The organism is Labrys monachus (assembly GCF_030814655.1).
GTDB classification, from domain to species: domain Bacteria; phylum Pseudomonadota; class Alphaproteobacteria; order Rhizobiales; family Labraceae; genus Labrys; species Labrys monacha.
This window is the reverse complement of the sequence record NZ_JAUSVK010000001.1, coordinates 4,283,766-4,397,771: the sequence shown is the minus strand read 5'-3', so window position 1 is coordinate 4,397,771 and position 114,006 is coordinate 4,283,766. Positions and strand designations below refer to the sequence as shown.

The following is a 114,006-nucleotide window of genomic DNA, read 5'->3' as shown; positions in this document are numbered from 1 at the left end:
AATGCGGCCGCGCCGGAACCCGGCAGTCGGCCGACCGGCCCTTGGCGGTGCCGGCGGGCGGGGACAAGTTCATTCGAGGCTTGACTCCTGTGTCATCGTATTGTCTCAACGCGCCGTCGCGAACGGCTGGGCAGGAACGGGCGCAAACGACGCAGCCGCGCCCCGCGACTGAGATCAACAAGGTCAGGCCCGCCCCTCGATGGCAGGGCGCGGCCATCGGGAGCGAATCACTGAGGTGCCCGCATGAACGTAGCCTTCACGTTTCCCGGTCAGGGAAGCCAGACCGTCGGTATGGGGAAAGGCCTCGCCGAGGCCTTCCCGGCCGCGCGGGCCGTTTTCGATGAGGTCGATGCGGCGCTTGGACAGAAGCTGACGGCGGTGATCTGGGAAGGCCCCGAGAGCGACCTGACGTTGACCGAGAATGCCCAGCCCGCGCTGATGGCCGTATCGCTCGCCGCCTTCCGCGTCCTGCAGGCGGAAGCGGGCCTCGATCTGACCAGGCATGCCAGCTTCGTCGCCGGCCACTCGCTGGGCGAATATTCCGCGCTCGCCGCGGCCGGCGCCCTGTCGATCGCCGACACGGCGCGGCTCCTGCGCATTCGCGGCCGGGCCATGCAGTCGGCGACGCCGGTCGGTACCGGCGCCATGGCGGCCCTGCTCGGGCTCGATTTCAAACAGGCTGCCGACATCGCGGCGGAAGCGGCGCAGGGCGAGGTCTGCCAGGCGGCCAACGACAACGCACCAGGCCAGGTGGTGGTGTCCGGCACGAAGGCGGCCGTGGAACGCGCCATCCTCCTCGCCAAGAGCCGGGGTGCCAAACGCGCGGTGCTGCTGCCGGTGTCCGCGCCCTTCCATTGCGCGCTGATGCAGCCGGCCGCCGAGGTCATGGCGCAGGCGCTGGCCGAGGTCGCGATCGCCGCGCCGGCGGTTCCGCTCGTCGCCAATGTGCTGGCGCGGCCGATTTCCGAGCCTTCGGAAATCCGCCGCTGCCTGGTCGAGCAGGTGACCGGCACGGTCCGCTGGCGCGAGAGCGTGGAATATCTCGCCGGTTGCGGCGTCGCCAGGCTGGTCGAGGTGGGCGCCGGCAAGGTCCTGAGCGGCCTCGTCAAGCGAATCGCGCCCGGCATCGATGCCGTCAGCATCGGCACGCCCGACGACGTCGCGGCTTTTGCGTCGACGCTGGCGTGACACCCGACAGGCCTGTCGGGACAGGGAACTGCAACGTCGGGCCGATCTCGGCACCGGTCGTGCAGGGATTGACGTAACACGCAGGGGTGCGCCCGCTTCGATCGGCATCGTGCCGGTCACGGGGCGCGGCACCCGATTGGGGAAGATGATGTTCGATCTTACCGGCAAGACTGCGCTGGTCACCGGCGCCACCGGCGGCATCGGGGCTGCGATCGCCTCCGCCTTCTACAGGCAAGGGGCCACCGTGGCTCTCTCGGGCACGAGGAAGGCCGTGCTGGAGGACCTCGCCGCCCGTCTCGGCGAGCGCGCCCATGTCTTTCCGTGCGATCTCAGCAGCCGCGAGCAGATCGATGCCCTGGTCCCCGGCGTCGAGGCGGCCCTGGGCCGGCTCGACATCCTCGTCAACAATGCCGGCTTCACCCGCGACAATCTCATTCTGCGCATGAAGGACGAGGATTGGGACGATGTCATCGCCGTCAATCTGACGGCGAGCTTCCGCCTCGCCCGCGCCGCCGTGAAGGGCATGGTGAAGCGCCGCTTCGGCCGCATCATCAATATCGCGTCGCTCTCCGGCGTCACCGGCAATCCGGGGCAGTCCAACTATGCCGCCTCGAAGGCCGGGCTCGTCGGCATGTCGAAGTCCATCGCCTATGAGGTCGCCAGCCGCGGCATCACGGTCAACTGCATCGCGCCCGGCTTCGTCGAGACGGCGATGACGGATGCGCTGAGCGACAAGCAAAAAGAATCGATCAACGGTTCGATCCCCGTGGGGCGGCTCGGCAGCGCCGACGAGATTGCGGCCGCCGCCGTTTACCTTGCTTCGATGGAGGCCAGCTACACCACCGGGCAAACGTTGAATATTAACGGCGGAATGGCAATGATTTGAGGGACTTATCGGAGAATTTCTTGCCGGTTTCCGCGCGAGGCTGGCCGCTGGCAAAGGCATTTGAAGTGTGTTAATCACGCCCAGGGTCATTGAAACTGCCCCTGTAAATGTGATTGTCCGGTAACGTCGGATGGCACGTCGAAAGATGTGTTCCGGCCCATGGAAGTAGTAAACACCGACCGTCACACCGACGGCAGGATAAAAGCCGTCAGGCAGTCTTGGTTTATCAAAGGAACGAAAAATGAGCGATATCGCAGACCGCGTGAAGAAGATCGTGGTTGAGCATCTGGGGGTCGATCCGGACAAGGTCACCGAGAATGCAAGCTTCATCGACGACCTCGGCGCGGACTCTCTCGACACGGTCGAGCTGGTCATGGCGTTCGAGGAAGAGTTCAATTGTGAAATTCCCGACGACGCCGCCGAGACGATCCTGACCGTCGGCGACGCCGTCAAGTTCCTGACCAAGGCCACGGCCTGACGCGCGAATACCGGAAGGGCGCGGGCCTTCGGGTTCGCGCGGGCAGGAACTGGCGTGGAACGCCGCCCGTGACATGTCGCTTCCGGTTTCCCTCGCAGTCGGTTGGAGTTTGATCGAGCCGGGGAAGGTGATTTCCCCGGCTGTTGGAGGTTCAATGAGGCGTGTCGTCGTCACCGGTCTCGGTATGGTCAGCCCCCTGGGCGGCAATGTCGAGACGTCATGGTCCAATCTTATTGCCGGCAAGAGCGGCGCCGTGAAAATCGACCGCTTCGAGACCGCCGACCTGCCCGCCAGGATCGCCGGCATGCTGCCCTATGGCGACGGCAGCAATGGCACCTACAATGCCGATCAGTGGATGGAGCCGAAGGAGCAGCGCAAGGTCGATGATTTCATCGTCTATGCGATGGCCGCTGCGACCCAGGCGCTCGACGATGCCGACTGGCATCCGTCCACGCCCGACGATCAGAACGCCACCGGCGTACTGATCGGCTCCGGCATCGGCGGCCTGCAGGGCATCGAGGATGCAGCCATGACGCTGCATCAGCGCGGACCCCGGCGGGTCTCTCCCTTCTTCATTCCCGGCCGCCTCATCAATCTGGCAGGGGGCCAGGTGTCGATCCGCCACGGCCTCAAGGGTCCGAACCACGCGGTTGTCACCGCCTGTTCGACCGGCGCCCACGCGATCGGCGACGCCTCGCGCCTGATCGGCTTCGGCGACGCCGACGTGATGGTGGCCGGCGGCACCGAATCGCCGGTCTGCCGCCTCGCTCTGGCCGGTTTCGCCGCATGCCGGGCCTTGTCGACTTCCTTCAACGACGAGCCGGCCCGGGCCTCGCGCCCCTACGACCGCGACCGCGACGGCTTCGTCATGGGAGAGGGCGCGGGCTGCGTCGTGCTCGAGGAATATGAGCACGCCAAGGCGCGTGGCGCCAAGATCTATGCCGAGGTCATCGGTTACGGGCTGTCGGGCGATGCCTATCACATCACCGCGCCGTCCGAAGATGGCGACGGGGCCTATCGCAGCATGCAGATGGCGGTGAAGCGGGCGGGCATCTCGGTCGGCGAGATCGACTACATCAACGCCCACGGCACCTCGACCATGGCCGATACGATCGAACTGGGTGCCGTGGAACGCCTTCTCGGCAATGCCGCCGCCACCGTCTCGATGTCGTCGACCAAGTCGGCGACGGGGCATCTTCTCGGCGCCGCCGGCGCCGTCGAGGCGATTTTCTCGATCCTGGCCTTGCGCGACCAGATCGTTCCGCCCACTATCAACTTGGACAATCCCGAGATCGAAACGCCGATCGACCTGGTGCCGCATGTGGCGCGCAAGCGTGCCGTCAACGTGATTCTCTCCAATTCCTTCGGGTTCGGCGGCACCAACGCTTCGATCATCCTGCGTAAAGTCGACTGACCGCGCCCAGCCTCGTCCGCGACGCCATGCGGGCTTCGGCGGTGTCGCGGGTGAGCGTTCTCCCCGCACGGCCGTGGCATGGTCGGTATTCTTCATGGCCTGCGGCCGTGCGTTTGCGCGGGTCCGGGGCCGGGCAACTGGCATTTCGCCATATTCGGCGGACATGACGATGCCTGATGGCAGACGAGGTTTCCATGGTCGATGACAGGAATGATTCCGGACAGCCGATCGAACGCTCGCGCTCCTTCGGCCGGAAGAATTCGGGACAGCGCGGCTCGCGCAACATGATCCAGCCGGATGCGGTGCCCACGCCCCGGGCGCGCTCGCTTGCCGCGCGCAATCCCCTGGTCGTGTTCGGCAATGCCATCGTCGTCATTCTGGTGCTGGCGGCCGTCGTCGCCTATGTCGGCCTGCGCCGCTTCGACGGCCCCGGTCCGCTGACCGAGGAGAAGACGGTGTATATCCCTCGGGGCACCGGCACGGACGGCATCGCCGACACCCTCGAACGCCAGGGCGTCATCGCCGATGCGTCCGCGTTCAAGACGGGCATCTGGGTCCTGCACCACAGCAATGATCTCAAGGCCGGCGAATACGCGTTCAAGCCGCGTGCCTCGATGGTCGACGTGATGGATATCCTGGTGGAGGGCAAGTCGATCCAGCATTCCCTCACCATCCCGGAGGGCCTGACCAGCCAGGCGGTGGTCGATCGCCTCGCCCAGGACGATATCCTGACGGGGGATGCGCCGCCGGTGCCGCCGGAGGGCTCGATCCTGCCCGATACCTACAAGTTCGAACGCGGAACGACCCGCGCCCAGATGGTGTCGCGGATGGAGGCGGAGCAGAAGGCGCTGGTCGAGCAGGTCTGGAAGAAGCGTGCCTCCAACCTGCCCCTCAAGAGCCCGGCGGATCTGGTGACCCTGGCCTCGATCGTCGAGAAGGAGACCGGCAAGGCGGACGAGCGTCCTCATGTTGCCAGCGTCTTCATCAACCGCCTGCAGAAGAACATGCGCCTGCAGTCGGATCCGACGGTGATCTATGGCATCGCCGGGGGGAAGGGCAGGCTCGACCGCCCGCTGCAGTCGGCGGATCTGGGACGGCCGACGCCCTTCAACACCTATCTGATCGCAGGCCTGCCGCCGTCGCCGATCGCCAATCCCGGCCGCGCGGCCATGGAGGCGGTGGCCAATCCGATGGCGACCAAGGATCTCTATTTCGTTGCGGACGGCTCGGGCGGCCATGCCTTCGCCGAGACGCTGGATCAGCACAACAAGAACGTCTCCCGGTGGCGGCAGCTGCAGCAGGGCTCGGAGCCGGCCGCCGCACCGGCGCCGGCACCCGCGGCCGAAACCTTCGGCCCGCCGATCCCCGCCAAGCTGCTGGGCCGGCAGACCAAGGCAAAATCGGGCAAGCAGACCCCGGCTGAGGCGGCGCCGGCCGTGTCCGTCCCTTCGACCGTGAATTCCGCCAATCCCCCGGCTCCGTCCTCCGGCCAGCCGGTGCAGGGCGGCACCGGCCGGAAGGGCGGCTTCGAAGATCCGGTCGAGAACACCAAGCATGATCCGTTGCTCGACAACACCTTCGATCTGAACTCGCCGCAGACGGTACAATAGGTCCTGCCGGCCCGAACGTGCCGCCCCTGCGTCTCCAGCCTCTGCGCGCGGGCGGATTGCTTCGAAGCCGGCCTTCTCGAGAAGCCGACAGGGTGTGCGTCTCATGTCCGTAACCAGCATGACCGGCTTTGCCCGGGTCGAGGGCCAGACCGGTGCGAGCCGCTGGGCCTGGGAAATCAAGACCGTCAACGGAAAGAACCTGGACGTCCGGTTCCGGCTGCCGCCGGGCTATGACGGGCTCGAGGCGGCCGCGCGCGGTGCTCTCGGTGCGGCGTTCGCCCGCGGCTCCTGCCAGATCGGCCTGACGCTGAAGCGCGAGGCAGCGGCCCTGACGGTGCGCATCAACCAGCCGGTCCTCGACGCGGTCATGAAGGCCATGGCCGAGGCTTCGCACCGGATCGACGCGGCGGCGCCCCGGCTGGATGGGCTCTTCGCCATCAGGGGCGTGCTCGACATCGAGGAACAGGAGGAGGACGAGGCCGGGCGGGCGGCGCTCCAGGCCGATCTCCTGGCGGGTTTCGAGCGGGCGGTCGGCGATTGCGCTCGCATGCGCCGCCAGGAGGGCGAGGCGCTCGCCCGCATCCTGCTGGCGAGGATCGGAGAGATCGAAGCGCTCACCCATGAAGCGGACGGCAATCCGGCGCGCCAGCCTGCCGCCATCCGCGAAAGGCTAGCCGCGCAGGTCCGGTCCCTCCTGGAGGCTTCCTCCAGCTTCGATCCGGACAGGCTGCATCAGGAGGCCATCCTCCTGGCGGCCAGGAGCGATATCCGCGAGGAACTGGACCGCCTCCATGCGCATATCGCGGCGGCGAGGGACCTGCTCGCCAAGGGAGGGCCCGTCGGGCGCCGGCTGGACTTCCTGGCGCAGGAGTTCAATCGTGAAGTCAACACGCTGTGCTCCAAGGCCAACGACGTAAGCTTGACCGCGACCGGGCTTTCTCTCAAAGCAGTGGTCGAGCAATTCCGCGAACAGGTCCAGAATATCGAATGAATGATGTGGCATCCGTCCCCGCTCGCCGGGGGCTTCTCCTGATCGTTTCCTCGCCCTCCGGCGCCGGCAAGACGACGCTGACGCGTCTGCTGCTCGCCGAGGACAAGGCGATGCATCTGTCGCTTTCCGTGACCACGCGGCCGCGCCGCGGCAGCGAAATCGACGGCGTGCATTACCGCTTCGTCGACGCGGGCACGTTCGAGACGATGCGCGAACACGGCGAACTGCTGGAATCGGCGAAAGTCCACGGCAATTACTACGGCACGCCGCGTGCCCCCGTGGAGGAAGCCCTGGCGGCCGGCCGCGATGTCCTGTTCGACATCGACTGGCAGGGCACGATGCAGATCTACGACAAGATGCGCCCCGACATCGTCTCGGTGTTCATCCTGCCGCCCTCGGTGAGCGAACTGAAGGCGCGCCTCGAACGTCGGGCCGAGGACAGCCCGGAAGTGATCATGCGCCGGCTGCAGAATTCGCGGGTCGAGATCAGCCACTGGACCAAATACGACTATGTGCTGGTCAACCAGGATCTGCAGACGACCTATGGCCGCCTCAAGGAGATCCTGGACGTCGAACGCATGAAGCGGCAGGACAAGTCGGTGGTCGCCTGCCTCGTCGAGAAGCTCAAGGCGGATCTCGACGCGCTCATGCGCAAGCCCTGATCACCCCAGCCGATTGGCGAGCGCCACGAAGGCGGCCACAGGCACTTCCTCGGCCCGCATGTCGGGCCGCAGGCCGGCTGCCTCCAGGGCCGCCGCGACATCGCCGCCGAGGCTCTTCAGGCTCTGCCGCAGCATCTTGCGGCGTTGGCCGAAAGCGGCCTGGGTCACCCGTTCGAGCGCGGCCGGCGTGCAGGGCAGGGGCGAGGGGCGCGGCCGGAAATGCACGACCGACGAGGTGACCTTGGGAGCCGGCACGAAGGCGCTCGGCGGCACGTCGAAGACGATCTCGGCCTCGGTGCGCCAGCCTGCGAGGACGCCGAGGCGGCCATAGGCGTCGTCGTCCTCGGTCGCGACGATACGTTCGGCGACCTCCCTCTGGAACATCAGGATCATCGACTGGAACCAGGGCGGCCAGGGATCCGTCTTCAGCCAGCCGATGAGCAGAGGCGTGGCGATGTTGTAGGGAAGGTTGGCGGCGATGCGGACAGGTCCCTCGATGCCGGCCGTCAGGGCGTGCCAGTCGGCCTTCAGCGCGTCGCCCGCATGCACGACGAGGCGCCCGGGATAATGGGCGGCGATCTCCGCCAGCGCGTCCAGGCAACGCTCGTCCCGCTCGATCGCGATGACCCGGCGCGCGCCGCAGGCGAGCAGGGCGCGCGTCAGGCCGCCGGGCCCCGGCCCCACCTCGACCACGCTCACGCCTTCGAGCGAGCCGCCGGCGCGGGCGATCTTGGCGGTGAGGTTGAGATCGAGCAGGAAGTTCTGGCCCAGGGACTTGCGGGCCATCAGGTCGTGCTGCCGGATCACGTCGCGCAGGGGAGGAAGCGTGTCGAGCTGGGCCATGCGGCGAATAGTGCCTTTCGAGGTATGCGCCGGCGCGCGCGATCCGGAACGGAGCGCGACGCCGGCGGGCATGAGTCCCGCTCCGGCCCTTACTCGCTGGTGAGGTTGCCGTCGGCGGTGGTGAAGCTCGACGGCGTATTCACATTGGTGTTGCTGAAGCCGTTGTTCCAGACCTTGTCGGTGAACTGCTTGGGGTCGCCCGACGTGCCGAGGCCGCGCAGGGAGATCTGAAGCTCGACCGTGGTGTCGTTCTTAAACGACGTCGTGTCATAGGACTGTTCGACGTTCAGCCCGAAGGCGACACAGGAATTGACATAGGTCAGGCCCGCAAAGCGTGTCGTAAAGCGCTTTTCCTTCAGGTCATACAGGGCCCCGGCCGAAGCGATCCAGTCATCCGTCAGCTTGACGGCGGCGCGGCCGTTGATGCCCTCGCGGACGTCGAGGCCGAGCAAGGGCTGGGCATCGTAGCGGGCATAGGTGATGTCCGCCTTCACGCGGCCGATGGTGCCGAGCGCCCCCACCTCGAACTGGCGCATCGCCCAGGTGTTCTCGTCGAAGCGGGCATCGGACAGCACGGCGAAATTGTTGACCGGCTGCAGGTAGATGCGGCCGACATAATCCGACTTCATGGTGTCGAGACCGGATTCGAGACCGGTGTTGGCCATGTCCCCGGTCTTGTAGGGATCGTAGTTGAACAGCGAAATCGATTGGCCGAACAATGCGTTGTAATAGCCGCCATCGTTCGTCGTCAGCGAGTATTGGAAGCCCGCGTTCACGCGCGAGCCGTCCTCGGCGCGATCATAGCCGGAGAACTTGTCCCACTGGAACAGGTTGGTGTCGTCGAACACCAGGCTCTGGGCGTCCTCGTTGGGGAACTGGCCGGTCTGCGCCGCCTTCGGCCGCAGGATGACCTGCGCGATCGGCTCGATCACCTGCGTGCCCCAGCTCGACTGGTAGATGAAGGGGTAGCGGTAGTCGAGGCCGATGGCCGGCACGGCGCGAGCGGCAAAGTCGTTGTTGCGGACGAACTGGGTCGAGTTGCTGTCGTTGAGCGAGGTATAGCCGATATCGCCCCGCACATAGGCGAACGGGGTCCACTGCTCGCCGAGCTTGTCGGTGATCGTCTTTTTCCAGTAGGCGCTCGCCGAGGCACGGGTATAGGAGCCGCTGATGCCGCGCTGCAGGCAATTGGCGCGGGTTATCGCGGTCGTGCCGACGACGCAACTCTTGCCGAGAATATTGTCGAAGGCCGCCTGATCCCGCGTCAGGCTGGTGAAATTGGCGTTCCAGCCGACTTCGCCGCCCATGACGGGATGGTCGACGATATAGTCGTAATCCACCACCGGCAGGACCACCGGCAGCTGCTTCTGGACGTCGGCTGTCGTCAATCCGGTGAAGTAATAGCCGCGGATGTCGAAATAGGACTTGTTGTCGAGGCCGGTCAGATAGGCGGTTGAGACCGATTCGGTCAGCCCCTTGAGATTGTCGAACTTGTAGTCCCGCCAATAATATTTGTCGCTGAGGAGGGAGACGTCCCAGCCCCATTTCCATTTGTCGCTGAGCCAGAACTCGCCCTTGCTGGACAGCGAGCCGCGGAAACTCGGCGAGCCGATATCCTCATCGGCGAATTTCTTGGGATCGCTCAGGAAAGCACCGGAAGCGATGATGGAATAGCTGCCGTTGAGCAGGCGCTGCCGCCACTCGGCCGCGCCGGTCGGCCCCTGGGAGGTGGTGAAGCCGGGCGTCAGCGTCAGATCGTAGTTCGGCGCGAGGTCGATGAAATAGGGGGCCGTGACGCCGTAGCCGAGCCTGGAGGTATGGAAATAGGTCGGCGAAACGAAACCCGTCTTGCGCGTCACCGAAGGGTCCGGCGTCGACATATAGGGCAGGTAGGCGATCGGCATGCCGAAGAACTCGAAACGAGCGTCTTCGAAATAGATCATCTTCTCCTGCTCGTTGTGGATGACCTTGACGGCCTTGATCTGCCACAGCGGGGGCTTCTCGGGGTGCTCCTTGCACGGCTCGCAGGCGGTGTAGACGCCGTTCTCGAAAACGGTGACGTTCCCGCCCGTCCGTTCCGCACGGTTGGCCGCGAGGCGCGTCTCGTCCGTGGTCAGGATCTTGAGCGAATTGATGAAGCCGTCCTTGAAGTCGTCGGTCAGGTCGAAGCTGTCGCCATGCGTCACCGTGCCGTCGGCTTCGGTGATGACGACGTTGCCCGTGGCGTGCACCCGATGCGACTTGCGATCATAGACGACGCGGTCGGCCTGCAGGACGCGCCCGTTGTAATAGATCTGCACGCCGCCGAGGGCCGTGACGATGTCCTTGTCCTGGTCGTAGACCATCTGCGTGGCCTTGACGACCATGTTGGGATTGGTCTCGGCGCTGCTGCTGCCGTTGCGCTGGTTGAGCACGCCCAGCATGCCGTTCTGCGCCTGCGCGACGGAGGGAATCGCGGCGAGCGACAGGATGGCCAGGGCCAGGCCCGGCAGCGCAATCGTCGTGAGGAAATGGCGAGCCGATACGCGCATCAGCCATCCTCCTGGTTAAGCAACACGGAAAATCCGATCAGAACGCCGACAACGGCAGGACTCCACGCAGCCACGGCTGGGTTCACCAGCCCGGCCGTGCCGAGGTCCTTGGCCATTTTTGTCACCACATACAACACGAAGCCGGCCCCGATACCACTCAAGATCATTACGCCAATACCGCCGAGGCGTGCGAATCGCAAAGACACCGTCGCCGCGATGAGCACCATCGCCACCAGCAGCACGGGGCGTGCCAGAAGCGTCTGATATTGCAGCCGGTAGTCGTTCGCTTCAAGCCCCGCGGCGCCCTGCTGCGCGATTGCTGCGGAGAGTCTCCAGAAAGACACGCTGTCAGCCGACACCGCGAAATTCTGCCTTACCTGTGTGGCCGTCAAAGAGGTTGGAAAATCAAGGGTTTCCTGGGTGATTGGCTGTTGATTAGGCACGAACTCGCGCACCTTTTCAAGGTGCCAGACACCATTGTCAAGTTTTGCCGTTTCGGCCTCGATACGCCGGGTGAATCGGTTGTCCACGTCGAAGGCATAGATGGTCACGCCGTTCAGCGTCGCATCCTCGTCGCCTTGCGACAAAGCATGGATCACGGCCTGTCCCTGGGACGATCGCTGCCGGATCCACAGCGCCTTGTCGCTGTCGCGGCTCTGCTCGGCGCCGAACACCTTGGCATCGAGCGCGTCGCTGCGCATCTTCAGCGTCGCCGAAACCGGGTTGAAGACGATCGCCGCGATGATGCCGAGCCCCAGCGCGCAGGTGAGCGGCGGCCCCAGGAACTGCCACACCGACAGGCCGGCGGCGCGCATCACCACCAGCTCCAGCCGCCAGCTCAGGCTGACGAAGCAGATGATGGCGCCGAACAGGAAGACGAAGGGCAGCGTCTGCTCGATGATCGAGGGCGTGCGAAACAGCGATATCGTCGCGATCGAGCTGATGGAGACATGCGGCATGTCGCTCGCCCGCCGCATCGTATCGGCGAAGTCGAGCAGGAATATCTGCGCGAACAGAAAGGCCAGGACGCCGCAGATGGCGATCAGGAAGCGCCGGCTGAGATAGCGGCCGAGGGTCGAGGCCATGATCATGCGCGCACCGCCGGGGTGGTCAGGCGCGTGGCGAGGTCGCTCATCCAGGTGGTGAGTCCGCGGGGGGGCCGCAGCCTGATCCAGCCGACGATCACGCCGAAGCAGAAGAGGGACGCGACGAGCGGGATGGCGAAGGCGATGTAGACGCCCGCGATCGAATGAACGCTGAGGCTCTGCGTCGCGACGAAGCCGCCGATTCGGATGACGAGCACGCCGAAGATCGCCATCGCAATGGCGCTCGCACGGCCCTGGCGCGTGGTGCGCGCCTGGCCGAGGGCGGCGAGGGCCACGAACATGAAGGCGATGGGATAGAGCGGGGCGGTGAACCGGTCGACCAGTTCGCCGCGGATGCGGCCGAGCTCGGCGAGGTTACGGGGCCCCGTCAGCTTCATGGCGAGCAATTCGCCGGTATAGCGGTCGCGCGGCTTGAAATAGGTGGGATCGCCGTCGTCGCCGCCGAGCTGCGACAGGTCGAACGCATAGCGCTCGAACACGACGATGGAAGCGTCCGCCGCGGTGCCGCCTTCCTGGCGCTGCAGGGAGCCGTTCTCCAGCACGAGGAAGATGCCGGAACCCGAATCGACGATCTGGCCCCGTTCGGCGATATAGGTCAGCGTCTGCGTCTTGGAGCGCGTATCCTGCACGAAGATGCCGAGCAGCGTGCCGTTCGGCTGCCTTTCGCGAATGTGGAAGGTGATGCCGTGCATCGTGGTGAACTGGCCTTCCTGCAGGAAGTGCGAGACGATGTCGGCGCCCACCGCGGCCCGCCACGCCGTGAGCTCATGCTGGCTGGCCGGCTGGCCGTAGAGGGTTATCGCGGCGATGCCGACGACCGCCAAGGCGGTGATGCCGGCGAAGGGCGTGATCAGCCGCGCCGGCGATAGCCCGGCGGCGTTGAGCACCACCAGTTCCGATCCGCCGTTGAGCCGCGTCAACAGCCAGATCATCGCCACGAACAGGGCGAGCGGCGCCACCACGACCGCAAGCGCCGGCAGGGCGAGCGAGCTGATCACCAGGAAGACGATGATCGACTGCCCCTGGGCGGTCATCACGTTGAACTCGCGCAGAGCCCCCACCATCCAGGCCAGGAGCGTCAGCACGACGAGGCAGACCAGGAAGGCGAAGCCGAACTGTCTGGCAATATATCGGCTGATCAGGTTCATCGAGCCCTCTGCACTCCTAGCCGGGTTTTGTAGCGTCGGGATGGAGCGACGGCGAGGCCTTTGTAGGGCACGGCGAAAATTACCAACGGATTGTTGTAGACATGGTTACGCATTGGCATGCAAGAATCCCCGCAAGCCGTCAATTGCACGGCATCTTCCTGGCATGGACATGAAATATGGTTTCCGAATTGAAACTGTCGTTTTCGAAGATTGAAAAGATTGCGGGCGGTATCGTCGTTGTATTTGTCGATGGCGACGTCACGGTCACGGCCGGAGCCGAGGCAGCTCTACCGGGTGTGGGCGGTACGGTCAAACGGGCGGCTGCAGCCGACAATTTCAAGGGCAAGGCCCTGTCTTTCCTCGATATTCTCGCCCCTGCCGATCTCCCGGTCGATCGCCTCCTCGTGGTTTCCCTCGGCAAGGCGGACGAGGCCGCGCGGACGGACTGGGTGAAGGCCGGCGGCTCGGTGCTCGGCAGGCTGCCGCCGGCGGCCAAGGCGGCGTGCATCATCCTCGACGCGCCGGGAATCACCGTCGGAGCGGACCAGGCCGCCGATTTCTCGCTCGGCGCCCGGCTGCGCGCCTATGCCTTCGACCGCTACAAGACCCGCCGGAAGGAGGAGGACGAGGCGCGCGGTGTCCTCGCCCTCACCATCGCCACCGCCCAGGACGGCGGCGTCAAGAAGGCGCTGAAGTCGCGCGATGCGCTGGCGGACGGCGTCAACCTGGCGCGCGACCTCGTCAACGAGCCGCCGAATGTGCTCTTCCCCGAGGAATTCGCGCGGCGGGCGGCGGAACTCGCCGAGCTCGGCGTCGAAATCGAGGTTCTCGATCCCAAGGCGATGAAGAAGCTCGGCATGGGCGCCCTTCTCGGCGTCGGGCAGGGATCGAAACATGAGAGCCGCCTCGTCGTGATGCGCTGGCAGGGCGCCAAGGACGCCGACGCCAAGCCGGTCGCTTTCATCGGCAAGGGCGTGACCTTCGACACCGGCGGCATCTCGATCAAGCCGGCCGGCAGCATGGAGGACATGAAGGGCGACATGGGCGGCGCGGCCTGCGTGGTCGGCCTGATGCATGCGCTCGCGGCCCGCAAGGCCAAGGTCAACGCCATCGGGGCGATCGGCATCGTCGAGAACATGCCGGACGGCAACGCCCAGCGTCCCGGCGACATCGTCACCTCGATGTCGGGCCAGACGATCGAGATCATCAACACCGACGCCGAGGGCCGCCTCGTCCTCGCCGACGTGCTCTGGTACATCCAGGACAAATACAGCCCGCGATTCATGGTGAACCTGGCGACGCTCACCGGCGCCATCCTGGTGGCGCTCGGGCAGGAATATGCCGGATTGTTCTCCAATGACGACGAATTGTCGAACCGGCTCTTCGCCGCCGGCAAGGCGACGGGGGAACGGGTCTGGCGCATGCCGCTCGGGCCAGAATACGACAAGATGATCGATTCCAAATTCGCCGACATGAAGAACACCGGCGGGCGCAACGGCGGCTCGATCACCGCGGCCCAGTTCCTGCAGCGCTTCGTCAACGACACGCCGTGGGCCCATCTCGACATCGCCGGCACCGCCATGGGCTCGCCGGCTACCGACATCAACCGCAGCTGGGCTTCGGGATGGGGCGTCCGCCTGCTCGACAGGCTCGTCGCCGACCATTACGAGGGCTAGGGAGAATGGCGGTTCCAACGAATAGCAATCTTTCATAACCCATTGTTACAACTCGTTTTTTCGGTTGAGAGGCCTGTCGGCCTTTCTGGAGAATGCGCCGGCGGTTGGTGTTCGGCGATATCGCGATCGCATGCCGGCATGCCGCTTGCGCGCGTCGCCGGACCGACGGGAAAGGGGCGGATGACGGCGCAATGACCGAACTCCTCTTCTATCATCTGCAGCGCGCTCCGCTGGAGCGGGTGCTGCCGGGGCTGCTCGAGAAGTCGCTGCAGCGGGGTTGGCGCTGCGCCGTGCAGGGACTGCCGGAGCGGCTGCTGACGCTCGACGACGCTTTGTGGACCTACAAGGACGAAAGCTTCCTGCCGCACGGGCTCGAGAGCGACGAGGGGGAAAGGCAGCCGATCGTGCTCGTGGCCCATGAGGGCAATCCGAACGGCGCAACCGTGCGTTTCCTGGTCGACGGCGTGCCGCTGCCCTCCGATGCCGCGCTCTACGAGCGGATCGTCCTGTTGTTCGACGGCAACGACGCGGAAGCGGTGGAGGGCGCGCGGGAGCACTGGCGGCAGGCGAAGTCGCTCGGTTTTGCCGCCACCTATTGGCAGCAGAGCGAGGATGGCCGGTGGGAGAAGAAAGCCTGAGGAGGACGCCGGGACCGCTCTAACCGGCTTCTCCTTTTCCTGTTAACAAGGGGTTCGTGGCGGCAACTCGGCTGATTCGAAGAGATCGCCCATGGCTTATCGGTTGATTTCCCTCCTTGTCGTGACGGCGAGCGTGGCGGCGCTGGCTTCCTGCGCTCCCCGAAGCGTGGCCGTCGGGCAGGCCGCAGCCGAACGTCCGGTCGAGGCCTATTCCCTCAACCAGAAATTCGCCGAAGCGGGCGACGGCACGGTCATTCCGAATTTCCATCCGGATGCCGACGCGGTGGCGTTCGCGCAGCGTTGCAGCGGACGCGGGCAGGGCGGCGGCATCGCGCTCGGCATGAGCGAGTGCACCTTGGTCGGTCTCAAGGGAACGCCGAGCCGCTTCGTCGGCGGCGAGGACCAGGCGGGCCACAGCCATGATGCGGTCTGGTATATCGAGCGCGGCGTGCGCACCGTCTACAAGTTCGACGACGACAGGCTGGTCAAGATCATCGAATAGGCCGACGCCCGGCCCCGCAGGGCCGAGGGTCGTCCACCGGATGGGGTTGATGCCGATCCGGGCTTCACCGCGCATAGGTCGCGATGATGCTGGCCGAGCCGAGGGCGTTCGCCCGGGTCATGAAGCCGATCATCGCGCCGCTGGCTTCGGCGCCCAGGCCCAGTCTGGCAACCTTCAGGGCCGTGATGGTCAGCACATAGCGGTGGGCGGGACCGGGAGGCGGGCAGGCTCCCTGGAATTGCGGCAGGCCGGCATCGTTGTGGCCCTGCACGGATCCGGCCGGCAGGCCCTTGCCCCCGGGTGCGCCGGCGCCGGCGGGGATCGACCTCGCCGATGCGGGAATGTCGAAGACGGTCCAGTGCCACCAGCCCGAACCGGTCGGCGCGTCCGGATCGTAGAGCGTCACGACGAAGCTCCTGGTGCCGGCAGGCGCGTGGCTCCAGCGCAGCTCGGGCGAGATATTGCCGCCCGAGCAGCCGAAGACGTCGGCGACCTGCACGGATTTCAGCGTCCCGCCGTCGCGGATGTCCGGACTGGTCAGTTCGAAGGAAAAGGCGTGCGTCGAAGTGAGCATGCCCAGGGCCGCGATGGAGCCCGCGAAATATTTCATGTCTGCCTCCTGTCGTGCGGGGCCACGATGGCCTCGCCGGGACAGCGACTCTTTCATCCGGCGGGGGAGCCTGCAGCGCCGGGCCGCTTAAACTTTGTGCCGTTTCGATCGATGTCGCGACGATGGCCCCGGATTTCACTGGGCGCGAAATCGAATCGGGCTTTAAAGCGCGCCGCGAACCGGGAAGCCGAGTCATAGCCGACGTCGAGCGCGATGGCGGTGACGGGCCTGTCGGTCGACTGGAGCAGATACAGCGCCGCCGTCATGCGGATATCCGCGAGGATCTCGGTGAAGCTGGTGCCCGCGGCGGCAAGGCGCCGCCGCAAGGTGGGCTCGCTCGCGCCGACGCGGCTCGCCAGGTCACCCGCGCGCCAGTCGCGGGCGGGATCGGCCATGATGATCTTGCGCAGCCGGTCGATCAGGTCGGATGGGGCCGGCGCCTCGAACCGGTGGCCGAGCGATGCCAGCCAGAGCAGCACCTCATGGACCCGTCCGGCCGCGACCCGGTCGGGAAGGCTGTCGCCGGCCGCGATGGCCTCGGCGGCCCGGTCGCAGGCATCGGCAAGGCCGGGCGGCAGATCGCGCAGAGGCCGGATCTGTGTGAGCGCTGCGGTTTCGCCGGCCACGGCCGCGCCGATCAGCTCGGGGGCGAAGCCGAGCGCGAGGGCGCGATAGGGTCCGTTCCCGCCGGGCTCGTTGAGCACGTCGAAATCCAGCCGGTCGGGAATCAGAACGGCTTCCCCGGTGCCGATGATGACTTCGCGTCCGCGGCTGTGCAGGATCTTCCGGCCGCCCAGGACCAGCACCATCCCCGGCGATGCGGATGCCAGCCGCCGGCAGAGGAGGCCGGTGCGCTGGATGACGACCGCCGTGCTCCCGGCGCCTTCGCGCTGGTGGATGGCACGGCCGCCGGGATGGGCGAGATAGATGGAGGTAAAGGCGGGCATGAAACGTCTGCAGGGGGATGGAGAGCCGATATGCCCAACCTATACCCGCGCCCGTTCTCCCGCCACGCCCAGCCTCGGGAGAGGGCGGCTACTTGCCGTAGAGGCCCGTTATCGTCGCCTTGCCGACCGCTTCGGCCGAGACGAGGCGCCCCAGCGCGGCGGCCCCGGCGGCCGCCTTGAATCCTGCCGGTTTCGCCGTCTTCAGGGCATAGAGGGTGACGATATAGTGGTGGGGCGGCCCGGCCGGCGGGCAGGCGCCGAAATAGGCCGCCATCCGGCGGGTGTTCAGCGCGTGGTGGGCGCCCTTGGGCAAGGTCGCATCGGAAGAACCGGCATTGCCGGCGAGGGCCTCGACGTCGGCCGCAATGCCGAACACGCCCCAATGCCAGACGCCGCCATGGGCGTCGGGATCGAACATCGTGAGGGCGAAGCTCCGGGTGCCGGGAGGAGGGTCCTTCCAGGCCAGGGCCGGCGAGACATTGCCGCCGGCGCATTCGGCGCCGATGCCGACCTGGGCCTTCTGCAGGCGCCCGCCATCGGTGAAATCGCTGCTGGTGATTTCGAAGGCATGGGCCGTGACGATGGCCGGTGAAGACAGGGCCACCGTCACGGCAAGGATCGTGGCGCGGTATGTCATGATCGCTTCCCTTCTTCGTAGCGGGGAAGCCTATCGCGCGCTGCCCCGATGACGACAACGCGTCTCGCCCGAGAAAGGTCGCGGATAAAGTCTCGCCATTCTTGCTGCATTGCGGTATAAAATCCATTCGTTGCGCTGCGTTGCAAAATTGCCGGCGTCTTCCGCTTCAAGCCTCGGGCGCCTTCACATGCTGCAGATCGACAATCTCGTCCTCAATGCCTATGGCCGCCGTTTCTTCGACGAAGCCTCCGTCACCGTGCCGATCGGTGCGAAGGTCGGCCTCGTCGGCCGCAACGGCGCCGGCAAGTCGACGCTGTTCAAGCTGCTGCTCGGCGAGCTCATCGCCGATAGCGGCGAGATCTCGATTCCGCGGACCGCCAGGGTCACCTCGGTGGCGCAGGAACATCCGGCGACGCCCATAAGCCTCATCGATACGATCCTCGCCGCCGACACGGTACGCAGCGGCCTCTATGCCGAATTGGAAACGGCGGAGCCCGAGCATATCGGCGAGATCTATGCCCGCCTCATGGAGATCGAGGCCGATCGCGCCCCCGCCCGTGCCGGCGAGATCCTCAGCGGCCTCGGCTTTTCGATCGCCGATCTCGAACGGCCGATGGCGGATTTTTCCGGCGGCTGGCGCATGCGCGTCGCCCTGGCGGCGGCGCTTTTCGCCGAGCCGGACCTGATGCTGCTCGACGAGCCGACCAACTATCTCGACCTCGAAGGCGCCCTGTGGCTGGAGGCGCGCCTCAAGAAATATCCGCACACGGCTCTGATCATCAGCCATGACCGCGAATTGCTCAACAATTCGGTCGACCACATCCTGCATCTGCATGATCGCAGGCTCGAACTCTACACGGGCGGCTACGATGATTTCGAGAAGCGGCGCGCCGAAAACCAGCGCCTGCTGGCGGCGGCCCGCGTCAAGCAGGAGGCCGAGCGTGCCCATCTGCAGAGCTTCGTCGACCGTTTCAAGGCGAAGGCTTCGAAGGCGGCACAGGCCCAGTCGCGCGTGAAGCGGCTGGCCAAGCTGCCGCCGATCGCGGCGTCGAGCTCCGAGCGCGTGGCGCCCTTCATCCTTCCCTCGCCGCCGCGGCCCCTGGCCTCGCCCCTGATACAGCTGGAGAAGGCGAGCGTCGGCTATGGCGATACGCCCGTGCTGTCGGACCTCGACCTTCGCCTTGATGTCGACGACCGCATCGGCCTGCTCGGCGTCAACGGTGCGGGCAAGTCGACCTTCGCCAAGATGCTGGCGGGTGCGCTGGCCGTGCGGGACGGCCATATGCAGCGCGACGGACGCATCCAGGTCGGCTGGTTCCATCAGCACCAGATCGAGGCGCTCGATCCGGTCGACACGCCGCTCGACATCATGCGCCGGCAGCGCCCCGACGACAGCGAATCGGCGCGCCGCTCGCGCCTCGCCCAGTTCGGGCTGGGCTTCGCCAAGCAGGAAACGACCGTCGCCGATCTCTCGGGCGGCGAGCGGGCAAGGCTTCTGCTCAATCTGGTGGCGATGGCCGCGCCGCATCTGCTCATCCTCGACGAGCCGACCAACCATCTCGATATCGACAGCCGCCGCGCCTTGCTCGACGCCCTCAACGATTATGAGGGCGCCGTGATCCTCATCACGCATGACCGTTCGCTGATGGAACTGGTCGCCGACCGCCTCTGGCTCGCGGCCGATGGCGGCATCCGGCCCTTCGACGGCGACATGGACGATTATGCCCGCCTGGTGCTCGACCGTGCCAGGGCTGGCAACCGGGCGCCTTCGCAGGCGGGCGGCAAGATGTCGCGCAAGCAGGCCCGCCGCATGGCGATGGCCTGACCGGCAGCGCTGGCGACCCGGCTGCGCTGCTGAGCCGGACGCGGGTGCTGTCGGCCGAGGTCATCCTTGCCGCGTGAGGTGACGGAGCCGGATCAAGCTCCCTTCTCTCGACCCGGGAGAAGGGAAATCGCGCCATTTCTGTCGACCACGCCTGTCAGGTCAGGCCCGCTTGCTCAGGTGGTCACCGCGGGTCTCTCCACGGCCGGATTGTGTCCGAGGACGAGCACGATGACGGCGCCGATGATGGCGCAGCCCGCGAGGAACATCAGGCCGGCGAAGTCGTTGTGCGTCGAATCCTGCAGCCAGCCGAAGACCTTCGGGCCGAAATAGCCGCCGAGATTGCCGATCGAGTTGACGGCGGCAATGCCGGCCGCCGCCCCCGTGCCGCTGAGGAAGGTGGTCGGCAGGGTCCAGAACACCGGCAGGACGGCGAAGAAGCCGAAGCCGGCGACGCACAGGAAGATCATCTTCAGCAGCGGCGCCGACGAAACGGCTGCGAGCCCGAGCCCGACGACGATGATGCCCAGCGCGGCCACCGTGTGCCATTTGCGCTCCGCGGTCTGGTCCGAATGGCGTCCCCAGAAGATCATGCCGATGGCGCCGACGATATAGGGCAGGGCCGTGATGAAGCCGATCTCCACATTGTTCAGCCCGCCGAAACCCTTGATGATCTGCGGCAGGAAGAAGCTGAGGCCGTATTGGGGAATGTTGCAGCCCATATAGACGAAGCCCAGCGCGATGACGCGCGGATCGGTCATCGATCGGAGCCACGACATGCTGCCGTGGCGCTCGCGGTTGGCCCGTTCGGCATCGAGGCGATCCTGCAGCCATTGGGCTTCCTGCGGCTGCAGCCAATGCGCCTCCTTGGGCCGATCCGTCAGGTAATAGAGGACGACGAGCGTCATCAAGACGGCCGGGACCGCCTCGATGAGGAACATCCACTGCCAGCCATGCAGGCCGCCGAGCCCGTCGAGATTGAGGATGAAGCCTGAGATGGGCGCGCCGATCACCGTCGAAATCGGGATGGCGAACATGAACCAGCCGATGATTCTGGCGCGGTAGGCCGCCGGGAACCACAGGGTGATGAAGAAGATGATGCCGGGGAAGAAGCCCGCTTCGGCGACGCCGAGCAGAAGGCGTATCATGTTGAGGCTGAATTCACCGACCACGAAGGCCTGCGCGCCGGCGACCAGGCCCCATGTCAGCATGATGCGTGCGATCCACAGCCGGGCGCCGTAGCGATCGAGGGCAAGATTGCTCGGCACTTCGAAGAAGAAATAGGCGATGAAGAAGATGCCGGCAGCACCGCCGAAGGCGGCAGCCGGCAGGCCGAGATCCTTGCTCATCGAAGCGCCGGCAAAGCCGATGTTCACCCGATCGAGATAGGCGATGAAATAGCAGAGCATCAGAAAGGGGACGAGGCGCCACGTCACCTTGTCCATCGTTCTGCGTTCAATTTCAGCCATGGTATTTCCTCCTGATTATATTGTTTTGAATGGCAATGCTTTGTTGGACGGCGGTATGTCGGGTCTATGCACTCCCCCTGCTGATCGCTCGTCGTCGCATGCAAGCGCGCGAAGGCGGCCGCTGTCAAATCGCAGCCGGATCCTCGCGGGAACCTACCGGCGGACGCGATGCATTCACCCCGCCGATCTCGGCGGCGTTCGGAGAAGCCCTGACTGGGACTGGCTGCACATCACCCAAGGGGGAGGAGAGCAGGTATGACCTTGGCCGACATGGGGGGCGCGGGAAAATTTCACAACGGCGTTGCAAAGCGTCAATGCCGCGATGAAGCCTCTCGATTTGAGAAGACTGTTTCGAAAAGCCTCGGTTTATTTCAAAATCCGAACAAATAACGGCTGACGCGGTTCTTGTAGGCGACGTATTCATCTCCGAAGCGCTCGTTGAGAAAGCGCTCTTCGTTCAAGATCTCGCAATGGGTTATCGCGATATACGCCAAAGCGATCACCAGGAAGATTAGTCGCCCGTGCACGAGAAATGCGCCGACGAAAATGGCGTCCAGCATGATGTAGATCGGATTGCGCGACACGGCGAAAAGGCCGTTCATGACGAGGCCTTTCTGTTCGCCCGCGGCATCGGCGCGGCCGACCTCGCGGTCGATGCCGACTCGCCAGAAATCACCCATGTTGAACTGCGCAAACGGATACATCGCCACGCCGGCAAGGCAAAGAACAGCGCCGATGACCCGAAGGATTGAGCTATCCTGAATCTGGTAGGCCAGCAGGCCGGGAACCCAGTCGGTGATTGGGGTTCCCCAAGCATACAGCAAGGCGAACAGGCCGAAGAGCCAGAACACCGCCATGCTGGCCTGTTTGAGCGCAATCTCCCGCCGCGGAGCTTCATGCATGTCGGCCACCGAACGTATACCCCGGCGGCGGAACATCGCGGTTCGGACCGCGATCATCGCGACGAGGCCGGCGAATGCAAGCAAGGGAACGACATCTACGACCTGCATTTCAGTGATCTCCCCCAAGTCCTGACAGGCGCAGACGGCAGTATCGCTGTATTGTCGCACTTGGCAAGACGGCCGGAATAGTGCTTGTCGAGAGTTCAGCCGCCAAGACCTCAACGGCCGAGATCTCAACGGCCGAGACCTGGCCGCCTCATCGACGATCCCTCGGATCGCCCGCGGCGCATGAGCGGGCGGAACACGGGCTTTCGCAGCCTGCAGGGGAGAACGGCCTCTCCGATCGGATACCCGCTCCGCGCATCGATCAGGCTGCCGCTCCGGTCGAGCCGTCGACCGGGATGGTCCCGCTTGCGAGGCAGGCTTGCCTCTGCCGGCTACGCCCCGGCTTCTTCCAGCGCCGCGCTGGCTTCGAGCCAGGCTTCCTCGGCCAAAGCGAGCCGCTCGCCGGCGGTGGCGCGCGCCTTTGCCATGTCGGCGGCCTTGTCGGGCGAGCGCTCGAAGAGGCCCGGCCGGGAGAGCTTCTCGTCGAGATTGGCGATGATGGCCTGGAGCTTGTCCATCGCCGCCTCGATCTGACGGATCCTCTCGCGGCTCGAAGCGGTCTGCGCCCGCTTGGCGGCATTGTTCTGGCGCTGGGTCGGTTCGCCACCGCGCTCGGACTTCTCGGCGGCGGGCTTGGCCAGCACCAGCCTGCGGTAATCCTCCATGTCGCCCTCGAACGGCTTCACCGTGCCGTTGGCGACCAGCCACAGGCGGTCGACGCAGGCCTCCAGCAGATAGCGGTCGTGGCTGATGAGGATGACGGCGCCGGGATAGTCGTTGAGGGCCTGCACCAGGGCCTGGCGGCTGTCGATGTCGAGATGGTTGGTCGGCTCGTCGAGGATGAGCAGGTGCGGGCCGCCGAAGGTCGCCAGGCCCATCAGCAGGCGCGCCTTCTCGCCGCCGGAGAGGTTGTCCACCGGGGTGTCGGCCTTGTCGGCGGCAAAGCCGATCTGCGCCGTGCGGGCGCGGATCTGCGCCTCGGTCGCCCCCTTCATCAGCTCGGCGACATGGTCGCGGGCCGTGGCGCGCGGGTTGAGCTCGTCGAGCTGGTGCTGGGCGAAATAGGCGACCTTGAGGGCGGATGAGCGCCGGGCCCTGCCGCTCATCGCTTCGAGCCGCCCCGCCAGGAGCTTGGCGAAGGTCGACTTGCCGTTGCCGTTGGAGCCGAGCAGGCCGATGCGGTCCTCATTGTCGACCGACAGATCGAGGCGGGAGAGCACCGTGCGCTCGCCATAGCCGATGCTGACCCCTTCCATCGCGATGATGGGCGGCGAAAGCGGCTTGAGCGGCGGCGGGAAATCGAAGGGCTTGATCTCGTCGTCCACCAGGGCGGCCACAGGCTCCATGCGGGCCAGCATCTTGATGCGGGACTGGGCCTGCGTCGCCTTCGACGCCTTGGATTTGAAGCGGTCGATGAAGGACTGGATGTGGCGGCGCTGGTCCTCCTGCTTCTTGCGCAGCTTGAGCGACAGGGCTTGCTTCTCGCGGCGCTGCCTCTCGAACTCGTCATAGCCGCCGCGATAGAGCTCGAGCCGGCCTTCCGTCAAATGGAGGATGAAATCGACGGAGGCGTTGAGAAGGTCGCGGTCATGGCTGATCACCACCACCGTGTGCGGATAGGAGGCCAGATAGTCCTGCAGCCAGAGCGTGCCTTCGAGATCGAGGTAATTCGTCGGCTCGTCCAGCAGCAGCAGGTCCGGCTCGGTGAAGAGCAGGGCCGCCAGCGCGACGCGCATGCGCCAGCCGCCGGAGAATTCGGAGCAGGACCGGCTCTGCGCGGCATGGTCGAAGCCGAGGCCGGCCAGGATGGTGGCGGCCCGGGCCGGGGCCGCGTGGGAGCCCTTGTCCGCCAGCCGCGTCTGGATCTCGGCGATGCGGTGCGGGTCGGTCGCCGTCTCGGCTTCGGCGAGGAGAGCGGTGCGCTCCTCGTCGGCGGCGAGCACGACGTCGATCAGGCTTTCGGGGCCGCCGGGCGCCTCCTGCGCCACCCGGCCGATCCGCATGCCGCGCGGCACGGAGACGGAGCCGAGGTCGGGCGAGAGTTCCCCCATGACCATGCGGAACAATGTCGTCTTGCCGGTGCCGTTGCGTCCGAGAAAGCCGACGCGCGCATCCGGGGGCAGCGCCACGGTGGCGTTGTCGAAGAGGACGCGGGGTCCGATGCGGTAGGTGAGCCCGTTGACGTGCAGCATGGCGGGCTTTTGGCATGAGTGCCGCGGCGGGGCAATGTTTCCGTGCGAGAACGGGAGATCGGCGGCGCGGCGCGAATTTAGCGGGATGAACGGTTGAAGCAAGGCGGGGGCCTAGCTATAAGCCGCTGACCCTAACCAGCAGCAATCAGGACGATTATGGCTATCGAGCGTACCTTTTCGATCATCAAGCCCGATGCGACCAAGCGCAATCTGACCGGCGCCATCAATGCCGTGTTCGAAAAGGCGGGCCTGCGCATCGTCGCCCAGAAGCGCATCCGCATGACCAAGGAACAGGCCGAGACCTTTTACGCCGTGCACAAGGACCGCCCGTTCTTCGGTGAGCTCGTCGAGTTCATGATATCGGAGCCGGTCGTCGTGCAGGTGCTGGAGGGCGAGAACGCCGTTGCCAGGCATCGCGAAGTGATGGGCGCGACCAACCCGGCCAACGCGGCCGAAGGCACCGTCCGCAAGCTCTACGCCTTGTCGATCGGCGAGAATTCGGTGCATGGCTCGGACGCGCCGGAGACCGCCAAGCAGGAGATCGCCCAGTTCTTCTCGGGCAACGAGATCGTCGGCTGAGGCGAGCCTGGGAGCGCGGACATCCTGTCCATATGCGCTAACTTTGCCGAGAATAGCGCGATTTTCCTTCTCCCATGCGGGAGAAGGTGGCGCGAAGCGCCGGATGAGGGTCTGGACTTCTGCAATTCCAGCACGACTATTGAGCTATCTGCGTTGAAGTTTAGACCCTCATCCCCCTGCCGGGACCTTCTCCCGGCTCGGGAGAAGGCGGGTCTTGCCCATATGTTAGCGCCTATGGGCAGGATGCCCGCGCTTCGGATCAGGGCGTCAGGCCGCCGCGAATGCGGGTCTGGTAGCCGGTCGACGCCCTGAGCCGCCCCTCCAGCCACAGGCTGTAGCGCGAGGCGCCGAAGCACAGGCCGAAATAGACGATCCCGGCAAAGAAATAGGCCTCGTTGAAGCAGTTCGGCCAGATCTGCTCGTTCTGCGCCGCCGCGCGGCCGGCGCTGAGGAAGTCCATCATGCCGATGGCGACGACCAGCGGTGTGTTCTGGATCAGGCCGATGGCGAGATTGACGATGGCCGGGATGACCGAGCGCAGCGCCTGCGGCAGGATCACCAGCTGGAAGGCATGGCGGTAGGACAGGCCGAGCGCCCGCGCCGCCTCGTTCTGTCCGGCCGGCAGGGACTGGATGCCGGCCCGGACGATCTCCGCAAGGTAGGACGAGACGAACAGCGTCAGGGCCACCTCGACGCTGAAGAACAGGTTCACGTTGAAGCGCGGCAGCATCATCGGCACGATCAGGATGCTGACATAGAGCACCACCAGCATCGGGATGCCGCGCAGCACCTCGATCGCCGCGACGCAGATCAGCCGGATGCCGCCCATCTTGGAGCGCCGGCCGAGCGCCATCAGGATGGCGACGGGAAAGGCGGCGGCGAAGGCGATGGTGGCGATCAGCATGGTCAGCGGCAGGCCGCCCCACTGGTTGGTCGAGACGTCGGTACCCGAGAGAAAGCCCGACAGCAGCAGGCAGGCGAGCGTCGGTATCGCGATCCAGGCGACGACGAGCGGGATGCCCCAGAAGGCGGGCAGCGTGCTGGCGATGACGAGTCCGAAGAGAAGGACGAGCGTGACGATCGGCCGCCACAGCATGTCGCCGGGATAGGTGCCGAACAGGATCAGCTTGATGTTGGCGTGGATGAAGGCCCAGCAGGCGCCGCTGCGGGCCTGGCAATCCTGCGCCGTGCCCGTCCAGGTCGCGTCGATCAACGCCCAGCGGATGAGGGGGACGGCGATCCAGGCTGCGACCGCCAGCACGACCAGCGTGATCACCGTATTGACCGGCGAACTGAAGAGCCCGGCGCGCCATTGCTGCCAGCGATCGGACCAGACGGGGCGCTGGGCCCGGGAAAGGGAGGGCTGGCTCATCGGGCGATCAATCCCCGGTCGATCAGGCGCGCGTTATAGAGGTTCATCAGTGCGGATACGCCGAGGCTCAATGTCAGGAACACGGCGACGAGGATGATGATCGTCTCGATGGCGTTGCCGAGATTGTTGGCGCTGGTGTTGATGACGGTGACGAGGTCGGCATAGCCGATGAGCACGCCCAGCGTCGAATTCTTGGTCAGGTCGAGATAGCTCGACGTCATCAGCGGCGTGATCACCCGCATGGCCTGGGGCAGCACGATGAGGCGCATGATGCGGCCCCGCGACAGGCCGACGGCCCGGCCCGCCTCCCATTGGCCGACGCCGACGGACTGGATGCCGCTGCGCACGATCTCCGAGATGCTGGCGGCCGAATTGATGGTGAGCCCGGTGAGGAGCGCCGCGAATTCCGGCGTCATGGTGAGGCCGCCGGTGATGTTGAAGCCGTGCAGGGCCGGCAGGTCCGGCGTCAGGGAAAGACCCGAAACGACGATCCAGGCGGCAGCGAGCGCGGGAAAGAGCGCGGCCAGGCCGAGAAGGGCGGCGAGGGGCAGCGGGCGCTCGCGCCGGCGGATCACCACCGTCAGGACGAGGGCGAGTGCGGCGAGCACGCCGATCAGCGGCCACAGGCTGCCGTCGCCGACCACGATCCAGGGCAGGAAGACGCCGCGGATGGAGAGGAAGACATAGGGCAGGGGCTGCAGGGCCTGCCTCACCGGCGGCAGCGCATGGGTGGTCGCGATCCAGAAGAAGAGTTGCAGCGTCAGCGGCGTGTTGCGGATCACCTCGACATAGGCCTGGACGAGGCGCGACAGCAGGAGATTGCCGGACAGCCTGGCGATGCCCAGCGCCACGCCGAGGATGGTCGCCAGCAGGCAGCCGAAGAACGAGACCTTGATGGTGTTGAGCAGGCCGACCAGGATGGCCCGTCCATAGGTGTCGCCCGGCGCGTAGGGGATCATCTGTTCGCCGATGTCGAAGCCGGCAGGCTGGCCGAGATAGCCGAAGCCGGGCTGCATGCCGAGACGATACATGCTGTCGACGAGATTGGTGCCGAGGACGGCGAAGATCAGGAAGATCGCCGCGATCAGCGCCAGCTGCGTATAGGGACGGTCGCCCCACCAGGCGCCGACCGCGCCCAGCGGGCCGGGCTTGGCGGGCGCCTCGACGGCGGTGTCTTCGGCCATGGCTGCAATCCGGGGCGCGGGCCGCTCCTGCCGCCATTGGGGCGCAGGAACGGTCCGCAGTGACACGAAGGCGGAAGCCGGCAGGCGGGCCGGCGCCGCCCGCTCAGCGGAACGGCGGCGAATAGATCAGGCCACCCTTGGTCCAGAGCTGGTTGAGGCCGCGATCGAAGCCGATCTTGGTGCCCTTGCCGAGGTTGCGCTCGAAGATCTCGCCGTAATTGCCCACCTTCTTGATGATGTTGTAGGCGAATTTCGGATCGAGGCCGATCGCCTCGCCCAGCGACGGATCGACGCCGAGGAAGCGCTTGATGGCCGGGTCGCTGCTGGTGAGGAAGCTGTCGACATTCTTGCTGTCGATGCCGAATTCCTCCGCCTGGATCGTGGCATAGACGGTCCAGTTGACGATCTCCAGCCAGCGGTCGTCGCCGCCGAGCACGGCGGGAGCCAGCGGCTCCTTGGAGAGGCGCTCGGGCAGCAGGACATAGTCGTCGGGATTGGGCAGGGCGGCACGCCGCAGGCCGAGGTCGGAGCCGTCCTGGGTCAGGGCATCGACGCGGCCCGAGAGCAGGGCCTGCGTGAAGGTGTTGGTGTCCTCGATGACGACGGATTTGTAGGTCTTGCCGTTCTTGCGGAAGAAGTCGGCGATGTTCTGCTCGCCGGTGGTGCCGCTCTGGACGCCGATGGTGGCGCCGTCGAGGTCGGCCGCCTTGGTCACGCCGACCGACTTCTTCACCAGGATGCCCTGGCCGTCATAGAAGACCACGGGACCGAAATGGAAGTTGAGCTTGAACGCCCGGGTGATCGTCTGCGTCACGCCCGACAGCAGGATGTCGAACTGGCCGGCCTGCAGGGCGGGAAGGCGCTGCTGGGGCGAGGACGAGGTGAACTCGACCTTGTCGGGATCGTTGAAGACGGTCACCGCCAGGGCGCGACCGAAATCGACGAAGAAGCCCTGCCACTTGCCGTTGCTGTCCGGCGCGAAGAAGCCGGCCTGGGTGCCGACGCCGACCTTGATGACGCCCCGCGCCTTGATCTTGTCGAGCGTCGGCCCGGCATGGGCCGGAACCGCGGCGATGACGCCCGCCGCGAGCATTGCGATCGCCACGCCGGCGCCGCGCGAGACCGCGCGCCTCACTGAATTCAGCATGAGAGCCCCTTTCATTCCTGTCTCCTGCGAAGGCGCCCGCCAGCGGTCGCTTCCGCGATGTCGTCTCACCGAAGACGTTTCCTTCATCCTTTGGCATGATCCGGCGATCATGTCTGCATGGCAAGCCGGCGAACGGGCCGGCTGCCGGTGCCGCGCCGGGGAAGATCCGGCCGGCCTGCTCGATGCCGTCGTCTTCTCCCCCGGCATCAGGACGTTTCGACCGTTCCGGCACGCCGGGCAGCATAGCGCTCGACACCGCCCAGCGCGTCGTAGATCAGCACCGCGAGCAGCGCGACGATCACGCCGCCCTGCAGGATGAAAGCGGTGTTGGAACTCTGCAGGCCGGCGATGATCACCTCGCCGAGCCCCTTCGCCGCCACGGTGGACCCGATCGTCGCCGTGCCCAGATTGATCACGAAGGAGAGGCGGAAGCCGGTGAGGATCACCGGCAGGGCCAGCGGCAGCTCCACCTGCAGCAGGCATTGCCTGGCGCTCATGCCCATGCCCCGCGCGGCGTCGAGGGCGGCGGCCGGCACCTCGCGCAGGCCCGTGATGGTGTTCTCGAAGATCGGCAGCAGCCCGTAGAGCACCAGGGCGATCAGCGTCGGCTTGACGCCGAAGCCCACGGCCGGCACCGCCAGCGCCAGCACCGCCACGGGCGGGAAGGTCTGCCCGATATTGACGATGGTGCGCGAGAGCGGCAGGAATTCGGCCCCGGCAGGCCGGGTGACGAAGATGCCCGCAAGAAGAGCGATCACGCCGCTGATCAGGCTCGCCCCGGCGACGAGCGCGAGATGGTCGACCGTGAGGTCGAGCAGGCTGCCCTGGTTGTAGATCGCCGGCGCCCCGTTCTCGGTGAGCGGCCGCAGGAGCGGCTCGAACAGGTCGGGGGCCAGCACCAGCAATGCCAGCAGGACGACCCCGGCGATGCGCGCGGCGAGGGCGAACCAGCTCATGCCGGCCGTCCCGCGCGGCGGAGGATGGCCGGCAGGGTGATCCGGCCCCGGAGCGTGCCGTCCGGCGCGGCCACTGGCAGGCTTTCGGCGCCGGACCACAGGAGGTCCGAAAGCGCGTCGCGCAGGGTGGCGTCGTCGGCGATCGGCTTGCCCGTCGCCTCGCCGGGCTGGACCGCATCGGCGACCCGAGTGAGGGAGAGAAGGCGCAGGGGCCTGTCGGCCCCGCCCACCAGCTTCTCCACGAAGCCCGGTACGGGGTGGGCGAGGATCTCGGCGGGCGTCGCGTATTGCAGCACCTCGCCGCCGTCCATCACCGCGATACGGTCCCCGAGATGGATGGCTTCCTCCATGTCGTGCGTCACCAGCACGACGGTGATGCCGAGCCGGCGCTGGAGCGCCAGCAGGTCCTCCTGCGCCTTGGCGCGGATGATCGGATCGAGCGCGCCGAAAGGCTCGTCCATCAGCAGCACGGCGGGTTCGGCCGCCAGCGCCCTGGCGACGCCGACGCGCTGCTGCTGGCCGCCGGAGAGCTGGTGCGGGAATTTCCCGGCATAGGAGGCGGGATCGAGCTCGAACAGTTCGAGGAGCTCGACGACGCGCCGGCCGATTCGCGCCCGGTCCCAGCCGAGCAGCGTCGGCACGGTCGCGATGTTGCGCGCCACCGTCCAATGCGGGAACAGGCCGTGGCCCTGGATGGCATAGCCGATGCCGCGGCGCAGTTCCTCGCCGGAAAGGCCCGCCGTATCGCGGCCGTCGATGCGGATCGTGCCGGAGGTGGGCTCGATCAGCCGGTTGATGATGCGCAGCAGGGTCGACTTGCCGCTGCCCGACGTCCCCACCAGCACGGTGATGGTGCCGCGTTCGACGGTGAGCGAGACATCGTTGACCGCGAGCAGGGGGCCGAAGCGCCGGCTGACATGTTCGACTTCGATCATGAGCGCTGCCCCTTGAGCAGATCGACGGCGGCGTCGAGGATGATGGCCGCCGTGAAGGCGAGCGCGATGGTCGGCACCGTGCCGAGCAGGACGAGGTCGATCGCCTGCTGGCCGATGCCGTTGAAGACGTAGAAGCCGAAGCCGCCGCCGCCGATCAGGGCGGCGATGGTGACGAGGCCGATATTCTGGACCAGCACGATGCGCACGCCGGTGAGGATGACGGGCAGTGCCAGCGGCAGCTCGACCTGGAACAGGCGCTGACGCCTCGTCATCCCCATGCCGGCCGCCGCGTCGACGGCGGCAGGGGGCACCGAGGCAAGTCCGGCCGCCGTGTTGGAGACCACCGGCAGCAGCGAATAGAGGAAGAGCGCGATCACCGCCGGCGCGGCGCCGATGCCGCGAATGCCGAGATCGCGCAGGAGCGGATAATTGGCGGCAAGGAGGGCGAGGGGCGCCATCATCAGGCCGTACATGGCTATCGAGGGCACGGTCTGGATGATGTTGAGCACCGGCAGCACGATGCCGCGCAGCTTCTGCGAACGGTGGCAGGCGATGCCGAGCGGCAGGCCGATCACCAGGGCGCCGGCGAGGGAGCCGAGCGCCAGTTCGACATGGCGCAGGGCGTTGCCCGCAAAACCGTCCGAATAGGTCGCATATTCCTTCATCACCGACAGGCCGTTCCAGTGGCCCGAGATCAGGAAGGCGGCGAAGACCGCCGCGGCGACGGCCAAGGCGAGCAGCCGCCTGACCGGTCCGAGCGCCAGCTTGGCGGCGGCGTCGGTGAGAATGATCGCAAAGGAGAAGGCGAGCAGCCAGAAGCCGGCGGCCGGCGCAACGCGGGCGAGTGCCTTGCCCGGCGGCATCAGCGCGGCGGGCACGAGGCCGATCAGCACGCCCAGCACGATCAGGGCCGCGCCGGCGAGCAGGAGGCGGAAGAGCGGCCCGTTGCGTCGCAGCACCGTGGCGGCGGCGAGAATGAAGAGCAGGAGGGACGGCCAGCCGATGCCGGCGGGCAAGGCGCCGAGGAGTTCCACGCCCCTGGCGGCGGCGATGCGGTTGGGGCGGAAATTCGCGAAAGGAAGCGTCAGAGCGGCCGCGGTGACGATGGCCATGACGAGGCCGAGCTTGTCGAAGCCGCCGCTGCCGGCGAGGATGCGCCAGGCTGCGGGGTGCGCCGGGAAAGCGCTAGTGTCGGCTGTCCTCGCTTTCCCGGCGCCGAGGCTCACTTCACGAAGCCCTTCGACTTCAGATAGTCCGCCGCGACGTCCTTGGCGGCCTCGCCGTCGACCTGGATGCGGCCGTTGAGCGTCTGCAGCGTGTTGAGGTCGAGGCTGGCGAAGACGGGCTTCAGCCAATCCGCGATTTCGGGATGGGCCTTGAGGGCGGCTTCGCGCACGATCGGGGCCGGGGCGTAGACGGGCTGCACCGACTTGTCGTCGTCGAGGACGACGAGGTCGCCCGCGCCGATGCCGCCATCGGTGCCGTAGACCATGGCGGCGTTGACGCCGTCGGTCTGCTCGGCGGCGGCCTTGATGGTGGCGGCGGTGTCGCCGCCCGAGAGCACCAGCAACTGGTCGGAGCTCAGCTTGAAGCCGTAGGTCGTCTGGAAGGCGGGCAGGGCGGAGGCGCTGTTGACGAATTCGGCCGAGGCCACCAGCTTCACCTTGCCGCCGCCGGTGACGAACTTGCCGAAATCGTCGAGCGTCTTCAGCTTGTTCGCGTCGGCCAGGTCCTTGCGGACCGCGATGGCCCAGGTGTTGTTGGCGGGCGCGGGCTGGAGCCAGACGATCTTGTTGGCGTCATAGTCGAGCTTCTTGGCCTCGGCATAGCCCTTGGCCGCGTCCTTCCAGAGGGTATCGTCGGCCTTGTTGAAGAAATAGGCGGCATTGCCGGTATATTCGGGATAGAGATCGATCTCACCCGAGGTGATCGCCTTGCGCACGATCGGCGTCGTGCCGAGGCCGACACGGTTGTTGACCGACAGCCCGTGCGATTCGAGTACCTGCACGATGATGTTGCCGAGAAGGTTGCCCTCGGTGTCGATCTTCGAGGCGACGGTCACGTCGGCGGCCTGCGCCATGCCCGCCGTCATGGTCATCGCCAGGGCGATGCCCCAGGATGCCAGAGAACGGGACGTCAGCTTGGTCGTCATCGGATACTCCTTTGAAAGGGCGCAATGGCGGCCCGGTCGATGAGGTATGAAGCTGAATCGGAAGAGGAAGGAAACGCATTATCCTCCTGATTCACAGCCCCTTTACAAGATACGTCCTGCGTTACGCATCCCGCGCCGTCGCGGTCACCAGGCTGGCGCAGAGCAAGGCGGCTCCGATCCAGATGCTCGCCGACCGGTAGCCGATGATCGCAAACGGATGGGCACCGCGGCACAGCGACTTCGCAAGCTGACAAATATCGCTATTGCTGACAAGGCACAGCCCGGCGTTCGGAGGAGAAAGATAGGCGTAGCGGATCACGTCTGCGTAGGTGAGCCACCACCAGCCGACCGAGAAAACGACGACGGTTGCGCCGGATATGACGAGGAACCTGCTGGCTGGCGACATGGCATCCGTGCTTTCAGGAGATCGCCAGGCCGAGCGCGGACAGGATTTCCCGGCGAAGATGGACGAGGTCGGCATCGTCCCGGTGGCGGGGATAGGGCTTGTCGACGGTGAACGCCGCCTTGATGCGGGCCGGGCGGTCGCTGAACACCACGATGCGCGAGGCCAGCAGCAGCGCCTCCTCCACGTCGTGGGTGACGAGCAGGGCGGTGAAGCCGACGCGTTGCCACAGCGCGACGATTTCGTCCTGCAGCATCAGGCGGGTGAGCGAATCGAGCTTGCCCAGGGGCTCGTCGAGCAGCAGCAGGGCCGGATCGTGGACGAGCGCCCGCGCCAGGGAGGCGCGCTGGGCCATGCCGCCGGACAATTGGTGCGGATAGGCGCGGGCGAAGGCGCCGAGGTCGACGAGCGACAGCGCCTCGTCGACGCGATGCCGGTTCTGCCCGAGGATGCCGCGCGCATCGAGGCCGCTCGCGACGTTCTTCCACACCGTGAGCCAGGGAAACAAGGTCGGATCCTGGAAAACGAGGATGCGCGAGGGATCGGGCGCGGTGATCGCGGCACCGTCGGCGAGGATGGTGCCGCTCGCGGGCCTCTCCAGCCCGGCGACAAGGCGCAGAAGGGTGGACTTGCCGCAGCCGGACGGGCCGAGCAGCGCCACGAACTCGCCCGGCTCGACCTTGAGGTCGACGCTCTCGAGCACCGGCAGCGGCGTGCCGCCGAGATCGAAATGATGGCTGACCGTCCGGATGTCGACGGCGATGCGGGCGGGATGCGCCATCAGATGAAGCCTTTCTGCCAGCCGAGGAGACGGTCGCGGACAAGGAAGAGCAGCTTCACGATGCCGGCGCACAGGAGGGCCATGATGATCAGCGTCGCATAGACGTTGGCATAGCCCGAATAGGCCGTCTGGAACTGGATGTACCAGCCCAGGCCATATTTCGCTCCCAGCATTTCCGCCACCACCAGCACGGCGAACGAATAATAGAGGCCCATGAACAGGCCGACGAAGACATGCGGCAGGGAGGCCGGCATGGCGATCCTGCGGATCAGGTACCAGTCGCTCGCCCCGAAGATGCGGCTGACGTCGTAATAGGCGCGGTCGACCGAGCCGACGCCGGAAGCGGTGAGGATGGCGACGGGAATGCCCGAGGCGAGCGCCACGATGAAGATGCTGGCGTCGAAGGTGGTGGGAAAGAAATAGAAGGTGCAGGGGATCCAGGCCGTCGCGGGCACCGGACCGATCAGCTTCAGGATCGGCATGCCCCAATAGGAAAAGCGCTTCGACCAGCCGAGCGCGATGCCCGCGGCGTAGCCGGCGAGGACGCCGGAAGCGAAGCCCAGCGCCCACAGGCGCAGCGTATAGGCGATGCAGATCAGGAGGCGCGGGCCATCGGTCACATAGACGTTGAGGAGGCCGTGCGGCGGCGAGAAGAACGGCTTCGGCAGCCAGCCGAACTTCGCCGTCGTCAATTCCCACAAGGCGAGCCAGATGCCGATGGCGAGCAACCACGGGCCGTAATGGACCAGCCCCGCGCCGACCCGCCCGAGGCGATGGACGCCGAAGGCGAGAATGGCGAGGACGACGGCGCCGCTGCCGGTGATCGCCGCGAACAGGCCGGCGCTTCCCCACGGCACGACGTCGGGCAGGCCGATGGTCACCAGCGCCGCCGCGGCCCACGCGATTGCCGCGAGCGCGCCGTTTCTCCACAGGTTGCGCCCGATCGTATCGAAGGCGGGAGACGCCGTGCCCGCGCGCAGCGCCCTTGTCATATCGCTCATTGTTAGGCCTCAGGCGAGAAGGTTGACCGTGATCCGCTCGGCGAATTGCTTGGGATCGGTCGTCGGGTCGAGGACCTTGACCAGCTTGAGATCCTCCGCGGTGATCCGGATCTGGTCGACGAGTTCCTGGCCGATCGGATGGTTGTGATAGACCAGCTTGCCGAGGATCTCGGTGAGGTCGGCCACGCTGAGGCCGGCCGGCTTGAGAGTCTCGAAATACCACTGCGCCACCTCGTCGGGATGATTGGCGGTGTATTCGTGCACTTCGATATTCGCCTCTGCGAGGCGGCGCAGCGCATCCTTGTTGGCTTCGAGGAAAGGTCCGTTGGCGCCGAGCACGCAGCAGGTGTGGTCCGCATAGACGCCGGTCTGCGTGTCGGCGATCTTGGTGAGGCCGAACTGCTTCTCGATCGACCACGCCCAGGGATCGAGATGGGCGGCGAGGTCCGCATCGCCGCGATTGACGGTTTCGCCGACGAGGTCGAACGGAACCGCCTTCCAGGTGACGTCGGTCTCCGGATCGATGCCGGCCTTGGCCAGCGTGACCTGGAAGGCGACCTGCGGCGGCGCGCCGATGCCGTAGGTCGCGATGGTCTTGCCCTTGACGCCCTGGAGATCGGTGATGCCCGAGGCCTTGGACGCCAGCAGGCGCTGGCAGCCGCCATGGGAGCCGACGAACAGCTTCACGTCGAAGCCCTGCTCCAGGGGCTTCAGCCAGTCGCCGATCAGGCCGGCGCCCGCATCGGCCTTGCCGGTCGCCAGCGCCTGGATCAGGGTCTGGCCGCTCGCCCCCTGGTAGAACAGCTCGACGTCGAGATTATGCTTGGCATAGATGCCCTTGGCGACACCGAAGCCGAGCGGCGAGTGGCAGGCGGCGACCTCCGTCCAGGCGAGGCGGATCTTGGGTGCCGGCGCCGCGACGGCCGGCGAGAAGACATGGGCGCCTGCGATGGTCAGGGAGGCGGCGGCGCTGGCGCCGCCGGCCAGTTGGAGAAGTTTGCGGCGATTGAGCGTGGATGGTCCCGGCATCGGGGGCTCCTGGAATGGGAGGGGGGAGTGACAGTCGGGTGAAACTCGCCTTCCTGGGACCGCGGACGTCCCGTCCGCCTCTTTTCGGCCGGTATGGCGGCTCCAAGAGCCGGCGGGATGCCGGCGGTCCCGGGAAGGGTTCGACAATGCGTGCGGTCCGCCTGGTCAGGCGGCCTCGCGCTGGGCCTGGCCGTCGAGCGTCTCTTCCGACGCGTCGAGCGCCTGGGATAGATCGGCGATGATGTCGTCGGGATGTTCGATGCCGATGGACAGGCGCACATAGCCGGGCGTCACGCCGGTGGAGAGCTGCTCCTCCGGCGAGAGCTGCTGATGCGTCGTCGAGGCCGGATGAATGGCGAGCGACCGGGCGTCGCCGATATTGGCGACATGATAGAGCAGCTTCAGCGCATCGATGAAGCGCTTGCCGGCGTCGACCCCGCCCTTGAGCTCGAAACCCACCAGAGCGCCATAGCCGCCGCGCAGATAGGTCTCCGCCCGGCGGCGGTTCTCGTCCGACTGCAGCCCCGGGAAGATCACCCGGGCGACGGATGCGTGCTTCGACAGGAAGTCGGCGACCTTGACGGCGTTCTCATTGTGCTGGCGCAGGCGGAGCGGCAGGGTTTCCAACCCCTGCAGCAGCTGGAACGCGTTGAAGGGAGAGAGCGCCGCGCCGATGTCGCGCAGCAGCTTCACGCGCACGCGCAGGATATAGGCGATCGGGCCGAGGGGCTTGGCCGCTTCGGTCCAGACCGCGCCGTGATAGGCCTCGTCCGGCTGCGTCAGCAGCGGAAAGCGTTCGGCATGCTCCTCCCAGGGGAAATTGCCGCCGTCGACGATGAGGCCGCCGATCGAGGTGCCATGGCCGCCGATATATTTGGTGGCCGAGTACACCACCACGGCGGCGCCGTGCTCGAGCGGACGGGCGATCAGCGGCGCCGCCGTGTTGTCGACGATCAGCGGCACGCCGAGAGAGCGGCCGATATCGGCGATCTCGCGGATGGCGAGCACGTGGAGCTTCGGGTTCGGCAGCGTCTCGGCGTAATAGGCGCGGGTCCGATCGTCGGTGGCTCGCCGGAAATTCTCGGGATCGGAAGGATCGACGAAGCGCACCTCGACGCCGAACTGCCGGAGCGTCTGGGAGAACAGCGTCCAGGTGCCGCCATAGAGGTCGGTCGAGGAGACGATGTTGTCGCCGGCCTGGGAGAGGTTGAGCACGGCATAGGCCGAAGCGGTCTGGCCCGACGCGACGGCGAGCGCCGCCGCGCCGCCCTCGATGGCGGCGATGCGCTGCTCCAGCGCGTCCGTCGTCGGATTCTGCACGCGCGTATAGATGTTGCCGAGCTCCTCCAGGGCGAACAGGCGCGCCGCGTGGCCGGTGTCCTGGAACTGGTAGGAGGTCGTCTGGTAGATCGGTACCGCCACCGCGCCGGTGGCGGGATCGGCGCGGTAGGCGCCGCCATGCAGCGCCAGCGTCTCGAAATGTCGTGAATCGGTGGTCATGGGCGGGGCTCCGGCGAGGGGTCAGTAGGCGGAAGCGGGTTCGACGGGCTTCGACACGTCGACGAGATCGGGATGGTGGCGGCGTGCGACGTCGGGATGGGACCGCAGGCGGCTCTTGAGGTAGTTGCGGCCGACCTCGCGGAAGAGCGGGTTGAGCGGGTCCTGGGTCAGGCCGCGGGTGTCGGCGGCGAGTTCGGGCGGAAGCTCGAGGAGAGGCACCTCGGCATCGAGCCGGGCGCCGAGGAAGAAGGGCACCGAGAGCCTGTCGGTCCCGGCCAGGGGCGAGACGACGCGATGGACGTTGGCGCGCAGATAGCCGTTGGAGGCGAGTTCCAGGATTTCGCCGATATTGACGACGAAGGTGCCCGGGATCGGCGGCGCGTCGATCCAGCCGCTTTCGCCCTCGACCTGCAATCCGCTCCGGACGTCCTGGAGCAGGAGCGTGAGGAATCCGGAATCCTTGTGGGCGCCGACGCCCTGGTCGCCCTCATCGGCGTCGCGCCCGGGATAGCGCACGATCTTGAGGAGCTGGTTGGGCTCGGGGGTGTAGATCGGTTCGAACACATCGGCCTTCTGGCCGAGGGCGAGCGCGAAGGCGCCGAGGAGGCGGATGCCGAGCCCGGTAATCTCCTGGAGGTAGCGCAGCAGGACGAGCTTGAACTCCGGCAGGGCCGCCGGCCATTGGTTCGGTCCCTGCAGGCGGGTCCATGCCGGTGCCGAGGCGCTGAAGACGCGCGCCTGCTTCTCGGCACCGATGTCGACCTGCTCGCGCCAGTCGGGCCTGCCGCGCGTATGCTCGAAGCCCGCCCGGTTGTAGCCCCGGAAATGCGGGGATCTGACCATCTCGATGGCGAGCTTGTCCTGCTCCGGCAGGTCGAAGAAGCGTCGTGAGAGCCGGAGCGCGTCGTCGACGAGCAGCTGGGGAATGCTGTGGCCGGTGAGATAGAAGAAACCGGGGCCGCGTGCGGCGGCCCGCAAGTCGCGCAGGAAACCGGCGCGCTCCTCCGGTTTGCCGTCGAAGCGACTGAAATCGAGAATGGGGAGCTTTTCGGGGTTGGCGGTCATGGATCTTGTTCGTTCTTGGCGACTGGGCCCTAAAGCGAACATGTCAAACTCTATAAGTCAAGTGAATTTATAGACTATATGTATTTGGAGGGCGAGGCCGTTCCTTGGAAAAAAATCCCGCTATATCAAGGATGCCCGGGCGCGGCCTGACTCTCTTCAAGAGAGGCAGCCGCCGCCGGCGCAAGGCAAGGGCGGCCCGGGGAGGTCGAAAAATCTTTATGATTGACTATTTCCATATTCTTTAGAGATATTGTTGGGATCAACGAGGAGATGGGTATGGACCTCAAATGGACGCGGCGTTCCGTCCTTGCTGCCAGTTCCATGGGGCTCGCCGCCGTCGCGCTCGGGCCGGCCCGGGCGGCCGACAGGACTGTGCGGATCGGCTATCAGAAATACGGCACTTTCCTGATCCTCAAGGCGCGCGGGCTGCTCGAGAAGAAGCTCGAGCCGCTCGGGTTCGGGGTCACCTGGACGGAGTTTCCCGGCGGTCCGCAATTGCTGGAGGCGCTCAATGTCGGTGCGCTCGATTTCGGCATCACCGGCGAGGCGCCGCCGATCTTCGCCCAGGCGGCCGGTGCGCCCCTCGTCTATATCGCCAACGAACCGGCGGCCCCGCGGGGCGAAGCGATCCTGGTGCTGAAGGACAGCCCGATCAAGGCGGTCGGCGAGCTCAAGGGCAGGAAGGTCGGCCTCAACAAGGGCTCGAACGTGCACTACCTCCTGGTCAAGGCGCTGGAGAAGGCGGGTCTCGCTTATGCCGATATCGAGCCGGTGTTCCTGACGCCTTCCGACGGCAGGGCCGCCTTCGAGCATGGCGACATCGATGCCTGGGTGATCTGGGATCCGTTCCAGGCCGCCGCGGAAGTCACCATCGAGGCGCGCCAGCTCGCCAATGGCGAGGGCATCGTCGCCAACAGGCAATTCTACCTGGGTGAGAAGAGCTTCGCGCAGGCCAATCCCGCCGTGATCGACGCCGTCCTCGCTTCCATCGGCGAGATCGACGCCTGGGCGAAGGGCAATGTCGAGCAGGCCGCGACCGAACTCGCGCCCGCCGTCGGCATTCCCGCTCCCATCCTCGGCAAGGCCCTGGCGCGCCAGGCCTGGAACGTGCAGCCGATCACGGCGGAGACGATCGCGGACCAGCAGAAGATCGCCGACACCTTCCACCAGCTCGGCCTCATTCCCAAGGCCATCAAGGTGTCGGACGCGCTGCGCCCCGGCGTCGCCCTGTGAGCCGGAGCGCAATGATGGACAGGTTCCTCGCCAGCCGTCGCCTCCAGGGCATCGTTCCCTGGATCCTGCCGGCGCTCGTCCTGATGTCGTGGGAGATCGCCGCGGACGCCGGCTGGCTCCAGGCGCGCGTGCTCTCCGCCCCGAGTGCGGTGGCGGTCGCCTTCTGGCAGACCCTGGCTGACGGCACCCTCGTCCACAACGTCGCCGTCAGCACGGGGCGGGCGTTGCAGGGCCTCGTGCTCGGCGGCCTGATCGGCCTTGCGCTCGGCGTCGTCAACGGCGTGTGGCGCCCGGCGGACCTGCTGCTCGATTCGACCCTGCAGATGCTGCGCAACGTGCCGCATCTGGCCATCATCCCCCTGGTGATCCTGTGGTTCGGCATCGGCGAGGGCGCCAAGATCTTCCTGGTGACCATCGGCGTCGTCTTTCCCGTCTACATCAACACCTATCACGGCATCAGGACCGTCGATCCGGCCCTGGTCGAGATGGCGCGGGTCTACGGGCTGGGACCGGTCGAGCGCTTCTGGCGGGTGATCCTGCCCGGAGCGCTTCCCTCGATCTTCGTCGGCCTGCGCTACGGGCTCGGCATCATGTGGCTGACCCTGATCGTGGCGGAGACCATCTCGGCCTCCTCCGGCATCGGCTACATGACGATGAACGCCCGTGAATTCCTGCAGACCGACGTCATCCTGCTCGGCGTCATCCTCTATGCAGTGCTGGGCAAGCTTTCCGACATCGTCGTGAAATTCTTCGAGCGGGCCGCGCTGCAATGGCATCCGAGCTATGTGCGGCCGCGGCGGGAGGCCTTCGCATGAGCCATGCCGTGCATTATGTCGAGGATGGCTATTTCATGCCGGAACTGGCGCGCAGCGCCGGCAGCGCGGCGCTTCCCTCGCAGGCCCCCGGGCCGGGCGGGCTGTCGGTCGAGTTGAAGGCGGTCTCGAAGGCCTTCGGTCATCGTGTCGTGCTGGACCGCCTCGATATCGCCATCCCGGCGGGGGCGTTCGTCGCGGTGGTCGGCCGTTCGGGCGGCGGCAAGTCGACCCTGCTGCGTCTCGTCGCCGGGCTGGAGAAGCCGAGCGGGGGCGAGGTGCTCGTCGGCGGAAAGGCGGCATCCCTGGCGCAGGGCGGCGCCAGGCTGATGTTCCAGGAGGCGCGCCTCCTGCCGTGGCAGAGGGTGATCGGCAATGTCGGCATCGCGCGCGGCCCCGGCTGGAAGAAGGCTGCCCAGGCCACGCTCGACGAGGTCGGCCTCGGCGATCGGGCCGGCGAATGGCCGAGCGTGCTCTCCGGCGGGCAGAAACAGCGTGTCGCGCTGGCCCGGGCCCTGGTGAGCCGGCCGGAGATTCTCCTCCTCGACGAGCCTTTCGGCGCCCTCGACGCCATGACGCGTGTGGAGATGCACCAGCTTCTGGCCCGCATCTGGCGCGAGCACGGCTTCACGGCGATGCTGATCACCCACGATGTCTCGGAGGCGGTGGCGCTCGCCGATCGCGTCATCGTCCTGCGCGACGGCGCCGTTGCGCTGGACGTCGCGGTCGACCTGCCGCGCCCGCCGCGCGAGAAGGACGATCCGGCGGCGGCAAGGCTGGCGGCCCGCATCCTCGCTTATGTCTAGGCCGGCCAAAGACGGGCGGTAACCAGGAAGCCGCCCCGGCGCCGAAAGGCGGCCCGATCCCCCTCGCGGCAGGCCCGGCCGCTTGCCCTCCGGCTGGATTGATGGCCAATTGCCTTCCCGGATCGTCGTCAAGGGAAGTGCCTCATGAGCTGCCTCGGTATCCATTTTTCCCTATCGGATTCAGAGGTCGATCACCTGCTCCGCATCGGCGACGACGGCAGGCGCCTTCATTATTTCCGCGAGTCGATCGAGCCCCTCTATGTCGCCGAGCACCCCGAGCGGATCGCCGAGAGCGGCACGGCCTGGGATGCCATGCACCGCGCCCTGGCGGAGGGGACGCTGTCGGGCGAAGGGCGCTATCCGCTCAATCACGTCGTGCTGGGCGGCACCAGCCTCTATGCCGGCGACGACTTCGTCATGCGCCTCAAGGCCCGCAACCAGGTCCAGGACGTGGCACGGGTTCTTCCGGCCATGACCCACAGCGAATTCCATCGGCGGTATCGGGCCATTCCGACGACGGACCACGCCTTCATCGTGAACAACGAGGAATTCGACGAGACCTGGCGCAGGTTCGAGGGGGTGCGCAGCTTCTGGCTCCGGGCGGCGGAGGAAGGCCGTTATGTGCTGTTCACGGCGAACGGCCGGATCGAGCCCTCGTCGTCGCTCTGAGCGCCGGAGCGAGAGCAGGCGCTGCGCGCTCTCTTTCGGCGGTTCCTCACGGCCTGAGATAGGCCCAGCCCTGCGCCTGCAATTGCGCGAGCTTCACCACGCCGCCCTTTTCCGCCACCGCGAACCCCGGCAGGAGGTCGTGGAGGGTGAGATTCATGCCCTCCATGGTATGGATGCAGGCGAGGAAATTGACGTTCTCCGCTGCCAGCCGCGCGACGGCCTGCTTCACGGCCTCGTTGCCGGTATCGGCGCGAAAGGCGCGCAAAGGCGGCCCGTGCACCACGAGCGCCAGCTCGACGGCGGCGGGGCCGCCCATGCCGTCGACGTGATTGCGCAGATTGCCGAGGACGAACGACACCTTGTCGAGGTCGGAAAGGTGATAGGCGACGCGTGGCACGGCATCGGCGCTGGCCTGCGCGCCGGTGGCGAGCAGGCCAGCGCCGGCGGCGAGGACGGATCCGACGGCGATGCGGCGGTCCATCATTGCCCCCGCTCCATCGCGGCTTTCTGGTCGTCGTCCGGCGCGAGCGGCAGGCAGTCGCCGAGGGGGGCACGATCGAGCCGGAACAGCCGATCGTCCGCGCCGAAGCGCTTGCGTTCCGAGCCGGTCTCGTCGTCGTCGCTGCCGGCCTTCCAGATGCGGGCTCCGTCGGGAATGGCGACCAGCACCGTGGCGCCATCCTTCAGGGTCACGTCGATGCTGCCGCCGTCGCAATCGACGCCGCAAGTGACGGCATTGGCCTTGGCGCCACGGCTCGCGGCATCGCGGATCGTGCCGCAATCACCCGCCGTCTCGAAATGGGTGCCGCTCCTGCGGAAGGTGACGCCGAGGCCGAGCGTATAGGAAGGCTGGTCAGGATCCTCGACCTTGCCGGTGACCAGCAGCGTCATGGTCCTGACATTCTGCTCCGGATGACGGGCGAGATGGGCGGCGGCGTAGACACGCTTGAAACAGGCATGGGCGGGCTTCGCGCCCAGGACATGGCCGAAGATCTGCTTCTGGAAGGCCTGGTCCTCGGGCGCGACGCCCGCCGTCGCGACGGGCGCGTGGGCGATCGCGCAGCCGGCGGCCACGACGATGAGCGCGGTGTTCTTCATGGGCGTTCTCCTCTCCGGGCGAACGATGCTCTTCCCGCCAGGGCCGCGCAATGCGGGTGCGCACAAACAAGCGGGAGCCGCAATTCAACAGTTGACTAAATTTGTAGACTATATATGTTGTCGGCATCGGCTCGTTATCGGACCGATCGCGGGCATTTGAGCGAGCAGCTTGCGCCGCGTCATCAAACGCTAAAGCGCCACGGCAGACGTCGTGGGCTCCGTTGACAGGGAAGTGGCCATGACGAATGCCGGCTGGACGAGGAAGGGCAGGATGACCGGGGATTTCGGCGGAATGTGGTGTCGCGCGCGCTGTTGTTGAAGCGCGCAGCCGATCCCATTCCCCTTTTCCCTTGAGGAGCGCCACTCCGGTGGCGGTGGTCCCATGTCCGAATCCGCTCTCACATCCGAATCCTATGTCATCGAAATTGCCGGCTCGGCCGTCGGTATCGTCGTGCGCGAGGCCCAGGCCCGCCGCTTTGCCTTCCATGCCGCCAGCCGCCGCTTCGGGCGCTACAACGGCATGACCTTCGCGGGACCCCGCGATGCCGAGCGCTACCTGTCCGGCCAGCTTGCCCGGCGTCTCCATTCGCTGCTCGAGGAGATGGTGGCGTGAACGCGCCGGTGCGATTCGAGGCGGCGTCGCTGCCGCTGCCCGCCGCCGAACCGATCGTGCGTTTCGACGGCGTCTGCCGGCTCTTCGCGGCGCGCCGGGGCAGCCCCGCCGTCCGCGCGATCGACGACCTCACGCTCGACGTCGCGCCGGGCGAGATCTTCGGCGTGATCGGGCGAAGCGGCGCGGGCAAATCGACGCTGATACGCCTGATCAACGGGCTGGAGCGGCCGACATCGGGGCGCGTGCTGGTCGAAGGCGTCGATGTCGGGCCGCTCGCGGAGGCGGCGCTGCGGCCGCTGCGCCGTTCGATCGGCATGGTCTTCCAGCATTTCAACCTGCTTTCCTCGCGCAGCGTGTTCGACAATGTCGCGCTGCCCCTTGAGGTCGCCGGCGCCGGAAAGGCGGAGATCCGGCGCAGCGTCGGCGAGTTGCTCGACCTCGTCGGCCTCGCCGACAAGCGCAATCGCTACCCGGCGGAGCTGTCGGGCGGGCAGAAGCAGCGCGTCGGCATTGCCCGGGCGCTGGCGACCAGGCCGAAAATCCTGCTGGGCGACGAGGTGACCTCGGCCCTCGATCCGGAAACCACGGCCTCGATCCTGGCCTTGCTCGCCGACATCAACCGCACATTCGGCGTCACCATCGTCCTGATCACCCATGAGATTGCCGTGGTCAAGGACATCTGCCACCGGGTGGCCGTGCTCGAAGCCGGCAGGCTGATCGAGACCGGCCGCACCTTCGACGTGCTCACGCGTCCGCATCATGCCACCACCGCCAGTTTCGTGCGCAACGTCGCCGGCGTCGAATTGCCGGCCGACATCGCGCAGCGCCTGACGCACGAGCCCGGTCCCGGCCGGCAGGCGCTGCTGCGCATCACCTTCAGCGGCTCCCACGCGACGGCGCCGGTGATCAGCCGGCTGACCACCGTCCTCGGCATCGACGTCAACATTCTGGCCGGCCGCATCGATTCGATCGCCGGCGAGCCATTCGGCGCGCTGCTGGTCTCGATGCCGGGCGAGGCCGCCGTCCGGCTGGCCGCCGTCTCGGCGCTGAGGGCCCTGCAGCTCCAGGCGGAGGTGGTCGGCTATGTCGCCTGACATTCTCGCGGTCATCCTCGTCGCAACGCGCGACACCGTCGTGATGGTGGCCCTGTCGGTGCTGTTCGGCACCTTGCTGGGCCTGCCCGTCGGCGTCTTCCTCGCCACCAGCCGGCGCGGCGAGCTTCTCGCCCTGCCGGCCGTCAACGCCGTGCTCGGTGCGGTCGTCAACGCCGCCCGCTCCACGCCCTTCATCATCCTCGTGGTCGCCATCATCCCGCTGACGCGGCTGCTGGTCGGCACCTCCATCGGCACGGCCGCCGCCGTCGTGCCGCTGATGCTCGCCGCCGCGCCGTTCATCGCGCGCATCGTCGAGGGCGCCATCCGCGACGTGGACCCCGGCCTCATCGAGGCGGCGAGGGCCTTCGGGGCGACGCCGCTGCAGATCATCCGCAAGGTGCTGATCGCCGAAGCCCTGTCGGGCATCGTCCTCGGCCTCACCCTCGCGACCGTCAGCCTCATCGGCTACTCGGCCATGGTCGGGGTGGTCGGTGGCGGCGGGCTCGGCGATGTCGGGGTGCGCTACGGCTATCAGCGCTTCATGCCGGAGGTGATGGCCGTCGTCGTCGTCATCCTCATTCTTCTCGTCCAGGGGGTGCAGTCGGCGGGCGACGGCATTGCAAGAAGGTTCGACAAACGCCTCAGACACGACTGATCCCGGGGCTTCGGAGGCGCCGGCCGCCGAGTGCCCGTCATGAACCAAAGATACAGCCAGGAAATCTCGACATGACCCTCCTCTCTCCGACCCGCCGGCGCTTCGCCGGCACGGCTCTCGCCCTCGTCTTTGCTCTTGGGGCTGCCGGCTCCGCTCTCGCCGCCGATACCGTCAAGCTGGGCGTGATCGGCGGCGACGAGGAACGCATCTGGGAAGTGGCCAGGAAGGTGGCCGCCCGCGACGGCCTCGACATCGAGCTGATCACCTTCTCGGACTACGCCATTCCCAACGAGGCGCTGGCCAAGGGCGACCTCGATGCCAATGCCTTCCAGCACAAGCCCTATCTCGACAGCCAGATCGCGGCGCGCGGCTACAAGATCGTGCCGGTCGGCTACACCCTTGTCGAGCCGATCGGCTTCTACTCGAAGAAGATCAAGGCCTTCGCCGACCTGCCGGACGGCGCCTCCGTCGGCATTCCCAACGATCCCTCGAACGGCGGGCGGGCGCTCAACCTCCTCGCCGCCCACGGCCTGATCAAGCTCAAGCCGGGCACCGGCCTGCTGCCGACGGTGCTCGATGTCACCGACAATCCCAAGCATGTGGTGTTCAAGGAACTCGACGCCGCGCAGATCCCCAATCTCCTGCCGGACCTCGACGGCGCCGTCATCAACACCAATTACGCTCTCGGCGCCGGCTTCTCGCCTCAGACCGACGCGCTCGTCCAGGAAAGCCGTACCGACAACCCCTACGGCAATTTCATCGCCGTGCGCGCGGAGGACAAGGACAAGCCGGTGTTCAGGAAGCTCGTCGCCTCCTACCAGAACAAGGAAGTCGCGGACTTCATCCAGGCCCAATTCAGGGGTGCGATCCAACCCGCCTGGTGAGTGCCCGGAGCACAAGACGTCCAGGCCCCATGTTGGCACGGGTGCTCGTCGGGATGGCAGGTCGCTGTCCTATAAATATACAAAATATATAGACATTAAAGACCGGATGGGGCACCATCCTTCGAGCCATACCTCCGGGCCGCCGCAAGGAGGGGAGTCGCGATCCCGCGGCGCCCGCCAACTTCACCCGATCTCGAGTTCGAACATGAATGTCGCCGTGAAACTGCCATCCGTATCCTCGTTTTCCCTCAAGGATGCCATGCGGCAGGTCGCCGGCGGTGTGAGCGTCATCACCGCCGGCATCGGAGAGGAGAGGACGGGACTGACGGCCACCTCCGCCGTCTCGCTCTCCGTCGAGCCTCCCACCATGATCATCTGCGTCAACCGGCAGGCGTCGGCATGGCCGGTGATGCGCCGGTACCGGCATTTCTGCGTGAACGTGCTCGCCGAACACCAGCATGCCGTTGCCGACCGCTTTGCCGGGCGCGGCGGCGCCAAGGGCGTGGCCCGCTACGAGCATGCCGCCTGGCAGCCGCTCGCCACTGGCGCGCTGTCGCTGGAGGGTGCTCTCGCCTCGATCGACTGCGAGATCGAGGAATTCATCGACCGCCACAGCCATTCGATCGTGGTCGGCGCCGTGCGTGCCGTCCGTGTCACCCCGGGCCGGCCGCTCGTCTACGCCCAGGGCGGCTATGGCGGCTTTGCCGCAGCCTGACATCGAACCTGAACTCTGAACGGACCGGCTTTCCATGACCCTCTCCATCGTCCCGCCCCCTGTCTCCCCGGCGCCGGCTTTCGATCTCGATCCGCAGGCCCATGTCATCGGCTCCGACGAAGAGGCGATCGAGGTCGCCCGGGCCCTGGCGGCGGAGTTCGCCGTCGAGGCCGCGGCGCGCGATCGCGACCGCCGCCTGCCGGCCCCCGAGCTCGACCGATTCTCGAAGAGCGGCCTGTGGGGCATCACTATTCCCCGGCAATATGGTGGCGCCGGCGTCTCCTTCGTCACGCTGGCCGAGGTGATCGAGCTGATCTCGGCCGCGGACCCCTCGATCGGACAGATCCCGCAGAATCACCTGGCGGCGCTCGACGCCATCCGCGTCACCGCATCGGAAGAGCAAAAGCGCCTGTGGTTCGGCCGCGTGCTGCGCGGCTACCGGCTCGGCAACGCCTTTTCGGAGGCGAGGTCGAAGCATGTCGGCGCCTTCGAGACGACGCTGGCGCCCGACGGGGAAGGCTTCCGCGTCAACGGCGAGAAATTCTACGCCACGGGCGCGCTCTTCGCCCATTTCATCCATATCGGCGCCGTCGACGGCGAGGGGCGGGTGCATCTGGCCATCGTTCCGCGCGATGCCGAGGGGCTCACCATCATCGACAATTGGTCGGGCTTCGGCCAGCGGACCACGGCCAGCGGCAATGTGCGGATCGACAACGTCTTCGTCGGCCCGGAGGGCGTCATCCCCGCCTATCGGGGCGGCGAGATCCCGTCCAGCAACGGCGCGGTGTCGCAGATCATCCAGGCGGCGGTCGACGCCGGCATCGCCCGCGGAGCGATCGAGGAGACCATCAGCTTCGTGCGCAGCCATGTCAGGCCGTGGATCGACAGCGGCCAGGAGCACGGTTACGAGGATGTCTTCACCATCGCGCAGGTCGGCGACCTCAAGGTGAAGCTGCATGCCGCCGAAGCGCTGCTGGAACAAGCCGGACGCGCCATCGACGCCCTCGTCGCCGATCCGACCGAGGAAGGCACCACCGCCGCCGCCATCGCCGTGGCCCAGGCCAAGGTGCTGACGACCGAGATCGCCATCCTCGCCACCAACCGTCTGCATGAACTGGGCGGCACGCGTTCGACGCTCGGCCAGTACAATCTGGACCGGCATTGGCGCAATGCGCGCACGCATACGCTGCACGATCCCGTGCGCTGGAAATATTTCCACGTCGGCAACCACGCGCTGAACGGCGTGGATCCGCCCCGGCACGCCTGGAGCTGACGGGCAGGCATCCTGCCCGCCGGTTCCGTCCGGTGCCACCATCTTCGAAGAGCGGACAGCATGTCCGCGCTCCCAGGAGCATTCCATGTCCATCGCCGTTGCCGCCCTTCCTCTCGACGCCGCGCCCGAGCGCATCCTCGCCTTCCGGGCGCCGCCGCCGAGGGCCGGCCGGGCCCATGTCATCAAGGACGACGCCGAAGCGATCGCGGTCGCCCGCGACCTCGCGGCGCGGATCGCCGAGACGGCGATCGAGCGCGATCGCGAACGGCGCCTTCCCTATGAGGAGCTCGACTGGCTCTCGGATGCCGGACTCTTCGCCATCACCGTGCCGAAGGCCTATGGCGGCGCCGACGTCTCCTCGGGCACGCTGGCGGAAGTGATCGCCATCCTGTCCGCGGCGGACGGGTCGATCGGCCAGATCCCGCAGAACCATTTCTTCATCCTGCATGCGCTGGGGCTGGAAGGTAGCGAGGAGCAGAAGCGCTTCTTCTATGGCCGCATCCTCTCGGGCGAGCGCGTCGGCAATGCCCTGTCCGAGCTCGGGACCAAGACGGCGCAGGATCACAATACCAGGCTGAGCCGCGACGGGGCGGGACTGCGCCTCGACGGCAGGAAGTTCTATTGCACCGGCGCGCTCTTCGCCCATTGGGTGGCGGTGGTCGCCAATGACGACGAGGGGCGTTCGACCATCTCCTTCGTGCCGCGCGAGACGCCGGGCCTCACCGTCGTCGACGACTGGTCCGGCTTCGGCCAGCGTGTCACCGGCTCCGGCACGACCGTGATCGAGAATGTCGAGGTCCATCCCTTCTCGGTGATTTCCCTGCGCGCCGTCTTCGACCGGCCGACATCGATGGGCCCGGTCGCGCAGATCATGCATGCGGCGGTCGAGGCGGGCATCGCCCGCGCGGCGCTCGCCGAGACGATACGCTACGTCAAGGCCCATGCCCGGCCGTGGAAGGACAGCGGCCTCGAGCACGGCTACGAGGATCCCTACACCATCGCCCAGATCGGCGAGGTGAAGATCCGCGTCGCCGCTTCCGACGCCCTGCTGGCGCGCGCGGGACGCTATGCCGACATCGCGGTGGCCGATCCCACCGTCGAGACGGTGGCGGCCGCCTCCGTGGCGGTGGCCGAAGCCAAGGTCGCCTCGACGGAAGCCTCGCTCCTCGCCGCGAGCAAGCTCATCGAACTCGCCGGTTCCCGGGCGACGCAGCAGCAGTTCGGCCTCGACCGCTTCTGGCGCAACGCACGCACCCACAGCGTCCACGATCCGGTCCGCTGGAAGTACCGCGCCATCGGCGACTACTGGCTCAACGGCATCAACCCGCCGCGCCACGGCGCGATATGACGGCCAGCCCCCGCTCGCAGATTTCGGACCCCGGCGACGCCGCGACTTCGTCGGGAAGGCTCTTCACCCCACGAGACGAACCATGACCCAAGACCTCGATCTGCCCCCGCCCGCCAAGGAAACAGACGTCCTGTGGTTCCTGCCGACCCACGGCGACGGCCGCTATCTCGGCAGCGAGATCGGCGCGCGCCATGTCTCGCTCGGCTATCTCTCGCAGATCGCCAGGGCTGCCGACGAACTCGGCTATTTCGGCGTGCTGCTGCCGACCGGCCGCTCATGCGAGGATTCCTGGGTGATCGCCTCGGCGATGGTGCCGCTGACCAAGCGCCTGCGCTTCCTGGTCGCCGTCCGGCCCGGCCTGACGGAGCCCTCCTTCGCCGCACGCTCCGCCGCGACCCTCGACCGCCTGTCGGACGGGCGCCTGCTCGTCAACGTCGTCAGCGGCGGCGATCCCGCCGAGCTGCGGGGCGACGGCGTCTTCCTCGACCATTCGGAGCGCTATGAGGAGACGGACGAATTCCTCACCATCTGGCGCGCGCTGATGCAGGGCGGCAAAGTCAACTTCCAGGGCAAGCACCTGCGCATCGAGGACGGCCTGCTGCTCTATCCCCCCGTCAGCCGGCCCTATCCGCCGCTTTATTTCGGCGGATCCTCGGCGGCGGGCAACGAGGTCGCCGCCAAGCATGTCGACGTCTACCTCACCTGGGGTGAGCCGCCCGCCCAGGTCGCCGAGAAGATCGCCAACGCCAAGGCGGTCGCGGCGCGGCAGGGGCGGACGCTCTCCTTCGGCATCCGCCTGCACGTCATCGTCCGCGAGACCTCCGCCGAGGCGTGGCGCGCGGCGGATGACCTCATCTCCAAGCTCGACGACGACACCATCGCCACGGCGCAGAAGGCCTTTGCGCGCATGGATTCGGTGGGGCAGAGCCGCATGCGCGCGCTCCATGGCGGCAAGCGCGACAAGCTCGAGGTCAGCCCGAATCTGTGGGCGGGCGTCGGTCTCGTGCGCGGCGGGGCCGGAACGGCGCTCGTCGGCAATCCCGACGAGGTGGCCGAGCGCATGAAGGAATATATGGCGCTCGGCATCGACCGGTTCATCCTGTCGGGCTATCCTCATCTCGAAGAGTGCTACCGTTTCGCGGAACTCGTCTTTCCGAAGCTGCCGCTGAAGAAGACGACAGGCAACGACCTGGGGCCGGCAAGGAATGCCGGGCCGTTCGGCGAGATCATCGCCAATGTCGTCGCTCCCTCCCATCGCAAGGCCGCCGCAGCCGGCTGAGCGACAGGCCGGCCGCCGGGCCGGTCCCGCCATTCCGTCCCCCGTGCAATGCCGGCCCTCGGGCCGGCACATTCGTCATGTGTCCCCATGTCCAAGCCCATCCGTTTCAACGCCTTCGAGATGAACTGCGTGGCGCACCAGTCTCCCGGGCTGTGGCGACATCCGCGCGACCGCTCCAGGGACTACAAGCGGCTCGATTACTGGATCGATCTATCCAGAACTCTCGAGCGCGGCCTGTTCGACGGCCTGTTCCTCGCCGACGTGCTGGGCGTCTACGACGTTTTCGGCGGGGGGCCGGAGGCGGCGCTGCGCCACGGCACGCAGATCCCCGTCAACGATCCGCTGCTGCTGGTGCCGGCCATGGCGGCCGCGACGCGTCATCTCGGCTTCGGCGTCACCGTCAACCTCTCCTTCGAGCCGCCCTATGGCTTTGCCCGGCGCATGTCGACGCTTGATCACCTGACCGAAGGCCGCATCGGCTGGAACATCGTCACCGGCTATCTCGACAGCGCGGCCAAGGCGGCGGGACGGGCGCGGCAGACGGCCCATGACGACCGCTACGCCGTCGCCGAGGACTATATGGCGGCCGTCTACAAATTATGGGAAGGCAGCTGGGCGGACGACGCCGTCCTTGCCGATGCCGCGGCGGGCGTGTTCGCCGATCCCGCCGGGGTACGCAGGATCGAGCATCGCGGCCCGCATTTCCAGATCGATGCCCTCCATCTTTCGGAGCCCTCGCCCCAGCGCACGCCCGTCCTCTACCAGGCCGGCACCTCGCCGGCCGGGCGCGACTTCGCGGCGCGGCACGCCGAATGCATCTTCATGTCCGGACCGAGCCGCAAGGTGATCGCGCCGCGCGTAGCGGCCATCCGCGCGGCGGCAGCCCGGCTGGGACGCCCGCCGGACGCCATCTTGATGTTCTCCCTGCTCACCGTCATCGTCGCCGCGACCGACGAGGAAGCGCAGGCGCGGCACGACGAATACCGGGCCTATGCCGACCATGAGGGTGCGCTGACGCTGATGTCCGGCTGGACCGGCATCGACTTTTCGAAGCTCGATCCGGACGCCGTCGTCCAGCATGTCGAGAACGACGCCGGGCGCAGCGCCCTGGAGAACATCACCCGCGCCGATCCCGACCGCGTCTGGACCGTGCGGCAGGTGGCCGAACACGTCTCGATCGGCGGCATCGGCCCGGTGGTCGTCGGCTCGCCCGGGACCGTCGCCGATGAACTGGAGCGCTGGGTGGACGAGACGGGCATCGACGGGTTCAATCTCGCCTTCGCCGTTCGTCCCGAGACGTTCCGCGATGTGGCCGACCACCTCGTGCCGGAGCTGCAGCGGCGCGGCCGCTACCGGACGTCCTACGCCGAGGGGACATTGCGCGAGAAGCTCTTCGGGCGTTCGGCCCGGTTGCCCGGGGAGCATGCCGGCGCCGCCTATCGCTGGGCGCGCCCGGCCCTATAGCGGCGCCATGCCTATGGCTATCGGGAAATTTGACACTATTTAATAAACTAAGTGGAGTTGTAAGCGAGCGATTCGAGGGATGCATGCTGACCAAGAAGGGCAAATACGGCCTCAAGGCGATGGTGCATCTGGCGGGGGCCGAGCCCGGCAAGCCCATTCTGGTCTCCGACATCGCGGAGCAGAACGATATCCCCAAGAAGTTCCTCGACACCATTCTGGGTGAATTGAAGAATGCGGGTTTCCTGCATTCCAAGAAAGGCAAGGGCGGGGGCTATGTGCTGGGCCGGCCGGCCAGCGAAATCCGCGTCGGCCATATCGTGCGCGTCCTCGACGGACCGCTCGCGCCGATTCCCTGCGCGAGCCGCACCGCCTATCAGCGCTGCGACGACTGTACCAACGAGGACCAATGCGCCGTCCGGCTGATGATGCTGGAAGTGCGCCAGGCGATCTCGACCGTGCTCGACAACCGCAGCCTCGCCGAGATGCGCGCGCTCGCCGACCTCGACGACCTCACCTACATGTATCACATCTGACCGGGGCCGCGGCCGGCCTGCCCGCGCCGCCGGTCACACTTGCCGGGCCGCGGCCAGCACGCCTTGCGAGGCGATGGCGCGGTAGGCGCGCTTCAGCGCGGTCGTGAATGCGGCGTTGCGCGGCAGGTCGTCGCCGAACACGAAGGAGAGGCCGAGAAACGCGTCGACCACCTCGTCCGGCGCCGCCTGTTGCTGGTCGGGCTGGCCGGTCCAGGCCTGGAAGGTCGGGTCGTTGAGGGGAAGGGGCCGCCCCTGCTCGTCCTTTCCGCCGCAGGACCGGATCCAGGCGGCGACGGCGAATATCAGCGTTCCGCAGGGCAGGCCGCGGGCCAGGCATTCGCGGATCGGATAGACGATGCGCGGCGTCAGCTTCTGGGAGGCGTCGCTGGCGAGCTGCGCCGTGCGGTGATGCAGCGACCTGTTGCCGTAGCGGGCCAGGAGCTGCCGCGTATAGGCGAACGCCCGGTCGGCCGGGATCGACAGCGTCGGAATGACTTCCCGCCAATGGCGCTCGACGAGGGTGAGGACGCCGGGATCGGCAATGCAGCGGGAGACGGTGTCGAAGCCGGCGAGCCGGCCGACCGCGCCCATGCAGGTATGGGTGCCGTTCAGCAGGCGCAGCTTCATATGTTCGAAAGGCTGGACATCGTCGACGAATTCGACGCCGCTATCCTCGAATCGGGGCCGTCCGGCGACGAAGCGATCCTCCACCACCCATTGCGTGAAGGGTTCGGTCAGCACCGGCCAGGCATCCTCCCTGCCGAGCGCCGCGGCGATGGCGCGCCGGTCCTCGTCGGTGGTGGCGGGGACGATCCGGTCGACCATCGAGGACGGGCAGGGGATTTCGGCGGCGATGTAGTCGGCGAGATCCCTGCTGCGCTCGGCGGCGAAGCCGGTGAGAAGGCGGCGGAGCGTCTTGCCGTTCTGCGGGAGGTTGTCGCAGGAGAGCACGGTGAAGGGAGGCGCGCCGGCCCGGCGGCGCCGATCGATCGCCTCGGCGAGCAGGCCGAGGGCGGAGCGCGGCATCTGCGGATGAGCGAGGTCGTGCACGATGTCCGGGTGGTCCAGCTTGAGGCTGCCGGTCCCGAGGTCGACCGCATAGCCCTTCTCGGTGATGGTGAGGCTGACGATGCGGATGGCGGGATCGCTCAGGCGCTCGATCAGCCGGGCCGGCGATTCCGGAGCGACGAGGATATCGAGGATCGAGCCGACGACGCGCAACTGCTCGCTGTCGCTGTCGCGGATGGAGAGGGTGTAGAGGCCGTCCTGCGGCGCCAGCGCATCGCGCGTGTCGGCGCTGCGCAGCGAGGCGCCGACGATGCCCCATCCGGTTTCGCCCTGTGCCAGGCGATCCTCGACATAGACCGCCTGATGGGAGCGGTGGAAGGCGCCGAGGCCCAGATGCACGATGCCGGCCGTGACGGCCGAGCGGTCATAGGAAGGGCGGAGGACGGAAGGCGGAAGCCCGGCAAGGGCGGCGTTGGAAAGACGCATCGATCGAGGTGCCTGCTTGGAGTCGGATGGCGCGGCCATCGCCTGTCATTCCCCAGTTCGCCGCCGGGCGCAACCGCCCCGCGGCGAACCGGCTCTATTCCACGACATAGGGTCCATATTCGTCGGGCAATTGCTTGAGGATGGTGAAGGCCATGTCGAGATGATAGTCGAGCTGTTGGATCGCCCTGTCGATTTGGCGGGCATCGAGGGCATCGAGGATGGCCAGATGCTCCCGCACCACCACGGGCAGGCGGTCCGGCTTGCCGAACAGGCGCACGAAGCGGGCGAGGCGGGCTTTTGCCTGCAGCACGGTCGCCCAGACGCCCTCGCGTTCGGCGAAGCCGGCGAAGGCCTGGTGGAAATGCTCGTCCTCGCGGAAGAAGAGATTGCCGTCGCCGGCCTCGATCGCCTGGCGCTGCACCTCGATGATGGCGCGGGCGTGAGCGCTTTTCTCCGGGCTCCATTTCGTCGCGGCCTCGCGCAGCAGCGCGATCTCCAGATTCTTGCGGACGAAATGGCTGTCGTTGATCTCGGCGAGCCGAATCGGGGAGACGAAGCTGCCCTGCTGGGGATAGACGTCGACGAGGCCGTCCTCGCTGAGGCGGACCACGGCCGAGCGCACGGGCGTGCGCGAGACGCCGAAATGGCGGCAGATGCGGTTTTCGCTGATCGACGTGCCGGGCAGCAATTGCACCGAGACGATCGCCTCCTTCAGCGCGTCGTAGATCTGGTCGGCCACGGGATGCTTGCGGTTGATGTCGACGGCAAATCCGAGACCGTCCGAGCCCGGTGCAGTGACGGTCTTGTCGGCGTCGTCATCCGGGGTTTTCAGTGTCACAGCGGACATCGCGGCGCCGGCCTCCCTGAAAGCGCATATCGAACAAGGGGGTAGGGGTATCTTTTGATTCTGGCTCCGAGCCGACGGAACCGATTTTCCCAAACGCCCTACAATCACCGTTGCATGTTTCTGCCTTGGATACTAGTGTCCAGCATGTCCGCGGGCCGGCTGCAACAGGTCTGCGCAGGAACAAAACACAGGATTGGAAACGCATGTTCGGTCGACGTCACATCATCGCCTGCGCCGCGGCAGCTGCGCTTCTCGCCGGCGCCCTTCCGGCGCTCGCCGCGAACGATTCCAAGATCGCCCTCGTCCCGGGAGGCCCGCATCCCTACTTCGCCGCCTGGGAGCAGGCCGGCAAGGACGCCGCCAAGGATTTCGGCCTCGGCGCTGCGGACTACAAGGTCCCGCAGAAATGGGAACTGAGCACGCAGAACGATCTGCTCGAAAGCCTGGTGACCCAGGGCTACAACGCCTTTCTGATCTTCCCGGGCGACCCGGTCGGCTCGGTGTCGACGGCCAATGAGCTCGCCGACACCGGCGCGCCGGTCATCGCGCTCGCCGGCTGCCTCAAGGATCCGTCCAAGGCCGCCTTCTGCCTCGGCACCGATACCGGCAACTCGGCCTATCTCGGCGCCAAGCAGCTGTTCAAGGCTTTGGGCGGCAAGAAGCGCATCGCGCATTTCACCGGCTTCCTCGTCGATCCCAACACGCAGCTGCGCATCGACGCCGTCGAGCGCGCCGCGAAGGAAGAGGGCGGCCAGGTCGTGCAGGTGATCGCCGACATCGATGCCCCCGAACCGGCGGAAGAGAAGATCAACGCCTATCTCGCGGCCCATGCCGGCGAGGTCGACGGCATCATCTCCACCGCCTGGGTGCCGTCGGTGGTGGCCGCCAACGCCCTGCGCAAGATCGGCGACAAGCGCATCAAGATGGTCGCCATCGACCACGACCAGGTCGTGCTGCAGGCGATCAAGGACGGCTTCGTCACCGGCACCATGCTGCAGAATCCCTACGGCCAGGGCTATATCGGCTCCTTCGCCGCCGACAAGCTGCGCAATGGCTGCACCGTGAAGGCGGATGCGCCCTTCAAGACCAACGCCCTGACCAACAAGTTCATCGATTCCGGCACCGTCTTCGTCGACGCGTCCGGCGTGGACAACTACATCTCCTACATGCAGGGCATCACCAAGACGCTGCTGGCCGATTTCCAGAAGACCTATCTGGTCTGCAAGTGAGACCCTGACGCATCCGGGATGCGGCCGGTTCCGCATCCCGCCTGCCCGTGCCGTGGCGGCGACCCCGCCGCGGCTTCGCCCGTGACGACGATGTACAACGCGTTGCTTCAGTCCGTTGAAGCGTGCGCCCCTCCCAAGGGACGATGAGGCCGCCTATGCATGGTGACGATACGAGTGCGGCGGCGCCGGCCCCGACTGCCGCGAAGCCGGTGCGGAGCGGCTCGATCCGGTTCTATCTGACGAACGAGTTCGGTCTCGTCGTCCTGATCGCGGTCTTCGCCGGCATCTTCGGGCTGATGACCGACGGCCGGTTCTTCTCCACCTTCAACCAGTTCACGCTCGGCCGCGTCGCAGCGGTCAACATCATGGTCGGCTTCTCGATGATGGTGGTCATCGTGACGGGCGGGCTCAACCTCGCCGTCGGCGCCATCGGCGTGTGCTCGGCGATGGTCTTCGGCTTCCTCGCCCAGGTCGGCGGGCTGCCCTGGCCGGCGGCTGTCGTCGGCGCCATCGCGACGGGCGCCTTGCTCGGCTGGGTCAACGGCTTCGTCATCGTGCGCTCCGGCCTGCACAGCTTCATCATCACGCTCGCCAGCATGAGCATCTTCTTCGGCCTGATGCTCTATCTCACCAAGGCCGAATCCTATCGCGGCATCCCGCCGGACTTTTCCGAATTCGGGCGGGCGCGGCTGTTCGGCGTGGTGTCGCCGATGCTCGTCGTGGCCTTCGCAGCGGGCGTGCTGCTCGTCCTGCTCTACCGCTACACGGTGATCGGCCGCGAGATGCTGGCTGCCGGCGCACGTCCAGAGGCGGCCGAGCTGTCGGGCGTGCGGGTCGGCCGGATCTTCATCCTCTGCCACATGCTGTCGGGGGCCATCGCCGCGGCAACGGCCCTGCTGGTGGTCGCGCGCACCGGCGCGGCGATCCCCTCCATGGCGGGGCAGCTCGGCCAGGACTGGCTCCTGCTCGCCTTCCTCGGCCCGGTGCTGGGCGGAACGCTCCTCAGCGGCGGACGGGTGTCGGTGATCGGCACGCTGCTCGGCGCCATCCTGGTGACGATGCTGACCAACGGGCTCAACCTGCTGCAGATCGGCGAGTTCTGGGTCCAGGCCTGCCTCGGCATCCTCCTTCTCCTGGCCGTGCTGATCGACCTGATGCGGCGTTCCTATCTCGCTCACCGGAGGATGGTGTGATGCGCCGCACGATGCAGACGGACTGGTTCGGCCCGCTGGCGATCACCATCCTGGCGATGGCGATCATCAGCTTCTTCAATCCTGCCTTCCTGTCGCCGCTGAACATCCAGGTGCTGCTGCTGGCGATCACCGTCAACATGCTGATCGCCTTCTCGCAGATGATCATCATCGCCATCGGGCAGATGAATCTGGCGGTCGGCGCCATCGGGGGCCTGGCGGCGATCTCCTTTGCCGGCATGATGCAGGTCTGGGGCCTGTCGCCACCGGTTGCGGCCGTGCTGGCCGCGCTCATCGGCCTCGGCGCCGGCATCATCAACGGCTGCTTCATCGCCGGCACCGGCATCTCCGCCTTCGTCATCACCCTCGCCACCCTCTCGGTCTTCAAGGGCATCAATCTCGGCATCACCCGGGCCCAGCCCTTCTACGGCGTGCCGCAGAGCGTCAAGGATTTCGGCAACACCACCTTCCTCGGGCCGCTGCCCTGGTTCGTGCTTCCGGCCGCCCTGGTGTTCGGGCTGGTGTGGTACATGCTCAACCGGCTGCCGCTCGGGCGTTTCATCCTCGCCGTCGGCGGCAATGCGCACGCGGCCGAACTGTCCGGCATTTCGGTGCCCCGCACGGTGATCTCGGCCCATGCGATCTCCGGCCTGCTCGCGGCTCTCGCGGGGATCGCGCTGGTGGCGCGCCTGCAGATCGGACAGCCCACCATCGGCGACGACTGGCTGATCCTGTCCTTCGCCGCGCCGGTGATCGGCGGGGCTGTGCTGGCCGGCGGGCATGTCTCGACGGTCGCGACGCTGCTCGGCGTCGTCATCGTCGCCATCATCACCCAGGCCCTGGTGCTCTTCCACATCGACCCGCTGCTGGTGCAGGTGGTGCTCGGCGGGCTCATCCTGTGGGCCGTGGGCATGAACCGCTGGCGTGAAGTCCGGGTCTCCCGCAGCCTCAAGAGGATCTGAGCCATGCCGGATACCAAGGGCGAAATCGTGTTCCAGGCGCGCGGCGTCAGCAAGTTCTTTCCCGGCGTGAAGGCGCTGGAAGGCGTGTCCATCTCGCTCACCAAGGGATCGATCCATGCCCTGCTCGGCGAGAACGGCGCGGGCAAGTCGACCCTCATCAAGCTGATCACCGGCGTGCTGAGGCCGGACGAGGGCGAACTGCTCGTCGACGGCAAGCCGGTGACGCTGCTCTCCACCCGGGACGCCATCGCCATGGGCATCGGCGTGGTGCATCAGGAGCGCAACCTGATCACGCGCTTCTCGGTGGGCGAGAACATCATGCTGGAGCGCCTCGGCGCGCATTTGTTCAAGCCGATCGACTATGCCGGCATCAACGCCGAGGCGCGCCGCTGGCTCGACGTGCTCGGTCTCGACATCGATCCCTCGACGCCGGTCTCGCAGCTCAGCGTCGCCAAGATGCAGCTCGTCGAGATCGCCAAGGCGCTGTCGCTGCGCTCGCGCGTGCTGCTGCTCGACGAGCCCACGGCCTCGCTCACCCCGCACGAGACGGTGGCGCTGTTCGCCCTCCTGAAGAAGCTCAGGGACGAAGGGGTCAGCATGCTGTTCGTCAGCCACAAGCTGGAGGAGGTGCAGGAGATCTGCGACCAGGTCACGGTGCTGCGCGACGGGCGCAACGCCTGCGACAGCCGTCCGATGGCCGGGCTCGGCCGCCAGGACCTCGTGCGGCTGATGATCGGCCGCAGCGAGCAGATCCCCGATTGGAAGCCGCGCGACCATGCGGGCGCCCCGCCGGTGCTGGAACTGGAGGGCGTGGCGACGCCGCTCGGGCACCGCGACATCGACCTCACCGTCCGGCGCGGCGAGATCGTCGGGCTCTACGGGCTGGTGGGAGCGGGCCGGACGGAACTCGCCAAATCCATCATGGGCCAATACCCCGCGACCGCAGGCACCATCAAGCTGGAAGGCCGGCCGGTGCAGGTGACGAGCGTCGGCCAGGCCATCCACACCCATCGCATCGGCTATGTCAGCGAGGATCGCAAGCAGGAGGGCCTCATCCTGCTGCATTCGGTGCTCGACAATGCCGGCATCACCATCTGGCGGAAGCTGGCGCGCTTCGGCCTGCTCACCGACCGCAAGGTGCGGGCGGCCGCCGAGCCCCACATCCGCAAGCTCGAAGTGCGCACGCCCTCGCTCCAGCAGACCGTCGGCAATCTTTCCGGCGGCAACCAGCAGAAGATCAGCGTCGCCAAATGGCTGGCCGCCGGGGTCAAGCTCCTGATCGTCGACGAGCCCTCGGTAGGCATCGACATCAAGACCAAGGCCTATCTGCATGAATTGCTGCGCGAGCTCTCGGACACCGGCACCGCCATCCTGCTGATCACCAGCGACATGCCGGAAATGATCGCCCTGGCGGACCGCATCGTGGTGATGAACGATTATCGCCTGGCGGGCGGGCTGCACAACAGCCGGGACTATGACAGCATGAGCGAAGGCATCATGAACCTCATCCACAAGGTGGATGCGGCCTGAAGCGCCGCTCACGATAGCCGATCGACAAACGAGGCGCGGACCCCCTCCTTGGCGCGGCGATATCCATGCTATGCCGGCGCACGGGAATGTAATAATTCCGCAAATCAGCAATGCTGGAGGAAGGCCCATGCAAGCCCTTGTTCTCGAACGCCAGGGGGAACTGTCCCTGCGCGACATCGACCTGCCGCTCGAGGTCGGTCCGAGCGACGTGAAGATCGCCATCCACACGGTCGGCGTCTGCGGCAGCGACGTCCACTATTACACGCATGGCCGCATCGGGCCCTATGTCGTCCGCGCGCCGATGGTGCTCGGCCATGAGGCGGCGGGGACCGTCGTCGAGGTGGGCGCGCAGGTGAAGGGGCTCAAGGTCGGCGACCGCGTCTGCATGGAGCCCGGCGTGCCGGACCTGAGCTCGCGGGCCTCCAAGCTCGGCATCTACAATGTCGACCCCTCCGTGACGTTCTGGGCGACCCCGCCCATCCACGGCGTCCTCACGCCCTTCGCGGTGCATCCGGCCGCCTTCACCTACAAGCTGCCGGACAATGTGTCCTTCGCCGAGGGCGCCATGGTCGAGCCCTTCGCGATCGGCATGCAGGCGGCGGCACGGGCCCGTATCGTGCCGGGCGACGTTGCCGCGGTCATCGGCTCGGGACCGATCGGCATCATGATCGCGCTCGCCGCGCTCGCCGGCGGCTGCAGCCGGGTGCTGATCTCCGATTTCAGCAAGGAGAAGCTGGCGATCGCCGGCCGCTATGACGGCGTCACGCCCGTCGACCTGTCGCAGGAGAGCTTCGCGGCCGCCGTGGCGCGCGAGACGGCGGATTGGGGCGCCGACATCGTGTTCGAGGCGAGCGGCAGCCCCAAGGCCTATAGCGGCATCTTCGATCTCGTCCGTCCGGGCGGCGCGCTGGTGATGGTCGGCCTGCCGGTCGAGCCGGTGACCTTCGACGTGCCCGGCGCGATCGCAAAGGAAGTGCGCATCGAGACGGTGTTTCGCTATGCCAACATCTACGATCGCGCCCTTGCCCTGATCGCCTCCGGCAAGGTGGATCTCAAGCCGCTGATCACCGGAACCTATGCGTTCAAGGACAGCATCAAGGCGTTCGAGAGGGCCGCCTCGGCCCAGCCGACCGACGTGAAGCTCCAGATCCTGATGGACTGAGACCGCCGCTTCGGCGCCGGTTTTTCCGCGCCGGTGGGCGGGTCCCCCGACCCGCCTTTTCCGCGACCGCGGCGTTTCCGTGCCGGTCGGGGACTGGCACACCGGTGGGCGGGTCTCCTGACCCGCCTTTTCCGCGACCGCGGTGTTTCCGTGCCGATCGGGAGACCGGCCCACCGGGCAAACATCCCGCGCGCCTGCGGATAAGCTTGACATGCCCGCGCGCTCCCGTAGCCTTTCATCCGACAACAAGGGTCCTTTCGAAGGCCCGCGGAGGAAATGAATGGGGATGGGGCGCCGGTTCCGGCTGCACGCAGGCCCGTTTTCGACGCCAGGGTGCCTGCCTTGAGCGCCCTTCTCGAGATGCGCGGCATCGAAAAGCGTTTCGGAGGGGTGCGCGCGCTGCGGGGCGTGGATTTCGACCTCGTCGCCGGCGAGGTCCATGTCCTTCTCGGCGAGAACGGCGCCGGCAAGAGCACGCTGATGGGGATCCTGTCGGGTGTCATCGCACCGGACCAGGGCAGCGTCAGCATCGACGGGCGGCCTGTCCATTTCGCCAATCCGCGCGAGGCCCATGCGGCCGGCATCGTCATGATCCCGCAGGAGCTCGACCTCGTGCCGGGGCTGGATATCGCCGCCAACCTGTTCCTCGGCAATGAACGGCTGACCCCTTTCGGCACGCTCGACCGCCCCCGCATGCTCGCCGAATCGCAGGGCCTCCTGCAGCAGGCCGGCGTCTCGCTCGACGCGTCCCTGCCGGTTTCCTCGCTGCGGATGGGCGAGCGGCAATTGGTGGCGATCGCCAAGGCGCTGCACGCCAAGGCGCGCATCCTCGTCATGGACGAGCCGACGGCGGCGCTTTCGGCGACGGAGGCCGAGCATCTGTTCCGGACCGTGCTGGAACTACGCGGCCGCGGCGTCGGCGTCGTCTACATCTCCCACCGCCTCGAGGAAGTGCCGCGGATCGCCACCCGCGTCACCGTGATGCGCGACGGCGCCGTGGTCGGGCAGGCGAGGCCCGACGCGCCGCAGGCCGAACTCGTCCGGCTCCTGGTCGGGCGTCCCTTCGAGGAACTGTTTCCGCCTCGCGCCGAAAAGCCCGGACGCGAATTGCTGCGCCTGGCCCATGCCGCTTTCCGGCCGGATGAGGCGCGCGCCGGCTGGCAGGAGCCGCGCGACGTCTCGCTGACGGTCCGGGAAGGGGAGATCGTCGGTCTCGCCGGCCTGATGGGAGTGGGGCGCACGGAGCTCCTCAGCGCCCTCTACGGCTTCGAGGTGAAGGGACGCTGGTCGGGCGAGGTCATGGTCGACGGCAGGCCGGCGGCGCTGGGGACGGTGGCCGCCGCGCGGCAGGCCGGCATCGCCTATGTCACCGACGACCGCCGCGGCACCGGCCTCATCCTCAACCATTCCGTCGCGACCAACATCGTGATGTCGACGCTGAAGCGGATCACGCCGTTCGGACTGGTGTCGCGCAAACTCGAGGCCCGGCAGGTCGGCGAAGCGCTGTCGCGCTTCGACGTGCGGCCCCCGCTGCCTGCGGCGCTCGTCGTCAACCTCTCCGGCGGCAACCAGCAGAAGGTCGTCTTCGCCAAGGAATTGCTCAGCGAGCCGCACCTCCTGCTCCTCGACGAGCCGACGCGCGGCGTCGACGTCGGCGCCAAGGCGGAGATCTACCGCCAGCTCCGGGACCTCGCCCGGAAGGGCCTGGGCGTGCTCGTGGCCTCGTCGGAACTGCCGGAACTGATCGGCCTGTGCGACCGCATCGTCGTCATGCATGACGGCTGCACGGTCGCGGAATTCGAAGCCGGCGTCGGCGAAGAGGAGCTTCGCCGCGCCAGCATGGGTGAGACAAGGGCAGCATGAGCGTCAAACCGAGCGATCTCGAAACTTCCCCGCCGAGCCGGACGGGCGGTCAGCCGCGCCGCAGCCCTCTCGCCTATCTCGTGCGCTTCCAGAGCCTGCTCGGCCTCATCCTCGTCGTCATCGGCGGCGTGGTCTTCTCGCCGCGGCGGCATGGCTCGATCCTGTTCCTGCAGGCCGACAACATCGCCAATATCGTACGCTCGATCTCCGAGACCGGCATCCTCGCCCTCGGCATGACCTTCGTCATCATCGCGGCGGGCATCGACCTGTCGGTCGGCGCCGTGCTGGGCCTGTCCAGCGTGCTCACCGCGGCGCTGATGGTCAATCAGGGCTGGGGCCTGTGGACGACGCTGCCGCTGGTGCTCGTCGCCGCCACGCTGTTCGGTCTCGTCCAGGGCGGCCTGTCGACACGGCTGCGCATCCAATCCTTCATCGTGACGCTCGCCGGGCTGCAGGCGGCCCGCGGTCTGGCGCTGATCGCCTCCGACAACCAGTTCATCAACATCAATTACGGGGACGGGCCGGGCAACGCGCCCCCCGCCTTCGCCATCCTGGGCGAGCGGCTGTTCGGCAACACCTTCCCGGTCGCCACGCTGGTATTCGTCGCATTGGCGATCGTCGCCATCTTCGTGCTCAACCATACCCGCTACGGACGCTACGTCTTCGCCGTCGGCGGCAATGAGCGCGCCGCCCGGCTTTCGGGCATTCCGGTCGAATGGATCAAGATCTCCGTGTACGGCCTCAGTGGCCTGTGCGCCGGGGTGGCCGGCATCGTGCATGCCGGCCAGTTCGCCTTCGGCAGCCCCAATGACGGCTCGGGCTACGAGCTCAACGCCATCGCCGCCGTCGTGATCGGCGGCACCGACCTGTTCGGCGGCGCCGGCACCATGGTCGGCACCATCGCCGGCGCGGTGATGCTGGGCGCCCTCGCCAACATCCTTCAGCTCAATGACGTGAGCGCAGCCATGCAATTGCTGGCGACGGGCGCGATCATCGTGGTCGCAGCGGCGCTGCAGACCTTCGTCGGCAGGCGCGACGGACGTTCGCGCTGATAACAAGGAGGAAACGAGATGAGACCATCGACCGGACGGCTGGCGGCCCTTGCCCTGGGCACGGGGCTCGCCGCACTCCTGACGGGCGGCGCGGCGCAGGCTGCGGACGCCAAGCCGCTCGCCAAGGTCTGCGGCCCCAACAACCAATATGTCATCGGCTTCTCGCAGGCGAATTTCAAGGAACCCTATCGCGAGCACGTCAACCACGAGCTCGACCGGCTGGTGAAGCAATTTCCCCAGTTCAAGATCGTGATGGCCGACGGCCAGGCCAGCGACAATACGCAGGTGTCGCAGGTCGAGAACTTCCTGACGCAGCAGGTCGACATCCTCTTCATCTCGCCCTTCGAGGCGGCGCCGCTGACCCCCGTCGTCACCCGCGTCTACAAGTCCGGCATTCCCGTGATCGAGCTCGACCGCAAGACCAGCGGCGAGGATTACACCAGCTTCGTCGGCGGCGACAACCGCGAGATCGCCAAGGAGGCCGGCGAATATGCGGCCAAGACCCTGCTGCCGGACGGCGGCGAGGTCGCCATCCTCGAAGGCCTGCCGAGCTCGTCCCCGGCAATCGAACGCCTGGAAGGCTTCAAGGCGGGGATCGCCGGCAATCCCAAGCTGAAGGTGGTCGCGGTCCAGCCGGTGGATTGGATGGAGGACAAGGCGGTGACGGTGTTCTCGGCCATGCTGCAGGCCCATCCGGACATCAAGCTCGTCTATGCCAGCAACGATCTGGCCGCCGCGGGCGCCTATATCGCGGCCAAGCAGGCCGGCAAGGTCGACCAGGTGCAGATCATCGGCACGGACGGCCTTCCCGGTCCCTCCGGCGGCATCCGCTCCGTCGCCGAAGGGCAGTGGGCGGCGACCATGGTCTATCCGACCGGCGCGGCCGAAGCGCTCGACCTCGCCAAGAAGATCCTGATCGACTGCGCGACATCCGTGCCGCGCACCGTGACGGTTTCCTCGCAACTGATCAGCAAGGACAACGCCAAGGATCTCTACAAGAAGGAACAGTTCTGAAAAGAACGAGCCAGAGCCAGTCGAAGCGCGCAGGCCGAAAGCCTGCGCGAGACCGGAATGCTCGTCCGGGTTGTTTCAGGCGGCTGCCGCTCTTCCTTTGCTGCAACTTCAAGCTTAGGAAATACTGGCCCGCGCGGCGGGAACATGACAAGTCGAGGATACGTTTTTCCTGGTCGTTCCTTTGCTCGAAGAGGATTGCCATGAAAAGCATATGTATTCTCGCCGGCTTGATGCTGATCTGCCTGCCCGCCGCCGTTGCGCGGGCGGACGATGCCGCTTCAGGCCTGCCGCCGGCGCCGGTCGGCCATCTCCAGCCTCGGCCGGCGGCGCCGCCCGTCATGCCGGACAACGACAGCTCGGGCGTCTCGAGCAAGGATGATCCGGCCCGCCTCGACAAGGAGCTGGAGCCGTCGACCGACCGGGCGATCCACAGCCTGTGCTCCTATTGCCTCAAGCCCGAGGGCCAGAAGAGGCAGCGATAGCCCCCCTCGGCGGGACGGGCCCCCGATCCGAAGACCGCCCCGCGGGATTACAGGAACGTCTCGGGAATGGGCGTCCAGCTTCCTTCGTGCTGCGTGAACTGCGGAATATGCGCGAGGCTGTGGATCAAGCCGCAATCCTCGCCGAGCGTGGCCTGCCAATCGCGGGCTTCGGTCAGGATGACACCGATGCCGACGACGTCGGCGCCGGCGTGACGCACCAGTTCGACCGAGCCCTTGAGGCTGGAGCCCGAGGCGACGACGTCATCGACGACGACCACGCGCTTGCCGCGGAGCAGGGGAATCGCCTGGCGGTCGAGCAGGAGGCGCTGCTCGCCCTTCGAGGTGATCGAGGAGATCTGCTGCACGAGGGCGTCGCCGAGATGGATCTTGGGCGATTTCTGCAGGATGACGTAATGGTCGAGGCCGAGGGCCCGCGTCACCTCGATCGCCACGGGAATGCCGAGCGTCGCGGCCCCGACGATGATGTCGGGCTTCAGCGGCGCCAGCTTCTCGGCCAGCTTGCGGCCGGCATGCTCCCCGAACCGGACGCCGAGATCAATCACCATCATCAGCGAGATCGCGAAGTCGGGCTTGATGGCGACGATCGGCAGCGACACGTCGAGGCCGGCGACGTCGACGGTCCAGGACTGGCCGGTGAACGGGCCGGCGGCTTGGTTCTCAGAGGTCATTGTTCCTGTTCCCGGGGGGCGAGGCGCGCTTCGACCAGCACGCCGACATTGCGCCAGGTGACGCGCTTGCGCTTGAGGTCGAAGCCGTAGATCGAGAGGGAAAGCGAGATGGCATGGGCCATGCGGATCGCCTGCACCAGCAGCGGCATGCCGCGGGCGAGGGCGAAACGCAGCCGCGTCGGCAGCGGCACGTCGTCGATCTCCATGCCCCGCGCACGCTGGGCGTCGGCGATGCGCTCGAAATCCTCGCGGAGCATCGGAATGATGCCGAAGGTGAGGGAGAGCACCAGCGTGACGATCGGCGGCAGGCGGGCGGCGCTGGCCGCCGCCAGGATGGAGCCGGGGGAACTGGTCTCCATCACGAAGTAGAAGGCGGCGGTGGTGGTGACGAGCCGGGCCGCCATGCCGATGGCGACGGGGATCGCGTGCAGGAGCGGCATGCCCTGCAGGGCGAGGTTGACGAGCCAGCTGGCCACGACCAGTCCCGTCAGCAGCGTCGCCCCCTTCAGATAGGCCTTGAGCGCGGGGATGCGGGCGACATGCAGGAAACCGAGGGTGAGGACCGCCAGCGGCACCCCGAAACGCCAGCCTGGGACCAGCCAGGCGAGCAGCATCACCGCGAAGGCGCCCGCGAGCTTGATGAAGAAATTGACGTCGTGAAGCCTCGTCATGCCGCTTCTCCGGCGGGAATGCCATGCGGCGTGGGCCAGCCGAGGACACCGAAGGCCCGGCTGGCCCAGGCCTCGTCGGGCCGGCCGTCGAAGGTGATGCGGCCCTCCTCGAGGATCAGCAGGCGCGAGGCGACGTCGTCGACGAGTTCGAGGTCGTGCGAGATGAGCATGACCGAGCGGCCGGAGGAAAGCATCGTATCGAGGAAGAGGTCGAGCATGCGCCGGCCGTGCACGTCGCGCGCCAGCAGCGGCTCGTCCAGGATGGCGATCGAGGCGCCGGCGGCATCGGCGCAGGCGAGGCCGAGCAGCGCCTGCTGGCGCACGGACAGCGCCACGGGGCTGCTGTCCGCGAGGGCGGCGAGGCCGTATTTGCCGAGGGTCGCGATCGCCTTCGCCTTCGCCGCGGCATCCTTGGCGGTTCCCGTCGCGGCGGTGATGGAGAAGACGACTTCTTCGAGCACCGTCATGTTGAAGAGGATGCGCCGCATGTTCTGCGGAAGATAGGCGATCGAGCGGGCGCGCTTCGCCGCTGTCCAGTCCTGCGCCGGCTCGCCGCCGATGGCGATGGAGCCGGAGACGGTCTTGGCCAGGCCCAGGATCGACTGAAACAAGGTGGTCTTGCCGGCGCCGTTGCGGCCGATCAGCGCCAGGATTTCGCCGGCTCGGATATCGAAGGCGACGTCCTGCAGCACCGGCCGCCCGTCCGGGCGGGCGAGGCGGGTCCGCAGGCCGGAAATCGTGAGCAGCGTCCGTCCGGGGGGAGGGGTCTTGCGCGGCGAGCGCCGGCGGTGTGGCGGCAGGATGCCGGCCTCGAGCCACGGCGTTTCGAGCCGCAGGATCTCGCCGGCCTCGGTCACCGGCGACAGGCGGCCGCCGGCCAGCAGCATGACGCTGTCGATGGTGTCCTCGATCGATGCCGGATCCTGTTCGGAAACGAGGAGAGCTGGGATTTCCGAGGCGAGCTTGTTCAGGATGCGGACCAGCCGCAGGCGGGCGGAAGGATCGAGCCCGGTGGTGGGCTCGTCGAGGACGAGCAGGCCGGGGGCGACGGCGAGGGCGGCGGCGATCGCCACCATGCGCCGCTCGCCGCCCGACAGCGTCAGCACGCGCCGGCCGCGCAAGGCGTCGAGTTCCATCTCGCCGAGCAACGCCTGCAGCCTCGCGCGGATGAGATTTCTGTCGACGCCGCGGTTCTCCAGCGGAAAGGCGATGAGGTCCTCGACGCTGAGGTCCCAGAGCTGGTCCTCGACATTCTGTGAGACGATGCTGACAGCCGTATAGAGATCGTCCTTGCTGAACTGCGCCATCGGCCGGCCGTGCAGGCTGACCGAGCCGGAAAACAGCGGCGACGGCACCAGCCGGGGAATGATCCCTGCGGCGATATTGAGCAGGGTCGACTTGCCCGAGCCGGCCGCACCGCAGATCAGCAGTCTCTGGCCATTGGCGATCGTCACGCTGGCGTCGGCGATCACGGGATCGGAAACGCCGAAGCCAGCGGTTACATGGTGTATGTCGAGCACGTTGTCTGTGAACCGTCGCGAGCTAGAAGCGGGTGAATCCCGCGGGATGGGCACCCCGGAGGATCTTCAGGGCCGGGATGACCAGGAGAGGCGTGCCGATGATCATCGGGACGATATCGGAAAGGCCCAGATACAGCACCGCCCACCAGAAGGGGAAGATGCCGAGATAGGCCAGGCTCGCCGAGACCGCCACGACCATGACGAAGCCGATGACGAGGCAGGCCACGGCGATCTTGACCAGCGTGCTGGTGCCGAGGCCGGTCTTCGACGGATCGAAGATCAGGCCGGGAACGAGCCCCGTCAGGCCGACCATGATGCCGTCGACGATCAGCGAATGGGCGGGAATGAAGGTGCCGGCCAGCAGCGACCAGACGATCGTGCCGAGATAGCCGCAGATGAAGCCGCTCCTCCAGCCGAGCAGGATGCCGACCAGCGGCGGAAGGAACGCGAAGATGCGCCACTGGATCACGCCCGGCACGAGCTGGATCGGATTGGCGTAGGCCCACAGGACGCCGGTGGCAGCCGCGGCCACGATCGAAAGGACGATCGGGAAAAGCGTGTTGCCTTCGCTTTGATTGACGGTAGTTGGTTGCATCATGGATCCCCTTTTTGACCGCCCATCCGAAGCAAGATGCATGCCTGCAGACATCTCGTGAGAAGTATCGTCGGGATCATGCCCATCGGCGGCGTTTCTTCGCTGGGCGCCGTCGCAATGGGTCTGACCGTCGATCGATACGAGATGGCAGAGGCCCGGCCCCCACGGACCCTGTCCGAAAGTCTCGGAAGGCGGCCGATCGTTTATGACGGCCGCACGCGAGCCCGTCACCACCCTGGGGAGGGTTTTATCAATTATTTTTGCGATGTTGACAAAGGGCAACAGACGAAAGGGGCGACGCCCGCCGGCATCGCCCCTTTCGGTCCCGTGATGCGGCGCCGGTTCGCGCTCAGGCGGGAACCGGCTCGGCTTCGGTCTGGCTCGGCGCCTCGCCGGCGGCCTCGGCCCGTTCTTCCGCCGGACCGGTGCGCCGGGCGAGGTTGAGCGCGGTGTTGATCAGCCCGATATGGCTGAAAGCCTGCGGGAAATTGCCGAGCATGCGTCCGGCGACGGGATCGTATTCCTCGGAGAGCAGGCCCACGTCGTTGCACAGGCCCTGCAGCCTTTCATAGAGGCGGCGCGCGTCGGCATAGCGGTTCTGCAGCACCAGCACGTCCGCCAGCCAGAAGGTGCAGGCGAGGAAGGCGCCTTCGCCGGGCGGCAGCCCGTCGTCGACCCGTTCGGTCTGGTAGCGCAGCACGAGCCCGTCATGCATGAGGCCGTTCTCGATGGCCTTCACCGTGCCGATCACCCGCGGATCGTCCGGCGGCAGGAAGCCGACCAGCGGAATCTGCAGCAGGCTGGCGTCGATCGTCTTCGAGCCATAGGCCTGCACGAAGCTGCCGAGCTCCGGATCGAAGCCCTTCTGGCAGACATCCGCATGGATCTCGTCGGCGACCCGGCGGCACCGTTCGGTGAAGGCGGCCCGATCGTCCGAGGGGGAGGCCATGCTCGCGGCGCGGTCGAAGGCGACCCAGGCCATCACCTTGGAATGGGTGAAATGCTGCGAGCCGCCGCGTACCTCCCAGATGCCCTCGTCGGGACGGCGCCAGGCGCTTTCGAGAAACGGCATGACCACCTCGCTGAGCGCGCGGGTGCGCGGGTGGCGCGGCAGGCCTCCCTTCGCCGCCTGCAGCATCGCATCGGCGACTTCGCCGTAGACATCGAGCTGGAACTGGCCGGCCGCGGCGTTGCCGACCCTGACCGGACGGGATTTCTCATAGCCTCCGAGCCAGTGCGCCTCCCATTCGAGCAGGTTCCGCTCGCCGGAGACGCCATACATGATCTGCATCTGCTCGGGCGCTCCGGCGACCGCCCGCATCAGCCATTCGCGCCAGGCCGAGGCTTCCTCGTAATAGCCGAGCTTCATGAAGGCCTGCAGCGTCATGGTGGCGTCGCGCAGCCAGCAGAAGCGATAGTCCCAGTTGCGGGTGCCGCCGAGCTGCTCCGGCAGCGACGTGGTCGCGGCGGCGACGATCCCGCCGGTCGGCATGTAGGTCAGGGCCTTCAGCGTGATGAGCGAGCGCTTGACGGTGTCTGTCCACAGTCCGACGGGAGGGCAGTGGGACGCGAACTCACGCCAAAAGGCTTGGGTGCTCTCCAGTGCCGCTTCGACATTCGGCTGCGTCGGGCGCGAGGCGTGCGAGGGGCCGTAGGTCAGCACGAAGGGCACGCGATCGCCGGCGGATACCGTAAAAGCGCCGGCGGTGTGCAGGTCTTCGCCTTCCAGCGTGACGGGCGTGCTGAGGATCAGCCTGTCCGGACCGGCCACCGCCGTGATGGTGCCGTCCTCGGCCTTCGTCACCCACGGGACGGTACGCCCATAGTCGAATCGGGCGACGAAATCCGTGGTGAAGTCCACCCGGCCGCTCTGCCCGACGACCAGCCTGATGAGGTCGTTGGTGCCGTCGCGCAGCGGCATGAAGTCGATCAGCGTCGCCACGCCCGTATCGGTCTCGAATTCGGTTTCGAGAATGAGCGTATCTTCGCGGTAGCGCCGCGTGACGCGGGCGTTCCTGTCGGCGGGAAAGATGCGCCACCGCCCATTGTCCGGCGTGCCGAGCAGGGCCGCGAAGCACGCGGCCGAATCGAACCGGGGAAAGCACAGCCAGTCGATCGAGCCGTCGCGGGAAACGAGGGCCGCGGTCTCGCAATCGCCGATGAGAGCATAGTCTTCGATGCGCGATGTCAAAAGTTTCCCCTTTCGAAGGCATGAAAATTCGAAGGCATGGAAGCGGGGCCTTCCTTCAGGAAAAGGCGGCGGAAAATTCGCTGCAAGCAGAAACCATGTTCGTGCTCTCCGGTTCCGACCGCGGAGCCGGATCGCCCGCGCTGATTCTGCCGATCCTAGTTTCCCGAATGCGGCAATTTGGGGCCGGGGCCGTGCCCGGGCCGCTCGCGTGGCCCGTCGAGCGGCGAACGATCTCGTCGTGATGCTGTCCTCTATTGAACCGCCTGCCAGTTTCCGCGCAAATCCTTCATCTCCTTCGTGGTCACGCCGGTTTCCCACGAGGTGCATGTCCGCACGTCCCAGAAATCGTTCAATTCGCAAATGTCGCGTGCGAGCAGGCGGCCGTCGGCATCCTCGGCGGATCGCAGCATGGTCAACCTACCCTTTCGGTCCCGGAAGAATATCGCGATCGTGCAAGCGGCGAACTCGGGCTGGCAAGTCCGGCCTACCTGTACATGCCCCCTGTTCTGCGCCTTGGAGAGCTCGATCGCCCGGGCGACGATCGTCCTCCAGTCGAGCATGTCCCTGCTCCGGCTCTCCGCGCCGCTTCGATTTCGCACCCGCAAGAGGAGGCCGGACTGCGGCTGCAGCGATCGCAGGGCCTCGACGGATCCGCCGGGGCCGGCGAGAGCGGCGTGCAGCAGGGGGGTGGCGCCGGCCGGGCAGATGAACATGCAGGCCCATGCCAGGAGCCCGTACAGGCTCGATGGAAGCGAGCGCCGGATCTGCTGCCGCGTTTTGCCCCCGACAGCTGCGGTGCCGGCCAACATGCCGATTTGTCGGATTCCATCCCGGTCGGATGTCCATGTTTTGTTCTTTTTGCGATCAAAACCTGTCATAAGCGGTCTCCGTATCTCCTGAAAAAGGGTGTGGGATTGCTGCCGCCACACCTCTCGGTGGACGGCTGGTATCACGACGAGACGCCCATCATCGTCTCCCGGTCTGCATCGGGGGACGCCGTCATTCCGGTGCGCCTTAACTGAAGACAGGTTCGCGATGGCGAAGGAAGCCGCCGAAGGCACAGAAAAAATACTACATAGAAATTCTTGATGCTGTCGACTTTCATCGACAGGCATACCTTAGTCTATAATTCGACAGACTCTTTTCCGAAGTCAATCATTATTGCTATCTGCGGGCGAGAGCGGCGACGGCATTGTGGTCGCGGGCCGGCGCCGATGCCGCTTCCGGAGCGAGGAGCCCCGCTCTTTGCCGCGACGCAGGTTTTCCTTCCCTATTGCTCTGTCCGGCCGGCGCGTTTGATCCATGCAAGTATGGCTGCAGGTTTGGTCCGCGAGCCGCGAGCCCTGTACAGGAGCTTCGGCAGGTGATTTCACGCGGTGGTAACTATTTTCTGGCCAGGCTGACGAGCCTCGGAAAAAATGGAGAGTGTTGCACGATATCGCGCAGAAGAGGCTTGACTCAGATCAAAAGTCGTCATTGAAGAGCATGTTGACAAAAACGATAACACTTCCGGCCCAGAGGCCTCGAAAAGGACAGCTGCATGCCTGCCGCGCCTTTGCCTTTTTATAGCCCACCGGAGTGAGCGGATGGGCATTGAGGCGTTCGAGGGGGGCAACCGCGTTGCCCTGCAGCCTGTGGTCGGTCATGCCGAAAGCGCGCACCGCTGCCCGTGCGAACCCCAAGGACTGCCGGCTCCGGCCGTCTGGCTGAGAACCCCACCCCGAACCCAGCTTCGGGAACCAGTGCAAACCACGTGGCGGAACGACTAGAATGGCCGGCTCTTCCCTTGCGTTCAAACTTCTGTTCATGGTCGCCGCCCTGGCGGCCTTCGTGCACATCGCGCTGGGAGCCTTTCCCCAAGGGCCGACATTCGACGAGATCGAGTCGGGCGCCTACCAGAAGCCCTGACGGCTCCCGAACGACGCTGCGGCCTCCTTCGTGATGGCCGACCTCTCGGATCCCGACGATATCCGAGCGGAATGGGCATTCGGACCGTTACCCGCCGTTGCGGCCTTCATCGCGACGACCCAAACCGGCTGCGGCACCCCGATGCGGCGGCGTTGCACCTGTCTTGCCGGCGGCTGATACGGGATTTCACCGGCATGGCCGCCGTTGCGGGCCGGCATTCGTCTCGGTGCACGGCCGGAATGCGGCCTGCAGATCGAAATTGTCAGCGATTTCAAGGAAGAGGAGATGGTGCCTAGGGGCGGAATCGAACCACCGACACTGCGATTTTCAGTCGCATGCTCTACCAACTGAGCTACCTAGGCGCCCGCTGCCGAACGACGCCGACGCGAGAGCCGGGCTTATAGCGGCGGCTTTCGGCGATGTCCAGAGGTGGCGATACAAAAAAGAAAGCCGGCTTCGCGCCCTGCGCTGTTCCGCGTGAAACAGCACCGACGCATTTTTGCATGGCGCAATTGCCGTCGTGCGAACGGGCACATACTCTGCTGCGGCGGATGTGTCCGATGGGACCGAGGCGGGATGTGCAGATGTCATCCCGGCGCGCTATCATGGCGTGGGAATGCCGCCGGCTCCAACCGGAACGGCAGTGGGAGGAGGGCATCATGATCGACGCGAAGAGCGGCTTCAGCCGTGCGATCCATCGTCTGGCGAGCCTTTGGCTCGCTTTGGTCCTGCTTGGCTTTGCAGCTTCGCTGCCGGCGGCGGCGGGGCCGCTTTTCCAGGCCGACAGCTACAGCTACGCGGCCGACAGCTACAAGGACACCATCGCCAAGCTCGCCAAGACGGTGAAGAAGACGCCGGTGCAGATCCAGCAGGACCTCGCGGCCGCGACGGCGGCGGGGAATGCCCGCAACACGGCTGTGGTCGTCGAGCAGGTGCTCGCCTTCACGCCGAACGATCAGCGGAGCTGGCAGAAGCTCGCCGACCTGCTCCTCGCCGCCGAGCCCTTCAACAGCCAGGACGGCTACGAACTGCCCTACAAGGCGCTCGGCGCGTCGATCCGGGCCTATGAGCTGGCGCGCACGCCGGTCGAGAAGGGGGCGGCGCTGAACGATGTCGCCCAGGCGCTGGTCAAGCGGGAGGACTGGCGCCCGGCGCTCAACGCCTATCGCGCCAGCCTCGATCTCGTCGACAACGGCGATATCCGCAAGACCTATGAAGACCTGCGCGAGAACCACGGCTTCCGCATCACCGACTACACGGTCGAGAGCGACGCGCCGCAGCCGCGCCTGTGCTTCCAGTTTTCAGATCCGGTGAGCAACGCCGTCAGCGACTTCGCTCCCTATTTCACCCAGGATCCCGGCCCGGTCTCGGCCGTCACCGTCGACGGCACCAAGCTGTGCATCGAAGGGCTGAAGCACGGCGCGCGCTATCACGTCACCGTGCGCGCGGGCCTGCCTTCGGCCGTCGACGAGAGCCTGCTGAAGAATGCCGACTATGACGTCTATGTGCGCGATCGCGCCCCCTCGGTGCAGTTCGTCGGCAAGAATTACGTGCTGCCGCGCTCGGGGCAGAACGGCATTCCGCTGGTCTCCGTCAATACGAAGCAGGCCAAGCTCAAGCTCTACCGCGTGGGCGACCGCAGCCTGATCTCGGCCGTGATCGATTCGAGCTTCCTCGACCAGCTCTACGGCTCGCAGGCCGGCGACATCGCGCGCACCAAGGGCCATAAGGTCTGGGAAGGCACGATGGACCTGCCGACCCCGCCCAACGAGGACGTCACCACCGCCTTTCCGGTGGACGAGGCACTCGGAAAGATCGATCCCGGCCTTTATGTGATGACGGCCCAGGCGGGGGACACTGCCGGCGACGACGACAGCCAGCTCGCCACGCAATGGTTCGTGGTATCCGATCTCGGCCTCTCGACGCTGAAGGGCAAGGACGGCCTGCACGTGTTCCTGCGCTCGATCGCGACCGCCTCGCCGCTGGCGGGCGTCAAGGTTCGCCTCCTCGCGCGCGACAACGAGATCCTGGCGACGGCGACGACCGGTCCCGACGGCGCCGCTGCGTTCGACGCCGGCCTCACCAAGGGCAGCGACGGGCAGGAGCCGGCGCTCGTCGTCGCCTCCGACGACAAGAACGACTATGCCTTCATCGATCTCACCCAGCAGGCCTTCGACCTGACCGACCGCGGCGTTGCGGGGCGGGATCCGCCCGGACCGGCGGACGCCTTCGTCTATGTGGAGCGCGGCGTCTATCGCCGCGGCGAGACCGTGCATGCGGCGGTGCTGCTGCGCGACGGCAACGCCAATGCCGTGAACGATGTGCCGGTGACGCTGATCGTACAGCGGCCGGACGGCGTCGAATATTCGCGCATCGTGCTGAAGGACCAGGGCGCCGGCGGCCGCGCCGCGGATATAGCGATCGTCGCCTCGGCCGCCGGCGGTACCTGGCGCGTCGCCGCCTATACCGACCCCAAGGCTTCCCCGATCGGCGAGACGAGCTTCCTCGTCGAGGATTATGTGCCGGATCGCATCGAGTTCGACCTCGCCGCCAACGGCACCCGCGTCGACCGCAACAGCGGGGCCAGCCTGAAGGTCGACGGGCGCTATCTCTTCGGCGCCCCCGCCGCCCATCTCGACCTCGAGGGCGACGTCTCGGTGTCGGTCGATGGCCAGCCCTTCCCGCAATGGAAGGACTACATGTTCGGACTGACGGACGAGACCGTCGACGCCGTGCAGAACTCCGTCGACGACCTCGCCCAGACCGACGACAACGGCCATGCCGACCTCACTGTTCCGCTGCCGCAGCTGCCCACGACCTCCCGGCCGCTGAAGGCGAACTTCGCCATCCGCATGCGCGAGGCCGGGGGCCGCGGTGTGGTGCGCACCGCCTCGCTGCCGATCGCTTCGCCGGGGCCGATGCTCGCTTTGCGTCCGGGCTTCGACGACGGTGCCGTGCCGGAAGGCCAGCAGGCCAATTTCGACGTCATCGCGGTGGATCCCGGTGGGGCGCGCGTCGCCGCCAAGGGCGTCGGCTGGACGCTGAAGCGGCTGACGACCAGCTATCAATGGTACCGCACCGACAACCGCTGGAACTACGAGGCGGTCACCACCGCGCGCAAGGTCGCGGGCGGCACGGTCGATATCGCCGCCGACAAGCCGGCTTCGATCGCCGCGCCGGTGCAGTGGGGCCAATACCGCCTGGAGATCGCCGGCAACGGCCTCGCTTCGTCCAGCGACACCTTCTATGCCGGCTATTACACCAGCGAGAAGGCCGATACGCCGGACATGCTTCCGGTGGCGCTCGACCGCGCCAGCGTGAAGTCCGGCGAAACGCTGCAGGTGAAGATCGACGCCCGCTTCGCCGGCAAGGCATCGGTGCAGGTGGTCGGCGACCGGCTCCTGTCGTCCACGCTGATCGACGTGCCTGAAAAAGGCACCACCGTGCCGCTGACCGTGGGCAGTGACTGGGGTACCGGCGCCTATGTCGTGGTCACCCATTTCCGGCCGATGGACGTCGAGGCCAAGCGCATGCCGACGCGCTCGATCGGCCTCGCCTGGTTCGGCATCGACCGCACCGAGCGCACGCTCGACGTGTCGCTGTCGCCGGTCGCGACGATGAAGCCGCGGCAGGCGCTCAAGGTGCCCGTGAAGATCGGCGGCCTCGCGGGCGAGAAGGCCTATGTGACGCTCGCCGCCGTGGATGTCGGCATCCTCAATCTCACCGGCTACAAGCCGCCGCAGCCGGAGGCCTATTATTACGACCAGAAGCGCCTCTCGGCCGAGCTGCACGACATCTACGGGCAGCTCATCGACGGCATGGACGGCGCGCGGGGACGCATCCGCACCGGCGGCGACGGGGGGGCAGCGGAGACGAGCCCGCCACCCACCCAGGCCCCGCTCGCCCTGTTCTCCGGCATCGTCGAGGTGGGCGCCGACGGCACCGCCGATATCAGCTTCGACATCCCGGCCTTCAACGGTTCGGTGCGGCTGATGGCGGTGGCATGGACGCCGACCAAGGTCGGCCATGCCTCGACCGACGTCATCGTCCGCGATCCCGTCGTCATCGCCGGCACGCTGCCGCGCTTCCTCTCGGCCGGCGACCAGTCCCGCTTCCGGCTGGATCTCCTCAATGCCGAGGCGGCGCCTGGCGACTATACCCTCGCCGTGAATGTCGACGGCCCGATCGACGCGGCGCCGTCGGCCCTGTACCAGACCGTGAAGATCGGGCCGGTCGGCTCGCGCACCCCGGTCAACATTCCCATCACCGCCAACGGCGTCGGCACGGCGCGGCTGGTCGCTTCGCTGGCCGGCCCCGGCGATGTCGCCATCGACCAGAGCTTCGTGCTGGGTGTCGAGCCGGCGAATCCGGCGGTGACCCGGCGCACGGTGCAGACGATCGCGCCGAATGGCGGCGGCATCACCCTCAGTTCCGATCTCGTCTCGGAGATGGTGCCGGGTACGGGGGCGGTCTCGCTCTCCGTCGGGCCACCGTCCTCGCTCGACGTCCCGGGCCTGCTGCGGGAGCTCGACCGCTATCCCTATGGCTGTTCGGAGCAACTCGTCAGCCGAGCCCTGCCGCTTCTCTATCTCGCCGATCTCGGCGGCAACGACATTGATCTCGACGGTTCGGTGAAGGATCGCCTGGCCGATACGGTGCAGCGCCTGCTGTCGCGCCAGGATTCGAACGGAGCCTTCGGCCTGTGGAGCGCCGACAGCGGTGAATTGTGGCTGTCGGCCTATGTCACCGACTTCCTGCTGCGGGCCCGCGAGAAGGGCTTCGCGGTGCCGGAGGGCGCGCTGACCCAGGCGGTCGACTATCTGCGCAACCGCGTCGGCAATTCGCCCGACGTGGAGGAGGGCAAGGGCGAGGATGTCGCCTATGCGCTCTACACGCTGGCGCGGGCCGGCCGCGCCCCGGCCGGCGATCTGAAATATTTCGCCGACACCAAGATCGGCCAGTTCGGCACGGCGATGGCGCGGGCGCAGATCGCCGCCGCCCTCGGCATGCTCGGCGACAAGCCGCGCGCCGGCGAGGCCTTCGCTTCGGCCGCCGACGCCCTCCAGGGCGAGAGCGCCGGGTCGATCTCCGCCTACACCCATTATGGCTCCCCGCTGCGCGATGCGGCCGCCATGGTGGCGCTGGCCGACGACGGCAATGCCTCCGCCCCGGTGGTCAGGGCCGCGCTTAAGGTGATCGGCGAGCAGCGGGCGAAATATCGCTACAGCTCCACCCAGGAGATGACCTGGATGGTGCTCGCAGCCCGCGGCGTCGTCGACCAAGCCCGTTCGCTGCAACTCGGCGTCGACGGCACCCCGCATCAGGGCGCCTTCTACAAGGTCTACCGCAATGACCGCCTGGCGGAGCCGCATACGGTCACCAATCCCGGTCCCTCGTCGGTGCAGGCGGTGGTGGCGGTGTCGGGTTCGCCGACGGTGGCGGAACCGGCCTCCGCCAGCGGCATGACCCTCGCGCGCAGCTACTACACGCTGGACGGCAAGCCGGCCGATCCCGCCGAGGTGCAGCAGAACACCAGGCTCGTCGTGGTGCTCGACGCCAGCCGCGTCGGCGATGACCAGACCGGCAATTTCCTGCTCGTCGACCGCCTGCCGGCGGGGCTCGAGATCGAGAATCCCACGCTCGTCGCGACCGGACAGACCGGCAATCTCTCCTGGCTCGGCGATCTCACCGACGTCACCCATGCCGAGTTCCGCGACGACCGCTTCGTCGCGGCCTATACGGATACGGCGGTCAAGGTCGCCTATATCGTGCGCGCCGTCGCCCCCGGCCGCTATGTCATGCCCGGCGCGCATGTCGAGGACATGTATCGGCCCGATCGCAACGCGACCCTCGCCACGACGACGATGAGCGTGACCGAGAAATGACAACCCGGCGCGTCCACGTCCTGTGCGCGCTCCTGTTCACGGCGATCATCGCCGTGAACGCCGTCGGCTTCACGCTGTCGGAGGTCCTGCGCCGGCTCGGGCCGGTGCCGCTCGGCGAGGCGATCACCTATTCGCCGCTGGTGGTCGACCGCGACGGCAGGCTGCTGCGTCCCTTCACCACGGCGGACGGCTATTGGCGCCTGCCGGCGAGGCCCGGCGACGTCGACCGCCGCTTCCTGTCGATGCTCATCGCCTATGAGGACAAGCGCTTCTATTCGCATCACGGCGTCGATCCGGCCGCGCTTTTGCGGGCGGGCTGGCAGCTCGTGCGGCATGGGCATGTCGTCTCCGGCGGTTCCACCCTGACGATGCAGGTCGCCCGCCTGCTCGAACCGCGCCCGGAGCGGACCTTCGCGGCCAAGGCGGCGGAAATGGTCCGCGCCTGGCAGATCGAGAACCGGCTGAGCAAGGACCAGATCCTGACGCTCTACCTCGCCTTGGCACCCTATGGCGGCAATCTCGAGGGCACGCGCGCCGCCTCGCTCGCCTATTTCGGCAAGGAGCCGAAGCATCTTTCGACGGCCGAGGCGGCCATGCTGGTGGCGCTGCCCCAGGCGCCGGAGACCCGGCGTCCCGACCGCGCGCCGGGTGCCGCCCGGGCCGCCCGGAACCGCGTGCTGGCCTTGCTGGCGGGCAAGAAGATCATCAATGCGGACCAGGCCATGGCGGCGCGGCTCGAAGGTGCCCCGCAGGGCCGCAAGGCATTCCCCGTTCTCGCCGCCCATGTCGCCGAGCGGCTGGCGCGGGAGGCGCGCGACAGGCAGGAACGGGGCAGCGACGTCGAGATGACCACGATTTCGCGTTTCCTGCAGGAGCAGCTGGAAAATCTGGCGCGCGAGCGGGCGATCGCCATCGGCGGCGGCGTTTCCGTCGCCATCATCGCCGTCGACAACGCCACCGGCGAAGTGCGGGCCCATGTCGGCGGCGTCGGCTATTTCGACAAGGCCCGCGCCGGCCAGATCGATCTCGCCGAGGCGCTGCGCTCGCCGGGCTCGACGCTGAAGCCCTTCATCTACGGCCTCGCCTTCGAGGACGGCCTCGCCAATCCCGAGACGCTGGTCGACGACCGGCCGGCCCGGTTCGGCATCTACAAGCCGGAGAATTTCGACGATTCGTTCCAGGGCACGGTGACGATGCGGCGGGCGTTGCAGCAATCGCTCAACGTGCCTGCCGTGATGCTGCTCAACGCCGTCGGGCCGAACCGCCTCATTGCCCGCATGAAGAATGCCGGCGCCGTGCCGGTGCTGCCGGTCGATGCGGCGCCGGGCCTGGCCGTCGGTCTCGGCGGGGCAGGGGTGAAGCTCACCGATCTCGCCACGCTTTATCTGGCGCTGGCGCGCGGGGGTGAATCGCTGCCGCTGATCTGGCGTCCGCAGGACCGTGCATCGGCGGCCCCGCCGCGCCGCCTGTTCGAGAAGGCCGCCGCCTGGCAGGTCGGCGACGTCCTCATCGGCGCCCCGCCGCCCGAGAATGCCGTAGCCGGCAAGATCGCCTACAAGACCGGCACGTCCTATGGCTATCGCGACGCCTGGGCCGTGGGTTTCGACGGCGCCAACACGGTCGCGGTCTGGGTCGGCCGGCCGGACGGCGCGCCGGTGTCCGATCTCGTCGGACGCAAGAGCGCGGCGCCGATCCTGTTCGACGCCTTCCAGCGCATCGGCGAGAAGAGGACGCCGCTTGCGCCGCCGCCGGCCGGCGTGATCTTCGCGCGGACGGCCGACTTGCCGCCGGCCCTGCAGCGTTTCAGGCCGGGCAGCCTGCCGGACATCGCCACGGCGGGCCCAGGCGATGCGCCCCTGGCGATTTCCTTCCCGCCCGACGGCGCGCGCGTCGATATCTCCGGGGATCCCGATGCGGCGCTGGCGCTGAAGGCCATGGGCGGCGCGCCGCCCTTCACCTGGCTTGCCGACGGCCTGCCGATCGTGGTGGGGGAGGAGCGCCGCGACGCCGCCTGGGACAGGCCGGAACGCGGCTTCGCCCGCCTGTCGGTCATCGATTCCCAGGGGCACACGGCGAGCGTGCGGATCCGGCTGGATTGAGCCGGGAGCGCGGATATCGAGCCGTCCGGCCCGGATCAGGGCAGGCGGCTGCGCTCGGCCTGTTTGGCGGCTTCCTGCGCGGCCTTCAATTGCGCCCTGGTGTACATCAGGGCATGGGTCGCGAGGTCGTGGCTGTCTTCCCAGAGATTGCGCCAGATGCCGAGAATGCCTTCGAGCGGCTGTCCGACCACGCGGGACGAGAAGGATTCGAAGGTGATCGGCCCCTGATAATTGGCCTTCACCAGCGCCCGGAACACGCCGGCGAGGTCGATGGTCCCCGATCCCATATAGCCGCGGTGCGAATCGCCGGTATGGAAGTAGCCGATATAGTCGCCGGTATCGATGATCGCCTGCGAGATGTCCGATTCCTCGATGTTCATGTGATAGACGTCGAGATGGGCCTTCACATGGGATGAGCCGATGCGCTTGCACATCTCCACCGCCTGGCTCGCCGTGTTGAGCACGTTCGATTCGTAGCGGTTCACCACTTCGAGGCCGAGGATGATGTCGTTCTTGGCGGCGACCTCGCCGACGCGCTGCAGCACCTCGACCGAACGCTTCACGCCCTCCGCCGTGGTCGGCACGCTGTATTTCTGGAAGGCCGATTCCAGGATGCCGCAGACATGCGTGGCGCCGATGTCGCGCGCCAGATTGAGCGCCTTCAAAAGACGGGCCTCGCCGCGCTTTTCCTTCTCGCGATCATTGGACGAGATATCGGTCTCGTCGTCGAGCCCGAACGAGAAGGTGGCGCCGATGCCGGCCTGCTTCAGCTGCTTGCGCGTGAACTCGACGTCCAGGAGATCGAGGTCGAGCGTGGATGCCTCGATGAGGTCGAAGCCGACTTCGGCGGTCTTGGCGATCGCATAGGCGCAATCGTTGTTGGTCCAGCCGGCGGTCCAGACGAAGGCATGCACTCCGAGCTTGTTCATTGATTCCTCCAACACCTCGTTGATTTGTTGCGCCTGCGAAGTAAAGATATTGCAATGCGAAAAGATCCCGCCCTCCATATCGGCGCGGCGCATAATTGACACAGTTCCTGGGAATGTCTAGCATCCAATAAAACGTTTTATGGGAATGAGGACGACGGGCCTCGGGAGGGATAAACTTGCGCCGTGCTGCTCCTGTGTCGATCCGGATGGTTGCCGAGCATGCGGGCGTGTGCGTGGCGACCGTTTCGAACGTGCTCAACGGCAAGCCGTCGGTTTCGCAGGGTTTCATCACGCGGGTCAGGGCCGCGGTGGACGAGCTCGGCTATGTCGCCGACAGCCATGCCTCCCGGCTGCGCTCGGGCAAGCACTCGCTCGCGGGCGTCGTCGTGCCGGATCTGTCCAATCCGATGTTCGGCGCCTTCGTCTCCACGCTGGAGCGGCTTGCGCGCGATGACGGCTTCGATCTCCTGGTCGTCAGCTCCGCCAACGACCCCGACCAGGAGGCGGAACGGCTGCGCTCCATCCGCTCGTGGCGCCCGGCGGGCCTGATCGTCATCCCCTGCGACGGCAGGCTTTCGGCGCGGCTTCCCCGGGGCGGCAACCCGCCGATCGTGGTCGCCGACCGCATTCCCGACGATGGCGGTTTCGACCTCGTGGCCGTCGACAACGCGAAATCGGCCGCTGCCATCGCGGCGCATCTGGCGGGAGAGGGGCACCGCACCTGCCTCGTGGCCGGCAGCATGCTGGCCATCAGCAATGTGCGCGAGCGATGGGAGGGCGCGGCCGCCGCGGCCGGCCCGATGGCGATCGAGATGGTGGAGTCGGGTCTCGACCGTGGCGTCATCCGCGACCGGCTCCGGGCGCGGCTGAGCGCGGGGACGCGGCCCGACGCCCTGTTCACCCTGGATCATCTCACGACCCTCGTCGCCTATCAGCTTCTCGCCGAACTCGGGGTGTCGATTCCCCGCGACATCGCCTTCGCCAGCTTCGACGACACCGAATGGATGCATCTGGTGACGCCGCCGATCACGGCGGTGCGGCAGCCGGTCGAGGAGATGGCGCGGGCGGCATGGACGCAGTTCATCCGGCGATTGTCGGGCGGCGACGCCGTGCCGAGGACCTTGCGCCTCTCTTGCGCGATCGAAATCCGCGGCTCGTCGCTGCGGAGGACGGGCTTGCCGGACAACGCGGCGGCCTGAATTCAAGACCAAGCAAAAAAGGAGGAAACCATGAAACTGACACGACGCGAGCTCCTCGCCACGATGGGAGCCGGCGCTGCCATGAGCGTCCTTGGCGTATCCGGCGCCTTCGCCGATGCCAAGGAGCCCCAGGTGGGCATCGTGGTGAAGATCGGCGGCATTCCCTGGTTCAACGCCATGGAGGTCGGCATCAAGAAGCAGGATGCCACCGACAAGGTCAATGGCTGGATGGTCGGTCCGACCCAGGCCGATGCCGCCCAGCAGGTCCGCGCCATCGAGGACCTGATCGCGCGCAAGGTCGACGTGATCGGCATCGTGCCCAACGACGCGGCGGCGCTCGAGCCGGTGCTGGAGCGGGCGAGGGCGGCCGGCATCAAGGTGCTGTCGCACGAAGGCCCGGCCCTGAAGGGCAATGACTGGGATTTCGAGCTGACCACCATCGACGCCTATGGCAAGGCCCATATGGACCTGCTGGCCAAGGAGATGGGCGAGAAGGGCAAGTACATCCTCTATGTGGGGTCGCTGACCGTGCCTCTGCACAATGCATGGGCCGATGCGGCGATCGCCTACCAGAAGGAAAAATATCCGAAGATGGAGATGGTGGGCGATCGCTTCGGCGTCGCCGAGAGCCTGGACGAGTCGATCAAGACCACGCAGGACCAGCTCCGCGCCCATCCCGACCTCAACGGCATCCTGACCTTCGGCTCCCAGGGGCCGATCGGCGCCGCCAAGGTGCTGGACGATCGCGGCAAGGCCAAGTCCATCGTGCTCGTCGGCGGCTTCTCCCCCGGTCAGGGCATGAAATACGTGATGAACGGCACCATCCGCGGCGGCTATATCTGGAACCCGATGACGGCAGGCCAGATCTTCATCCAGCTCGCCAAATTGCTGGCCGAAGGCAAGCAGCCGACCGACGGGATGGAACTGGTCGAGGTCGGTCCCGTGAAGGTCTACCCCGACAAGCGCCTCATCCAGGCCCAGAAGCTCGAATCGCTCGACAAGGCCAACATCAAGCGGTTGGCCGATCTCGGGCTGTGATGCAGTTCCCCTTCTCCCGATGGCGGGAGAAGGGGTTTTCGGACGCTTTGGATATCGCCCATGACGGATCCCGTGCCGTTTCTTCGCCTTACCGGCATCACCAAGCGCTTCGGCGGCGTTCAGGCCCTGCAAGGCATCGACTGGGACGTCCGTCCCGGGGAAGTGCATTGCCTGGTCGGGGAGAACGGCTGCGGCAAGTCGACCCTGATCAAGTCGGTCGCCGGCGTGCACGCGCCGACCGCCGGCACGATCGAGATCGACGGCGAGCCGGTCCTGCCGCTCACGCCCGGCCGGGCGCGCAAGCTCGGCATCCAGGTGATCTTCCAGGATCTTTCGCTGTTCCCGAATCTCACCGTCGCCGAGAACATCGCCATCGAGAGCCATCTGGAGAACCTGGCCACGCCGGTCTCCTATGCGGCGATGCGCGCCCTCGCGGAGCGCGTGCTGAAGCGCCTCGACTTCGTCCTCGATCCCGGTGCCAATGTCGGGGAATTGCCGGTCGCCGAACGGCAGATCGTCGCCATCTGCCGGGGCCTGGCCGCGGATGCCAGGCTCATCTTCATGGACGAACCGACCTCCTCCCTGACCCGCAGCGAGGTCAACCGGCTGCTCGCCATCGTGGCGCGGCTCAAGGCCGACGGCATCGCGGTCGTGTTCGTTTCCCATCGGCTCGACGAAGTGGTCGAGATCGCCGAGCGCGTCACCGTCATGCGCGACGGCAGGAAGGTCGGCACCTGGCCGGTCGGCGAGGTCGACCAGCGCCGCATCGCCAACCTCATGACCGGGCTCGACATCGCCCATGAGGTCGTGGCGCGCGACATGGATGCCGCGCCGCCGCTGCTGGAAGTGCGGAATCTGACGCGCGAGGGCGAATATGCGGACGTGTCCTTCACGCTTCGCCGTGGCGAGGTGCTCGGCATCACCGGCCTGCTCGGGGCCGGCCGGACGGAGCTCGCCCTCAGCCTGTTCGGCATGACGCAACCCGAAAGCGGTACGATCGCGCTGGAGGGAAGGCAGCTGAAGCTGCGCACCAACCGCGACGCGGTCGACGCCGGCATCGCCTATGTCTCCGAGGACCGGCTCGGTCTCGGCGTCATCCTGAAGCAGTCGATCGAGGACAACATCATCCTGGCCGTCCTGAAGGACCTTCGCGGCGGCCTCGGCCTCATTCCCGCCCACCGGCGCCGCGCCCTGGCCAAGGAATGGGTCGAGCGTCTCGCGATCAAGATCGGCGGCTTCGACAAGCCGGTGCAGACCTTGTCCGGCGGCAACCAGCAACGCGTGGTCCTCGCCAAATGGCTCGCGGCGCATCCCAAGGTGCTCATCCTCGACAGCCCCACCGTCGGCGTCGACATCAAGAACAAGAAGGGCATCTACGACGTCGTGGCCGAACTCGCCGGCCAGGGCGTCGGCGTGATCGTGATTTCCGACGAGGTGCTGGAAATCTTCGCCACCTGCGACCGTGTGCTGCACATGCGCGGGGGCCGCATCGTCGAGGAAGCGATCCCCGGCAGGATCACCGAACACCAGCTCGAGGAGCGGATCTATGCGTAACGGCTCCCTCGCGCGCCTGCAGCGCCGGCCCGAGGCCTGGCTCCTCGCCGTCATCATCGTTGCCGGCGCGCTCCTGAGCGCGGCGGCGCCCGGCTTCCTGACGCTGGCCAATCTCGTCGACCTGCTCGAGACCTATTCGGTCCAGTCCATCATGGCCATGGGCCTGTTCGTGGTGCTGGTGTCGGGCGGCATCGACATCTCCTTCGCCGCCACGGCCTCCGTCGCGCAATACGTCGCCGTCATCCTCGCCACCCAGGCCGGCATGCCCGGCATCGTCGCCATCGGGGCGGGCCTGCTGATCGGCATCGTGCTGGGCTGCCTCAACGCGGCGCTGATCCACTTCGTCCGCATCACCTCGATCATCGCCACCATCGCGATGATGAGCGTCACCTTCTCGCTGCTGATGTATTTTTCGGGCGGCAGGTCGCTCTACAACCTGCCCGACTGGTGGACCGACCGCATCGTCTTCTGGCAGACCGAGAACGCCGACGGCGACCTCACCCGCATCACCCTGCCGATCGTCATGATGTTCGCCGCCGCCTTGCTGACCTGGCTGTTCATGACCCGCACGAAGATCGGCCGGCAGCTCTACGCCATGGGCGGCAATCCGGAGGCGGCCCGCCGCGTCGGCGTCAATATCGGCCTGCTGCACTTCGTCGCCTACGGGTTCCTCGGCTTCATGGCCGCCGTGGGCGGCCTGCTGCAGGCCCATCGGGTCGGCGAAAGCGTGCCGAACGCCATGTACAACACCGAGCTTTCGGTGCTGTCGGCGGCGGTGCTCGGCGGGGCGAGCCTCACCGGCGGCATCGGCACGGTGCCGGGCGTGCTGCTCGGCATCGTGCTCCTGGCGATGCTGCAGAACGGCCTCAACCTGCTCGGCGTCTCCTCCTACTTCTTCCAGATCGTCATCGGCCTCACCATCCTGATCTCGACCTCGATCACGGTCATGAGCGCACGCCAGCGGCGGCGGCATCGCAATCCGAGCCAGCCGCCCGGATCGGCCGACACCTCGCGGGAGGCATCGAAGACGCCGCTCGCGCCAAGACAGGAGACCGCCCGTGGCTGAATCCGCTTCGCCCGCCGATGCGGGCCTGAATGCCCTGATGACCCGCCTGCGCAGCGGCGCACCGGGCGGCTCGCCGGGATTGCTGGCGCTGCTCGTGGTGCTCGTCGCCGGCTTTTCGGTCTCGATCCCCGGCTTCGCCAGCGGTGCCACGCTGCAGAGCTTCATGCTCCAGCTGCCGCTGCTGGGCCTGCTGTCGCTCGCCATGGTGGTGCCGCTGATCACCGGCGGCCTCAACCTCGCGATCATCGCCACCACCAACCAGTGCGCCATGCTGATGGTGTTCGTCATGCGTACGCTGCTGACGCCGGAGGCGGGCAATGCCACCCTGCTGGGCGTCATCCTGCTGGCCCTGCTGGCCGGCTTGTTGCTCTGCGTGGCCATCGGCCTCGTCACCGGCGCCCTGATCGCCTATACCGGCGTCCATCCGATCCTCGTCACGCTCGGAACGAAATCGCTGATCGACGGCATCAGCATCTATCTGACGCGCGGCCAGGCCCAATCCGGCATTCCCGACATCTTCGCGAGGGCCGGCACGGCCCTCGTCCTCGGCATACCCGTCAGTTTCCTCGTGCTCGCCGGCGCGGCTTATCTCCTCGGACTCGTGCTGCGGAAGACGCCCTTCGGCATCTCCTGCGCCATGATCGGCTCGAACATCGAAGCCACCCGCTTTTCCGCCATCGACACAAGGCGGGTGCTGGTCGGCGTCTACACGCTGTCGAGCGTGATGTGCTTCGTGGCGGCGCTGGTCTCGCTCGCGCTCTTCAACTCGGCCAGCGCCGACTATGGGCAGTCCTATCTCCTGGTGACGATCCTGGCGGCGGTGCTCGGCGGCGTCGATCCCTTCGGCGGCTTCGGCAAGGTTTCCGGCCTGATGATCGCCTTGGCCATCCTCCAGGTGATCTCCTCCGGCTTCAACCAGCTCGGCCTCAGTCCCTATCTCACGGCGGCCATCTGGGGCCTTGTGCTGATCGCGGTGATGGCGGTGCAGACGATCCGGCCTTATCTGAGCTTCGGCAGGAGGCGGTAGCCGGCGGCGCCTGTCCGTCTCGGGTTTCTCCGGCGGCCTGCCGGTGGCGGGACCGCCCCTGCTTCATCGCGTCGACTTGCGCAGCAGCTCCAGCGCCTGCATGCGCGCTTTCGCCAGATCCCACAGGGCCTTCGTCGCAGCGGCGATCAGGGCTTCGACGACGGCGAGGATGGCGACGTTCGAATCCCAGTTCGAGGGGATGCCGGTGCGGGCGGCGATGACGTGGCGGGCGATGCGCGCGACGGGTGAAAGCCACTGGTCGGTGAAGAGGACGATGGTGGCGCCGCGTTCGGCCGCCTCCCGGGCGAGCTGGACGACGTCGTCCTGGTAGCGCCTGATGTCGAAGACGATGAGGACATCGCGCTTGCCGAAGTCGATGACCTGGTCGCGCCACGTCTCGACCTGCCCCTCGACCAGCGCCACCTCGGGCCGGATGACGCGCAGGTGCCGCGCCATGTAGAGCGCGATCGCCTCGCTGAGACGTCCGCCGACGATATGGAGCCTGCGCTTGGGATCGGTCAGCAAAGCGAGGATAGCGTCGAACTCGGCCGGCGCCACCGCCGCGAAGGTCTGCGTGACATTGGCGGCGGCCGACGCGGCGAAGGCGGAGAGCGGGGTCGCGGTCGCCGGGTCCGGCGCCTGCTTCATCAGCGGCGACTGCAGCTGCGCCTCGAGTTCCTCCTTCAGGTGACGCTGGAAGTCGGCATAGGCGCCGAAGCCGAGCCGGGCGACGAAGCGCAGGACCGACGGGGCGGAGACCCCGGCACGCGCGGCGAATTGCGCGACCGTCTCCAGCCCGGCGAAGGGATAGTTCGACAGGAGGACGTGGGCGGCTCGCCGCTCGGTCGGCGTGAGGTTTCCGAGGCGCCCCCGGATGAGCGTCGCGAGCGTCTTGTCGCCGGCCGTGCCCGCGAGGTCTTCGATAGCTGCCACGCGGAGGCCCTCCCTTTCTTCGATCGTCCCTGGCGAGGCGCGAACGCCTTCGACCGCCGCGATCCTGATCTCAAATAAAGCACGGAACGCGAAACAAATGCCAATTTCGCGATTGACAAGCGGCCCGCCTCTGTACTCAGACTAACAATGTAGATGAAATGCCAGTCGGACGTAATGAATGTTAGAAGCGAACCCGAGCGGATCTTCGGGGCCTGAAGCGAGCTGGGCGGTGGGGAACGGCGCGGCGCTGGTCGAGAATGCCGATGGCGCCGGACGCTATGTGATCGTCTGCGAACACGCTTCCAATGTGATTCCCGGGCGCCTGGGGGACCTCGGTCTCACAGCGGCGGACCTGACCCGCCACATCGCCTGGGACCCCGGTGCCCTCGGCGTCGCCAGGGTGCTGGCCCGCGAACTGGATGCGCCGCTGGTCTCCTGCCGCGTCAGCCGGCTGGTGATCGACTGCAACCGAGACCCCGCGATGTTCGACGCGATTCCGCTGCGCAGCGAAGACACCGACATTCCCGGCAATGCGGGGCTCGACGAAGCGGAGCGGCAGAGGCGCGTCGGCGAGGTATACGAGCCCTTCCATGCCTGTATCGCCGCGGCCGTCGAGGCCAAGAGGGTATCGGGCCCGGTCGCGGTGATCGGCGTCCACAGTTTCACGCCGGTCTATCGCGGGGCGTTGCGGCCGTGGCATATCGGCGTATTGTTCGACCATGACGAGAGCCTGTCCGCGCCGATGCTGGCGGCCTTGCGGCGGGACGAGACGCTGACCGTCGGGGCAAACGAGCCCTACAGTCCCGGGGATCGCGTCTATCATACGCTCGATCGCCACGGCCAGAGCCGGGGGCTGTCGAGCGTCATGATCGAGATTCGCAACGACCTCCTGTCGACGGAGCAGCAGGAGGCAATTTGGGGCATGAAACTTGCTTGCATTCTCAAGAGCATAGCGGCACCGCCGGCCGGAAATACACTGGCGCGGCGGGCCGGCGCCGGCCTATGACCGCTCGAACAAGAAAGCGGTTCTGAACGCCAGATACGGACTTCACCGGTCGCAAGACCATAAGTCGGGGGACTTAACAATGACTGGGTCGACGGACGAGGACGTAAAGGTCCTCCATTCCATGGGCTACGCGCAGGAGTTGGCGCGCCGCATGGGCGGATTCTCTAATTTCGCCATCTCCTTCTCCATCATCTGCATTCTCGCCGGGGGCATCACCTCCTTCCCGCTCGCCATGGCCACTGGCAGTGGCTTCGAGGCGACCATCGGCTGGCTGGTAGGCGGCTTCTTTGCGCTGATCGTCGCCGCCTCGCTCGGCCAGATCGGTTCCGCCTATCCGACGGCCGGCGGCCTCTACCACTGGTCCTCGATCCTGGGCGGCCGCGGCTGGGGCTGGGCGACGGCCTGGATCAATCTGCTCGGCCTGATCTTCGTCGTCGCCTCGGTGAATGTCGGCGTCTGGCTGCTCTTCCGTGACCTTGTCCTCGCCGGCGTGTTCCACGTCGACGTGACGGCCTGGACGGCGGTGTCCGATCCTCTGCCGGCCGGCATGACCGCCGAGCAGGCGGCTGCCATCAACAACTCGGCTTATGTCGCGCAGGTCGTCGCCGTCTGCGTGATCACGCTCGCGCAGGCCCTGATCAACCATTTCGGCATCAAGCTCACCACGCTGCTGACGGATTTCTCCGGCTACCTCATCCTTGTCGTCGCGGTCGTGCTGACCCTGACCTTCCTGTTCTGGGGAGCGGGCTGGGACTTTTCGCGGCTGTTCACCTTCGTCAACAACACGGGCGACGCCGGCGGCGGCTATGTGCCGGCCCCGAGGCCCGCGCTGATCGCCTTCCTGGTGGGCCTGCTCTATCCCCTCTACACCATCACCGGCTTCGATGCCTCCGCCCACACCTCCGAGGAAACGCAGAATGCCCGCGTGGCGGTGCCGCGCGGCATGATCCACGCCGTGCTCTGGTCGCTGATATTCGGTTTCGCCATGGCCGTGTCCTTCGTCCTGGCGAGCCCGGATCTCGCTGCCACGGCCAAGGATGGCGGAGCTGCCTGGTTCAACCTGTTCACCAACCTGCCGGCGCCGCTGATCCTGAAGGACCTGCTTGCCATCGGCATCGTCGTCGCCAACTTCATCTGCGCCCTGGCGGGGCTGACCTCGACCTCGCGCATGATCTTCGCCTTCGCCCGTGACGGCGGCCTGCCGGGATCCTCGCTGTGGCGGGGCGTCAGCCCGACCTGGCGCACGCCGGTGGCGGCGATCTGGCTCGGGGCGGTGCTCTCGGTGGCGGCGACGCTGTATTCGCCGGCCTTCGCGGCGCTGGCGGCGGGCTGTGCCCTCTTCCTCTATGTCTCCTATGCCATGCCGATCGCGGCGGGCCTGTTCGCCGAAGGCAAGTCGTGGACGGAGTTCGGTCCCTTCCGCCTCGGCATCTGGTCGAAACCCTTCGCGGTGATCACCGTGCTGGGCGTGCTGGTCCTGATGTATGCGGGCATCCAGCCGCCCTTCGACATCCTGATCAACTACGCGATCGGCCTCGTCATCCTTCTCCTCGTGCTGTGGTTCGGCGTCGAATCCCGCCGCTTCAAGGGCCCGCCAATCGGCGCGGACATCGCCCGCCGGGCGGCCGAGATCGCCCAGGCCGAGAAGGCCGTGGGCGAGACGGCCTGACGACAAACGCGGCCGGCCCCTTTCCTCACCAGGGGCCGGCCGCCTCCATCGAATTCATCCGGAGCCGGAGCAGACGAAATATGGCGAATTCCGCGAAACCCAAGAATGCAGCCGAGGCGATCGCCTATGTCCGTGAAGGCGGCTTCACCGACGTCAAGGTCGGCGTTTTCGACATCGACGGCATTTTTCGCGGCAAATACATGGCCCGCGACAAGTTCGAGAGCGCGCTGGAAAAGGGCTTCGGCTTCTGCAACGTCGTCCTTGGCTGGGATTCGAACGACCAACTCTACGACAATACGAGCTTCGCCGGCTGGCATAACGGCTACCGCGACGCCGAGACGCGCTTCGTCCCGGAGACGATGCGCACCATTCCTTTCGAGGGCGGCATCCCGCTCTTCATCGGTGAATTCGCCGGCGAGGCCGAGGCGCATTGTCCGCGCGGTACCCTCAGGCGGGTGCTCGCCCGCGCCGCCGACATGGGCTACGCCGTCGCGGCGGCGGCCGAGTTCGAGTTCTTCCTCTTCGACGAAACCCCGCATTCGGTGCGTGAGAAGCGCTACCGCAACCTGAAGAGCATCACGCCGGGCTTCTTCGGCTATTCCATGCTGCGCGCCGGCGTGCATGCCGATTTCTATCGGGAACTGCTCGACACCTGCCGCGCCATGGATATGGAGATCGAGGGCCTTCACACCGAGACGGGGCCGGGCGTGCTCGAGGCGGCGCTGCGCGTCGACGAGGCGCTGGCGATGGCCGACAAGGCGGCGCTGTTCAAGACCTTCACCAAGATCCTCGCGCAGAAGCGGGGCTGGATGGCGACCTTCATGGCCAAGTGGTCGCATGACTGGCCGGGCCAGTCCGGGCATCTGCATACCTCGCTGACCAGCCTGGAAACCGGCCGGGGCGTGTTCTACGACAAGGACAAGCCGCATGCGATGTCGGACGAGATGCGCTGGTATGTCGGCGGCCAGCAGGCGCTGATGCCCGAATTGCTGGCGATGATCGCCTGCACGGTGAATTCCTATACGCGCCTCATTCCCGGCTTCTGGGCGCCGACGGATGCGAGCTGGGGCGTCGAGAACCGGACCTGCGCGCTGCGCGTCATCCCCGGCTCGGAAAAGTCGCAGCGCGTCGAATATCGGGTGGCGGCGGCCGACATCAATCCCTACATCGCCTTGGCGGCGGCCATCGGTTCGGGCCTTTGGGGCATCGAGAACAGGATCGAGCCGGATGCGCCGGTCGAGGGATCGGCCTATGACAGGCAATTCCCGAGGGAGCGCCAATTGCCCCGCAGCCTGATGGAGGCGGCCCATCGCCTGAAGGCGTCCGAGGCGGCCCGCGCGCTGTTCGGCGACGCCTTCGTCGACCATTACGCCGCCACGCGGGAATGGGAGGAGCGGGAATTCCGCCGATCCATTTCCGACTGGCAGCTGGAGCGCTATTTCGAGATCATCTAGAGCAAAAGGCGTTCGAGCCGGAGCGGCACACCAGTTTAGCGCATTGGTGCCAAGAGAATTTTGCGGTTCCCGGTGATTCGGTCTGGAGGTAGAACGCACCGGAGCAAGATGCGTTCAAGCCAGAGCGGATCATCAATTTGGCGATTGGTGCCAAGAGAATTTTGCGATTCTTGATGAGTCGATCTGGAGGTAGAACGCATTACGCATCGCGCCGGAAGCAGAGACGGTTTCGGCGGACATGATGCGATTACCGGAGATGCAGCATCGGATCCGGTTCGAAAATCGGGCGAGATGCTGTAGAACGACGGCATCATCCAGAGGGCGGACCTGGATCGATCGGGGCACGGCGTGGTGCTTTGTCGATCCCGGGCCGTGAGACGACGTCGATTTCGGAACGGCCGCGAGCCTGCGCCTGTCGCGACGCAGTGTCCACGCAGCGATCCGCCTTCCTTTCACCGAAGTTCCGGTGCGGTGGCGCCGGTGCTCTCAACAAGAGACCATCATGTCGGATATCATCTGCATTTCTCCGATCGACGGCAAGGAACTGGTGCGCCGCCCTGCCGCCAGCGCCCAGGAGATCGACGGCGCCATCGCGGCGGCCCGTGCGGCCCAGAAGGAATGGCGCAGGCTCCCGATCGCGGAGCGCAGCGCCTATGTGCTCAAATTCCTCGAGGCGATGCTCGCCAGCAACCAGGAAGTGGTGCCCGAACTCGCCCAGCAGATGGGCCGGCCGGTGCGTTATGGCGGCGAATTCCGCGGCTTCGAGGAGCGCGTCCGCTACATGGTGCGCATTGCCGAGGCCAGCCTCGCGCCGACCGTTCCCGACGACGACCGGCCCGGCTTCAAGCGCATGATCAAGCGCGAGCCCCTCGGCATCGTCTTCGTGATCGCGCCGTGGAACTATCCCTTCATGACCGCCGTCAACACCGTGGCGCCGGCCCTCATCGCCGGCAATGCGGTGATCCTCAAGCATGCGGCGCAGACCATCCTGGTCGGTGAGCGCTTCCAGAAGGCGATGGATGCGGCCGGCGTGCCGAAGGGCGTGTTCCAGAACCTCGTCCTCACCCATGAGCAGACCAGCAGCCTGCTGTTCCGGGGCCTCGTCGACCACACCAATTTCACCGGCTCCGTCGCCGGCGGCCGTGCGATCGAGCAGGCCGCGGCCGGCACCTTCATGTCGCTCGGGCTCGAACTCGGCGGCAAGGACCCGGCCTATGTCCGCGCCGACGCCGATATCGACCACGCGATCGAGAACCTCGTCGACGGCGCCTTCTACAATTCGGGCCAGTGCTGTTGCGGCATCGAGCGCATCTATGTGCACGAGAACCATTACGACCGTTTCGTCGACGGCTTCGTGAGCCTCACCAGCCAATATGTGCTCGGCAATCCGCTCGACGAGGCGACGACGCTCGGCCCGATGGCCAATGTGCGTTTCGCCAATTGGGTGCGCAAGCAGACCGGCGAGGCCGTCGCCAAGGGGGCGACCGCCCATATCGACGTCGCCAAATATCCTGCCGATACCGGGAAGACCGCCTATCTCGCCCCGCAGGTCCTCACCAATGTCGACCATTCGATGTCGGTGATGATGGAGGAGAGCTTCGGTCCCGTGGTCGGCATCATGAAGGTGCGGTCCGACGAGGATGCCGTCCGCCTGATGAACGATTCGCCCTATGGCCTGACTGCCGCGATCTGGACCCAGGATCTCGACGCGGCCGAGCGGATCGGCGGCGAGATCGAGACCGGCACCGTCTTCATGAATCGCTGCGACTACCTCGATCCGGGTCTGACCTGGACCGGCGTGAAGGACACCGGGCGCGGCGCGGGCCTGTCGCGCCTCGGCTATGAGGCGCTCACGCAGCCCAAGAGCTACCATCTGCGCACGATCTGAGCATCACCGCCTGGGACGGCCGGTCCGGCCGGTCGTCCCAGGCGATACCGTCTTTTCCATCGCTCCAACGGAACCCCTCATGACTTCGACCTCACCGCGCGCCAACTGGAACTACCCCACCGCCATTCGTTTCGGCGCGGGCCGCATTTCCGAACTGGCGGAAGCCTGCAGGAGCGCCGGCATCACGGCCCCGCTGCTGGTGACCGATCCGTTCCTCGCCACCCAGCCGATGACGAAGGCGGCGTTCGAGAGCCTGAAGGAGGCGGGGCTGCACGCGGCGATCTTCTCCGAGGTGAAGCCGAACCCCGTCGAGTCGAACGTCTATGCGGGCCTCGAAGTGCTGCGCCGGGGCGGCCATGACGGCGTGGTGGCGTTCGGCGGCGGCTCCGCGCTGGATGCCGGCAAGGTCATCGCCTTCATGGCCGGCCAGAAGCGGCCGATGTGGGATTTCGAAGATATCGGCGACTGGTGGACGAGGGCCGACCCGAAGGGCATCGTGCCGATCATCGCCGTCCCGACGACGGCCGGAACGGGATCCGAGGTCGGTCGCGCCGGCGTGATCACGCAGGAGAAGACCCACACCAAGAAGGTGATCTTCCACCCGCTGATGATGCCGAAGGTGACGATCTGCGATCCCGAGCTCACCGTCGGCATGCCCAAGCACATCACCGCCGGCACCGGGCTCGATGCTCTCGCCCATTGCCTGGAGGCCTATTGCGCGCCTTCCTATCATCCCATGGCCGAAGGCATGGCGGTGGAAGGCGTCCGGCTGGTCAAGGAATATCTGCCGCGGGCCTATGCCGACGGCACGGACATCGAAGCGCGCGCGCATATGATGTCGGCCGCTGCGATCGGCGCCACCGCGTTCCAGAAGGGCCTCGGCGCCATCCATGCTTTGTCCCATCCGGTGGGTGCGCTCTACGACACCCATCACGGCCTGACCAACGCGGTTTTCATGCCCTATGTCATCGCCTTCAACAAGAAGGCCGTGAAGGAGAAGATCGAGCGGCTGGCCGCCTATATCGGTCTGAAGCCGCGCTATTCGGCCTTCCTCGACTGGACGCTCGCCTTGCGCGAGGAACTCGGCGTGCCGAACACGCTCGCGGGTCTCAAGGTCGACGACGGCAAGTTCGATCTGATGTCGAAGATGGCGCCGAAGGATCCGACCGCCGGCGGCAATCCGGTTGCGCTCACCAAGGCCGGCGCCCTGAAGCTCTACCGCAAGGCGCTCGAAGGCGCGCTGTAGGAGAGCGACGGTCCGCGGTCGGCGAGGGCGGCCGGGGGCCTTCCTTCCATCGGCCGACCGCGCGACCCAGCCATGCCGCTTCCCGACCTCACCACCCGTCTCGCCGCGCTGCCGCTCTGGTCCGGCCCCCTCGAGATCGAGCCGCTGCCCGGCGGGCTGACCAACCGTAACGTCCTGGTCCGGTCGGGGCAGGGCCGTTTCGTCGCGCGGGCCGCGGGCGACAACGCCATCCATGGCATCGACCGCCGCGCCGAGCAGGCCGCGACGCGTGCCGCCGCCGAAGCCGGCCTCGGCCCGGAACTCGTCTGGGCCGAGGCCGATCTCATGGTCCTGCGCCATGTCGAGGGCCGCACGCTGGCGGCGACGGATCTTGCGGAGGCCGCGACGCTCCGGCGGACCGTGGCGCTGCTGAGGCTGGCGGGAACGGCGATGCCGCGCCTCTATCGCGGGCCCGTGCTCGACCGCCGTCCGCTCGTGCTCCTGGACCGCTATCGGCGCATGCTCTCGGAGCGGCCCAATCGCTGGCGCGGCGCGGTCGAGGCCTGCCGGCCGCTCCTGACCAGGCTCGCGGCCGGCCTTGCCGCCATTCCCCCCGGCTTCGCTCACAACGACATTCACGGCGGCAACCTGATCGACGACGGCCATCGGCTCTGGCTGGTCGACTGGGAATATGCCGGGCAGGGACAGCCGATGGCCGACATCGCCAGCCTGGCGAACAACGCCCTGCTTTCCGAGGAGCACGCCGGCGAGGCCCTGGCCCAGTGGCTCGGCCACGGCCCGGACGCCGGCGAGCGCGAGGCCTTCGCTGCGATGCGCCTCGCCGCCGCGCTCCGCGACCTCCTGTGGGGCTACGCCCAGGATGCATTCGCCGCGCCGCCGGCCGAGGATCTGGCCGACTACATCGCCGTCAACGAGCAACGGGTGAAGACGGCGGCGCAACGGCTGCAGCCTCGACGCTGAGCCGCCGGCGTCCGGCGCCGGCGAAAAGGGCGCGGTGACGGAGCACGGGTGTCTCGGCCTCCGACTTCCTTCTTTTGCCGCTGAGCGGCTCGCCCGGCATCATCGATTTCGGGACGGTGGCAATGTTGCCACCGAACGATTCCAATCGGTTGCACAGTGTAAAAAATTCAATCAATAGTATTTATCGTTATCTATCATATGTATCTACGCATGTGAATGTCAATGATACACGTAAGAATAGATGTACGCTAGATTGTAAAATAAAATCTACGGTTGTAATGTTAAATTATGCAATCAATAGTAGTATAAGTGGCTTCTTTTGAGGCTCACGGCGGATTATGTTGTGTCTTTTGAGTGACACATCTGCCGCAAAGAGACTCGAATACATGAGGAAGCGCTAATTTTGCATTGTGGAGTGAGGGGGGGGTGGAGCAGTGTCGATCCATCGATTCCATCCGATGGGTCGTAAACCGGAAGCCGATCTGAGGTTGAGGCCGGGGTCTCGCGACCCGGTCGAAGCAGCCGCTGCTTTCGATCAAAGTAAGATGTCTTGGAGGTCATCAATGACGATGAAGTCTCTTCTTCTCGGCGCCGCCGCCGGTATCGCCGTTATCGGCGCTGCCCAGGCCGCCGATCTGCCCATGACGAAGGCTGAGCCTGTCGAGTATGTGAAGGTCTGCTCGGAGTTCGGGCCCGGCTTCTTCTATATCCCCGGCACCGATAGCTGCCTGAAGATCAGCGGCAACATTCGCGCCGACTACACCTTCAACACCGCCGACAGCCATAACCGGGCCGCCGGAACCTCGAGCCGTGCTACGTCCCAATCCTCCTTCCAGGGGCGGACCCAGCTCGGCTTCGACGTGCGCACCCAGACCGATTACGGCCTGCTGCGTTCCTTCCTGCTCATCGACGCCGCAACCGGCAACTCCGGGGCGCAGAACTGGCAGATCGGCCATCCCATCGGTGGTTCCTATGTCTATATCGACAAGGCCTACATCCAGTTCGGCGGCCTGACGGCCGGTTACGCCGAATCCTTCTACGCCTTCTATGACAACTATTACGGCGATACCTTCTTCGCGCCCTATATGGGCTCGGGCATGGTCGGCACCAAGCAGCTGCTCGCCTACACCGCCCAGTTCGGCGGCGGCTTCAGCGCCACGCTGTCGGTCGAAGATCCGGCCGGCGAGCGTAACGGCGTGAACACCGAGGGCGGCCAGCTGACGAATGCCGGCGCCAAGACGCCGAACATCATCGCCAACGTCCTCTACGATGCCTCCTGGGGCAAGTTCCAGGTGATGGGTGCCCTGCACCAGATCGACGTCCTCGGCGATCTCGAAGGCACGCACAGCAGCTCGAAGTGGGGCTTTGCGGTCGGTTCCGGCCTTTCGGTCAACCTCCCGGTCGTCCCGGGTGCCTATATCGCCCTCGAAGCGAACTATGCCGACGGTGCCAGCTCGTTCACCGGCGTCGCCGCGAACCAGTTCTCGCCGGCCGGTGCGCCCAACGCCTACGACGCCGACTTCACGCTCGGCGGCCGTATCAAGACGGCGACGAGCTACTCGGTCACCGGTGAAGCCGGCTTCAATATCACGCCCCAGCTCACCGCGATGCTCTTCGGCAGCATCGGCCACTACAATGCGCCGTCGGATGTCGCCGTGGGCCAGGACGGGGACTTCACCTCCTACGTCGTCGGCGGCCAGCTGAACTACGAGATCGTCAAGGGCTTCCAGATCGGCGCCGAAGTCTATTATGCCGGCACCAATGCCCACAACGGCACGCCGGTCTTCGTGACGGACGGCTCGACGTCGTCAGAACTCGTGAAGGACAAGACCAATTCCCTGGTCGCCGGCCTTCGCGTGAAGCGCACCTTCTGATCCATCCTGCCCGAACTTCGAAAGGCCCGGCTCGCGCCGGGCCTTTTTTTGTGAGCGCGATTCGCCGGGCGGTTCGCCTCCGTGCGAATCGCGGAGACCCGGCCCGCCATCGCGGATCCGGCTCCTCCTGATTCTTGGGGGAATGTCGCGGCCGCCGCCGGATTCGCCCGGCCGGCGAGTCGCGCGAGGGATTCTCATTCGGCCGCCGGCGAGCCCATGTCCTCCCGGCGGCGGCGTGCCAGATACGGCACGACGGCCTTGCGGCCGATGCCTCTACTGACATCCGAAGGGCAAGATCTGGCCATGATTGCGCTGCCGATCTCCCGTCGCGGCAGCCCCAGCCTCGCCGCCGGCCTTCATCTATCTGCCGCCAATCGGCACAATTCAGGACTAAAATCCCCGATTTTGCCCTGTTCCACGCCAAAAAGCCTCGCAAGTGCCTCTGTGTCTTTTTTGCTACACATCATGGCCAAAATGCTGCGTGCTCCGGTTGTAGGGCACAATCGCTATTGTACAAGCAGGGCGCGTGCAGCAATGTCCAATCATCGATTCATCCGATGGGTCGTATCCGGGAAGCAACCACTGGTTGGGGCCGGGGTCTCGCGAAACGGTCGAAGCACCGAGCGGCGCTTTTGATCAGATAATAACTGTCTTGGAGGTCATCTAATGACGATGAAGTCACTTCTCCTCGGCGCCGCTGCAGGCATCGCCACGATCGGCGCTGCTCAGGCTGCCGATCTGCCCATGACGAAGGCTGAGCCTGTTGAGTATGTGAAGGTCTGCTCGGAGTTCGGGCCTGGCTTCTTCTACATCCCCGGCACCGACTCCTGCCTGAAGATCGCCGGCAACTATCGTGCCGACTACACCTTCAACAGCCTCTCGAGCCGCCCGTACGCCTCTGAAGGCACCACGTCCAAGCGTTCGCTTGGCCAGACCTCCTTCCAGGGTCGCGCCCAGATCAGCTTCGACGTCCGTACCGACACCGATTACGGCCTGCTGCGCTCCTATTTGCTGCTTGATGCCGCAACGGGTACCTCGAACGGCCAGTCCTGGCAGGTCGGCAATGTCTCCGGCTCCAAGGTCTACGTCGACAAGGCCTATATCCAGTTCGGCGGCCTGACGGCCGGTTACGCTGAAACCTTCTACGCCTTCTACGACAATTACTACGGCGATACTTTCTTCGCGCCTTACTTCGGCTCGGGTGGCACCGGCACCAAGCAGCTGCTCGCTTACACCGCTCAGTTCGGCGGCGGCTTCAGCGCCACGCTGTCGATCGAAGATCCGGCAGCCTATCGCGGTGGTATCGGCAATTCCAGCACGGCGACGAACACCGGCGCCAAGACGCCGAACTTCATCGCCAACGTGCTGTATGACGGCGCGTGGGGCAAAGCCCAGATCATGGGTGCGCTCCATCAGACCGACCTTATCAACATCGCGTCCAGCTCTGACACGTCGAGCCACAGCAAGTGGGGCTTTGCTGTCGGCGCTGGTGTGTCGATCAACATCCCGGCTCTTGCCGGCGGCTATATCGCCCTGGAAGGCGACTATGCTGACGGTGCTAACGCCTTCACCGGCGTGGCGGACAACCAGTATTCGCCGGCCGGCGCCCCGAACGCCTATGATGCCTATTGGGTCAACGGCGGCCTGAAGACCGCGAAGAGCTGGGCGGTGACCGGCGAAGCCGGCTTCAACATCACCCCGCAGTTGAAGGCGATGCTCTTCGGCAGCTACGGCCATTACGATGCGCCGTCTGTCTACAACGACTTCACGGCTTATCAGGTCGGTGCCCAGCTGAGCTACGCGATCGTCAAGAACCTGACGATCGGTGCCGAAGTGTACTACGCCAACACGAAGTCTGACTCCGAAGGCAATAATATCGTTGCCGGTGAGGGTGTTACTCTGCAGAAGGCCAAGACCGACTCTATCGTCGGTGGTGTTCGCATCATCCGCACGTTCTGATCGGTTTCGATCGATCAACAGGAAGGCCCGGCTTTTGCCGGGCCTTTTTGCGTCTGGTCCGCAACGCTCTTGATGAGCCTGACCCCTGCCGCCGAATCGCGCCGGGCGGATTACCGATTGCTACATCCCCGTGCGGTCAAATGCTGCACGCGGATTGGTTGGGTTCCGATCGGGCCTGGCCTTGGTGCAGGCGGACGACCGCCCCGCGCGAGCGGGAGGTGACGCCTGTCAGCGATTGTGACGAATATCCGGCATTTGAGGCGATTTCTGCCGCAAAAGCCCCATAAATATGTCTGTGTCATTTCTGCTACACGTTTTTACCAAAACACTGGATGGCCGGGCCTGCCGCAGAATAGCTGTTGTATAAGGCGGACCCCTGCAGCATTGTCTCCACATCGATTCAGGTGATGGGTCGGGTCCGGGGAACGACTTGGGGTTGGGCCAGGATCTCTCGATGATCGAAGGTCGCTCGCGCATTCGGTCTGATGTAATTGTCTTGGAGGTCATCTATGAAGATGAAGTCATTTCTCCTCGGCGCCGCTGCCGGCATCGCCGTGGTCGGTGTCGCGCAGGCCGCCGATCTTCCCGTGACGAAAGCCGAAGCGGTTGAATATGTGAAGGTCTGCACCCAGTATGGGCCGGGCTTCTTCTATATTCCCGGCACCGACAGCTGCCTGAAGATCAGCGGCAACATTCGCGCCGACTACACGTTCAACAGTGTTCCCAGTCGCCCGGTGACGGTCGATACCAACGGTACGGTTCAAAGCACCGGATCGAAGCGGTCCCTGTCGCAGACCTCCTTCCAGGGGCGCGCGCAGATCGGTTTCGATGTTCGCACCGATACCGATTACGGCCTGCTGCGTTCCTATTTGCTGATCGACGCCGCCACGGGTAATTCCGGCGGCCAGTCCTGGCAGGTCGGCAGCGTCCATGGCTCGAACATTTATGTCGACAAGGCCTATATCCAGTTCGGCGGCCTGACGGCCGGTTATGCCGAATCCTTCTATGCCTTCTACGACAATTATTACGGCGATACGTTCTTCGCGCCTTACTTCGGGTCAGGTGGTATCGGTACCAAGCAGTTGATCGCCTACACCGCCCAGTTCGGCGGCGGCTTCAGCGCCACGCTGTCGGTCGAAGATCCGGCGGAAGCCCGTCTCGGATCGGACACGCGCACGCTGGCCGGCGCGAAGATGCCGAATTTCATCGGCAACATCCTCTATGACGCGTCCTGGGGGCGGGCTCAGTTGATGGCTGCCCTCCATGAGAGCAGCACCATCTCCGACGTGGCGGGTGACACCGGCAGCCAGAACAAGTGGGGCTATGCGATCGGCGCCGGCCTGTCGCTGGACCTGCCGCTGGTTCCGGGTGCCTATTTGGCGGTCGAGGGCAATTACGCTCATGGCGCCAATGCCTTCACCGGTACCAACGAAGCGCAGTTCTCGCCTGCCGGTGCGCCTGAGGTGTATGACTCCTACGAGACCCCGGATGGCCGCGAGAAGCAGGCTTCGAGCTGGTCGGTGACGGGTGAAGCCGGCTTCGACATCACGCCGCAGCTGACGGCCATGGTCTTCGGCAGCTATGCGAACTTCGACGCGCCGACCGGCACAGCGGCAGACTTCACGTCCTATGTCGCTGGCGCGCAGCTGAACTACCAGATCGTGAAGGGCCTGAAGATCGGCGCCGAAGTGTATTACGTCAACACCCGGTCCGATGGTGACTCGGGCAGCACGATCGTGCTCGGCGAAGGCACGGACGGTACCGCTCTGGAGAAGAGCAAGACCGACGCGGTCGTCGGCGGCATTCGCATCGAACGCAGCTTCTGACGCTTCGTTCTTTCGACGAGAGGCCCGGCGCAAGCCGGGCTTTTTTTTGGACGCAACGCTGCCGATAAGCTCGATGGACCCAGCCGATGTCTTCTACGGAAGCGGTGCGCCGAGACTTGCAGTGTCGCGCGGCCGTAGCCGATTGGGGTGCATCACCGCCTTTGTGCCGTTTGCGTCACAGGATAATAGTTTTGCAGCATCGAGGTCCATCGATGCTGTGAGGCACGCGCAAGTTGTGTTATCGAATCAAATAGACCATCTGTGCCCGCCCGCGTCCGCTCGGTTCTTCGATATTGTCCGGTGAAAGTGGTGAAGAAGATCTATGCCCTTTCCGTACTGGCAGGCATGGCGACCGGTTCGGTCGCCATGGCGCAGGATTTGCCTGTGGCAAAGGCGCCCCAGCAGGACAAGCTCCAGGCCTGCGTGGTCATGGGCGTCGGCTTCTGGGCGCTGCCGGGCACCGACACCTGCCTGAAAGTAAGCGGCGAGGTGAGGGCGGATTACATCGTGACGCAGCCCGGCAACCGGGCCCTGGACACCACCACCTTCGAGACGCGGGGCCAGATCGGCTTCGATGCGCGTACGGCCACCGATTACGGCTTGCTGCGTTCCTATATCCTTCTCGATGCCTATGTCCTGCCGGGAGGCAAGTCGTCTTTCATCGTCGACAAGGCCTATGTCCAGTTCGACGGCGTGACGGCGGGCTACGCCCACAGCTTCTTCGGCATTTACGATCTCGATTACGCCAGCGATATCCGGCAGCCCTATTTCGGCTATGCTGGGACGACCAATCTCCTTGCCTACACGCAGGAAGTCGGCGGCGCCCTGTCCGCCACGCTCTCGGTCGAGGATGCCGCGCATACGCGCAGTTCGCTGTTCAACGAACTCGGATTCTTCGAGAGCGTGCCGTCGGGCGGCACGGTGGCGCCGGACGTCGTCGGCAATCTGCGCATCGACCGGGATTGGGGCGAGGCCGCCCTGTTCGGCGCCATGCACCAGATCCGCTACCCCGGCCCGGAGACCGCCGGCCCCCTGATCAAGGGATCGGATTATGGCTTTGCCGCCGGCGGGGCGCTCGGCCTCGACCTGCCAATTCTCTCCGGCGCGCATGTCGCCGCCGAGGGGACCTATGCCAAGGGAGCCTCGACCTATCTGGGTTGGCAGCAGGTCGACGCCGCGTTCGACGGCTATAGCGGCATGACGGATCTCGGGCATGGCTGGACCGCGACCGGGGAGTTCGGCGTCAACCTCACCCCGCGCCTGACCTTCAACCTGCTCGGCAGCTATCTCGACTATAAGGGCGCCAATGCCGACAACTATCTCGATCCGCCGACGCCGGACATCAAGGCATGGATCGCCGGCGGCAACGCCGTCTACACCTTCACGCGCGGCCTGACCTTCGGCGCGGAGGTCTTTTACAGCCATTATGCTGCAAAATCGGATTACACGCCGGCAAGCCCCATCGAAAGCAAGGGATGGACAGGGGCCTTGCGGGTCAGGCGTTCCTTCTAGGGCCTGGAATGCGACCGGATCTGCCGCAATGGCGGCTTCCGGTCCGGCAGAGATCCATGAAGGCCGCGGGCGCTGGGCCAAAAAATCTTGGCTGATGTCTAACCGTTCTTCTCGCGAGTGGGGATCATTGCGAATAGCCCGCCGCTGAGATCATTCCCCGATTGCCGAGCCGGAATCCTTCATTTCATCCTGTGCTTGTTTGAATGTATTCTACGGCATTGTGGTTGGGATGGGTTTATGCTTTCTTTAAATGTGTGTATTTTTCCACCGCTGCGCTGCCACTGATCTTCAAAAGAGAACTTATGGAACGAAATCTTATTTCCGCAGATGCCCCCCGTCGTAGATCGCAGATGGAGGGCGTCAAATGGCCTCCGGTCCTGGTTGGTGAACATGCCGTCCTCGCAGCTCTGCTCGCCGAGCTCGAAACGACCCAATGGTTGCCGCAGGCGGTGATCGAGCAGCGTCAAGCCCAGCAGCTGGCGGTGCTGATCAGGCATCATGTCAGGCATTCCCCCCTTTTTGCCGAACGTTTCAAGGCGGCTGGCCGGAGAGCGGAGAAGAGCGATTCGATAGCCCGCTTGCGTGCCATCGCGCCGCTGACCCGGCATGAGCTGCAGAGCGCGGGCCCGTCCTTCTTCGCAAAGCAGGTGCCGAGGAGCCACATGCCCGCGGCGATGGTGCAATCTTCCGGATCGACGGGAGAGCCGGTTGAGATCCGCAAGACCGGCCTGAATCAGCTCTTCTTCATGGCCTTCGGATTTCGGGACAATTTTTGGTATCGGCGCAATTTTCTTTCGCGCATGATGTCGATCAGATCCCATGTGGAAGCCATCGGCGAATTCGACGAATGGGCTGCTCCGACCTCCGATCTGTTCGAAAGCGGTCCTTCGCAGGATATTCCGATCGAGACCGACATCGAGCGCCAGGCGAGGTTGATCGAAAAGTTCAAGCCCGAAATTCTCCTGCTCTATCCCAACAATCTGAGCGCTCTCCTGACGCTGTGGGAGACTGGACGATTCAAGATCCCGCCCCTGAAGCATATCAAGACGATCGCCGAGACCGTCTCGGAGGATCTTCGTGTCCGGACCATGAAAATAACCGGCCTGCGGATCGAGGATGTCTACTCTTCCGAGGAGGTCGGCACGATCGCCATCCAATGTCCGGAGAGCGGCCTGTACCACATCATGGCCGAAGCCCTTATCGTCGAGGTGATCGACGACAAGGGAGAGCCTTGCAAGGAAGGGCAGATCGGGCGCGTGGTGGTGACGGATCTCCACAACTTCGCCTCGCCGATGATCCGCTACGTCAATGGAGACCATGCGGAGGTGGGCGGGACCTGCAGCTGCGGGCGCGGCCTGCCGACCCTGCGCCGCATTCTCGGCCGCGAAAGAAACCTGTTGGTGAAGCCCGACGGCACCAGGCATTGGCCGCCGATCGGCCTCATCAAGTTCCAGGAGGTCGCGCCGGTTCGCCAGTTCCAGTTCATCCAGCACAGCGTCGACAGGATCGAATTGAAGATCGCCACCGACGAGGAGATCAGCGCTGCCGACGCCGAGGGCGTATGCCGGCTGGCGCGCGAGGCGCTGGGCACCGAATTCAACATTGAACTCGTGCAATCGCGCGAACGCCTGCCCTCCGGCAGGAACGGCAAGTATGAAGAGTTCATCTGCAGAGTGACATAGCGGTTTCGGCGCCGGCGGCGAAAATGTCCGTTTCGGGGGTCAGCGCCCTCCGTCGCCGGCCATCGCCTATTTCCCCGTGCCCCGGCGAAGGTCGGAATCGATCAGCAGGGCCGTCCGTCCGCTCAACCGCGCGCGATAGACCTGCACGTTCTCCATCACGCGCTGCACATAGTTGCGCGTCTCGGTATAGGGAATGCGCTCGACCCAGTCGATCGGATCGATGGCGGGATCGCGCGGGTCGCCATAGATCTTCACCCAGTCCGCGACCCGGGAGGCGCCGGCATTGTAGGCGGCGAAGGTCATGATGTAGGAGCCCCTGAAGCGGCCGATCAGCTCCCCGAGATGGGCTGCGCCGATCCGCGCATTATAGGCGGGGTCCGAGGTCAGGCGCTCTGGATCGAAGGCCATGCCGGCCGCACGGGCGGTCGCCTTCGCGGTGGAGGGCATCACCTGCATCAAGCCGCGCGCACCGGCATGGCTGACGACGTCGTGGCCGAATTCGCTCTCCTGCCGGGCGATGCTGTAGACGACGGCGCGTTCGACGTTGCCGGCCTCCTTGAAGCCGGGGATGGCGGCGATCGGGAACGAGATCGCCTCCAGGGGCAGCCCGCGCTGGGTGGCCGACTTGCCGACCCAGAGGGCCGCCTTGGTGTCGCGGTTGGCCATGGCGAGGTCGCCCAGAAGCTTGAGCAGCGCGCTGTCCTGCAGACGCTTGCCCAGCTCGTTCACCAGGTTGCGGGCATAGTCGCGCTTGCCGAGGGCATAAAGCTGGGCGATGGCGCGCACGGCCAGCAGACTGTCGAAGCTCTGTCGCACGGAGGCCGAGGCCTCGGGCGGCACCTGCAGATCGAGAGAGCGCATGCCGAGGCGGGCGCGGGCGATCTGCCCGTAATAGGTGGTGGGATAATGGGCGGCGAGCTGGTAGAAGCGCTCCGCGCCGCCGCGGTCGCCCAGCATCTCTGCGGAGCGGCCCTGCCAGTAGGCGCCGCGCGAGATCGAGATCGGATGCTCCGCGCGTGCGCTCAGATTGGCGAAGTGACGCGCTGCCGTGCGCGCGTCGCCGAGAAAGCGCAAGGCGATCCAGCCGCAATAGAACTCCGCCTCCATCCTGACCTTGGCGCTTTCGGCCGTGTAGCCGGCCGCCACCGCATAGGCCGTGCGGGCGTCCCCCTGGTCGAGGAGGTCGCGCGACACCAGGCGGCGCTCGGTCCACCATTCGTCGGGGCGCACCAGCAGCGCCGGGTCGCGCGGCGCCCGCAGCAGGAGGGCGGCGGCTTCCTTGTCCTTCTCCTGCCGGCGCAGATAGCTGATGCGGGCGAAGAGATAGGAGGGGTCGCTCGACGCATTGGCCGCGATCAGCGCGCCGGCGTTGCGGGCCTGCCGCGCCACCGCGATCCGCGTCCTGGCGATGGCCGCGACATCGGCACCGGCGCGTGCCGCCGCGCGCAGGCCTCCGGCGAAATCGCCGTCATAGATCAGCCGGTCCGCCCGAAACTTGTGGTCCGCGCGGGTGAGCATGGTGCCGTAATTGCGCAGGAGGTCCGCCTCGATCTGGCCGGAGAGCGTGTCGTTGCGATAGGCGTCGCGAATGAGCGCGACGGGCCGCCGCTGGTCGCCGGCCCGCAGGAGAGCGCCGGCGAGCGCCACCTTGCCCTCGTCGGTCTGGGGGCTCGTATCGGCAAAGAAGGCGCGGACGGTGCCCGGATCGAGCTTCTCGTTGTAGAGCGCTTCCTCGGCACGCAGGCGCAACGCCGGTGCCGCCGGCCAGCTCGGATAGGCCGTGAGGAAGCCGGCGATGCGCTGAAAACCGACCTGGCGCGATGCCGTGCGGATGGAGATCCACTCGGCCGCCGCGCGGCTGGCCGGATCCGCGAGGCTCCGGGCCAGAGCGTCGCCGCCGGAAAGATCGCCGCTCTCGTAAGCGGAGATGGTCTGTCGCAGCAGCAGCATTTGCGAGCCGAGAGGCGGGGTGACCATCCCGAGCGATCCGGTGACGTCGGTGTCGAGCCGGAAGGAAACCGCCGGCGAGACCGGCTCGGGAGGCTTCGAGGCCGGGAACGTCAGAGGGGCTGCGACGGCGCCGGTCAACACGACCACGAACAACGAAGTTCCCGTCACAAATCGCAAAAGCATTACCGCAACGCCAACCGGAGACAATCAGGTCGGCTATTGTCGCGTCTCCTCGTTGATGAACCGTGAATTACAGCGATGTAATGCCCGAACGGGGCCGGGCGCGGTCCGGAAGACGCTGTTTTCAGGGCCGATGGACGGCGATTTCATGCGTTCGTTACGCGAGGTGACGGAACGTCGCATGGTTTTGGACGCGGCTTTTTCCTGCGAAGGGCGGCCGCGGCTGCGGACGCCGCGGCCCGTGACGAATTCGTCTGCGAACGGTCTCGAATTGGCCTCAGCGCTCTTTTCGCCGCAGGGCTGCTCGTATATGTCTGGCCGCCGGCAATTCTTTCCTTTCGCCTGCCGCGCGGAGTGCAAATCATGACGAAGGCCCGGTTCAGAGGTTCGTTCACCGCCTTGGTGACGCCGTTTCGTGACGGCGCTCTGGACGAGAAAGCCCTTCGGGACCTGGTCGACTGGCAGATCGGGGAAGGCAGCCACGGCCTGGTCCCGGTCGGCACGACCGGCGAGAGCCCGACCCTCAGCCACGACGAGCACAAGCGCGCCGTGGAGATCTGCGTCGCCGAGGCGAAGGGCCGCGTGCCGGTGATCGCCGGCGCCGGCTCCAACAACACCGTCGAGGCGATCGATCTCGCACGCCATGCCGAGAAGGCCGGTGCCGATGCCGTGCTGGTGGTGACGCCCTATTACAACAGGCCGACGCAGGAGGGCCTCTATCGGCACTTCAAGGCCGTCAACGACGCCGTCGGCATTCCCATCTTCATCTACAATATTCCGCCCCGGTCCGTGGTCGACATGTCGGTCGAGACCATGAAGCGCCTGTATGAGCTGGAGAACATCGCCGGCGTGAAGGACGCGACCGGCAACCTCGCGCGGGTCTCGCTCCAGCGCCAGCATCTGGGACCGGATTTCATCCAGCTTTCGGGCGAGGACATGACGGCGCTGGCCTTCAACGCTGCGGGCGGGCAGGGCTGCATTTCCGTCGTCTCCAACATCGCGCCGCGTCTGTGCGCCGCTCTGCAGGAGGCGACCCTGCGCGGAGATTACGCGGCGGCCCTTGCAATTCAGGACCGTCTCACCCCACTTCATGCTGCCACCTTCCTCGAGCCCGGCCTTGCCGGGGCGAAATGCGGCCTGGCCATGCTCGGCCGCGTCAAGGAGGAGGTACGCCTGCCGCTGCTTCCGGTGACGGAGCCGGTGCGCGAGCAGATCAAGCAGGCCATGCTTCATGCGGGCCTGACCAACGGGTGAAAGGCGGTCCGCCGTGTCCGACAAGAAGGGCGTCAGCCAAAAGCTGATCGCCGACAACCGCAAGGCGCGGTTCCATTACGAGCTCCTCGACACCTTCGAGGCCGGCATCGCCTTGGCCGGCACGGAGGTGAAGTCCTTGCGCCTCGGCAAGGCGACGATCGGCGAATCCTATGCCGGGCCGTCCGGCAACGAACTCCTGTTGTTCAATGCCGATATTCCCGAATATCTCCAGGCCAACCGCTTCAATCACGAGCGCAAGCGTCCGCGGAAATTGTTGCTGCACAAGCGCCAGATCGCCAAGCTGATCGGTGCGGTGCAGCGCGACGGCCTGACCATCGTCCCGACGAAGCTCTATTTCAACGAGCAGGGCCGCGCGAAAGTGGAGATCGCCCTGGCGCGCGGCAAGACGCTTGGCGACAAGCGCGAGACCGAGAAGAAGCGCGACTGGCAGCGCGAGAAGGGCCGCCTGCTGCGCGACAAGGGGTAGAGTCCGAGGAGAGGCGCCATGTATCAGCCCCCGCATTTCCGCGAGGAGAACCGCGACGTGCTGCATGCGCTCATGCGGGCGCACCCCCTGGCGACGCTGGTGACCAAGGCCGGCGACAGCCTCGACGCCAACCATGTGCCGATGCTTCTCGATCCCGGGCGCGGCAGCCACGGCGTGCTCCAGGCCCATATCGCGCGGGGCAACGATCTGGTCGCCCGCCACGACCCCTCCTTCGAGGTCCTGGCGATCTTCCAGGGTGCGGACGCCTATATCACGCCGAGTTGGTATGAAACCAAGCGGCAGACCGGCAAGGTCGTGCCGACCTGGAACTACGTCACCGTCCATGTGCATGGCCGGCTGACGCTGATCGAGGATCCCGCCTGGCTGAGGGTTCAGATCGCCGCTTTGACCAAGGCCCATGAAGGCGCCCGCACCGCGCCCTGGCACGTGGACGATGCGCCCGAAGCGTTCATCCAGTCGCAGATCAAGGGTATTGTCGGGCTCGAGATCGAGATCACCCGCCTCGAGGGCAAATGGAAGGTCAGCCAGAACCGGCCCGATGCCGATCGGGCCGGCGTGGTCGACGGCCTGGCGGCGCAGGGCGACGGCGCCATGGCCGGCCTGGTTGCCGCCGGAAAGCGATAGCGGCCGACCGCGAAGCCGCTTTCGCGAGGCTTCAGCCCGCGGGAGACTCCTGCAGCATGTCCTTGATGGTCTGGAAGACGGCCCGGAACATCGGCGCCGTCAGCCGGCCCGTATTGGTGTTGTATCGCGAGCAATGATAGCTGTCGATCAGCGTCAGCCCCCCGATCCGGTGGCGGGCATGGTGGGCGAAGCGCCATTGCGACGGGCGCTGTCCCAACGCGGTCACGACGCTGTCATGGCCGATCTTGCCCAAAGCGAGAATGATCTCCAGAGCCGGCATTTCGGCGATCGCTCCGGCCAGGAACGGACGGCAGGTGGCGATTTCGCCGCCGGTCGGCTTGTTTTCCGGCGGGACGCAGCGCACGGCGTTGGTGATCCTGCAATCGACGAGCGCAAGGCCGTCGTCGGGCCGTTCGTCGTAATGGCCGACGGCAAAGCCGAAATCGCCGAGCGTCTCATAGAGCAGATCGCCCGCCCAATCCCCCGTGAAGGGCCGCCCGGTGCGATTGGCGCCCTGCAGCCCGGGCGCCAGGCCGGCAATCAATAATCGCGCCGTGAGCGGCCCGAAACTCGGCACCGGCGCATTGTGCCAGGCCGGATGCTTGGCTCGCCAATGCAGGCGAAACGCGACCAGGCGTTCGCAAAGCGGACAGTCGCGGCCGGGTTCGGAGGGAGAAAGAGGGGAGACCGACATGAAGGAATGATTTCCGGAACGGCGCCTGCACGGGCGGGACGCCCGGCGGCATCATGGCCGCCCTGCGGGGGCCGAGGCAACCGACGCGACTGTCGCGAAGGCGGGAGCGTCGTGGCATCGCCGGCTCGCGGCCGCGCCGGAAACGACGACGGTTCCGCAAAGGCCGGCCGGAAGCTTCGGCCACGGCGTGGACGAGGATCGCTCGCTCAATCCTCGTCGTTCTGGGCGGCGCCGCTCGCCATGAATCCCGGAGTCTGTCCGGCAAAACCCTGCTGCGGGGCTTGCTGCGCCGCCTGCCGCGATGCCGCAGGGCCGGCAGGATAGGCGGAGCCGCTCTGCGCGCGCACCGCGCGTTCCGCCGGGTCGCGACCGATCTTGGACTGAAGGGTGACGAGGTCGACGAACTCGTCGGCCTGCCGGCGCAGTTCATCCGCCACCATCGGAGGCTGGGTCGAGACGGTCGAGACGACCGAAACCCGCACGCCCTTGCGCTGCATCGCCTCGACGAGCGAACGGAAATCCCCGTCGCCTGAAAACAGAATCATATGCGAGATGTGATCGGCCAGTTCCATGGCATCGATGGCGAGCTCGATGTCCATATTGCCCTTGACCTTGCGGCGGCCAGTCGAATCCACGAACTCCTTGGTTGGCTTGGTGACGACGGCATAGCCGTTATAGTCCAGCCAGTCGATCAGCGGACGTATCGACGAATACTCCTGGTCTTCGACGAGAGCCGTGTAATAGAAGGCGCGGACGAGATAACCCCGGCTCTGGTACTCCTTGAGCATCTTGCGATAGTCGATGTCAAAGCCCAAGCTCTTCGCCGTGGCATAGAGATTGGCGCCGTCGATAAAAAGGGCGATGCGTTCCTGTGTGTTGCTCATTTTCTGCCGATGGATGTTCGTTCTGGTGCTACGGTTTGCTCGGAAATGTCGAAGATGCGGGCCTTGAGTGAATTCCTGCAATAAGTTCTGAGGCCACGACGAGAATTTTCTTATCTGGGCAATTTCGGCGCAGAGTCAACAACGCCAAGGTTAGGAGCGTCGCAATCCGCTTTTGCCCCTCGCGAAATAAAATGTCAAGTTTTTGAACATTCCCGCTTAACTAAACATTTTGTAACACTGAGCCAACTGGCGGCGAAGTCGTTATATTACAATATCGAGACGATATGCCTCGTTATTGTGTGCCTTCGGAGAATATCTTCCCGAGGACAGCTTTGCCGCCGGTGGCGGCCACTGCCGCTCGCCGGCAGGCGGGCATCCGCGACCGGGCACGCGACGCCGCCGTGCAGGGCATGCGCTGCATCGCCTTCGCCGCTGCGGCGCGAGTCGCCGGGGTTGCGCAAAAAGAACAGCTGGTGTACGTGACACGCTTGACCCCAAAAACACGGTACGGAAAGGCGTCGCATGGCCCGCGTCACGGTGGAAGATTGCATCGACAAAGTCGAGAACCGTTTCGAGCTGGTTCTCCTCGCCAGCCACCGCGCGCGCATGATCGCGGGCGGAGCCCAGCTGACCGTCGATCGTGATCGCGATAAGAATCCGGTGGTGGCGTTGCGCGAGATCGCCGACGAGCACCTGACGCCGGACGACCTCAAGGAAGACCTCATTCACTCGATGCAGAAATATGTCGAAGTGGATGAACCGGAGACGGACCCTGCTTCGCTCGCCGGCGGCGATTCGGACGACAACGTCGCCTTCGACCGCATGTCCGAGGAAGAGCTGCTGCGAGGCCTGGAAGGCCTGGTTCCGCCGGCCAACAACAGCTCCGACGACGAAGAATAAGCGCCCCGGCGTTCCCCACGGGTTGAAGCGGGCCGCGCTTGTCGGCCCGCTTTTCTTTTGTGCGGCACTTGTATTGAATAGCGGGGCGGGCCGGGACATCTGATTGCTTCGCCTCGATGGAATGCAAGCGGGGGTGGGCGCAGGCCGGCACCCGAGGGAGAATTGTCGTGACGGCGCCCTTCCGGCTGATGAGGCAGTATGAGCTCGTCGACAAGGTTCGGGCTTACAATCCGGCCGTCAACGAGGACCTCCTCAATGCGGCCTATGTCTATGCCATGCAGCAGCACGGCACCCAGTTCCGTGCCTCCGGCGACCCCTATTTTTCCCATCCCCTGCAGGTTGCTTCCCTTCTCACCGACCTGAAGCTCGACGACGCCACCATTGCCGCGGCGCTGCTGCACGACACCATCGAGGACACGGACGCCACCCGCGCGGAGATCGAGCGGCGCTTCGGCAAGGAGATCGCCTCCCTCGTCGAGGGGCTGACCAAGATCAAGAAGCTCGATCTCGTCTCCAAGGAAGCCAAGCAGGCCGAAAACCTGCGCAAGCTCCTGCTCGCCATCGTCGAAGATGTCCGTGTGCTGCTCGTCAAGCTCGCCGACCGGCTGCACAACATGCGCACGCTGAACTTCATGAAGGCGGAAAAGCGCGCCCGCATCGCCCAGGAGACGCTGGACATCTACGCTCCGCTCGCCGGGCGCATGGGCATGCAGGACATGCGCGAGGAACTGGAAGACCTTTCCTTCCATGAATTGCAGCCCGCCCATTACGAGACCATCGTCCGCCGGCTCGAGGGCCTGAAGCGGCGCAACGGCGCACTGATCGCCGAGATCGAGAACGACCTGCGCGAGAGGCTGCACGAGCGCGGCA

98 protein-coding genes and 1 tRNA gene (1 of these 99 cut by a window edge) are annotated in these 114,006 nt (G+C 66.3%); 60 read left to right on the top strand and 39 right to left on the bottom strand.

Annotation, left to right across the window (positions count from 1 at the left end; translation table 11 throughout):
- Positions 1 to 243 precede the first annotated feature (243 nt).
- The 7 genes from fabD to gmk all read left to right on the top strand — a co-directional run bounded on the left by fabD (position 244) and on the right by gmk (position 7,229).
- A complete protein-coding gene (gene fabD, locus J3R73_RS20110) occupies positions 244 to 1,188 on the top strand; it encodes an ACP S-malonyltransferase (RefSeq protein WP_307430896.1) in 945 nt (314 codons plus the stop codon).
- 148 nt (positions 1,189 to 1,336) lie between these two features.
- On the top strand, positions 1,337 to 2,074 hold the full coding sequence (gene fabG, locus J3R73_RS20105; RefSeq protein ID WP_307430892.1) for a 3-oxoacyl-[acyl-carrier-protein] reductase: 738 nt from the start codon (positions 1,337 to 1,339) through the stop codon (positions 2,072 to 2,074).
- A gap of 241 nt (positions 2,075 to 2,315) precedes the next feature.
- Positions 2,316 to 2,552: an acyl carrier protein gene (locus tag J3R73_RS20100; protein WP_068287214.1), complete on the top strand. Its 237-nt coding sequence runs from the start codon at positions 2,316 to 2,318 to the stop codon at positions 2,550 to 2,552.
- Between the two features lie 154 nt (positions 2,553 to 2,706).
- On the top strand, positions 2,707 to 3,966 hold the full coding sequence (gene fabF / locus J3R73_RS20095) for a beta-ketoacyl-ACP synthase II (RefSeq protein WP_307430884.1): 1,260 nt from the start codon (positions 2,707 to 2,709) through the stop codon (positions 3,964 to 3,966).
- 176 nt (positions 3,967 to 4,142) lie between these two features.
- A complete protein-coding gene (mltG, locus tag J3R73_RS20090) occupies positions 4,143 to 5,576 on the top strand; it encodes an endolytic transglycosylase MltG (RefSeq protein WP_307430881.1) in 1,434 nt (477 codons plus the stop codon).
- Positions 5,577 to 5,679: 103 nt separating this feature from the next.
- Positions 5,680 to 6,567, top strand: coding sequence for a YicC/YloC family endoribonuclease (locus J3R73_RS20085; RefSeq protein WP_307430879.1), 888 nt, complete (start codon positions 5,680 to 5,682; stop codon positions 6,565 to 6,567).
- Positions 6,564 to 7,229, top strand: a complete 666-nt coding sequence (gene gmk, locus J3R73_RS20080) for a guanylate kinase (protein ID WP_307430876.1) — start codon at positions 6,564 to 6,566, stop codon at positions 7,227 to 7,229. Before J3R73_RS20085 ends, gmk begins: the two co-directional genes overlap by 4 nt.
- Here the strand turns inward: gmk and rsmA are convergent, their stop codons facing one another.
- From rsmA to J3R73_RS20060, 4 genes are all read right to left on the bottom strand, one after another.
- Entirely contained in the window at positions 7,230 to 8,072 is an 843-nt protein-coding gene (rsmA, locus tag J3R73_RS20075; protein ID WP_307430873.1) for a 16S rRNA (adenine(1518)-N(6)/adenine(1519)-N(6))-dimethyltransferase RsmA, read from the bottom strand. It abuts the gene before it with no gap.
- Between the two features lie 89 nt (positions 8,073 to 8,161).
- Positions 8,162 to 10,603: an LPS-assembly protein LptD gene (locus J3R73_RS20070; protein WP_307430870.1), complete on the bottom strand. Its 2,442-nt coding sequence runs from the start codon at positions 10,601 to 10,603 to the stop codon at positions 8,162 to 8,164.
- Complete coding sequence (lptG, locus tag J3R73_RS20065; RefSeq protein ID WP_307430867.1) at positions 10,603 to 11,694, bottom strand: LPS export ABC transporter permease LptG; 1,092 nt, start codon at positions 11,692 to 11,694, stop codon at positions 10,603 to 10,605. The genes J3R73_RS20070 and lptG overlap by 1 nt, the downstream gene beginning before the upstream one ends.
- Positions 11,691 to 12,857, bottom strand: a complete 1,167-nt coding sequence (locus tag J3R73_RS20060) for an LptF/LptG family permease (protein ID WP_307430864.1) — start codon at positions 12,855 to 12,857, stop codon at positions 11,691 to 11,693. Before J3R73_RS20060 ends, lptG begins: the two co-directional genes overlap by 4 nt.
- 176 nt (positions 12,858 to 13,033) lie before the next feature.
- On the opposite strand from J3R73_RS20060, the gene J3R73_RS20055 reads away from it, so the two are divergent.
- From J3R73_RS20055 to J3R73_RS20045, 3 genes are all read left to right on the top strand, one after another.
- Complete coding sequence (locus tag J3R73_RS20055; protein ID WP_307430861.1) at positions 13,034 to 14,533, top strand: leucyl aminopeptidase; 1,500 nt, start codon at positions 13,034 to 13,036, stop codon at positions 14,531 to 14,533.
- 191 nt (positions 14,534 to 14,724) lie between these two features.
- On the top strand, positions 14,725 to 15,171 hold the full coding sequence (locus J3R73_RS20050) for a DNA polymerase III subunit chi (RefSeq protein ID WP_307430858.1): 447 nt from the start codon (positions 14,725 to 14,727) through the stop codon (positions 15,169 to 15,171).
- A 91-nt stretch (positions 15,172 to 15,262) separates the two neighbouring features.
- Positions 15,263 to 15,673 (top strand): hypothetical protein, encoded by a 411-nt coding sequence (locus J3R73_RS20045; RefSeq protein WP_307430856.1) that lies wholly within the window; start codon positions 15,263 to 15,265, stop codon positions 15,671 to 15,673.
- 64 nt (positions 15,674 to 15,737) lie between these two features.
- On the opposite strand, the gene J3R73_RS20040 is transcribed toward J3R73_RS20045, so the two are convergent.
- The 3 genes from J3R73_RS20040 to J3R73_RS20030 all read right to left on the bottom strand — a co-directional run bounded on the left by J3R73_RS20040 (position 15,738) and on the right by J3R73_RS20030 (position 17,867).
- Positions 15,738 to 16,283 (bottom strand): YbhB/YbcL family Raf kinase inhibitor-like protein, encoded by a 546-nt coding sequence (locus J3R73_RS20040; protein WP_307430853.1) that lies wholly within the window; start codon positions 16,281 to 16,283, stop codon positions 15,738 to 15,740.
- 53 nt (positions 16,284 to 16,336) lie between these two features.
- Positions 16,337 to 17,092, bottom strand: a complete 756-nt coding sequence (locus J3R73_RS20035; RefSeq protein WP_307430850.1) for a helix-turn-helix transcriptional regulator — start codon at positions 17,090 to 17,092, stop codon at positions 16,337 to 16,339.
- Positions 17,093 to 17,318: 226 nt separating this feature from the next.
- Entirely contained in the window at positions 17,319 to 17,867 is a 549-nt protein-coding gene (locus J3R73_RS20030) for a YbhB/YbcL family Raf kinase inhibitor-like protein (protein ID WP_307430847.1), read from the bottom strand.
- Between the two features lie 187 nt (positions 17,868 to 18,054).
- Between J3R73_RS20030 and J3R73_RS20025 the strand changes: the two genes are divergently transcribed.
- Positions 18,055 to 19,692 (top strand): ABC-F family ATP-binding cassette domain-containing protein, encoded by a 1,638-nt coding sequence (locus tag J3R73_RS20025; protein WP_307430844.1) that lies wholly within the window; start codon positions 18,055 to 18,057, stop codon positions 19,690 to 19,692.
- 173 nt (positions 19,693 to 19,865) lie between these two features.
- Here the strand turns inward: J3R73_RS20025 and J3R73_RS20020 are convergent, their stop codons facing one another.
- From J3R73_RS20020 to J3R73_RS20010, 3 genes are all read right to left on the bottom strand, one after another.
- Positions 19,866 to 21,158: an MFS transporter gene (locus J3R73_RS20020; protein WP_307430841.1), complete on the bottom strand. Its 1,293-nt coding sequence runs from the start codon at positions 21,156 to 21,158 to the stop codon at positions 19,866 to 19,868.
- A gap of 371 nt (positions 21,159 to 21,529) precedes the next feature.
- Complete coding sequence (locus tag J3R73_RS20015; protein ID WP_307430838.1) at positions 21,530 to 22,168, bottom strand: methyltransferase family protein; 639 nt, start codon at positions 22,166 to 22,168, stop codon at positions 21,530 to 21,532.
- Positions 22,169 to 22,497: 329 nt separating this feature from the next.
- A complete protein-coding gene (locus tag J3R73_RS20010; protein WP_307430835.1) occupies positions 22,498 to 24,357 on the bottom strand; it encodes an ABC-F family ATP-binding cassette domain-containing protein in 1,860 nt (619 codons plus the stop codon).
- A 156-nt stretch (positions 24,358 to 24,513) separates the two neighbouring features.
- On the opposite strand from J3R73_RS20010, the gene ndk reads away from it, so the two are divergent.
- Entirely contained in the window at positions 24,514 to 24,936 is a 423-nt protein-coding gene (gene ndk / locus J3R73_RS20005; protein WP_307430832.1) for a nucleoside-diphosphate kinase, read from the top strand.
- A 259-nt stretch (positions 24,937 to 25,195) separates the two neighbouring features.
- Here ndk and J3R73_RS20000 read toward each other — a convergent pair whose 3' ends face one another.
- The 13 genes from J3R73_RS20000 to J3R73_RS19940 form a co-directional block, all read right to left on the bottom strand.
- Positions 25,196 to 26,308, bottom strand: a complete 1,113-nt coding sequence (locus tag J3R73_RS20000) for an amino acid ABC transporter permease (protein ID WP_307430828.1) — start codon at positions 26,306 to 26,308, stop codon at positions 25,196 to 25,198.
- On the bottom strand, positions 26,305 to 27,492 hold the full coding sequence (locus J3R73_RS19995; RefSeq protein ID WP_307430825.1) for an amino acid ABC transporter permease: 1,188 nt from the start codon (positions 27,490 to 27,492) through the stop codon (positions 26,305 to 26,307). Before J3R73_RS19995 ends, J3R73_RS20000 begins: the two co-directional genes overlap by 4 nt.
- A gap of 103 nt (positions 27,493 to 27,595) precedes the next feature.
- Positions 27,596 to 28,585, bottom strand: a complete 990-nt coding sequence (locus J3R73_RS19990; protein WP_370880105.1) for an amino acid ABC transporter substrate-binding protein — start codon at positions 28,583 to 28,585, stop codon at positions 27,596 to 27,598.
- 260 nt (positions 28,586 to 28,845) lie between these two features.
- Positions 28,846 to 29,595: an ABC transporter permease gene (locus tag J3R73_RS19985; protein ID WP_307430823.1), complete on the bottom strand. Its 750-nt coding sequence runs from the start codon at positions 29,593 to 29,595 to the stop codon at positions 28,846 to 28,848.
- A complete protein-coding gene (locus J3R73_RS19980; protein WP_307430820.1) occupies positions 29,592 to 30,530 on the bottom strand; it encodes an ABC transporter ATP-binding protein in 939 nt (312 codons plus the stop codon). Before J3R73_RS19980 ends, J3R73_RS19985 begins: the two co-directional genes overlap by 4 nt.
- A complete protein-coding gene (locus tag J3R73_RS19975) occupies positions 30,527 to 31,684 on the bottom strand; it encodes an ABC transporter permease (protein WP_503128790.1) in 1,158 nt (385 codons plus the stop codon). Before J3R73_RS19975 ends, J3R73_RS19980 begins: the two co-directional genes overlap by 4 nt.
- A 68-nt stretch (positions 31,685 to 31,752) precedes the next feature.
- A complete protein-coding gene (gene osmF / locus J3R73_RS19970) occupies positions 31,753 to 32,628 on the bottom strand; it encodes a glycine betaine ABC transporter substrate-binding protein OsmF (RefSeq protein ID WP_307437536.1) in 876 nt (291 codons plus the stop codon).
- A gap of 175 nt (positions 32,629 to 32,803) precedes the next feature.
- Entirely contained in the window at positions 32,804 to 33,088 is a 285-nt protein-coding gene (locus tag J3R73_RS19965; RefSeq protein ID WP_307430817.1) for a hypothetical protein, read from the bottom strand.
- A gap of 13 nt (positions 33,089 to 33,101) precedes the next feature.
- Positions 33,102 to 33,866 (bottom strand): ABC transporter ATP-binding protein, encoded by a 765-nt coding sequence (locus J3R73_RS19960; protein ID WP_307430814.1) that lies wholly within the window; start codon positions 33,864 to 33,866, stop codon positions 33,102 to 33,104.
- Complete coding sequence (locus tag J3R73_RS19955; RefSeq protein ID WP_307430811.1) at positions 33,866 to 34,867, bottom strand: ABC transporter permease; 1,002 nt, start codon at positions 34,865 to 34,867, stop codon at positions 33,866 to 33,868. The genes J3R73_RS19960 and J3R73_RS19955 overlap by 1 nt, the downstream gene beginning before the upstream one ends.
- Positions 34,868 to 34,876: 9 nt before the next feature.
- Positions 34,877 to 35,896, bottom strand: a complete 1,020-nt coding sequence (locus J3R73_RS19950; RefSeq protein WP_307430809.1) for an ABC transporter substrate-binding protein — start codon at positions 35,894 to 35,896, stop codon at positions 34,877 to 34,879.
- 165 nt (positions 35,897 to 36,061) lie between these two features.
- Positions 36,062 to 37,396: an O-acetylhomoserine aminocarboxypropyltransferase/cysteine synthase family protein gene (locus tag J3R73_RS19945; protein WP_307430805.1), complete on the bottom strand. Its 1,335-nt coding sequence runs from the start codon at positions 37,394 to 37,396 to the stop codon at positions 36,062 to 36,064.
- A 21-nt stretch (positions 37,397 to 37,417) separates the two neighbouring features.
- Entirely contained in the window at positions 37,418 to 38,461 is a 1,044-nt protein-coding gene (locus tag J3R73_RS19940) for an isopenicillin N synthase family dioxygenase (RefSeq protein WP_307430802.1), read from the bottom strand.
- A gap of 276 nt (positions 38,462 to 38,737) precedes the next feature.
- On the opposite strand from J3R73_RS19940, the gene J3R73_RS19935 reads away from it, so the two are divergent.
- From J3R73_RS19935 to J3R73_RS19920, 4 genes are all read left to right on the top strand, one after another.
- The gene (locus tag J3R73_RS19935; protein ID WP_370879964.1) at positions 38,738 to 39,694 is read left to right on the top strand and encodes a sulfonate ABC transporter substrate-binding protein; all 957 of its coding nucleotides are present in this window, start codon (positions 38,738 to 38,740) and stop codon (positions 39,692 to 39,694) included.
- Positions 39,695 to 39,708: 14 nt separating this feature from the next.
- Complete coding sequence (locus J3R73_RS19930) at positions 39,709 to 40,509, top strand: ABC transporter permease subunit (RefSeq protein WP_307430799.1); 801 nt, start codon at positions 39,709 to 39,711, stop codon at positions 40,507 to 40,509.
- Positions 40,506 to 41,312 carry an ATP-binding cassette domain-containing protein gene (locus J3R73_RS19925; protein ID WP_307430796.1) on the top strand — a complete coding sequence of 269 codons (807 nt, stop codon included), beginning with the start codon at positions 40,506 to 40,508 and terminating at the stop codon, positions 41,310 to 41,312. The genes J3R73_RS19930 and J3R73_RS19925 overlap by 4 nt, the downstream gene beginning before the upstream one ends.
- A gap of 144 nt (positions 41,313 to 41,456) precedes the next feature.
- Entirely contained in the window at positions 41,457 to 41,981 is a 525-nt protein-coding gene (locus J3R73_RS19920) for a DUF1877 family protein (protein ID WP_307430792.1), read from the top strand.
- Positions 41,982 to 42,027: 46 nt separating this feature from the next.
- Here J3R73_RS19920 and J3R73_RS19915 read toward each other — a convergent pair whose 3' ends face one another.
- Together J3R73_RS19915 and J3R73_RS19910 are read right to left on the bottom strand one after the other, a co-directional pair.
- Positions 42,028 to 42,462: a DsrE family protein gene (locus J3R73_RS19915; RefSeq protein WP_370880104.1), complete on the bottom strand. Its 435-nt coding sequence runs from the start codon at positions 42,460 to 42,462 to the stop codon at positions 42,028 to 42,030.
- Entirely contained in the window at positions 42,462 to 43,079 is a 618-nt protein-coding gene (locus J3R73_RS19910) for a hypothetical protein (protein WP_307430785.1), read from the bottom strand. The genes J3R73_RS19915 and J3R73_RS19910 overlap by 1 nt, the downstream gene beginning before the upstream one ends.
- A 382-nt stretch (positions 43,080 to 43,461) precedes the next feature.
- On the opposite strand from J3R73_RS19910, the gene J3R73_RS19905 reads away from it, so the two are divergent.
- From J3R73_RS19905 to J3R73_RS19860, 10 genes are all read left to right on the top strand, one after another.
- Entirely contained in the window at positions 43,462 to 43,692 is a 231-nt protein-coding gene (locus J3R73_RS19905; RefSeq protein WP_307430782.1) for a hypothetical protein, read from the top strand.
- Positions 43,689 to 44,786: a methionine ABC transporter ATP-binding protein gene (locus tag J3R73_RS19900; RefSeq protein WP_307430779.1), complete on the top strand. Its 1,098-nt coding sequence runs from the start codon at positions 43,689 to 43,691 to the stop codon at positions 44,784 to 44,786. The genes J3R73_RS19905 and J3R73_RS19900 overlap by 4 nt, the downstream gene beginning before the upstream one ends.
- On the top strand, positions 44,776 to 45,441 hold the full coding sequence (locus tag J3R73_RS19895) for a methionine ABC transporter permease (RefSeq protein WP_307430777.1): 666 nt from the start codon (positions 44,776 to 44,778) through the stop codon (positions 45,439 to 45,441). Before J3R73_RS19900 ends, J3R73_RS19895 begins: the two co-directional genes overlap by 11 nt.
- Before the next feature lie 71 nt (positions 45,442 to 45,512).
- Complete coding sequence (locus J3R73_RS19890) at positions 45,513 to 46,325, top strand: MetQ/NlpA family ABC transporter substrate-binding protein (protein WP_307430774.1); 813 nt, start codon at positions 45,513 to 45,515, stop codon at positions 46,323 to 46,325.
- Positions 46,326 to 46,542: 217 nt separating this feature from the next.
- Positions 46,543 to 47,040, top strand: coding sequence for a flavin reductase family protein (locus J3R73_RS19885; protein ID WP_307430771.1), 498 nt, complete (start codon positions 46,543 to 46,545; stop codon positions 47,038 to 47,040).
- A 34-nt stretch (positions 47,041 to 47,074) separates the two neighbouring features.
- Positions 47,075 to 48,313, top strand: a complete 1,239-nt coding sequence (locus J3R73_RS19880; RefSeq protein WP_307430768.1) for an SfnB family sulfur acquisition oxidoreductase — start codon at positions 47,075 to 47,077, stop codon at positions 48,311 to 48,313.
- A gap of 85 nt (positions 48,314 to 48,398) precedes the next feature.
- The gene (locus J3R73_RS19875) at positions 48,399 to 49,661 is read left to right on the top strand and encodes an SfnB family sulfur acquisition oxidoreductase (RefSeq protein WP_307430765.1); all 1,263 of its coding nucleotides are present in this window, start codon (positions 48,399 to 48,401) and stop codon (positions 49,659 to 49,661) included.
- Positions 49,662 to 49,743: 82 nt separating this feature from the next.
- Positions 49,744 to 50,940 carry an FMNH2-dependent alkanesulfonate monooxygenase gene (ssuD, locus tag J3R73_RS19870; RefSeq protein WP_307430760.1) on the top strand — a complete coding sequence of 399 codons (1,197 nt, stop codon included), beginning with the start codon at positions 49,744 to 49,746 and terminating at the stop codon, positions 50,938 to 50,940.
- An 87-nt stretch (positions 50,941 to 51,027) separates the two neighbouring features.
- Positions 51,028 to 52,404 carry an LLM class flavin-dependent oxidoreductase gene (locus J3R73_RS19865; RefSeq protein ID WP_307430757.1) on the top strand — a complete coding sequence of 459 codons (1,377 nt, stop codon included), beginning with the start codon at positions 51,028 to 51,030 and terminating at the stop codon, positions 52,402 to 52,404.
- A gap of 83 nt (positions 52,405 to 52,487) precedes the next feature.
- Positions 52,488 to 52,937, top strand: coding sequence for an RrF2 family transcriptional regulator (locus tag J3R73_RS19860; protein ID WP_307430753.1), 450 nt, complete (start codon positions 52,488 to 52,490; stop codon positions 52,935 to 52,937).
- Positions 52,938 to 52,970: 33 nt separating this feature from the next.
- Here J3R73_RS19860 and J3R73_RS19855 read toward each other — a convergent pair whose 3' ends face one another.
- Together J3R73_RS19855 and J3R73_RS19850 are read right to left on the bottom strand one after the other, a co-directional pair.
- Positions 52,971 to 54,431, bottom strand: a complete 1,461-nt coding sequence (locus J3R73_RS19855) for a mannitol dehydrogenase family protein (protein ID WP_307430750.1) — start codon at positions 54,429 to 54,431, stop codon at positions 52,971 to 52,973.
- A gap of 94 nt (positions 54,432 to 54,525) precedes the next feature.
- Positions 54,526 to 55,278, bottom strand: coding sequence for a GntR family transcriptional regulator (locus J3R73_RS19850; protein WP_307430748.1), 753 nt, complete (start codon positions 55,276 to 55,278; stop codon positions 54,526 to 54,528).
- A gap of 203 nt (positions 55,279 to 55,481) precedes the next feature.
- On the opposite strand from J3R73_RS19850, the gene J3R73_RS19845 reads away from it, so the two are divergent.
- From J3R73_RS19845 to J3R73_RS19805, 9 genes are all read left to right on the top strand, one after another.
- Positions 55,482 to 56,507 carry a sugar ABC transporter substrate-binding protein gene (locus J3R73_RS19845; protein WP_307430745.1) on the top strand — a complete coding sequence of 342 codons (1,026 nt, stop codon included), beginning with the start codon at positions 55,482 to 55,484 and terminating at the stop codon, positions 56,505 to 56,507.
- Positions 56,508 to 56,662: 155 nt separating this feature from the next.
- On the top strand, positions 56,663 to 57,700 hold the full coding sequence (locus J3R73_RS19840; RefSeq protein ID WP_307430741.1) for an ABC transporter permease: 1,038 nt from the start codon (positions 56,663 to 56,665) through the stop codon (positions 57,698 to 57,700).
- Positions 57,700 to 58,659, top strand: a complete 960-nt coding sequence (locus J3R73_RS19835; protein WP_307430738.1) for an ABC transporter permease — start codon at positions 57,700 to 57,702, stop codon at positions 58,657 to 58,659. Before J3R73_RS19840 ends, J3R73_RS19835 begins: the two co-directional genes overlap by 1 nt.
- Before the next feature lie 3 nt (positions 58,660 to 58,662).
- Entirely contained in the window at positions 58,663 to 60,189 is a 1,527-nt protein-coding gene (locus J3R73_RS19830) for a sugar ABC transporter ATP-binding protein (protein ID WP_307430736.1), read from the top strand.
- 127 nt (positions 60,190 to 60,316) lie between these two features.
- Complete coding sequence (locus J3R73_RS19825) at positions 60,317 to 61,351, top strand: NAD(P)-dependent alcohol dehydrogenase (protein ID WP_307430734.1); 1,035 nt, start codon at positions 60,317 to 60,319, stop codon at positions 61,349 to 61,351.
- 360 nt (positions 61,352 to 61,711) lie between these two features.
- Positions 61,712 to 63,214: a sugar ABC transporter ATP-binding protein gene (locus J3R73_RS19820; protein WP_307437527.1), complete on the top strand. Its 1,503-nt coding sequence runs from the start codon at positions 61,712 to 61,714 to the stop codon at positions 63,212 to 63,214.
- Complete coding sequence (locus J3R73_RS19815) at positions 63,211 to 64,266, top strand: ABC transporter permease (protein ID WP_307430731.1); 1,056 nt, start codon at positions 63,211 to 63,213, stop codon at positions 64,264 to 64,266. Before J3R73_RS19820 ends, J3R73_RS19815 begins: the two co-directional genes overlap by 4 nt.
- 18 nt (positions 64,267 to 64,284) lie before the next feature.
- Complete coding sequence (locus J3R73_RS19810; protein WP_307430728.1) at positions 64,285 to 65,280, top strand: substrate-binding domain-containing protein; 996 nt, start codon at positions 64,285 to 64,287, stop codon at positions 65,278 to 65,280.
- 200 nt (positions 65,281 to 65,480) lie between these two features.
- Positions 65,481 to 65,762, top strand: coding sequence for a hypothetical protein (locus tag J3R73_RS19805; protein ID WP_307430725.1), 282 nt, complete (start codon positions 65,481 to 65,483; stop codon positions 65,760 to 65,762).
- 47 nt (positions 65,763 to 65,809) lie between these two features.
- On the opposite strand, the gene J3R73_RS19800 is transcribed toward J3R73_RS19805, so the two are convergent.
- From J3R73_RS19800 to J3R73_RS19780, 5 genes are all read right to left on the bottom strand, one after another.
- On the bottom strand, positions 65,810 to 66,451 hold the full coding sequence (locus tag J3R73_RS19800; protein WP_307430723.1) for a phosphoribosyltransferase family protein: 642 nt from the start codon (positions 66,449 to 66,451) through the stop codon (positions 65,810 to 65,812).
- A complete protein-coding gene (locus J3R73_RS19795; RefSeq protein ID WP_307430721.1) occupies positions 66,448 to 67,122 on the bottom strand; it encodes an energy-coupling factor transporter transmembrane component T family protein in 675 nt (224 codons plus the stop codon). The genes J3R73_RS19800 and J3R73_RS19795 overlap by 4 nt, the downstream gene beginning before the upstream one ends.
- Entirely contained in the window at positions 67,119 to 68,642 is a 1,524-nt protein-coding gene (locus J3R73_RS19790) for an ABC transporter ATP-binding protein (RefSeq protein WP_307430718.1), read from the bottom strand. The genes J3R73_RS19795 and J3R73_RS19790 overlap by 4 nt, the downstream gene beginning before the upstream one ends.
- A 22-nt stretch (positions 68,643 to 68,664) precedes the next feature.
- Complete coding sequence (locus J3R73_RS19785; protein WP_307430715.1) at positions 68,665 to 69,240, bottom strand: aminotriazole resistance protein; 576 nt, start codon at positions 69,238 to 69,240, stop codon at positions 68,665 to 68,667.
- Between the two features lie 346 nt (positions 69,241 to 69,586).
- On the bottom strand, positions 69,587 to 71,428 hold the full coding sequence (locus J3R73_RS19780; RefSeq protein ID WP_307430709.1) for a glycoside hydrolase family 15 protein: 1,842 nt from the start codon (positions 71,426 to 71,428) through the stop codon (positions 69,587 to 69,589).
- Between J3R73_RS19780 and J3R73_RS19775 the strand changes: the two genes are divergently transcribed.
- Positions 71,422 to 71,670 carry a hypothetical protein gene (locus J3R73_RS19775; RefSeq protein ID WP_307430706.1) on the top strand — a complete coding sequence of 83 codons (249 nt, stop codon included), beginning with the start codon at positions 71,422 to 71,424 and terminating at the stop codon, positions 71,668 to 71,670. The genes J3R73_RS19780 and J3R73_RS19775 overlap by 7 nt on opposite strands.
- Positions 71,671 to 71,679: 9 nt before the next feature.
- Here J3R73_RS19775 and J3R73_RS19770 read toward each other — a convergent pair whose 3' ends face one another.
- The gene (locus J3R73_RS19770; RefSeq protein WP_307430702.1) at positions 71,680 to 72,306 is read right to left on the bottom strand and encodes a hypothetical protein; all 627 of its coding nucleotides are present in this window, start codon (positions 72,304 to 72,306) and stop codon (positions 71,680 to 71,682) included.
- 892 nt (positions 72,307 to 73,198) lie between these two features.
- On the opposite strand from J3R73_RS19770, the gene J3R73_RS19765 reads away from it, so the two are divergent.
- Positions 73,199 to 73,336, top strand: a complete 138-nt coding sequence (locus tag J3R73_RS19765) for a hypothetical protein (protein ID WP_307430699.1) — start codon at positions 73,199 to 73,201, stop codon at positions 73,334 to 73,336.
- 286 nt (positions 73,337 to 73,622) lie between these two features.
- On the opposite strand, the gene J3R73_RS19760 is transcribed toward J3R73_RS19765, so the two are convergent.
- Positions 73,623 to 73,698 (bottom strand) — tRNA-Phe (locus tag J3R73_RS19760).
- 297 nt (positions 73,699 to 73,995) lie between these two features.
- On the opposite strand from J3R73_RS19760, the gene J3R73_RS19755 reads away from it, so the two are divergent.
- Positions 73,996 to 79,221 (top strand): alpha-2-macroglobulin family protein, encoded by a 5,226-nt coding sequence (locus J3R73_RS19755; RefSeq protein WP_307430696.1) that lies wholly within the window; start codon positions 73,996 to 73,998, stop codon positions 79,219 to 79,221.
- Positions 79,218 to 81,320, top strand: coding sequence for a penicillin-binding protein 1C (gene pbpC / locus J3R73_RS19750; protein ID WP_307430693.1), 2,103 nt, complete (start codon positions 79,218 to 79,220; stop codon positions 81,318 to 81,320). The genes J3R73_RS19755 and pbpC overlap by 4 nt, the downstream gene beginning before the upstream one ends.
- 35 nt (positions 81,321 to 81,355) lie before the next feature.
- Here the strand turns inward: pbpC and J3R73_RS19745 are convergent, their stop codons facing one another.
- The gene (locus tag J3R73_RS19745; protein WP_307430690.1) at positions 81,356 to 82,249 is read right to left on the bottom strand and encodes a sugar phosphate isomerase/epimerase family protein; all 894 of its coding nucleotides are present in this window, start codon (positions 82,247 to 82,249) and stop codon (positions 81,356 to 81,358) included.
- 206 nt (positions 82,250 to 82,455) lie between these two features.
- On the opposite strand from J3R73_RS19745, the gene J3R73_RS19740 reads away from it, so the two are divergent.
- Genes J3R73_RS19740 through J3R73_RS19720 form a run of 5 tightly spaced genes read left to right on the top strand, consistent with a single transcriptional unit; the run spans position 82,456 to position 88,133 of the window.
- The gene (locus J3R73_RS19740) at positions 82,456 to 83,448 is read left to right on the top strand and encodes a LacI family DNA-binding transcriptional regulator (protein ID WP_307437524.1); all 993 of its coding nucleotides are present in this window, start codon (positions 82,456 to 82,458) and stop codon (positions 83,446 to 83,448) included.
- 30 nt (positions 83,449 to 83,478) lie between these two features.
- On the top strand, positions 83,479 to 84,486 hold the full coding sequence (locus J3R73_RS19735; protein WP_307430687.1) for a substrate-binding domain-containing protein: 1,008 nt from the start codon (positions 83,479 to 83,481) through the stop codon (positions 84,484 to 84,486).
- A gap of 60 nt (positions 84,487 to 84,546) precedes the next feature.
- The gene (locus tag J3R73_RS19730; RefSeq protein WP_307430684.1) at positions 84,547 to 86,040 is read left to right on the top strand and encodes a sugar ABC transporter ATP-binding protein; all 1,494 of its coding nucleotides are present in this window, start codon (positions 84,547 to 84,549) and stop codon (positions 86,038 to 86,040) included.
- On the top strand, positions 86,033 to 87,106 hold the full coding sequence (locus tag J3R73_RS19725; RefSeq protein WP_307430681.1) for an ABC transporter permease: 1,074 nt from the start codon (positions 86,033 to 86,035) through the stop codon (positions 87,104 to 87,106). Before J3R73_RS19730 ends, J3R73_RS19725 begins: the two co-directional genes overlap by 8 nt.
- Positions 87,099 to 88,133, top strand: coding sequence for an ABC transporter permease (locus J3R73_RS19720; RefSeq protein ID WP_307430677.1), 1,035 nt, complete (start codon positions 87,099 to 87,101; stop codon positions 88,131 to 88,133). Before J3R73_RS19725 ends, J3R73_RS19720 begins: the two co-directional genes overlap by 8 nt.
- A 63-nt stretch (positions 88,134 to 88,196) precedes the next feature.
- Here the strand turns inward: J3R73_RS19720 and J3R73_RS19715 are convergent, their stop codons facing one another.
- On the bottom strand, positions 88,197 to 89,066 hold the full coding sequence (locus J3R73_RS19715; RefSeq protein ID WP_307430674.1) for a MurR/RpiR family transcriptional regulator: 870 nt from the start codon (positions 89,064 to 89,066) through the stop codon (positions 88,197 to 88,199).
- Positions 89,067 to 89,244: 178 nt separating this feature from the next.
- Between J3R73_RS19715 and J3R73_RS19710 the strand changes: the two genes are divergently transcribed.
- The 11 genes from J3R73_RS19710 (at position 89,245) to J3R73_RS19660 (ending at position 106,142) form a co-directional block, all read left to right on the top strand.
- On the top strand, positions 89,245 to 90,072 hold the full coding sequence (locus J3R73_RS19710) for an N-formylglutamate amidohydrolase (RefSeq protein WP_307430670.1): 828 nt from the start codon (positions 89,245 to 89,247) through the stop codon (positions 90,070 to 90,072).
- 79 nt (positions 90,073 to 90,151) lie between these two features.
- Positions 90,152 to 91,741 carry an amino acid permease gene (locus J3R73_RS19705; RefSeq protein ID WP_307430667.1) on the top strand — a complete coding sequence of 530 codons (1,590 nt, stop codon included), beginning with the start codon at positions 90,152 to 90,154 and terminating at the stop codon, positions 91,739 to 91,741.
- An 80-nt stretch (positions 91,742 to 91,821) separates the two neighbouring features.
- A complete protein-coding gene (locus tag J3R73_RS19700) occupies positions 91,822 to 93,195 on the top strand; it encodes a glutamine synthetase family protein (protein WP_307430664.1) in 1,374 nt (457 codons plus the stop codon).
- Between the two features lie 502 nt (positions 93,196 to 93,697).
- Complete coding sequence (locus J3R73_RS19695) at positions 93,698 to 95,083, top strand: aldehyde dehydrogenase family protein (RefSeq protein ID WP_307430662.1); 1,386 nt, start codon at positions 93,698 to 93,700, stop codon at positions 95,081 to 95,083.
- 79 nt (positions 95,084 to 95,162) lie between these two features.
- Positions 95,163 to 96,329 (top strand): iron-containing alcohol dehydrogenase, encoded by a 1,167-nt coding sequence (locus J3R73_RS19690; RefSeq protein ID WP_307430660.1) that lies wholly within the window; start codon positions 95,163 to 95,165, stop codon positions 96,327 to 96,329.
- 72 nt (positions 96,330 to 96,401) lie between these two features.
- Positions 96,402 to 97,289, top strand: coding sequence for a choline/ethanolamine kinase family protein (locus tag J3R73_RS19685; RefSeq protein ID WP_307430657.1), 888 nt, complete (start codon positions 96,402 to 96,404; stop codon positions 97,287 to 97,289).
- Between the two features lie 563 nt (positions 97,290 to 97,852).
- Positions 97,853 to 99,163, top strand: coding sequence for a porin (locus J3R73_RS19680; RefSeq protein WP_307430653.1), 1,311 nt, complete (start codon positions 97,853 to 97,855; stop codon positions 99,161 to 99,163).
- A gap of 666 nt (positions 99,164 to 99,829) precedes the next feature.
- Positions 99,830 to 101,122: a porin gene (locus tag J3R73_RS19675; RefSeq protein ID WP_307430651.1), complete on the top strand. Its 1,293-nt coding sequence runs from the start codon at positions 99,830 to 99,832 to the stop codon at positions 101,120 to 101,122.
- Positions 101,123 to 101,631: 509 nt separating this feature from the next.
- Positions 101,632 to 102,948, top strand: coding sequence for a porin (locus J3R73_RS19670; RefSeq protein WP_307430648.1), 1,317 nt, complete (start codon positions 101,632 to 101,634; stop codon positions 102,946 to 102,948).
- Positions 102,949 to 103,257: 309 nt separating this feature from the next.
- The gene (locus J3R73_RS19665; protein ID WP_307430645.1) at positions 103,258 to 104,460 is read left to right on the top strand and encodes a porin; all 1,203 of its coding nucleotides are present in this window, start codon (positions 103,258 to 103,260) and stop codon (positions 104,458 to 104,460) included.
- Positions 104,461 to 104,663: 203 nt separating this feature from the next.
- Positions 104,664 to 106,142, top strand: coding sequence for a phenylacetate--CoA ligase family protein (locus tag J3R73_RS19660; protein WP_307430643.1), 1,479 nt, complete (start codon positions 104,664 to 104,666; stop codon positions 106,140 to 106,142).
- 66 nt (positions 106,143 to 106,208) lie between these two features.
- On the opposite strand, the gene J3R73_RS19655 is transcribed toward J3R73_RS19660, so the two are convergent.
- Positions 106,209 to 108,239 carry a lytic transglycosylase domain-containing protein gene (locus J3R73_RS19655; RefSeq protein WP_307437521.1) on the bottom strand — a complete coding sequence of 677 codons (2,031 nt, stop codon included), beginning with the start codon at positions 108,237 to 108,239 and terminating at the stop codon, positions 106,209 to 106,211.
- A 396-nt stretch (positions 108,240 to 108,635) separates the two neighbouring features.
- On the opposite strand from J3R73_RS19655, the gene dapA reads away from it, so the two are divergent.
- From dapA to J3R73_RS19640, 3 genes are read left to right on the top strand one after another with little or no spacing between them, the layout of a single operon-like run.
- Positions 108,636 to 109,526 (top strand): 4-hydroxy-tetrahydrodipicolinate synthase, encoded by an 891-nt coding sequence (gene dapA, locus J3R73_RS19650; protein WP_370879963.1) that lies wholly within the window; start codon positions 108,636 to 108,638, stop codon positions 109,524 to 109,526.
- 13 nt (positions 109,527 to 109,539) lie between these two features.
- Entirely contained in the window at positions 109,540 to 110,013 is a 474-nt protein-coding gene (gene smpB, locus J3R73_RS19645; RefSeq protein ID WP_307430641.1) for an SsrA-binding protein SmpB, read from the top strand.
- Positions 110,014 to 110,031: 18 nt separating this feature from the next.
- Positions 110,032 to 110,658 carry an FMN-binding negative transcriptional regulator gene (locus tag J3R73_RS19640; RefSeq protein ID WP_307430639.1) on the top strand — a complete coding sequence of 209 codons (627 nt, stop codon included), beginning with the start codon at positions 110,032 to 110,034 and terminating at the stop codon, positions 110,656 to 110,658.
- A gap of 31 nt (positions 110,659 to 110,689) precedes the next feature.
- On the opposite strand, the gene J3R73_RS19635 is transcribed toward J3R73_RS19640, so the two are convergent.
- On the bottom strand, positions 110,690 to 111,352 hold the full coding sequence (locus tag J3R73_RS19635; protein WP_307430636.1) for a uracil-DNA glycosylase: 663 nt from the start codon (positions 111,350 to 111,352) through the stop codon (positions 110,690 to 110,692).
- Positions 111,353 to 111,558: 206 nt separating this feature from the next.
- On the bottom strand, positions 111,559 to 112,236 hold the full coding sequence (locus J3R73_RS19630) for a LabA-like NYN domain-containing protein (RefSeq protein ID WP_307437518.1): 678 nt from the start codon (positions 112,234 to 112,236) through the stop codon (positions 111,559 to 111,561).
- 522 nt (positions 112,237 to 112,758) lie between these two features.
- Here J3R73_RS19630 and rpoZ point away from each other — a divergent pair.
- Together rpoZ and J3R73_RS19620 are read left to right on the top strand one after the other, a co-directional pair.
- Positions 112,759 to 113,136, top strand: coding sequence for a DNA-directed RNA polymerase subunit omega (gene rpoZ / locus J3R73_RS19625; protein WP_307430633.1), 378 nt, complete (start codon positions 112,759 to 112,761; stop codon positions 113,134 to 113,136).
- Positions 113,137 to 113,324: 188 nt separating this feature from the next.
- Positions 113,325 to 114,006 carry the beginning of a RelA/SpoT family protein gene (locus J3R73_RS19620; RefSeq protein ID WP_307437516.1) on the top strand. The gene runs 1,511 nt beyond the window's last position, so only the first 682 of its 2,193 coding nucleotides appear in the window; its start codon is at positions 113,325 to 113,327; its stop codon lies beyond the right edge, outside the window.

What these genes read in the sequence shown, in the direction of transcription:
- fabD (WP_307430896.1), top strand. Translation starts at nt 244, where the DNA reads ATGAACGTAGCCTTCACGTTTCCCGGTCAGGGAAGCCAGACCGTCGGT.
- fabG (WP_307430892.1), top strand. Translation starts at nt 1,337, where the DNA reads ATGTTCGATCTTACCGGCAAGACTGCGCTGGTCACCGGCGCCACCGGC.
- J3R73_RS20100 (WP_068287214.1), top strand. Translation starts at nt 2,316, where the DNA reads ATGAGCGATATCGCAGACCGCGTGAAGAAGATCGTGGTTGAGCATCTG.
- fabF (WP_307430884.1), top strand. Translation starts at nt 2,707, where the DNA reads ATGAGGCGTGTCGTCGTCACCGGTCTCGGTATGGTCAGCCCCCTGGGC.
- mltG (WP_307430881.1), top strand. Translation starts at nt 4,143, where the DNA reads ATGGCAGACGAGGTTTCCATGGTCGATGACAGGAATGATTCCGGACAG.
- J3R73_RS20085 (WP_307430879.1), top strand. Translation starts at nt 5,680, where the DNA reads ATGTCCGTAACCAGCATGACCGGCTTTGCCCGGGTCGAGGGCCAGACC.
- gmk (WP_307430876.1), top strand. Translation starts at nt 6,564, where the DNA reads ATGAATGATGTGGCATCCGTCCCCGCTCGCCGGGGGCTTCTCCTGATC.
- rsmA (WP_307430873.1), bottom strand. Translation starts at nt 8,072, where the DNA reads ATGGCCCAGCTCGACACGCTTCCTCCCCTGCGCGACGTGATCCGGCAG.
- J3R73_RS20070 (WP_307430870.1), bottom strand. Translation starts at nt 10,603, where the DNA reads ATGCGCGTATCGGCTCGCCATTTCCTCACGACGATTGCGCTGCCGGGC.
- lptG (WP_307430867.1), bottom strand. Translation starts at nt 11,694, where the DNA reads ATGATCATGGCCTCGACCCTCGGCCGCTATCTCAGCCGGCGCTTCCTG.
- J3R73_RS20060 (WP_307430864.1), bottom strand. Translation starts at nt 12,857, where the DNA reads ATGAACCTGATCAGCCGATATATTGCCAGACAGTTCGGCTTCGCCTTC.
- J3R73_RS20055 (WP_307430861.1), top strand. Translation starts at nt 13,034, where the DNA reads ATGGTTTCCGAATTGAAACTGTCGTTTTCGAAGATTGAAAAGATTGCG.
- J3R73_RS20050 (WP_307430858.1), top strand. Translation starts at nt 14,725, where the DNA reads ATGACCGAACTCCTCTTCTATCATCTGCAGCGCGCTCCGCTGGAGCGG.
- J3R73_RS20045 (WP_307430856.1), top strand. Translation starts at nt 15,263, where the DNA reads ATGGCTTATCGGTTGATTTCCCTCCTTGTCGTGACGGCGAGCGTGGCG.
- J3R73_RS20040 (WP_307430853.1), bottom strand. Translation starts at nt 16,283, where the DNA reads ATGAAATATTTCGCGGGCTCCATCGCGGCCCTGGGCATGCTCACTTCG.
- J3R73_RS20035 (WP_307430850.1), bottom strand. Translation starts at nt 17,092, where the DNA reads ATGGTGCTGGTCCTGGGCGGCCGGAAGATCCTGCACAGCCGCGGACGC.
- J3R73_RS20030 (WP_307430847.1), bottom strand. Translation starts at nt 17,867, where the DNA reads ATGACATACCGCGCCACGATCCTTGCCGTGACGGTGGCCCTGTCTTCA.
- J3R73_RS20025 (WP_307430844.1), top strand. Translation starts at nt 18,055, where the DNA reads ATGCTGCAGATCGACAATCTCGTCCTCAATGCCTATGGCCGCCGTTTC.
- J3R73_RS20020 (WP_307430841.1), bottom strand. Translation starts at nt 21,158, where the DNA reads ATGGCTGAAATTGAACGCAGAACGATGGACAAGGTGACGTGGCGCCTC.
- J3R73_RS20015 (WP_307430838.1), bottom strand. Translation starts at nt 22,168, where the DNA reads ATGCAGGTCGTAGATGTCGTTCCCTTGCTTGCATTCGCCGGCCTCGTC.
- J3R73_RS20010 (WP_307430835.1), bottom strand. Translation starts at nt 24,357, where the DNA reads ATGCTGCACGTCAACGGGCTCACCTACCGCATCGGACCCCGCGTCCTC.
- ndk (WP_307430832.1), top strand. Translation starts at nt 24,514, where the DNA reads ATGGCTATCGAGCGTACCTTTTCGATCATCAAGCCCGATGCGACCAAG.
- J3R73_RS20000 (WP_307430828.1), bottom strand. Translation starts at nt 26,308, where the DNA reads ATGAGCCAGCCCTCCCTTTCCCGGGCCCAGCGCCCCGTCTGGTCCGAT.
- J3R73_RS19995 (WP_307430825.1), bottom strand. Translation starts at nt 27,492, where the DNA reads ATGGCCGAAGACACCGCCGTCGAGGCGCCCGCCAAGCCCGGCCCGCTG.
- J3R73_RS19990 (WP_370880105.1), bottom strand. Translation starts at nt 28,585, where the DNA reads ATGCTCGCGGCGGGCGTCATCGCCGCGGTTCCGGCCCATGCCGGGCCG.
- J3R73_RS19985 (WP_307430823.1), bottom strand. Translation starts at nt 29,595, where the DNA reads ATGAGCTGGTTCGCCCTCGCCGCGCGCATCGCCGGGGTCGTCCTGCTG.
- J3R73_RS19980 (WP_307430820.1), bottom strand. Translation starts at nt 30,530, where the DNA reads ATGATCGAAGTCGAACATGTCAGCCGGCGCTTCGGCCCCCTGCTCGCG.
- osmF (WP_307437536.1), bottom strand. Translation starts at nt 32,628, where the DNA reads ATGACCATGACGGCGGGCATGGCGCAGGCCGCCGACGTGACCGTCGCC.
- J3R73_RS19965 (WP_307430817.1), bottom strand. Translation starts at nt 33,088, where the DNA reads ATGTCGCCAGCCAGCAGGTTCCTCGTCATATCCGGCGCAACCGTCGTC.
- J3R73_RS19960 (WP_307430814.1), bottom strand. Translation starts at nt 33,866, where the DNA reads ATGGCGCATCCCGCCCGCATCGCCGTCGACATCCGGACGGTCAGCCAT.
- J3R73_RS19955 (WP_307430811.1), bottom strand. Translation starts at nt 34,867, where the DNA reads ATGAGCGATATGACAAGGGCGCTGCGCGCGGGCACGGCGTCTCCCGCC.
- J3R73_RS19950 (WP_307430809.1), bottom strand. Translation starts at nt 35,896, where the DNA reads ATGCCGGGACCATCCACGCTCAATCGCCGCAAACTTCTCCAACTGGCC.
- J3R73_RS19945 (WP_307430805.1), bottom strand. Translation starts at nt 37,396, where the DNA reads ATGACCACCGATTCACGACATTTCGAGACGCTGGCGCTGCATGGCGGC.
- J3R73_RS19940 (WP_307430802.1), bottom strand. Translation starts at nt 38,461, where the DNA reads ATGACCGCCAACCCCGAAAAGCTCCCCATTCTCGATTTCAGTCGCTTC.
- J3R73_RS19935 (WP_370879964.1), top strand. Translation starts at nt 38,738, where the DNA reads ATGGACCTCAAATGGACGCGGCGTTCCGTCCTTGCTGCCAGTTCCATG.
- J3R73_RS19930 (WP_307430799.1), top strand. Translation starts at nt 39,709, where the DNA reads ATGGACAGGTTCCTCGCCAGCCGTCGCCTCCAGGGCATCGTTCCCTGG.
- J3R73_RS19925 (WP_307430796.1), top strand. Translation starts at nt 40,506, where the DNA reads ATGAGCCATGCCGTGCATTATGTCGAGGATGGCTATTTCATGCCGGAA.
- J3R73_RS19920 (WP_307430792.1), top strand. Translation starts at nt 41,457, where the DNA reads ATGAGCTGCCTCGGTATCCATTTTTCCCTATCGGATTCAGAGGTCGAT.
- J3R73_RS19915 (WP_370880104.1), bottom strand. Translation starts at nt 42,462, where the DNA reads ATGGACCGCCGCATCGCCGTCGGATCCGTCCTCGCCGCCGGCGCTGGC.
- J3R73_RS19910 (WP_307430785.1), bottom strand. Translation starts at nt 43,079, where the DNA reads ATGAAGAACACCGCGCTCATCGTCGTGGCCGCCGGCTGCGCGATCGCC.
- J3R73_RS19905 (WP_307430782.1), top strand. Translation starts at nt 43,462, where the DNA reads ATGTCCGAATCCGCTCTCACATCCGAATCCTATGTCATCGAAATTGCC.
- J3R73_RS19895 (WP_307430777.1), top strand. Translation starts at nt 44,776, where the DNA reads ATGTCGCCTGACATTCTCGCGGTCATCCTCGTCGCAACGCGCGACACC.
- J3R73_RS19890 (WP_307430774.1), top strand. Translation starts at nt 45,513, where the DNA reads ATGACCCTCCTCTCTCCGACCCGCCGGCGCTTCGCCGGCACGGCTCTC.
- J3R73_RS19880 (WP_307430768.1), top strand. Translation starts at nt 47,075, where the DNA reads ATGACCCTCTCCATCGTCCCGCCCCCTGTCTCCCCGGCGCCGGCTTTC.
- J3R73_RS19875 (WP_307430765.1), top strand. Translation starts at nt 48,399, where the DNA reads ATGTCCATCGCCGTTGCCGCCCTTCCTCTCGACGCCGCGCCCGAGCGC.
- ssuD (WP_307430760.1), top strand. Translation starts at nt 49,744, where the DNA reads ATGACCCAAGACCTCGATCTGCCCCCGCCCGCCAAGGAAACAGACGTC.
- J3R73_RS19865 (WP_307430757.1), top strand. Translation starts at nt 51,028, where the DNA reads ATGTCCAAGCCCATCCGTTTCAACGCCTTCGAGATGAACTGCGTGGCG.
- J3R73_RS19860 (WP_307430753.1), top strand. Translation starts at nt 52,488, where the DNA reads ATGCTGACCAAGAAGGGCAAATACGGCCTCAAGGCGATGGTGCATCTG.
- J3R73_RS19855 (WP_307430750.1), bottom strand. Translation starts at nt 54,431, where the DNA reads ATGCGTCTTTCCAACGCCGCCCTTGCCGGGCTTCCGCCTTCCGTCCTC.
- J3R73_RS19850 (WP_307430748.1), bottom strand. Translation starts at nt 55,278, where the DNA reads ATGTCCGCTGTGACACTGAAAACCCCGGATGACGACGCCGACAAGACC.
- J3R73_RS19845 (WP_307430745.1), top strand. Translation starts at nt 55,482, where the DNA reads ATGTTCGGTCGACGTCACATCATCGCCTGCGCCGCGGCAGCTGCGCTT.
- J3R73_RS19840 (WP_307430741.1), top strand. Translation starts at nt 56,663, where the DNA reads ATGCATGGTGACGATACGAGTGCGGCGGCGCCGGCCCCGACTGCCGCG.
- J3R73_RS19835 (WP_307430738.1), top strand. Translation starts at nt 57,700, where the DNA reads ATGCGCCGCACGATGCAGACGGACTGGTTCGGCCCGCTGGCGATCACC.
- J3R73_RS19830 (WP_307430736.1), top strand. Translation starts at nt 58,663, where the DNA reads ATGCCGGATACCAAGGGCGAAATCGTGTTCCAGGCGCGCGGCGTCAGC.
- J3R73_RS19825 (WP_307430734.1), top strand. Translation starts at nt 60,317, where the DNA reads ATGCAAGCCCTTGTTCTCGAACGCCAGGGGGAACTGTCCCTGCGCGAC.
- J3R73_RS19820 (WP_307437527.1), top strand. Translation starts at nt 61,712, where the DNA reads ATGCGCGGCATCGAAAAGCGTTTCGGAGGGGTGCGCGCGCTGCGGGGC.
- J3R73_RS19815 (WP_307430731.1), top strand. Translation starts at nt 63,211, where the DNA reads ATGAGCGTCAAACCGAGCGATCTCGAAACTTCCCCGCCGAGCCGGACG.
- J3R73_RS19810 (WP_307430728.1), top strand. Translation starts at nt 64,285, where the DNA reads ATGAGACCATCGACCGGACGGCTGGCGGCCCTTGCCCTGGGCACGGGG.
- J3R73_RS19805 (WP_307430725.1), top strand. Translation starts at nt 65,481, where the DNA reads ATGAAAAGCATATGTATTCTCGCCGGCTTGATGCTGATCTGCCTGCCC.
- J3R73_RS19800 (WP_307430723.1), bottom strand. Translation starts at nt 66,451, where the DNA reads ATGACCTCTGAGAACCAAGCCGCCGGCCCGTTCACCGGCCAGTCCTGG.
- J3R73_RS19795 (WP_307430721.1), bottom strand. Translation starts at nt 67,122, where the DNA reads ATGACGAGGCTTCACGACGTCAATTTCTTCATCAAGCTCGCGGGCGCC.
- J3R73_RS19785 (WP_307430715.1), bottom strand. Translation starts at nt 69,240, where the DNA reads ATGATGCAACCAACTACCGTCAATCAAAGCGAAGGCAACACGCTTTTC.
- J3R73_RS19775 (WP_307430706.1), top strand. Translation starts at nt 71,422, where the DNA reads ATGTCAAAAGTTTCCCCTTTCGAAGGCATGAAAATTCGAAGGCATGGA.
- J3R73_RS19770 (WP_307430702.1), bottom strand. Translation starts at nt 72,306, where the DNA reads ATGACAGGTTTTGATCGCAAAAAGAACAAAACATGGACATCCGACCGG.
- J3R73_RS19765 (WP_307430699.1), top strand. Translation starts at nt 73,199, where the DNA reads ATGGCCGGCTCTTCCCTTGCGTTCAAACTTCTGTTCATGGTCGCCGCC.
- J3R73_RS19755 (WP_307430696.1), top strand. Translation starts at nt 73,996, where the DNA reads ATGATCGACGCGAAGAGCGGCTTCAGCCGTGCGATCCATCGTCTGGCG.
- pbpC (WP_307430693.1), top strand. Translation starts at nt 79,218, where the DNA reads ATGACAACCCGGCGCGTCCACGTCCTGTGCGCGCTCCTGTTCACGGCG.
- J3R73_RS19745 (WP_307430690.1), bottom strand. Translation starts at nt 82,249, where the DNA reads ATGAACAAGCTCGGAGTGCATGCCTTCGTCTGGACCGCCGGCTGGACC.
- J3R73_RS19740 (WP_307437524.1), top strand. Translation starts at nt 82,456, where the DNA reads ATGGTTGCCGAGCATGCGGGCGTGTGCGTGGCGACCGTTTCGAACGTG.
- J3R73_RS19735 (WP_307430687.1), top strand. Translation starts at nt 83,479, where the DNA reads ATGAAACTGACACGACGCGAGCTCCTCGCCACGATGGGAGCCGGCGCT.
- J3R73_RS19730 (WP_307430684.1), top strand. Translation starts at nt 84,547, where the DNA reads ATGACGGATCCCGTGCCGTTTCTTCGCCTTACCGGCATCACCAAGCGC.
- J3R73_RS19725 (WP_307430681.1), top strand. Translation starts at nt 86,033, where the DNA reads ATGCGTAACGGCTCCCTCGCGCGCCTGCAGCGCCGGCCCGAGGCCTGG.
- J3R73_RS19710 (WP_307430670.1), top strand. Translation starts at nt 89,245, where the DNA reads ATGTTAGAAGCGAACCCGAGCGGATCTTCGGGGCCTGAAGCGAGCTGG.
- J3R73_RS19705 (WP_307430667.1), top strand. Translation starts at nt 90,152, where the DNA reads ATGACTGGGTCGACGGACGAGGACGTAAAGGTCCTCCATTCCATGGGC.
- J3R73_RS19700 (WP_307430664.1), top strand. Translation starts at nt 91,822, where the DNA reads ATGGCGAATTCCGCGAAACCCAAGAATGCAGCCGAGGCGATCGCCTAT.
- J3R73_RS19695 (WP_307430662.1), top strand. Translation starts at nt 93,698, where the DNA reads ATGTCGGATATCATCTGCATTTCTCCGATCGACGGCAAGGAACTGGTG.
- J3R73_RS19690 (WP_307430660.1), top strand. Translation starts at nt 95,163, where the DNA reads ATGACTTCGACCTCACCGCGCGCCAACTGGAACTACCCCACCGCCATT.
- J3R73_RS19685 (WP_307430657.1), top strand. Translation starts at nt 96,402, where the DNA reads ATGCCGCTTCCCGACCTCACCACCCGTCTCGCCGCGCTGCCGCTCTGG.
- J3R73_RS19680 (WP_307430653.1), top strand. Translation starts at nt 97,853, where the DNA reads ATGACGATGAAGTCTCTTCTTCTCGGCGCCGCCGCCGGTATCGCCGTT.
- J3R73_RS19675 (WP_307430651.1), top strand. Translation starts at nt 99,830, where the DNA reads ATGACGATGAAGTCACTTCTCCTCGGCGCCGCTGCAGGCATCGCCACG.
- J3R73_RS19670 (WP_307430648.1), top strand. Translation starts at nt 101,632, where the DNA reads ATGAAGATGAAGTCATTTCTCCTCGGCGCCGCTGCCGGCATCGCCGTG.
- J3R73_RS19660 (WP_307430643.1), top strand. Translation starts at nt 104,664, where the DNA reads ATGTATTCTACGGCATTGTGGTTGGGATGGGTTTATGCTTTCTTTAAA.
- dapA (WP_370879963.1), top strand. Translation starts at nt 108,636, where the DNA reads ATGACGAAGGCCCGGTTCAGAGGTTCGTTCACCGCCTTGGTGACGCCG.
- J3R73_RS19640 (WP_307430639.1), top strand. Translation starts at nt 110,032, where the DNA reads ATGTATCAGCCCCCGCATTTCCGCGAGGAGAACCGCGACGTGCTGCAT.
- J3R73_RS19635 (WP_307430636.1), bottom strand. Translation starts at nt 111,352, where the DNA reads ATGTCGGTCTCCCCTCTTTCTCCCTCCGAACCCGGCCGCGACTGTCCG.
- J3R73_RS19630 (WP_307437518.1), bottom strand. Translation starts at nt 112,236, where the DNA reads ATGAGCAACACACAGGAACGCATCGCCCTTTTTATCGACGGCGCCAAT.
- rpoZ (WP_307430633.1), top strand. Translation starts at nt 112,759, where the DNA reads ATGGCCCGCGTCACGGTGGAAGATTGCATCGACAAAGTCGAGAACCGT.